This window comes from Pseudoxanthomonas beigongshangi (assembly GCF_016820515.1).
In the GTDB taxonomy this organism is placed as follows: Bacteria; Pseudomonadota; Gammaproteobacteria; order Xanthomonadales; family Xanthomonadaceae; genus Pseudoxanthomonas_A; species Pseudoxanthomonas_A beigongshangi.
Genome location: NZ_JADHDV010000007.1, coordinates 1 through 113,335 on the forward strand (window position 1 = coordinate 1; position 113,335 = coordinate 113,335).

Here is a 113,335-nt window from a genome sequence, read left to right on the forward strand (position 1 = left end):
GCCGCCGCCGCGTGCGGCCGCGCCGGTACCGCCGCCTTTGCCCCCGGCCGAGGCGACCGCGCCGGCCGCCGCATCCACGCACGTACCGCCGCCTTCCGCGCCTGCCGAACCGCCGCGTCCGGATTTCATCAGCCTGGGGCTGCGGGCGGTCAAGCGGTGGTTCACCGTCGGCAACGTGCCGGTGAAGATCGGCGTGCTGGTGCTGTTCGCCGGCGTGGCGGCGTTGCTGAAGTACGCCAGCGACCAGGGTTGGCTGCGCCTGCCGATCGAACTGCGCCTGGCCGGCATCGCGGCCGCATCGCTGGCGGCGCTGGTATTCGCCTGGCGCAAGCGGGAAAGCAATCGCAGCTTCGCGCTGTCGTTGCAGGGCGGCGCCATCGGCATCCTGCTGTTGACGGTGTTCGCCGCGTTCAAGCGCTACGAACTGCTGGAGGCCGCACCGGCGTTTGCCCTGAGCGTGATCCTGATCGCCGGTGCGGGGGCGCTGGCGGTGTTGCAGAACGCCAAGGCGCTCGCCGTGTTCGCGATTCTCGCCGGCTTCCTGGCGCCGATCTGGCTGTCCACCGGCAGCGGCAACCATGTCGCGCTGTTCTCGTACTACGCGGTGTTGAACGCCGCGATCCTGGGCGTCGCCTGGTGGAAACCGTGGCGCATCCTCAACCTGCTGGGCTTCGTCTTCACCTTCGGCATCGGCACGATCTGGGGCGTGCTCGACTACCAGCCGACCAAGTTCGCGACCACCGAGCCGTTCCTGCTGCTGTTCTTCGCGTTCTACCTGATCATTCCGCTGCTGTATGCGCGCCGGCAGCCGGAAGGCCGGCGCGGACTGGTCGAAGGCTGCCTGGTGTTCGGCACGCCGCTGGTCGCGTTCTCGCTGCAGGCGGGATTGCTGCAGGGCGAACGGCTGCCGCTGGCGTTCAACGCGCTGGGATTGGCGGCGCTGTACGCGTTGCTGGCGGCGGCGCTGCGCCGACGCGGCGGTTTCGAACGGATGGTGCCGTCGTATGCGGTGCTGGCGGTCGGTTTCGCCACCCTCGCCGTGCCGCTGGCGCTGTCTGCGCATGCCACCGCCAGCGTGTTCGCGCTGGAAGGCGCGGCGCTGGTCTGGCTTGGCCTGCACCAGCGGCGGCGGTTGCCGCTGATCAGCGGTATCGGTTTGCAGTTGCTTGCGGCGTTCGCGTTCCTGCTTGGCCTGAGCCCGGTGCTCCCCGATACCGCCGTCGCCAATCCGGCCTTCATGGGCGCGCTGCTGATCGCGCTGGCCGGACTGGCGAGCGCGTGGGTGTTGCGGGCGCACGGCAAGCCGATGCCGGCGCTGGCGTTCTATCTGTGGGGAATGGCGTGGTGGCTGGGCACGACGGTCAGCGAGATTGGCCGGTTCGTGGCCTGGGATGCGCGCGCCGATGCGCTGCTCGTGCTGGTCGCGTTCACCGGCTGGATCGCGGCCGAGGTGCATCGCCGTCGTCCCGCGACCGCGCTCGCGATGACCACCTTGCTGGCACTCGCGGCGGCCCTGCCGCTGGCGCTGGCGCAGACCCAGGCCCACGGACAACCGTTCGCCGGCTACGGCGCGCTGGCCTGGCTGGCGTACGCGGTCCTGGGCGTGCGCAGCCTGCTGTGCCTGCGTTCCAGCGAACACGCGCTGGCTGGCTGGGCGCAGTTCGCGTGGCTGCTGGTGTGGCCCCCGGTGCTGTCGATGCTGCTGGAATGGACCGGCGGACGTTTCGAACTGGCCGAGGGCTGGCGCGTGCTGGGCATCGGCCTGCCGTGGCTGGCGGCCGCGGCGCTGGGCCTGTTCCGCTGGCCGTGGCTGGCGGCGCCGCTGGGCGAGCGCTTCGAAGGTTATCGCGGCACGCTGCTGGCGGTGCTGTTCGTGGTGCTGGGCATCGGTGGACTCGGATCGCTGTGGCTGGCCGGCGCGGCATCGCCGCTGCCGTGGGTGCCGCTGCTCAACCCGCTGGAACTGGCGCAACTGGCGATCTTCGTCCTGTTCGCATGCTGGGCATGGTCGCCGCAGGCACCGGAACTGCTGCTGCGGTGGCGGCCGATGGTGCTGGCGCTGCTCGGCTTCGTGCTGATCACCTCGGTCGTGTTGCATGCCGTGCACCATTGGGGGGGCGTGGCCTGGAACGATCGGTTGATTTCCACGGGCCTGGCCCAGACCAGCCTGACCGTGGTGTGGAGCGTGCTGGGCGTGATCGGCTGGATCGCCGGCTCGCGTCGCGGCCAGCGCGGCCTGTGGCTGGCCGGCGCCGTGTTGATGGGCGTGGTGCTGGTGAAATTGATCCTGGTGGATCGCGGCAACCTGGGCGATGTGCTGGGCATCGCTTCCTTCATCGCCTATGGCCTGCTGTGCACGGTGGTCGGTTATCTCGCGCCGGCGCCGCCGCGCGTGGCCGGCCCGGAGAATGACGGAGAACACGCATGACCCCGATCACACCGCGCGCGGCAAAGGCCGCGCTCGCCCTGCTGGCCTTGCTGGCGGCCACGCAGGCGCTGGCCGGATCCCGCGATGACTATGCACGCGAGTGGCTGTTGAACGCCGCGCAATCCGACGCGGGCGCCTACCGGGTGACGCTGGATGCCGCCGTCTACCGGCAGGTGCAGTCGCCTGAGCTGAAGGATCTGGAGGTGTTCGACGCGCGCGGCCAGGCGGTGCCGACGGCACTGCTCGAGACCGGGCGTCCGCAGGCCGCTGCCGCCCGCCAGCAAACGCTGCCCTGGTTTCTCCTGCCGGTGATGAGCGGGGCGGCGTCTCGCGATATCGCCGCGATCAGCGAGATCGCCAGCGATGGCAGCCTGCGCCGGGTCGAACTGCGCGGCCAGGATGCGCAGGACGGCGGCATCCTGATCGATGCCAGTCGCCTGGAGGCCGCGCCGGTCGCGCTGCGGGTCCGCTGGAGCGCGGGACAGGCGCCGTTCGATCGCGCCTACCGGGTAATGGCGTCCGACAATCTGCGCGACTGGCAGACCGTGCAGGAAGAAGGGCATCTGGTCGAACTGGAGAACCAGGGCCAGCGGGTCATGCGCGATCGCATCGAACTGGCGCCGGTGAAGGCACGCTACCTGCGGCTGGCCCCGCTGGCGGCGGGGACGCCGCTGCGCGTGGAGCAGATGGAGGCCGAACTGGCCACGGTGGCGCACGAACCCGACTGGGCGTGGCAGGAGCTGGCGGGAACGCGCATCGAGGATCCCGATGGCGCCGTGCACTACGAATTCGTCTTGCCCGGACGCTTTCCGGTGGAGCGCGCCGACGTGCTGCTGCCGGGCAACAGCACCCGCGCGTGGACCCTGGAGTCGCGCGACGATCCGGCGTCGCCCTGGCGCCGCGCGGCATCGCCCTGGGTGGCGTACCGCTTGCAATCCGGCGACCGCGTCGATGCCTCGCCGTCGCAGCCGCTGGACGGCCTGCGCCGGGATCGCCACTGGCGCCTGACCGGCGCGCGCGGCGCGCAGACCGAAGCACCCCGCCTGCGGCTGGGCTATCGGCCCGAGACGCTGGTGTTCGTGAGCCAGGGCGAACCGCCGTTCGCGCTGGCGGCCGGCAGTGCGCGCACCCGTCGCGACGATGCGCCGCTTGCGGAACTGGTCGCCGCGCTGCGGAGCCAGCGCGGCCCCACCTGGCAACCAGCGGTGGCGACGCTGGGCCAGACGCGCGTGCTGGCCGGCGATGCCGCGCTGACGCCCGCGCCACCGCAGCGCGACTGGAAGGCCTGGCTGCTGTGGGGGCTGCTGGTGGCCGGTGCCCTGCTGGTGGCGGGATTCGCCTTCAGCCTGCTGCGCAAGCCGCCACCCGCGGGCTGAGGGCCCGCGGTTTGCGGCGCCTGCGCGCAGCCGGGACAATAGGCGTCTTTCCCCGCCCCGAAGGAATGCCCATGTCCATCGTCCGCATGACCGACCTCGACCTCACCGGCAAGCGCGTGCTGATCCGCCAGGATCTCAACGTGCCGATCGAGGACGGCCGGATCACTTCCGAACAGCGCATCACCGCGTCGCTGCCGACGCTGAAGCAGGCGCTGGGGCAGGGCGCGGCGGTGATGGTCACCTCGCACCTGGGACGTCCGAAGGAAGGCGTGTGGAGCGAAGCAGATTCGCTGGCGCCGGTGGCCGCGCGGCTGTCGGAACTGCTGGGCGTGGAGGTGCCGCTGGTGCGCGACTGGGTGGACGGCGTGGACGTCAAGCCGGGCCGGATCGTGCTGCTGGAAAACTGCCGCATGAACGTGGGCGAGGGCAAGGATGACGAGGCCCTGTCGAAGAAATACGCCGCGCTCTGCGATGTGTTCGTCATGGACGCCTTCGGCACCGCGCACCGTGCGCAGGCGTCGACCCATGGCGTCATCCGTTTCGCCGGCGTGGCCGCCGGCGGCCCGCTGCTGATGGCCGAGCTGGACGCGCTGGCCAAGGCGCTGGACAAGCCGGCCCGTCCGCTGCTGGCGATCGTGGCCGGCAGCAAGGTCTCGACCAAGCTGGAATTGCTGTCCAACCTGGTCGGCAAGGTGGATCAGCTGATCGTCGGTGGCGGCATCGCCAACACGTTCATCGCCGCCGCCGGTCATGCGGTCGGCAAATCGCTGTACGAGCCGGATCTGCTCGACACCGCGCGCAAGATCGACGCCGACGCGAAGGCGCGCGGCGCCGACATCCCGCTGCCGTCCGACGTGGTGGTGGCGAAGGAATTCAAGGCCGATTCGCCGGCCGAGGTGAAGGCGGTCGATGCGGTGTCCGCCGATGACCTGATCCTCGATATCGGCCCGCAGACCGCGCAGCGCTACGCAGACCTGATCCGTTCGGCCGGAACGGTGGTGTGGAACGGACCGGTCGGCGTGTTCGAGTTCGACGCGTTCGGCAAGGGCACCGAGGCGCTGGCGCGCGCGATCGCGCAGTCGCCGGCGTTCTCGATTGCCGGCGGTGGCGACACGCTGGCCGCGGTCGACAAGTACGGCATCGCCGGCGAGGTGAGCTACATCTCCACCGGTGGTGGCGCGTTCCTGGAATTCCTGGAGGGCAAGACCCTGCCGGCGGTGGCCGCGCTGGAGGCCCGCGGACAGTGACGCGCGACACCCTGTTCTTCGATCTCGACGGCACCCTAATCGATTCCGCCGTCGGCATCACCCGTTGCGTCGCCTATGCACTGGAGCAATTGCGGCATCCGGTGCCAGCCGACGCCGAGCTGCGCCGCTGGATCGGCCCGCCGCTGCGCACCAGTTTCGGTCCGCTGCTGAAGGAGCCACGGCAGGTGGAACTGGCGGTCGAACACTATCGCACCCGCTTCGAATCGCACGGCTGGGCCGAGCACGAGGTCTACGAGGGCATCGGTGAGGCGGTGGAGGCGCTGCACGCGCGGGGACATCGCCTGGCGATCGTCACCGCCAAGAACGAGCCGCATGCGCGCAAGATCATCGCGCATCTGCCGTTCGGTCATCGGTTCGAGGATGTCATCGGCTCCACCATCGACGGCAGCCTCAGCCACAAGCCGGAGCTGATCGCCGAGGCGATGCACCGCCTGTCGCTGGCACCGGAACAGTGCCTGATGATCGGTGATCGCCACATGGACATCGATGGCGCGCGCCATCATGGCATGCGCAATATCGGCGTGCTGTGGGGATTCGGCGGCGAGGCGGAACTTCGCCAGGCCGGCGCTGATCACCTCGCCACGCGACCGCCGGATCTGCGCGCGCTGCTGGCCTGAGTATCGCGGGCACGCGCGGACCGGCGCGCAAACCGGGGTGCGATCGCAGCATGGCAACGCACTCAAGAGACCAAAAAAATACCAGTATCGGCATCGGCGTGAAGTCCACGAAACCGCTGTAAAACAGCGGTTTCACTGAATCCCGCGCAGGCTCGTGCCGCACCTGCCGACGCGCGGTACGCCACCTGTCCGCGTGGATCATTGCAGTGCCCGTGCGGTGTGGTAGCGTTTGCGCCAATTCAGGGAAACGCACCAATGATCGAACGCCAGCGCCGCACCAAGATCCTCGCCACCCTCGGACCGGCCACCGACCCGCCGGGCGTGCTTGACGAGCTGTTCCGTGCCGGCGTCAACGTGGTCCGCCTGAATTTCTCTCACGGGGATCCTTCCGGCCAGGCCAAGCGCGCCGCCGCGGTTCGCGCCGCCGCGCAACGTGCCGGTGCCGAAGTCGGCATCCTCGCCGACCTGCCGGGGCCGAAAATCCGCATCGAGCGTTTCGCGGAGGGCAAGGTCGTGCTCAAGGCCGGTGCGCGTTTCGATCTGGTCGCCAATGCCAGTGCGCCGGCCGGCGATGTCTCGCAGGTGGGCGTGAGTTATCTGGGGCTGCCCGGAGACGTGACCCACGGCGACACCCTGCTGCTCGATGACGGCCTGATGCAGCTGCGGGTGGAGCAGGTGGAAGGCGAGCGCATCATCACCACCGTGCTCAACGATGGCGTGCTGTCCGATCGCAAGGGCCTGAACAAGCTCGGTGGCGGCCTGTCGCTGGGCGCGCTGACCGAGCGCGACAAGGAACTCATCGCCATCGTCGCCGAGATTGGCGTCGACTTCATCGCGGTGTCGTTCTGCCGCAATGCCGAGGACATGAACGAAGCGCGCCGCATCGCCCGCGAGCATGGCAGCGATGCCGCGCTGGTGTCCAAGATCGAGCGCACCGAGGCGATCGAGAACCTGGCCGAGATCGTCGAGGCGAGCGATGTGGTGATGGTCGCACGTGGCGACCTGGGCGTGGAGATCGGCGACGCCGAGCTGCCCGGCCTGCAGAAGAAGATCATCCGGGAGTCGCTGGCCCGCAATCGCGTGGTGATTACCGCCACCCAGATGTTGCAGTCGATGGTGGACAACCCGATTCCCACCCGCGCCGAAGTACTGGACGTGGCCAACGCGGTCATCGACGGCACCGACGCGGTGATGCTGTCGGCGGAAACCGCGGCCGGCAGCTATCCGGTCAAGGCGGTCGAGGCGATGGCGCGCATCTGCCTGGGTGCGGAAAAGCAGTTCGAGACCGATACCGATTTCGAGAAGGCGCCGCGCGATCTGGCGCGCGCCGACCAGGCCATCGCGATGGCCGCGATGTTCCTGACCGAGCACATCGGCGTGCGCGCGATCGTCGCGATGACCGAATCCGGCGGCACCGCACGTTACCTGTCGCGGTTCCGCGCGCGGGCACCGGTCTATGCCTTCTCGCGCCACGACGGCGCGCGCCGGCGGATGGCGATGATGCGCGACGTGTTCCCGATCGCGTTCGACAGCCGTGGCCTGGCGCCACGCGAAGCCGCGCGCGAGGCGATGCGCTGCCTGTACGACCGCAAGCTGCTGTCCGAAGGCGACCGCATCATCTTCACCAGCGGCGACCACATGGAAAAGCACGGCGCCACCAACACCTTGCGCCTGCTGCAGATCGGCATGCAGGGCCAGGCCGAAGGGCTGGGCGAGTTGTAATTGCCTTCCATTCGGGCGAGGCCGCACGCTCCCGCCCGGAGAATGAAAGCGGAGTTCATGACCAGGACCAATGCCTATACGCTGCTGTGCGTCGCGATTCGTGCCGTCGTGGTGTGGTTCTCCGCTTCCCTGTTGCTGATGACTCCCGGCCTGATGATTGCCATGCGCGATGGCACATACCAGGGCGATGCGATCTGGTTGGGCCTGGCGGCGATTCTGCTGCCGGCGCTGGTGCCGGGCCTGGCCTGGCTGTTTGCCGACAAGCTGGCACGCCTGGCGCTGGCGCGGCCGCAGGAGCCCGTGTTCGAGAGCCGGATCCGTGCACCGCTGGCGTTATGGCCGACTGGAAGCGGAGGAGTCCGCTCCGGACTGAATCGTCACTCCGTTGTTACGCTGTGCTTGTAACCGTTTGCAAATTTCCGGTGGCCCAAGCTGTTTCCGTGATTGGGCTATAATTGGTATCTTTCCCGCCGCTCCTCCAGGACCCACATGAGCATCGAACAGCTTGCCGAAACCGCCCAGGCCATGGTGGCCGCGGGCAAGGGCATCATCGCGATCGACGAATCCACCAGCACCATCGCCAAGCGCTTCGCCGGGGTGGGCATCGAGAACACCGAGGAAAACCGCCGCGCCTATCGCGAACTGCTGCTCACCACGCCCAAGCTGAGCGACTACATTTCCGGCGCCATCCTGTACGACGAGACCATTCGCCAGTCCACCAAGGACGGCGTGCCGTTCGCCAAGTACATGGCCCAGCACGGCATCATCCCGGGCATCAAGGTCGACAAGGGCACCCACCCGCTGGCCGGTTGCCCCGGCGAAGTCGTGACCGAGGGCCTGGACGGCCTGCGTGATCGCCTGAAGGAGTACTACGCGCTGGGCGCCCGCTTCGCCAAGTGGCGCGCGGTGATCAACATCGGCGAGGACATCCCGACCGGCACCTGCATCGAAGCGAACGCGCACGCGCTGGCCCGCTATGCCGCGCTGTGCCAGGAGGCCGGACTGGTGCCGATGGTGGAGCCGGAAGTGCTGATGGATGGCGAACACGACATCCAGACCTGCTACGAAGTGACCGAAGCGGTGCTGCGTTCGCTGTTCGCCGCCCTGTATGAGCACAACGTGCTGCTGGAAGGCACCATCCTGAAGGCCTCGATGGTCGTGCCCGGCAAGGACTGCCCGGATCAGGCCGACGTCGAGGAAGTGGCCGAATCCACCGTGATGTGCCTGAAGAGCACCGTGCCGGCGATCCTGCCGGGCATCGTGTTCCTGTCCGGCGGGCAGAGTGACGAGGACGCCACCGCGCACCTCGACGCGATGAACCGCCTCGGCGCGCTGCCGTGGCCGCTGTCGTTCTCGTATGGCCGCGCCATGCAGCAGGCGGCGCTGAAGCTGTGGTCCGAGGACCTGAAGGGCAACTTCGCCAAGGCCCAGTCCACGGTCTACGCCCGCGCCAAGGACAACGGCCTGGCCGCCCTTGGCAAGTGGGAAGGCTGAGCCCGTAGCGCCGAGCTTGTTCGGCGAAACGAGAGTCCAGAAAGTCCAGAACGCCGGCCACGCGCCGGCGTTTTGCTTTTCCCTCCCCGGCAATCGCCGGACAGCGAGGGCGCTCCAAACTGAACGCCCGTTCAAGAAAACGGCCGCTCCTGTATTTAGCTGCCTAGGCAGCTATATCATAGGCAGCCATGAGCGAGTCCTGTAATCCCGCTTCCCTCGGCTACCTGATTGCCGACCTCAGCCGCCTGTATGGGCGGGTGTTCGATCGGCGTGCCGCGCACCTGGGCCTGACCCGGGTCCAGTGGCGCGCGCTCAAGCGCATCCACCAGAACGAAGGCCTGACCCAGGCGGCGCTGGCCGACGTGATGGACATGGAGCCGATCGCGGTCGGCCGGGTGGTCGATCGGCTGCAGAAGGCCGGCTTCGTCGAGCGTCGCAACGATCCCAACGATCGCCGTTGCTGGCGGCTGCACCTGTCGCCGCAATCGAACGAACTGATGGATCTGATCGAGGACGTGGCCACCGGTCTGCGTGAGGACAGCCTGGCCGAAGTCGCGCCCGATGACCTGCGGATCACCCTGCAGGTGCTGGGCCAGATCCGCGAAACCCTTTCCCAGCTCGACCGCGCCAGCCGCGGCGAGTCCTCCCTTCGCAAGTCCTGACCCCGCCCCCCATGACCACCAAGATCAATGCCGCCGCCGAGCAGGCGGCCACTCCCGCATCTCCCAAGCGCCGGCGCGTGCCGGTCTGGCTGTGGATCGCCGCACCGGCCGCGGTCATCGGTTTCTTTGCCTGGGAATGGGTGGTATCCAACCGCCAGGTCGGCACCGACAACGCCTACGTCAAGGCCGAACGCATCCTCATCGCGCCGCAGGTCGGCGGCCGGGTGGTGGAAGTGGCGGTCAGCCAGAACCAGGTGGTGAAGAAGGGCGATCTGCTGTTCCGCATCGACCCCGAACCGCTGCAGATTGCGCTGGCGCAGAACGAGGCGACCCTGGCCTATGTCGCCAACACCACCAGCGCGAGCCGCGCCAAGGTGACCGGCGCCGGCACTTCGGTCGCGGCCAAGCGCGAAACCCTGGCCTGGGCGCAGCGCGACCTCGCGCGCATGCAGCAGCTCGCCGGCCAGCAACTGGTCTCACGCAAGATGCTCGACGACGCGCGTCACGCCGTGGCGGAAGCGAAGACCGATCTGGCCGACGCGATCGCATCCGAATCCGAAGCCAACGCGGCGCTGAGCGGCGATTCGCATACCCCGCTGCAGGATCTGCCGGGCTATCGCGGCGCGATGGCGATGCTGGCCAAGGCCAAACTGGACCTGGCGCACGCCGAAGTGCGCGCGCCGGTCGATGGCATCGTCGGCCTGCACGATCTGCAGGTGGGCGAATACATCAACGTCGGCCAGACCGCGATGCCGCTGGTCGCCACCAACCCGATATGGGTGGAAGCCAACTTCAAGGAAACCGAGTTGACCCGGATGCACGTCGGCCAGCAGGCGACCGTCGAAGTGGATACCTATCCGGGCGTGAAGTGGAAGGCGCACGTCGCCTCGATCGCGCCGGCGTCCGGTGCCGAGTTCAGCGTGCTGCCGCCGCAGAACGCCACCGGCAACTGGGTCAAGATCGTGCAGCGCATTCCGGTCCGCCTCGAAATCGACGGTGCCGATCGCAGGGACGCTCCGCAACTGCGCGCCGGCATGAGCGCCGACGTGGAGGTCGACTTGCGCGATCCCGACGGCGGCGGCCATGCCGGCAAGGCCACCGCGGCGCGCTGAAGCAAGCTGTTTGTTACCGTCATTCCGGGCGTCTGCGGACCGCATAGCGGCGCTGTGGTGGAGTCGCGAAGGGTTCCGCGGCGCTCCGGGATGACCTCTGATTCTCCATGGCGCGGCGCGTGCGCGCGCCGCCCCGTGCCAGGCCGGTGACGCCATGATCAGCCGATTGAAGAACGACAACGCGAACGGCAACCGCACCCTGCTGGTGGTGTCGGTGATGCTGGCCACGCTGATGCAGGCGCTGGACACCACCATCGCCAACGTCGCGCTGCCGGACATGCAGGGCTCGCTGTCGGCCACCCAGGACCAGGTGTCGTGGGTGTTGACCAGCTACATAGTGGCTGCCGCGATCCTGACTCCCGTCACCGGCTGGCTGGCCGGTCGGCTGGGACGCCGGCGCCTGCTGATCATCGCGGTGGGCGGATTCACCGTCGCCTCGCTGCTGTGCGGCATCGCCACCGGCATCGGCGAAATGGTGTTCTACCGCGTGCTGCAAGGCGTGTTCGGCGCCTCGCTGGTGCCGATCTCGCAGTCGCTGCTGCTGGATTCATTCCCCAAGGAAAAGCACGGCGCGGCGATGGCGATGTGGGGCATGGGCATCATGGTCGGCCCGATCCTCGGTCCGCCGCTGGGCGGCTTCCTGACCCAGAACTACAGCTGGCACTGGGTATTCCTGATCAACCTGCCGATCGGCATCCTCGCGCTCATCGGCATCCTGGCCAGCGTGAAGAAGGACCAGCCGCACGAGCGCCCGCTGGACGGCATCGGCCTGGGGCTGCTGGCGCTGGGCATCGGCGCGTTGCAGCTGTTCCTGGATCGCGGGCAGGGCGAGGACTGGTTCGGCAGCCTGGAAATCCAGATCGAAGCGGCGCTGGCGTTCCTGGCGTTGTACATGTACGCACTGTGGTGGTGGCGCCACCGCGAGCACGCGCTGCTGGATCTCGGGCTGCTGAAGAATGCCAACTTCGCGGTCGGCTGCGCGCTGATCTTCATCGTCGGTATCGTGCTGTTCGCCACGCTCGCGCTGCTGCCACCGTACCTGAGCACGCTGATGAACTACCCGGTGTTGACCATCGGTCTGGTGCTGGCGCCGCGCGGCGTCGGCACCATGCTGAGCATGATGGTGGTCGGGCGCCTGCTGGGACGGGTGGATGCGCGCGGCCCGATCCTGGTCGGCATGGGCCTGATGGTGCTCTCGCTGCATGGCATGACCCAATTCGGCCCGACCGCGTCGATGTCGTCGATTGTCTGGCTGGGCGTGATCCAGGGCCTGGGACTCGGATTGGTGTTCGTGCCGATTTCAACGGTCGCCTATGCGACGCTGGAACCGCACCAGCGCACCGAAGCGGCCGGCTTGTTCAGTCTGGTCCGCAACATCGGCTCGTCGGTGGGCATCTCGGTGGTGATGACGCTGCTGTCGCGCGCCGGCCAGATCAACCACGCGGAGATCGGCGCGCGCATACCCGCCTTCGGTGCCGAGACTACCCTGCTGCCGCCGATGTGGAATCCGGATACCGTGAGCGGCGCGGCGCTGCTCAACGCCGAGGTGATGCGGCAATCCGCGGCGATTGGCTATCTCAACGACTTCAAGCTGATGATGTTGCTGACCCTGGTGTCGATGCCGCTGGTGCTGTTGATGCAGAGCGGCAAGCATCCGACAGGCGGATCCGCGGGCGCGGATGCGGCAGCGGCGCATTAGCGGGCATCACCTCATTGTAGGAGCGACGTGAGTCGCGACCGCATGCCTGGCACTGGATTGGGGCGCGACTTGCGTCGCTCCTGCATCGCGATCGCGGCGAGCAGTCGCGACTCACGTCGCTCCTACAGGATGCAGGGATAGAATGATGTCCATGAAACTGCTCGGCATCCACCACGTCGCCATCATCGCTTCGGACTATGCGCGTTCGCGGCGTTTCTATGTCGAGGTGCTGGGATTGGACGTGATCGCGGAGCATTACCGCGAGGCGCGCGATTCCTGGAAGCTGGATCTGCGGGTGGACGAGCGCACCCGGATCGAATTGTTTTCGTTTCCCTCGCCGCCAGCGCGGGTGTCGCGGCCCGAGGCGTGCGGCCTGCGCCATCTGGCGCTACGGGTGGCGGACCTGGATGCCGCGGTCTCCCATCTGGAAGCGCATGGCGTGGCGGTGGAACCGATCCGGGTGGACGAGTTCACCGACCGGCGTTTCACCTTCTTCGCGGATCCGGACGGGCTGCCGCTGGAGTTGTACGAGGATTGACGCTTGCCTGTGGGAGCGACGTAAGTCGCGATTCGCGATGGCACCGTCAGTCAGGATTTCGCGACTCACGTCGCTCCCACAGGAACGGGCGATCAACGACCCGCGTCGGTATCGCGCAGGAAATCGATCAGCCCGTTCACGTAGGTGCTCTGGTCGTCGTACATCGCCATGTGGCTGCCTTCCGGGCAGAACAGGTAGCGCCCCTTCGGCAGCCGCTTGCTCATCATCTCCATGTAGGCCGGGTCCATGGTGTCGTGGCGTGCGCCGATGACGAGGGTGGGTACGGGGATCTTTCCCAGGTCGGCGGTGCGGTCCCAGTCGGCGAGGATGCCGCTGGCACCCAGTTCGCTCGGACCCTGCATCGGTACGTAGACCTTCCTGTTGATGTGGGCGAATGAGCGGTTGACCGGTTCCGGCCACTGCGCGGCCGGCATGCGCAGGACGTGCGCTTCGTAATGCGGCAACAGCAAATCCATGTAGCGCGGATCGTCGAAGCGCTTGTCCTTCTCCAGTTGCTTGATCTCGGCCAGCGCGGCGGGATCCATCTTCGGTTCCAGCACCTTGTGCGCGTAGTCGTTGTACGCGGGAATGCTGGACATCATGTTGGAGATGATCAGGCCCTTGAGATGCTGCGGATACTTGAGCGCGTATTCCATCGCCAGGATGCCGCCCCAGGAATGCCCGAGCAGATAGAAGTTGCTCCCGTCCAGCTTGAGCGCCTGGCGGACCTGCTCCACTTCCTCGACGAAACGCGCGGTGTCCAGCAGGCGCGGGTCATCGGGTTGATCGCTGTAGGCCGAACCGAGCTGGTCGTAGTAGTAGTACTCGATGCCGGCGGCCGGCAGGAAGCTGTCGAAGGCCTCGAAGTATTCGTGGGTGGCGCCTGGACCGCCATGCAGCAGGAGCAGCTTGATGCGCGGATTGTTGCCGACCCGCTTGGTCCAGACCTTGAAGTCGCCGGCGGGCGTGTGGATCGGAATCATGCGCGCGCCGCCGGACAACACGTCGTCGCGGCCGGTGTTGTCGAAGTAGCTTGCCGGTAGTGTTGGCGGCGAGGACTGCGCGGCAGCCGCGATGCCGGAGACGAGGAACAGCGACGACAGCAGCAGCGAACCGGCCAGCTTCATGGCGGACTCCAGGCGATGGACCATGCCGAGCCTAGCAACGCGCCCGAAGCCGCCGCAACCGGCGGCGTCATAACAGGATTGTCCGGGACGGGAACCGATGTGCCGATGTTCGCGCCGGATGCATGCGCTGGCACCTTCCGGCATCGACGAGAGCCACGGACGTTGATATGCGGCGTACCGGGACACGCACCGGCGACGATCCGTGCCCGGATCGCCGCCGCCTCAACGCCGGCTCAGCCCAGCGAGGCCAGCCACTCGTCGTCGGAGCCTTCGTTGACGCCCTCGAACAACGGGGTGGAGAAGTAGCGTTCGCCGGTATCCGGCAGCACCGCCAGGATGACCGAACCTTCGCTGGCCTTTTCCGCCACCTGCAAGGCGGCGGCGACGGTGGCGCCGGCGGAGATGCCGACGAAGATGCCTTCCTCGGCGGCCAGCCGCCGCGAGGTGGCGATGGCGCTGGCATCGTCCACCGTCAGCAGTTCGTCGAATACTTCGCGGTTGAGCACTTCCGGCACGAAATCCGGGGTCCAGCCCTGGATCTTGTGCGGCGCCCATTCCTTGCCCTGCAGCAGCGACGCGCCGGCCGGCTCGGAGGCGGTGATGCGCACTTCCGGACGGGCCACGCGCAGCACCTCGCCCACGCCGGTGAGGGTGCCGCCGGTACCCCAGCCGGTGACGAAGTGATCCAGCCGGCGGCCGGCGAAATCGCGCAGGATTTCCGCCGCGGTGGTCTGCCGGTGGTAGGCGGGATTGGCCGGATTGGCGAACTGGCGGGCGAGGAACCAGCCGTGCTTCTTCGCCAGTTCCTCGGCCCGGCGAACCATGCCGCTGCCGCGTTCCGCGGCGGGGGTCAGGATGACCTTGGCGCCATAGGCGCGCATCAGCTTGCGGCGCTCGATGGAGAAGGTCTCGGCCATCGTCGCGACGAACTTGTAGCCGCGTGCGGCGGCGACCATCGCCAATGCCACGCCGGTGTTGCCGGAGGTGGCTTCGACGATCGTGTCGCCCGGTTTGAGCAGGCCCTTGGCCTCGGCATCCAGGACGATCGCCAGCGCCAGGCGATCCTTGACCGAACCGCCGGGATTGAACGACTCCACCTTGGCGTACAGCTCGACGTGCGAAGGCGCGACGCGGTGAAGTTTGACCACCGGCGTGCGGCCGATGGTGTCGAGGATGCTGTCGTGGATGGGCATGAGGGAATCTCCTGGAGAAGGGAAGTCAGGCGGCGTGCGGGAGTGTGGCCGCCGCCAGGTCATCGGGATGTGGTGGCGCGGCCAGCGGCGCGGGTCCGAACCAGTGCAGGGCATCGGCCAGGCCGGCGACCTCGCCGAGGATGAGCAGGGCGGGTGATCGCACCTGGTGATGGCGTGCGGTCCGCGCCAGCCCGTCCAGGCGGCCGGTGATCACGCGCTGTTCGGCGCGCGACCCACTTTCAATCAACGCGAATGGCGTCCGGTCCGGACACCCTTCGGCGGAAAGTCGCGCCTGTACGGTTTCCAGCCCGGCCACGCCCATGTAGAACGCCAGGGTCTGCCGGCCCCGCGCCAGCGCGGCCCAGTCGAGGGTATCCAGCGAGTCCCGGCAGTGGGCGGTCACCAGCCGCACCGACTGGGCGTGGTCCCGGTGGGTGAGCGGGATGCCGGCGTAGGCCGCGCAGGCCACCGCCGCGGTGATGCCGGGGACGACCTCGTAGGGAATCCGGTGCCCGCGCAGGAACTCCAGTTCCTCGCCGCCGCGGCCGAACACGAACGGGTCGCCACCCTTCAGCCGCACCACCCGGCGGCCGGCCCGCGCATGTTCGAGCATCAACGCATGGATGCTTTCCTGGCGCACGCTGTGGCCCTGCGCCGATTTGCCGACCTCCACCCGCAGCGCGTCGCGGCGCGCCAGCTGCAGCACTTCGTCGCTGACCAGGCGGTCGTGCAGGATCACGTCGGCCTCGTTGAGCGCGCGCAGGCCGGCGAGGGTCAGCAGGCCGGGATCGCCCGGACCCGCGCCGACCAGGACCACCGAACCCCGCGGCGGCGAAACAGGCGTCGCCAGGGCGTCGGCGAGCGCGCGTTCGGCCTGCTCCGTCCGCCGCTGCCGCAGCAGCCGCGGCAACGGGCCCGCCAACAGGCGTTCGAAGAAACGGCGGCGCGCGCCGGTTTCCGGGAAGCGCGCGCGGATGCGGCCGCGTTCGCGCGCCAGCAGCGCGGTCAGCGCGCCCCAGGAGTCATCCAGCCAGGTTTCCAGCTGGCGCCGCAGGTGGCGGGCCACCATCGGCGCGCCGCCCCCGCTGGACACCGCGACCTGCAGATCGCCGCGGCGGACCACCGCCGGCACGTGGAAGCTGGACAGCAGCGCGTCGTCGACCACGTTGGCGAACACCCGGCGGCGGCTGGCGGCATCGGCGACGGCGCGGTTGACCGTCGCGTCGTCGGTGGCGGCAATGACCAGCCAGACGCCGTCGAGTGCCCCGGCGCGGAAGGTGCCGGGATCCCAGCCGATCAGGCCGGTGTCGGCCAGCAACTGCAGGGCCGGGGTCAGCGCGGGTGCCTGCACGTGGATGCGGGCGCCGGCTTCGCGCAACGCCTGCACCTTGCGTTCGGCGACCTCGCCGCCCCCCACCACCAGCACCGGACGGTCATGCAGATCGACGAAAAGAGGGAACAGGGTGGCCACGGCGGAGCATCTGGTTCGAGGCTCATGACCGTAGCTTTGGCACAGCGGCACAAGGAAATAACTTGCGCCGGATCGGACATGCCTTGCGGTTATAAGCCACCGGCGTTACGGTCCGGGAAAATCCTCTACAGTCCTCGCTCCCCCTGCGCCGCCCGCCGCGGCGCTTCCGAGACGGATTCCGATGACGCTGACCCAACTTCGCTACCTGGTGGCGATCGCCGATGCCGACCTCAACATCACGCTGGCGGCGGCCCGCGTGCATGCCACCCAGCCGGGCCTGTCCAAGCAGCTCAAGCAACTGGAGGACGAACTGGGCTTCCTGCTGTTCGTGCGCAAGGGACGCAGCCTGGAATCGGTGACCCCGGCGGGCGAGGAAGTCATCGAGCGCGCGCGCGCGGTGCTGGCCGAAGCCAACAACATCCGCACCTACGCGGCCAACCAGCGTCGCGAGAGCCAGGGCCAGCTGATCCTGGCCACCACCCATACCCAGGCGCGCTTCGTGCTGCCGCCGGCCGTCGCCCGGATCAAGCGGGCCTACCCGCAGGTCAGCGTGCACCTGCAGCACGCCGCCGAGAGCACCGCGCTGGATCTGCTGAGCCAGGGCGATGCCGACATCGCGGTGATCAGCACCGCCGGCGACGAGCCGCAGGGCGGCATCGCGGTGCCGCTGTACCGCTGGCGCCGGCTGGTGCTGGTGCCGCGCGGCCATGCGCTGGATCGCGACGGTGCCGCGCCGAGCATCCGCGAGCTGGTCGACCTGCCGCTGGTCAGCTACGACTCCTCGACCCGGCCGGGTTCCTCGCTGCAGCGCGCGTTCGCCAGCGTGGGGCTGGAGCCGACCATCGCCGTGACCGCGCTGGATGCGGATCTCATCAAGACCTATGTGCGCGCCGGCCTCGGCGTCGGCCTGCTGGCGGAAATGGCGATCGGCAGTGGCGACACCGACCTGCGCGCGTGGCCGGCCCCGCCGGAGATCAAGGAATGCGTGGCCTGGGCCGTGCTGCCGCGCGAGCGCGTGCTGCGCGATTACGCGCTGGAGCTGGTGCATGCCCTGGCGCCGCAGGTGGACCGGCGCGATCTGCGGCGGGTACTGGACGGCAACCAGGTCGCCGACTGGCCGACACCGCCCACCTGGGAATCCCTGACCCAGACCATCACCACCTGACGACGGCGGGACTACCGGCGCCGGTGGCGGGATCGCATACTCCCGCACTGATTCGAAAAGGACATCGACATGCGCATCGCGATCCTTCCGGCAATCCTTCCGGCAATCCTCCTGGCGTTCGGCCTGCCCGCCCTTTCCGCCGAACCGGCCGCCGGCCAGCTGACCTTGCCCGCACCGGAGGAACTGAAGCGGATCATCCGCGAACAGGATCTCGCCCTGTTCGCGATCACCTTCGAAACCTGCGACATCGAGGCGCTGAAGCCGATGCTGGCCGATGACCTGGAGTTCTATCACGACAAGGGCGGCGTGGTGTCACGCTCGGCCGCCGACTTCATCGCCGTCATCGAGAAGAATTGCGCGGCCTGGAAGGCACCGGATGCATGGCGTTCGCGCCGGGAACTGATCGAATCCTCGTTGCAGGTGGATCCGATTCCCGGCTACGGCGCGATGGAAATCGGCGAGCACCGGTTTCACGAACGCAAGGGCGATGGCCCCGAGAAGGCGGTCGGGATGGCAGGTTTCAGCCAGGTCTGGAAACTCGAAGGCGGGCAGTGGAAGCTTTCCCGCGTGCTCAGCTACGGCCACCGGCCACTGGTTCCCTGAGGGACGAGCGATGAAGATGATCTCCCGGATGGTGCTGCGCATGTACGCGCCGGCGGTGGTGATCGCCGCCGGTGGTTTCGTCGTGGCCGAGACGGTGGCCCGCACCCAGACCGCGTTCAGCGGTTTCAGCAGCGGGCGCACCGCGTCGCTGTCGTTCCTGGCGGCGATCGTGCTGGGCACCGCCTGGGCACTGCATTCCAGCTGGCGACTGTACCGCTGGGCACTGGGGCGGGAGCGCCGCTGCGGTTGCGGTGGGCTGATGTCGCGGCCACGGTTGAACCGGCGCGGCGAGATCTATCGCAAGTGCATCGGCTGCGGCGGCAAGACGGTAATCCGCCACGTGCATTGAGCGGCGCGCGCCGCTAGTCCAGGCAGGTCGCCGCGTCGGGTTCGCGTTCGCGATCCACGCAGGTACGTACCCCGCGCGGCAGGTTGTCGATGCGGCTTTCGCCGCCGACGTCCAGGACGAATGCCTGCAACTTGCGCGGCGGGCAGCTTTCGCCGGCACGGCATTCGTCCGTCGCGACGATCAGGTAGTGGCATTTGCCTGTGGCGCTGGCCCTGCAGCGGAACAGGCCCTCGCCGGCGCGGATGACACTGCGGCTGTGGATCAGCTCCACGCCGTTGGCCTCGCTGCGCACTACGGAAGTCATGGACGGTTTGTCCTGGCAGCCGACCAGGCTCAGCAGGAAGGACATGGCGGTGACGATGATGCGCATGACGGGCCTCGACGAACGATGGGGAGCGGCGTTCACATGCCGCGGAACAGGGACATGAAGGGCTGGCTGACCAGCAGCGTTTCGGGGCGGTTGCGCAGGCGAAGCACGCCGCGTCCGACTTCGTCGCGGGTGATCGAGGCGACCGCCTTCAGGTTGACGATGGTGGAGCGATGGATCTGCTTGAAGGTCCGCGGATCCAGCGCCTCCAGCAGTTCGCGCAGCGGCGTGCGCAGCAGCGCCTCGCCTTCGGCGGTCATCACCACCGTATACTTGTTGTCGGCGCGGAAGTAGGCGACATCGTCGATCAGGATCAGCCGGGTTTCCTTGCCGGTGTTGGCGGTGATCCAGACCAGCGGCGGTTTGCCGGCGGCGGGCAACTGGTCGCCGAGCTGCTTGAGCAGGGCCGCCAGCGTGGCCGCGTCGGGATGGTGACCGCTGCGCTGCTGCAGGCGCTGGACGGTGGTGGCCAGGCGCTCGCGGGTGATTGGCTTGAGCAGGTAGTCCACTGCGCCCTGTTCGAATGCGCCGATGGCGTACTGGTCATAGGCGGTGACGAACACGATCTGGGTCGCGGGACTGGCCTCGGTCATCGCGGTGGCGACTTCCAGCCCGGTCAGGCCCGGCATGCGGATGTCCAGGAACGCCACGTCGGGCTGGTGCTCGGCGATGGCTTCCAGCGCGGAGGCGCCATCCTCGCATTCGGCGACCAGTTCCAGTTGCGGCCAGGTGTCGCGCAGCAGCGACGCCAGCGCGGTGCGCAGCAGTTCCTCGTCTTCGGCGATCACGGCCTTAGGCATGACGGGCGACTCCGGCCGGCTTGGACGGCAGGTTGAGGGTGGCGGCCACGCCCTGCGGGAAGTTGGAGATGATGGCGAACGAGGCATTGCCGCCGTAGGTCAGGCGCAGGCGTTCGCGCAGGTTCTTCAGGCCGATGCCGGTGCCACCGGTCTGGTTGCCGAAGCCCTGGCCGTCGTCGGCGACGGTGATCGCCACCTGGCCTTCCTGTTCGCGCGCGATGATCCAGATGGTGCCGCCGCCGGGCTTGGGCTCCAGGCCGTGCTTGATGGCGTTCTCAACCAGCGTCTGCAACATCATCGAGGGCATCGCGACATCGCGCAGCGCCTCCGGAATCTCCACCTGGGTGTTGAGGCGGTTGCCCATCCGGATCTTCAGGATCTCCAGGTAGGCCTCGGCGCGTTCGGCTTCCTCGCCCAGGGTGGAGACGGCATTCTCGGCGCGGGGCAGGGAGCGGCGCAGGTACTGGATGAGGTGGCCGAGCATGAGATCGGCGCGGGCGGGATCGGTGCGGGTCAGTACCTGCGCGCTGGCCAGGGTGTTGTAGAGGAAGTGCGGTTCCACCTGCGCCTGCAGCAGGTTGAGCTTGGCCACCGTCAATTCCTTCTCGGTGACGGTTTGCACGGTGTCGGCCTTTTCCTCGCGCCGGCGCTCGCCGATCCGGCGTGCGATCGCACGGACGATGGCTTCGGCGTTTTCCAGGTTGGTGCCGTTGTCCACCTTCAGCAGATCGCTCCAGGTGCTGGCTTCCGGCTCGCACAGCAGCGACACGCTGCAACTGCCGGCGCCCGGCGTGACGGTGGCGAGGATCTGGTTGCGCTTGGTGCTGAACCAGTTGAACACGTTGTATCGCGCCGGGCGGTCGTTGCCATAGGGATCCACGCGCTTGAGCTTGGCCTTGACCTGCAGGCTGTCGCGCGCGCTTTCCAGTTCCTCCACCCGCGGCAGTTCGCGCACCGCCGATTCGACCAGCAGGAAGGCTTCGTCGGCCTCCAGCGGAATCTCGATCCGGCGGTGCTGGCGGTTGGACAGGGTGTCGTGATCCAGCCGGCCGGCGACCAGGCTGACCCGGCGCAGGTGCGAGAAGGTGCTGATGACCACCGACAGCGCGACCAGCAGCGCCAGCAGGGCGAACACCGGTCCGGGTGCATCGTCGTTGCCGGTGATGACATTGAAAGTCCCGGCCCAGATCAGGCCGGCGAGCAGGAGCACGCCGGACCAGGCGGCGAAGATGCGGATGATGAAGAACAGGCTGGCGAACACGGCGGATCCATCGGTGTTGGATTGCCGCGGAGCATAGCCGGCCGGCGCCGGCGGGGAAGGGGGCCGGCGACGGAAGCCGGATTCGGGCGACGGAAACCGCCCGGGGCCGGATGGGCCGTATCAGGCGGCGGCGCCGGCGGCGGCCCTCGCGTCGATCCCTGCCATCGACGTGACGGTGCGCGGCCGGCGTCGCCGGTCAGCAACCGATGGCCCGAAACTCCCGGTCAGATGTCCAGGTGCAGGCCGCATTCGCGCTTGAGGCCGAAGAAGCGCGTGTCCTCCTCGCGCATGCCGGGTTCCCAGCGGGTGGTGGTGTGGAAATCGCCGATGGAGACGTAGCCCTGTTCCCACAGCGGGTGGTAGGGAAGATCGTGTTGCTTGAGGTACTGCCAGACTTCGCGATCGGTCCAGTCGGCAATTGGATTGACCTTCAGGCGGGCGCCGCGCCACTCGACGACGGGCGCGTTGGCGCGGCTGCTGGCCTGGCTGCGGCGCAGGCCGGTGAACCAGGTGCCGACGTCCAGTTCGGCCAGCGCGCGCCGCATCGGTTCGACCTTGCGCAGGTTGTTGTACTGCTCGATGCCGACCAGGCCCTGTTCCCACAGGCGGCCGTGGCGCGCCTCCATCCAGGCGCGGCTGACCAGCGGGCGGAACACCTTGAGGTTGAGCTTGAGCCGTTCGGTCAGTTCGTCGGCGAACCGGTAGGTCTCGGGAAACAGGTAACCGGTATCGATCAGGATCACCGGGATGTCCGGTTGCTGGCGGGTCAGCATGTGCAGCAGCACCGCCGCCTGCGCGCCGAAACTGGAGGACATCGCCGCCTGCGCCGGACCATTGGCCAGGGCCCAGCGCACCCGCGCTTCGGCCGGCTGCGCTTCCAGGCGCGCGTTGATGGCGGAGATGTCTTCGGTGGCTTCGGGCAGCGGTGCGGTTTGCGGCGCGCTCATGCGTGCAGTTCCAGGGCGATCTGTCGATGGGTGGGGTAGGGCGGCAGGGCGACGATGCCGCTGCGGTGCAGGAAATCGCCGAATCCCTCGTCGGCCTCGCGCTCGCGCGCGTAGCGGGCCAGCAGCGGATCCAGCGCTTCCAGGATTTCCGCTTCGGTGATGTTCTCGCGGTACAGCGTGTTGAGGCGCTGGCCGCGGTGATCCGCGCCGAGCATCAGGTTGTAGCGGCCGGGCGCCTTGCCGACCAGTGCGATTTCGCCCAGGTAGGGACGCGAGCAGCCGTTGGGGCAGCCGGAGATGCGCAGCAGGATGGGCGCATCGCGCAGGCCGTGCCGATCCAGCAGTGGCTCCAGGCGGGCGGTGAAGTCGGGCAGGTAGCGCTCGGCTTCGGCCATGGCCAGGCCGCAGGTCGGCAGGGCGACGCAGGCGACCGCCGCACGCGCCAGCGCGGTGCCGGCGCGGCGGCCGTCGTCCAGGCCATGCGCGCGCACGAGCGCGTCGATGCGCTCGCGCTCGCCGGCCGGCACGCCGGCGATGACCAGGTTCTGGTTGGGAGTGAGCCGGAACTCGCCGCGGTGGATGCCGGCGATCTCGCGCAGGCCGGTCAGGTGCGTGGCCTGCGCGGTGTCGGCGATGCGCCCCGCGAAGAAGTGCAGGGTCAGGTGCAAGCGGCCATCCTCGCCCTCGACCCAGCCATAGCGGTCGCCGTTGTGATCGAAGTGCCACGCGCGCGCGGGCTGGAGCGCATGGCCGGAGCGGGCCTCGATCTGACCGACGATCGCCTCCAGGCCGTGATCATCGATGGTGTACTTGAAGCGGGCGCGCTTGCGCAGTTCGCGGTTGCCGAAATCGCGCTGGGTGGTGACCACCGCGGTCGCCACGTCCAGCAGTTTCTCCGGTGGCAGGAAGCCGACCACGTTGCCGATGCGCGGATAGGTCGCGGCGTCGCCGTGGGTCGCGCCCATGCCGCCGCCGATGACCAGGTTGAAGCCGACCAGCTCGCCGTCCTCCAGGATGGCGATGAAGCCCAGGTCGTTGGCGAACACGTCGACATCGTTGAGCGGCGGAACCGCGAACCCGATCTTGAACTTGCGCGGCAGGTAGGTGGCGCCATAGACCGGCTCCTCCTCCTCGCCGCTGCCGGCCACGCGTTCCTCGTCCAGCCAGATTTCGTAGTACGCGCGGGTATTGGGCAGCAGGTGCTCGGACAGGCGCGCCGCCCAGGACTGCACCTGCGCATGCGCCTTCGACAGCAGCGGGTTGGCCGCGACCAGCACGTTGCGGTTGACGTCGCCGCAGGCGGCCAGCGTGTCGATCAGCGCCGCGTTGATCGCCTGCATGGTCGCCTTCAGTTCGCGCTTGATCACCCCATGGAACTGGAATGCCTGGCGGGTGGTGACCCGCAGCGAGTGGTTGGCGTAGCGGGTGGCGATCGCGTCGAGTTTCAGCCATTGCTCGGGCGTGACCACGCCGCCGGGCGTGCGGGTCCGGATCATGAACTGGTAGGCCGGTTCCAGCTTCTGCCGCCGGCGCTCGTCGCGCAGATCGCGATCGTCCTGCTGGTAACTGCCGTGGTACTTGATCAGGGTCTGGTCCGACTCGCGCAGCGCGCCGGTCACCGGGTCGGCCAGGCTCTCCAGCAGGCTGCCCCGCAGGCGACGGCTTTCGGATTTGATGTCTTCTACGGAGTGGGACATGGGTGGGGGCCGGGATTCGGGATTGGTGATTCGGGATTCGCAAGAGCGCAGCAGGAGATCGGAGAAATCAGGAACGGGACGGGCTTTCACGAATCCCCAATCCCGAATCCCCCATCCCGGCCGTCAATACACATCACGACAGTAGCGGCCTTCCGATTGCAGTCGGGTCAAGTATTCGGCGGCGGTGTCTTCGTCGTGGCCGCCTTGGGTGCGGAGGATGTCCAGCAGCGTGGCGTGCACGTCCTTGCCCATGCCGATGGCGCCGCAGACATACAGGTGGGCGCCGCCCTCCAGCCAGGCATGGACCTCGCGGGCGTGTTCGCGCAGGCGGTCCTGCACGTAGATCTTGTCGGCCTGGTCGCGCGAGAACGCCAGGTCCAGCCGGTGCAGCGAGCCGTCACGGAGCGCGTCCTGCCATTCGGACTGGTAGAGGAAGTCCTGGTTGAAATGGCGGGCGCCGAAGAACAGCCAGTTGCGGCCCTGCGCGCCGGTTTCGGCGCGCTCCTGCACGAAGCCGCGGAACGGCGCGATGCCGGTGCCGGGACCGATCATCAGGATGTCGCGGGCGCCGTCAGCGGGCACCCGGAACCGTTCGTTGGCCTCGACATAGACCGGCACCGCTTCACCTTCCGCACGCGCGGCGAGGTAACCGCTGGCCGCGCCGCCATGCGCTTCACCGAACGCTTCGTAGGCCAGCACGTCCACGGTCAAGTGGACTTCTTCGCCGACCCGCTTGCGGCTGGAGGCGATCGAGTACAGCCGCGGCGCGAGCGGACGCAGCGCGGCGACCAGTTCATGCGCTTCCCAGCGTGCCGGCCAGCGTCGCAGCACGTCGACGACCTGATGGGTGTTGAGCAGGCCGGCGAGCGCGGACTGCTGCGCCGGCGCCAGCAGCGCGTTCAGATCCTCGGCGCGCGCCTGCGCGGCGTGTTCGGCCAGGAACGGGCGCGAGAGCCGGGTCAGTTCGCGACGGCTGGCCAGCCACTCGCGCAGCGGCAGCGTATCGCCCTGGAGCTCGATCCCGGCGTCGCCGGACAGCGCGGTGGCCTGGAGGATCGATTCCACCAGCGAATCCGGATTGCGATGGCGGATGCCAAGCGCGTCGCCCGGTTCGTAGTGCAGTCCGCTGCCGGCCAGCGACAGTTCGAGATGGCGCACGTCCTTGTCGCGTTCGCCATGCCGCCCGAATGCCTTGCCCTTGAAGTCGCGGCCGCTGACGTTCTGGTTGAGCAGGACTTCGGCGGAGTAGGGTTTTTCGTGCGACCACGGCGAGGCCGCGTGCGTTGGCCGCAGCGGGGTGACCGTGGCCAGCGGGGCGCTGGGGTGGGATTTCAGGTGTTCGCGCGCCGACGACAGCGCCTGGGTGCGCCAGGGATCGGCCACCGTGTCGATGTCCAGATCGGCCAGGCCGGGTTCGAACAGGCGCTGGGCACCCAGTTCGGCCAGGCGGGCATCCAGGCGGCGGGCGATGCCGCAGAAATCGGTGTAACTGGAATCGCCCAGGCCGAGCACCGCGTAGCGCAGTTCCGGCAGCTTGGGCGCGCGCCGGCCGGACAGGAACTCGACCAAGCCGATGGCATCGTCCGGCGGATCGCCTTCGCCCTGGGTGCTGATGACCACGTACAGCAGGCGTTCGCCGGCCAGTTCGCGGGTAGGATAGGCGTCCGCCCGCAACAGGCGCACCGGCAACCCGGCCGCCTCGACGGCCTGGGCGATCTTCTCGGCCGCGCGTCGCGCATTGCCGGTCTGGCTGCCGTAGACCACGGTCAGGCGCTGGCCCGCCTGCGCCTGGCCGCCCGGCAGCACCGCCAGCTGGGGCGCGTGCTGGCCCTGGGCGAGCCCGGCGGTATAGCCGGATAGCCACCACAGGGTCGGCGCATCCAGCCCTTCGACCAGCCGCGCCAGCAGCACGCGCCGCTCCTCGGCCAGGGGACTGGGCGCCAGTGCGGAGGAGGAAGCGGTCATCGCGGGCAATCGCTTTGCGCAGGAGGGAGTCCGATGTTAGGAACCCGTTGTCCCGTGCAGAAAGGACGGCTGGTTATGGGCTTATCCCGCTGGCTTATTTCCCGGCGCGGGGGAGGCATGGAATGCTCGTTGGCCTCCTGGGGCAGAAGCAACGGCGGTAGCTGGTACGCTTTGCACCTGCATCCCGTCACGCACCGCAGCCCGTTTTGATGAGCGCCGAACACCGCCTGTCCCACCTCGACCGCCTGGAAGCCGAGAGCATCCACATCCTCCGGGAGGTGGCCGCGGAGTTCCGCAATCCCGTGCTGCTGTATTCGGTGGGCAAGGACAGCTCGGTGCTGCTGCACCTGCTGCTCAAGGCGTTCGCGCCGGGCCGCCCGCCCATCCCGCTGCTGCACGTGGACACGCGCTGGAAGTTCCGCGAGATGATCGCGTTCCGGGATCGCCGCGCGGCCGAGACCGGCGTGGATCTGCGGGTGCACGTCAATCCCGAGGGCATCGCCCAGGGCGTCGGCCCGATCAGCCACGGCGCGACCGTGCATACCGACGTGATGAAGACCCAGGGCCTGAAGCAGGCGCTGGATCAATACGGCTTCGACGCGGCCATCGGCGGCGCCCGCCGCGACGAGGAGAAGTCGCGCGCCAAGGAGCGCGTGTTCTCCTTCCGAAACGATCGCCACCGCTGGGATCCCAAGAACCAGCGACCGGAGCTCTGGAACCTCTACAACGCCCGCATCCACAAGGGCGAGAGCGTGCGCGCGTTCCCGCTGTCCAACTGGACCGAACTGGACATCTGGCTTTACATCTATCGCGAGGGCATTCCGGTGGTGCCGCTGTACTTCGCCGCCGAGCGGCCCGTGGTGGAACGCGATGGCGCGCTGATCCTGGTGGACGACGAACGCCTGCCTCTGCATGAAGGCGAACAGCCGCAACTGCGCAGGGTGCGCTTCCGCACCCTGGGGTGCTACCCGCTCACTGGCGCGATCGAGTCCGACGCCGACACCCTGGAAAAGATCATCGCCGAGATGCTGGTGGCGACGTCCTCCGAGCGCCAGGGCCGGGTGATCGATCACGATCCGGGCGCGTCGATGGAGAAGAAAAAGCTGGAGGGGTACTTCTGATGAAGCCGGGATTGGGGATGACCGGCCATCCGGCCGTTGAAAACCGGGATTCGGGATTAGGGAAAGCGGGAAGCGATCCGCGGGCGGAAGCGCCCGCCGTTGCGAATCCCGGATCCCGAATCCCCAATCCCGAAAACACCAGCATCACCGACTACCTGCGCCAGCACGAAACCAAGCCGCTGCTGCGTTTCATCACCTGCGGCAGCGTCGACGATGGCAAGAGCACGCTGATCGGTCGCCTGCTGCACGACAGCAAGCGGTTGTTCGATGATCAACTGGCGGCGCTGGAGAAGGACAGCCGCCGGCATGGCACCCGCGGCGGCGACATCGATTACGCGCTGCTGCTGGACGGGCTGGCCGCCGAGCGCGAGCAGGGCATCACCATCGACGTGGCCTACCGCTACTTCGACACCGAGCGGCGCAAGTTCATCGTCGCCGATTGCCCGGGACACGAGCAGTACACCCGCAACATGGCCACCGGCGCGTCCACCGCGGATCTGGCCGTGGTGCTGGTCGACGCGCGCAAGGGCCTGCTCACCCAGACCCGCCGGCACAGCTATATCGTCTCGCTGCTGGGCATCCGCCACGTCGTGCTGGCGGTCAACAAGATGGATCTGGTCGGCTTCGATCCCGCGGTGTTCGACGGCATCGCCACCGCCTACCGCGCACTGGCCGCGCAACTGGGCATCGCCGACGTGACGTGCGTGCCGCTGTCCGCGCTGGAGGGCGACAACCTGATCGAACGTTCGGCACGCACGCCGTGGTACGACGGCCCCAGCCTGTTGCAGCACCTGGAGAGCGTGCCGGTGGACGATGCCGGCGCCGAAGGCGGGTTTCGCCTGCCGGTGCAGTGGATCAACCGGCCGGACCAGAATTTCCGTGGCTTCGCCGGCACCGTGGCGGCGGGGCGGGTGCGCCCGGGCGACGCGATCGTGGCGCTGCCCTCGGGCCGGCGCTCGAAGGTCGCGCGGGTGCTCGGGCCGGATGGCGATCGCGAACTCGCCAGTGCCGGCGAAGCGATCACCCTGACCCTGGACGACGAGATCGACATCAGCCGCGGCGACGTCATCGCCGCCGCCGGCGATCCGCCACAGGTCGCCGATCAGTTCGCCGCGCACGTGCTGTGGATGGACGACGCCGCGCTGCTGCCTGGACGTCCGTACTGGCTGAAGATCGGTACGCGCACGGTCGCCGCCTCGATCAGCGAGATCAAGCACCGGGTCGACATCAACAGCCAGGAGCACCTGGCGGCCAAGCGGCTGGAACTCAACGAGGTCGGCTACTGCAACCTCAGCCTGGACGAACCGATCGCGTTCGCACCCTATGCGGACAACCGCGCGCTGGGCGGCTTCATCCTGATCGACCGGCAGAGCAACCACACGGTCGCGATGGGAACGCTGGACTTCGCACTGCGCCGCGCCGGCAACGTGCACTGGCAGCACCTGGACGTGGACAAGGCGGCGCGTGCGCGCACCAAGGGCCAGCAGCCGCGGGTGCTGTGGTTCACCGGCCTGTCCGGCGCCGGCAAGTCGACCGTGGCCAACCTGGTCGACAAGCGCCTGCACGCGCTGGGCTACCACAGCTTCATTCTCGACGGCGACAACGTGCGTCATGGCCTGAACCGGGATTTGGGCTTCACCGCCGAGGACCGGGTGGAGAACATCCGCCGCGTGGCCGAGGTCGCCAGACTGATGACCGACGCCGGATTGATCGTGCTGGTCAGTTTCATCTCGCCGTTCCGGGCCGAGCGGCAGATGGCGCGCGAACGGTTCGGCGAAGGCGAGTTCCTGGAAATCTTCGTCGACGTGCCGCTGGCGCTCGCGGAGGAACGCGACGTGAAGGGCCTGTACCGCAAGGCGCGGGCCGGCCTGATTCCCAACTTCACCGGCATTGACTCGCCGTACGAAGCACCGGAACATCCCGACCTGCGGCTGGATGCCGGCGCAGAGAGTCCGGAACACTTGGCGCTGCGGGTCCTGGAAAAACTGGGATTGACCTAGCGAACCACGCTGCACAAGGGTCGTTAGTCATGGCCCTGTCAACGCTTCCGTACGCATATTCGTTCATGGCGTGAAGGTAAACTTCACGTGATAACGATCATTACGGTACTTTCATGCTGAGCCGAACCGGAATCCGGGCGACGCTGGCCGTCGCCGCGTCGATGTTCCTGTTGACCGCCTGCGGAGAAAAATCCGCCGGCGCGGGCGGAGGCGGGCAGGGTGCGGATCGGCCGGTGCCGGTGAACACCCAGGTGGTCCAGCTCTCGGCGTGGAGCGACACCCTGGAGGCGCTGGGCACCGCCAAGGCGCGCGAGTCGGTGACCCTGACCGCCAAGGTCAGCGAAATCGTCCAGGACGTGCACTTCGAAAGCGGCCAGGACGCCAGGGCCGGGCAGGTGCTGGTGACCTTGCGCGGCGACGCCGCCAAGGCGTCGCTGGAGCAGGCCGAGGCCACCTACGCCGAAGCCGACCGCCTGTACCGCCGGCAGAAGGAACTGGCCGAACAGCAACTGGTCGCCCGCTCCACCCTGGACACACAATTGGCCCTGCGCGACGCCGCCGCAGCGCGCGTGCAGCAGATGAAGGCCGACATCGGCGATCGCACGGTGCGCGCACCGTTCGCCGGCGTACTGGGCATCCGCCAGGTCAGCCCGGGCTCGCTGATCACCGCCAGCACCGTCATCGCCACCCTCGACGATGTTTCGCGGATGTACGTGGACTTCCAGGTGCCGGAAGCGGCGCTGGCCACGGTCGACAACGGCGATGCGGTCAACGCGACCACCGCCGCCTGGCCGGGGCGCACCTTCGAGGGCGTCGTGGAAACGGTCGATGCGCGGGTGGATCCCGCCACCCGCGCGGTCACCGTGCGCGCGGTGTTCGCCAACCCGGATCGCGCGCTGCGCCCGGGCATGCTGCTCAACGTCAATCTGTTCCGGCCGGAGCGGCGGGCGCTGGTGATTCCCGAGATCGCCGTCGTGCAGGTGGGCCGCGACACCTTCGTCTACCGGGTCAAGGCCGACAGCAGCGTGGAGCAGGTCACCGTGAGCACCGGCGTCCGTCGCGAGGGTCGGGTGGAGATCACCGAAGGCCTGAAGGCCGGCGATCGCATTGTCGTGGACGGTACCGGCAAGCTGCGGCCCGGCGCGAAGATCACCGAGGCCGGCGCGACCACGCCACCGGCCGCCGCGCCCGCAGCCGCACCCGCCGTCAAACGGGGCTGAACCATGAAGCTGTCCGACCTGTCGATCAAGCGGCCGGTGCTGGCCGTGGTGATGAGCCTGCTGCTGATCGTGCTCGGGGTGATGTCGTTCATGCGCCTGACCCTGCGCGAGCTGCCCAACATCGATCCGCCGGTGGTGTCGGTGGAAGTGACCTACCCGGGCGCGTCGGCGGCGGTGGTGGAAACCCGCGTCACCCAGATCCTGGAAGACGCGCTGGCCGGCATCGAGGGCATCGAGACCATCGAGTCGCGCAGCTCCAACGGCCGTTCGCAGGTCACCATCGAGTTCACCCTTACCCGCGACATCGAGGCCGCCGCCAACGACGTGCGCGACAAGGTCAGCCGGGTGATGGATCGCATGCCCGACGAGGCGGATCCGCCGGAAGTGCAGAAGGTGGAAGCCGATGCCGACGTGATCCTGTGGTTGAACATGAGTTCGACCAAGATGGACACCTTGCAGCTGACCGACTACGCCGATCGCTATATCGTCGATCAGCTGTCGGCGCTGGACGGCGTGGCCCAGGTGCGCATCAGCGGCGCCCAGCGCTATGCCATGCGGATCTGGCTGGATCGCGCCGCGATGGCCGCGCGCGGCGTCACCGCCAGCGACGTGGAGGCGGCGCTGCGGCGCGAGAACATCGAACTGCCCGCCGGCCGCATCGAATCGGAAACCCGCGACTTCACCCTGCGGGTCGAACGCGGCTACATGACCGCCGAGCAGTTCGCGCGGATGCCGCTGAGCAAGGGCGCCGACGGCTACGTGGTGCGGGTGGGCGACGTGGCCCGGGTGGAGCTGACCACCGAGGAACGCCGCGCCTATTTCCGCAGCAACGGCCGCCCGAACGTCGGCCTGGGCATCGTCAAGACCTCAACCGCCAACGCGCTGGATGTGGCGCGCGCGGCCCGCGCTGCCGCCGACCGCATCCGCCCGACCCTGCCGGAGGGCACCCAGATCTTCGTCGCCTACGACAGCACCGTGTTCATCGAGGCGTCGGTCGAGCGCGTCTACGCCACCCTGGTGGAGGCGATGATCCTGGTGTTCGCGGTGATCTGGCTGTTCCTGGGCAGCCTGCGCGCGGCGTTGATCCCGGCGGTGACGGTGCCGGTCTGCCTGATTACCTCGTTCATCGCCCTCTACGCGTTCGGCTTCTCGATCAACCTGCTGACCTTGCTCGCCCTGGTGCTGTGCATCGGCCTGGTGGTGGACGATGCCATCGTGGTGCTGGAGAACATCCAGCGCCGCGCCGACCTGGGCGAGCCGCCGCTGGTGGCCGCGCGTCGCGGCACCGCGCAGGTGGCCTTCGCGGTCATCGCCACCACCGCGGTGCTGGTGGCGGTGTTCCTGCCGGTGGGGTTCATGGAAGGCAACACCGGACGCCTGTTCCGCGAACTGTCGGTGGCACTGGCGGCGGCGGTGGCGATCTCGGCGTTCGTGGCCCTGACCCTGACCCCGATGATGTCCTCCAAGCTGGTCCGGCCGCACAGCAAGCCCAAGGGTTTCAACGCCTGGATGAACCGGCAGCTGGCCCGGCTCAGCGAGGGGTATGGCCACCAGGTCCAGCGGATGGTGGCGATGCCCGGCCGGCGCATCCTGTTGATCCTGCTGATCGCGATGGGCGCGTGCCTGGCGGTGGCGGCGGTGCTGGGCCTGCGCGTGCCCAAGGAACTGGCGCCGATGGAGGATCGCGGCTCGTTCTTCGTCTCCATCCAGGGACCGGAAGGCGCAGGCTTCGATTACACCGTGAAACAGATCCAGCAGGTCGAGCATCTGTTCGCCGACAACATCGGCGAAGGCAAGCCGATCCAGCGCGCCAACGCCCGCGTGCCGGGCGGCTTTGGCGCGAGCGAGGAAATGCACACCGGCCAGGTGATCGTGTTCCTGCAGGACTGGAGCAAGCGCCACGAAAGCACCACCGAGGTGCTGGAATCGGTGCGCGGCCAACTGGAGCAGATGCCGGGCATCCGCGCCCAGCCTTCCCAGCGCACCGGCCTGGTCCGCGGTGGTGGCCAGCCGTTCCGGATGGTGCTCGGCGGTCCGGATTACAACGAGCTCTCGCAGTGGCGCGACCGGATGATGGCGCGCATGGAGCAGAACCCCGGCCTGTACGGCGTGGACTCGGATTACAAGGAAACCCGACCGCAGATGCGGGTCAACATCGACCGCAGCCGCGCCGCCGACCTGGGCGTGTCGGTGCAGGAAATCGGCCGCACGCTGGAAACCATGATGGGTTCCCGCCAGGTCACCACGTTCGTCGACAACGGCGAGGAGTACGACGTGCTGATGCAGGCCGACCGCGAGCGCCGTTCCTCGCCGGCGGACCTGGCCAACACCTACGTGCGCGGCAGCGCGGGCGAGCTGATTCCGCTGTCCAACCTGGTGACATTGTCGGAAATCGCCGAACCCGGCAGCTTCAACCGCTTCAACCGCCTGCGCGCGATCACCCTGACCGCGTCGCTGGCGCCGGGCTACACGCTGGGCGAGGCGATGGGCTGGGCCCAGCAGGTGGCGCAGGAGGAACTGCCCGACTACGCGCAGATCGACTGGAAGGGCGAATCCCGCGAGTACCTCAAGGCCGGCGGCGCGGTGCTGCTGACCTTCGCGCTGGCGCTGCTGATCGTCTACCTGGTGCTGGCGGCGCAGTTCGAGAGTTTCATCCACCCGCTGGTGATCATGCTGACCGTGCCGCTGGCGGTGCTGGGCGCGCTGATCGGCCTGTGGGTCACCGGCGGCACGCTCAACCTGTTCAGCCAGATCGGCATCGTGATGCTGATCGGCCTGGCGGCAAAGAACGGCATCCTGATCGTCGAGTTCGCCAACCAATTGCGCGACGACGGCATGAGCGTGGCGCGCGCCATCGCCGAATCCTCGAAGGTGCGCCTGCGCCCGATCCTGATGACGTCCGTGGCCACGGTGATGGGCGCGGTGCCGCTGGTGGTGGCCGGCGGACCGGGGTCGGCCAGCCGCGCGACGATCGGCATCGTGGTCATCTTCGGCGTCTCCTTCTCCACCTTGCTGTCGCTGTACGTGGTGCCGGCGTTCTACGCGCTGCTGGCACCGTTCACGCGGTCTCCCGAGGCCGTGGCCCACGAACTGAAGCGACTGGAAGAAGAAACTCCCCCGGTAGGCGGTCATGGTTGATCTGGAAAGCATGGAAGACAGCGTGGTTCAGGGCGACGGGTTCACATTGCGGCGTTGGCGGGCGGAAGACGCGCGCTGGCTGCTCCGCCACGCCAACGACGCGCAGGTCGTGCGCGGCTTGAGCGAACGTTTCCCGCATCCCTATCGGCGCGAGGACGCCTGGCGGTTCCTCGCCGGCGAAGTGGTGGATCTGAACGATCCGGTGTTCGCCATCGATATCGACGGCCGCGCCTGCGGCGGCATCGGCGCGCACCCGCGCCTGGGCGAGCGTGGGGGCAGCGCCGAGCTGGGGTACTGGCTCGGCCGCCGCTACTGGGGCCAGGGACTGATGAGCCGGGTGGTCGCGGCCTACGTGCCGTGGGTGATGGATCACCTGCAACTGCACCGCATGCAGGCCAACGTGCTGGACATCAACCCGGCCTCGGCACGGGTGCTGCTCAAGAACGGCTTCCAGGAAGAAGGCCTGCTCCGCCACGCCATCCGCAAGGATGGGCAGTTGCACGACCTGCGGGTCTTCTCCCGCCTGCGGACGCCGACCACGCACTGAACACCCCGGGTTTCCCTGTTCAGCAGGGTGATCCCCCTCGCCGGGCTTCGCAGAGCGGGCCGATTCGTGGAGAATCGACCGGTCCCCGGTGACGGGGACTTTTCCTTTTAGGGCAGGGGAGACTGCGTGGAAGCCATCATCAATGCCGTCAACGGCATCATCTGGAGCAAGGCACTGATCGTCATGTGCCTGGGCGCCGGCCTGTATTTCACCATCCGCACCCGCTTCATGCAGGTGCGTGGCTTCGCGGAGATGCTGCGGCTGACCGTGAGCGGGCAGAAATCCGAGGCCGGCGTGTCCTCGTTCCAGGCGCTGGCCATGTCGATGGCCGGCCGCATCGGCATCGGCAACATCGCCGGCGTCGCCACCGCGATTGCCTTCGGCGGTCCCGGCGCGGTGTTCTGGATGTGGGTGATGGGCTTCCTGGGCGCGTCGACGTCCTACGTCGAATCGACGCTGGCGCAGATCTACAAGGTCAAGGATGCCGAAGGACGCTATCGCGGCGGCCCGGCCTATTACATCGAAAAGGCGATGGGCCTGAAGTGGTACGCGCTGCTGTTCGCCATCGCGACCATCGCCGCCACCGGCTTCCTGATGCCGGGCGTGCAGGCGAACGCGATCGCCGACAGCGCGGCCAACGTCTGCCAGGGCACGTCGCTGTGCGGCGCCATGGACGGCCAGTGGCTGGGCATGCCGGCGCGCGATGCATTCAAGCTGGGCATCGGCATCACGGTGTCGATCCTGCTGGCGGTGATCATCTTCGGTGGCGTCAAGCGCATCGCCAACTTCGCCGAAATCGTGGTGCCGTTCATGGCCGCCGGTTTCATCCTGATGGCGGTCACGGTGATGGTGCTCAACGCCGAGTTGGTGCCGGAAATGTTCCGCGTCATCTTCAGCAGCGCCTTCGGCACCCATGCCGCGTTCGGCGCGATCCTGGGCCTGGCGGTGGAATGGGGCGTCAAGCGCGGCATCTACGCCAACGAGGCCGGCCAGGGCACAGGCCCGCACGCCGCCGCCGCCGCCGAGGTCTCGCACCCGGCCAAGCAGGGCTACGTGCAGGCCTTCGCGATCTACTTCGACACCATGATGGTGTGCACCTCGACCGCGTTCCTGGTGCTGACCACCGGCAAGTACAACGTGTACTCGCCCACGGGCGGCGCGCACCTGTATACCGGCATGCCGCCGGGCGTCGAGGAAGGCCCGGGTTACGCGCAGGCGGCGGTGGAATCGGTGCTGCCGGGCTGGGGCGCGGGCTTCGTGGCGGTGGCGCTGTTCTTCTTCGCCTTCACCACCATCATGGCCTACTACTACATGGCCGAGACCAACCTGAGCTATGTCAACGGCAACCGACGTCGTCCGCTGACCGTGCTGCTGCTGCGGCTGGGCATCATGGGCATGGTCATCTTCGGTGCCTTCCACAATGCCAAGACCGCGTGGGCGCTGGGCGACATCGGCGTCGGCCTGATGGCGTGGCTGAACATCATCGCGATCCTGATCCTGCACAAGCCGGCGATGGCGGCGTTGCGCGACTACGAGCGGCAGAAGAAGCTGGGCCTGGATCCCGTCTTCGATCCGGACGTGGCGGGCGTGAAGAACGCCGACTTCTGGAAGAACCGGCAAGGCTGACATGAGTGGTCCCTGGGACAAGCGGCCACCGCCGCGCTCGCATGGCACCGGCCGTCCGGCGGGCCCGCGCCAGCCGCGTGCGCCGCGTCCCGCCGAGCCCCGCGATGACGCGCGCGGGTCGGCGGGAGCGCAGATGGGGGCGCCGATGGGCGCGCGCGACGAGTTGCGCCTGTATGGCATCAACGCCGTGCGCGCGGTGTTCGAACGGCGTCCGGAGGCGATCCGCAAGATCTACCTGACCGAGGCGCGGATTCCCGCGTTCAAGGCGCTGCTGGCGTGGTGCGTGAAGCAGCGCATCGGCTACCGGGTGGTAGCCGAGGATGATCTGGATCGGCTCGCCGCCAGCCAGCACCATGAGGGCATCGTCGCCGAGGTGCTGAAGGCGGAACCGACGTCGGCCGGCGATTGGCTGCGCACGCTGCCGGCCGGTCCGGCGCTGGCGATCTGGCTGGACGGGGTCGGCAATCCGCACAATTTCGGCGCCATCCTGCGCTCGGCCGCGCACTTCGGCGTATCGGCGATCCTGCTGCCGCCGCAGGGTGGACTGGCGCTGTCAGGCGCCGCGGCGAGGGTCGCCGAAGGCGGCGCGGAACAAGTGCCGCTGGTGCGCCTGGGCAACACCGCCAACGCCATCGCGCAACTGCGCGGCGCCGGCTTCTCGCTGGCCGCCACGGTGGTGCGCGGCGGTGACGATCTGTTCGCCGCGCGCTTGCCGGAACGCCTGGTCTACGTGATGGGAGCCGAGGGCGAAGGCATGGATCCGCAAATGGCCGCCGCCTGCGATGCGCGCCTGTCGATTCCCGGCACCGGCGCGGTGGAGAGCCTCAACGTGGCTTCGGCGACCGCCGTGTTCCTCGCCCAATGGCGGCAGCGTCTCGCGAAGGGCTGAGCGACGCGCTGGCCGCCGCGGCATCCGGCGCGAACATCGCTTGCAGAACGAAAGAGCGGGCCGAATGGCCCGCTCTTTTTTCATCCACGGAAGACGAAAGCATCATTCCTGCGGCGGCTTGACCTGCTTGGGCTCGCTGCCGAAACCGCCCTCGGCCTCCGCCGCCAGATAGGCGAACACGGTATAGGCGGCCACGTTCTGCGCCAGCGCCTTGGGATCGATCTTGTCCAGGGTGTCGTCGGCGGTGTGGTGCAGGTTGAAGTAGTCGGTGCCATCCTGCGCCAGCCAACCCCAGGCCAGGCCCCGCGCGGCGAACGGGCTGATGTCCGGGCCGGGACCGCCCTTGTCGGCCTGGTACTCGATGCCCAGCGGCGCCAGTACCTCGGCGATCTGGCGGGTGGCCTCGCGGGCATGCTCGGGCGCGCTGGTGTTGAAGGCGTAGATGCGGCCGGCGCCGAAATCGCTCTCCGCGCCGATCTGGTGCAGGCGCACGTCGGCGGCGTGCTTCTCCGCATAGGCGCGGCCGCCGTACAGGCCCTGTTCCTCGTTGGCGAAGGCGACCACGCGGATGGTGCGCTTGGGCGCCTGCTTCAGTTGTCCGATCAGATGGCCGGCGGCCATGGTCAGGGCGACGCCGGCACCGTCGTCGATGGCGCCGGTGCCCAGATCCCAGGAATCCAGGTGGCCGCCGATGACCACGACTTCCCTGGGCAGGCTGCGCCCGGTGATTTCACCGATCACGTTGTAGGAGGTGGCCTCGCCATCCCAGCCGCAATCCAGCGCCATCCGCACCTTGACCGGGCCGCGCGCCAGCAGGCGGGCGAGCTGATCGGCGTCGGGGATGGTCAGCGACGCCGACGGTACCGGGGTCAGGCCGTCGTCGAAGCGGGTGATGCCGGTGTGGGCGACGCGATGGTTGTCGGTGCCGGCCGAGCGCATCAGGTAGCCGATGGCGCCCTTGCGGATCGCCGCCGACGGGCCGCGCGAGCGGATCGCGCCGCCGTTGCGGTAATCGCTGCCGGAACGATCCGCCTTCATTTGGTAATCGACGAAGGCGATCTTGCCCTTCAGCGAATCCGCGGGCGCGGCTTCCAGCGCGGCCAGATCGGCGAAGCGCACGATCTCCGCTTCCACCGTGCCGCCGGGGCTGCCACCCAGCGCGGTGACGGTCAGCGCCTGCGGATGCGCACCCAGTACCGCGGCGTGCTCACTGCGGCGTTCCCACTTGGGAAAGGTCACCGGTTCGGTCCATACCTTGTCAAAACCCAGCGCCTTGAACTTGGCGGTGGCCCAGGCCACCGCGCGCGCGTCGGCCTCGCTGCCGGCCAGGCGCGGACCGACTTCGGTGGTCAGCGATTCCACCACCTTCCAGCCGGTGTCGTCGGCCAGCGCCTGCTCGCGCAGCTGCGCGGCGGTGGCCAGGGCGGCGTCGGGAATGCGGGTGGGTTTCTGCGCGGCGTGCGCGATGGGAGCGGAGAGGGACAGGCTGAGGGCGATCAACAACGGCGTCAGACGCATGGAGTACCCCTGGGAGCAGGCTGGAAATTGGGCAGGAAACAGGAAAGCCGCGAGCTTAGCAGCCCGCGGCTTTCCCCGATTGTGAAACAAGTCGTGGCTTACTTCTTCAGCGCGTCGCGGATCTCGCGCAGCAGCAGCACGTCTTCGGGCGGAGCGGCCGGTGCGTCTGGCGCCTTCTTGTAGAGGCGGTTGACCGCCTTGACCAGCAGGAAGATGGCAAAGGCGACGATGACGAACTGGATCAGCGTGTTGATGAACTCGCCGAAGCCGATCACCACCGCGGGAATCTCCTTGCCGGCGGCATCGACGGTGGCTTCCTTCAGCGTCCAGACCCACTTGGAGAAATCCACGCCGCCAACCAGCAGGCCGATCGGCGGCATGATGATCTTGTCGACCAGCACGGTGACGATCTTGCCGAACGCCGCGCCGATCACCACGCCGACCGCCAGGTCGACCACGTTGCCGCGCGCGATGAATTCCTTGAACTCGCTGATCATGCCCATGCTGGATGTCCTCATGTCCGGGCGACAGCGCCCGTAGGCGCAAAACTATACCGTGGCGGGTGAAGATCGCATCCCCTTCCGCACGTTTTTCGCGCGAACGACGGGGATCAGACGATCGTGCCGCGCAGTTCGACCACGCCGTCCAGCGAGGCGGCGAAGCGATCCCCGGCCACCAGCGGACCCACCCCGGCCGGCGTGCCCATGAACACCAGATCGCCGGCCTTGAGCGCGTAGAGCCGGGACAGTTCGTGCAGGATTTCCGGCACGTCCCAGATCAGATCCGACAGCGCGCCATGCTGGCGCACCTGGTCGTTGACGGCGAGGGTCAGCGTGAGCGCCGCGAGATCGCCCACGTCCGCCACGGGCACCAGATCGCTGATCGGCGCGGAATGATCGAAGCCCTTGCCGGTGTCCCACGGCAGCCCCTTGGCCTTGGCCGCGCCCTGCAGGTCGCGGCGGGTCAGGTCCAGGCCGACGCCATAGGCCACCACCAGCGCCTGCGCCCGTGCGGGATCCAGCTCGCCGGCCGGGGCATCCTGGCCCAGCGCGGCAACCAGTTCCACCTCATGGTGCAGATCCTGCGTGCCGGGCGGGTAGGGAACATCCGCGTTACCGGCGACGATGGCATCGGCGGGCTTGTGGAAGAACACCGGCTGCCCGCGCTCCGTCTTCGAGGCCGGGGCGGCGGCGCCCATCTCGCGCGCGTGATCGGCGAAGTTGCGGCCAACGCAGAAAATACGGCGCACGGGAAACGTGCCGCCGCCACGCACGGGCACGCGCGGAACGGGAGGAGCGGGGAACAGATCGGTCATGTCGGCGGCCGGCCGTGCCGGGCAGGGAAACGGCCGCTGAGTGTAGGACGCGCGCCGTCAGCGCGACAGCGGCAACACCGGCTTGCGCACCACCTGGTACTCGGCTTCGACCACACCGCCACGCGCGATCGGCTTGCCGCGCTGCTTGAACAGCCTGTACAGCAGGCCGGCGGCGATCATGGCCGCGCCGATGAACACGCTGAAGAACACCAGCACGCACAACAAGGCCAGGCCCAGCAGGCCGATGGCCAGCCGCAGCAGCGGATGACGGGGCTTGCGCGGAGCGAAGGCGGAACGGAAGGCGTTGAACTGGAAGCTGCGTGCGAACATGGCGATGGGTCGTGACACAATGCGGCCGGAGCCGGATGGCGTGCAGTATCCGGTGACAAGAATATGACGGTGTGAGAAGTTCGTTAAGGCGACCATGGCCCTTATAGCGCTGGACAGAATAGAAGACGGCGGGTTCGCCGAAGTCGAAGCCGATATCGACGGAGATAGCGAGTCTCTGGTGCTTTTTAGGCAGGGCGGGGAAGTTCGCGCCTGGCTGAATGTCTGCCCGCATGCCGGCCGCCGGCTGGACTGGGCGCCGGGCAAGTTCCTGAAAAGCAAGGACGGCCTGCTGGTCTGCGCCGCCCATGGCGCCTCGTTCGAACTGCAGCGCGGCGATTGCGTCGCCGGTCCCTGCCGCGGCGATTCGCTGCGGGCGGTGCCGGTGCAGGTGGTCGAGGGCATGGTGCGGCTGGTGTAGCGCGCACGGCCAACCTGTGGGAGCGACGTCAGTCGCGATGATCCACGGTGGCCCGCTCGGGCAATAGCTCGCGACTGACGTCGCTCCCACAGTCGAGATGACAGGGGGCTGCGGCTAACCCGCCCGGCCGTTCCACCAGAACAGCGCGTTGACCGCCAGCACCACCACCACGGTGTAGATCAGCGACAGAGGTCCGCCGACGCGCCACATCTGCCGCGAGGTGTAGTTGGCCGGGCCGGTGACCATCGAGATCACCGGGTTCGACGCGGTCATCAGGTTGTTGGAGGCCGACAGCGCGACGATCAGCGCAAACGCGGTCGGATTGCCGCCGGCGGCCAGCGCCAGGTTGATCGCCATCGGCACCATCACGATGGTCGCGCCGACGTGGCTGATCACCAGCGAGAAGCCGGTGGTGAGCAGTGCCACCGCGATTTCGATCAGCCAGACCGGCATGCCCTCGGGCAGGCGCTCGACGGTGTGCCCGGCGACCCACGCCGCCGCGCCGCTGCTGTCCATCGCCCAGCCCAGCGGAATCAGCCCCGCCATCAGGAACACCGTCTTCCAGTTGATCGCCGCGTAGGCCTCGTCCATCCGCAGCACGCCGGTCAGCAGCATGCCGGCCACGCCGGTCATCAGGGTCAGCGAGACCGGCAGCTTCGAGGTCAGCGCGATGATGATGGTGACCGCGAAGATGGTCATCGCGATCTTGAACTTGTGCGGCCGCTGCTCGCCCTTGGGATAGTCGGTCACCACCACGAAGTCGCGGCTCTCGGCGGCCTGGTGCAGGTCGGTCCAGATGCTGTGGAAGACCAGCATGTCGCCGGCGCGCAGCGGAATCTTGCGCACGTCCTCGCGCAGCACCTTCTTGTCGCGGTTGATCGCCAGCAGGCTGATGCCGGCCTGCTTTCGCAGGCGCAGGTCGGCGGCGGTCTTGCCGATCAGCTTGGAGGTCGGCGGAATCACCGCCTCGGAAATGCCCGCGCGGCTGGGATTGAACAGATCGCCGAAGTGGCGCAGGCGCGAGGACATCCGCAGGAAATGGTTCTGCGCGAAGTCGGCCACCTGCGGGCGCGAACCCATCACGCCCAGCACGCTCCCCACCCAGATGCGCATGTCCGCCGGCGGTGCCAGGCGGGTGTCGTTGCCGGTCTGCAGCGCCAGCATCAGCGGCGCGTCGTGCATCGCCTCGGCCTCGCCCAGCGACATGCCCACCAGCGGGCTTTCCGCGGTGACCAGCAGCTCGAACACGTCGCCCTCGATGCCGTAGGTATTGGCGAAATAGCTCTCGGTGCGCGCCGGGGTCACGCTGGTTTCGGTTTCGTCCTTGAGTTTCTTGTCGCCGTAGTAGCGGAAGTACAGCAGCGAGGCCAGCAGCAGCGCCACGCCGATCGGCAGCGGCGCGAACATGCGCAGCGGCTCCAGCGTGGCCATGCCGGAGGGCAGGTTGTTGTTGGCCGAGACCAGCAGGTCGTTCAGCAGGATCAGCGGCGAATTGCCGACCATGGTCAGCGCGCCGCCCATCACGATGGCCGCGGCGATGGGCAGCAGCAGGCGTTGCAGCGACAGCGAGGTGCGCGAGGACAGCCGCGAGGCGACCGGCATGAACAGCGCCATCACCGACGGGTTCTGCATGAACGAGGAATTGAGGCCGGCGATGGCGGTGGTCATCAGCAGCAGCCGCTGCTCGACGCCGTGGCCGCGCCGCAACAGCCAGGAGGCCAGCCGGTTCAGCGCGCCGGTGCGGTCCAGGCCGGCCCCCAGGATCATGGTCGCGATGATGCTCATCACCGCGTTGCCGGAGAAGCCGCCGAAGATTTCCTCCGGCGCGATCAGGCCGGTGATGCCCAGGATCACCAGCACCACCAGCGCGACCAGATCGGCGCGGATGCGCTCGAACAGGAACATCGCCATCGTGAAGCCGACCAGCCCGAGCACGAGCTTCATGTCGTTGGTCAGCGTCAGCGCAGTGGTGATCACGGCTGGGATTCGATATTCGGGATGACCGTCCATTCGGACGTTGAAAACCGGGATTCGGTAGGGCGGGCGCGCCGGTGGCGCGGGCCGAGTGCGGTGCCGGCACGGTTATCAGGCAATTTGGCGAAGACGTCCAATCCCGAGTTCCCTATTCCCTAATCCCGGTCATAAACCAGATCCCAGACGCCGTGGCCCAGCTTCTGGCCGCGGGTCTCGAAGTGGGTCTGCGGCCGCCAGGGCGGGCGCGGCACGTGTCCGCGCGGGCCGGCCCGGTTGCGCAGGCCGGGCGTGGCGTCGAGCACGTCCCACATCTGTTCGGCATAGTCCTGCCAGTCGGTGGCCGCATGCAAGCGTCCGCCGCTGCGCAGCTTGCCCGCCAGCAGGGCGGCGAAGCCGGGCTGGATCAGGCGGCGCTTGTTGTGGCGCTTCTTGTGCCAGGGATCCGGGAAATAGATGCGGATCTCGTCCAGCGAGCCGTCGGCGACCTCGTGCTGCAGCACTTCCACCGCGTCGTGGTGGTAGAGCCGCACGTGATCGCTGCCGTCCTCGGCCAGCGCGTTCAGCAGCCGGCCGACGCCCGGCGCGTGCACTTCCAGGCCGATGTAGTCGCGATCCGGATCCTGGGTGGCGGCGAAGCGAAGCGCCTCGCCGTTGCCGAAACCGATCTCCAGCACCCGCAACGCCTGCCTGCCGAACACCGCGTCGTAGTCGCGCGACTGGCCGGTGTAGTCCAGACCAAAGCGCGGCCACAGCGTATCGAACGCGCGTTGCTGGGCCTCGGTGAAGCGGCCCTGGCGCAGCACGAAGCTGCGGATCTGGCGCCGTCCTTCCTCCACCGTGAATGGCTTGGGCGGGGTCTTGGCGCCCGGGCTGGAGAACGGATCGGTCATCGGATCAGCCGATCAGGCCGTCGATGGGGCTGGAGGCCGACGCGTTGCGCTTGCGCGGGATGCGCCCGGCCAGGAAGGCCTCGCGGCCGGCCTCGACCGCCTTACGCATCGCGCTGGCCATCAGCACCGGGTTGCGGGCGCCGGCGATGGCGGTGTTCATCAGCACGCCGTCGCAGCCCAGCTCCATCGCGATGGCCGCGTCCGAGGCGGTGCCCACGCCGGCATCGACCAGCACCGGGACCTTGGCGTTCTCGATGATTTCCAGCAGGTTGTACTTGTTCTGGATGCCTAGGCCCGAACCGATCGGAGCGGCCAGCGGCATCACCGCCACGCAACCGATGTCTTCCAGCCGGCGGGCCAGGATCGGGTCATCGCTGGTGTAGACCATCACCTGGAAGCCGTCTGCCACCAGTTGCTCGGCCGCGGCCAGGGTCTGCACCACGTCGGGGTACAGGGTCTTCTGGTCGCCCAGTACCTCCAGCTTGACCAGGGTGTGGCCGTCCAGCAGCTCGCGGGCCAGCCGGCAGGTGCGCACCGCATCGTCGGCGGTGTAGCAGCCTGCGGTGTTGGGCAGGATGGTGTAGCGATCCGGTGGCAGCACGTCGAGCAGGTTGGGCTCGTTGGGCGACTGGCCCAGATTGGTGCGGCGGATCGCGACGGTGACGATTTCGGCGCCCGCGGCCTCGGTGGCCAGGCGGGTTTCCTCGAAATCCTTGAATTTTCCGGTGCCGGTGAGCAGGCGGGAACGGTAGCTTTTTCCCGCAATGACCAGCGGGTCGGTGTGGGTATCGTGAGGCATCGGCGGATTATCGCCGATCCCGGCCGGGCGTGCGTGAGCGGAGCGACGCGGGGCGCCGGAAAAGCGGGATCGGCGTCGCGATGGTCATCGGATTGACCCGCCGCGGTCACCCCGACGACATATCCGCTGGCCAACATCCCGTCGATCACGGCGCGGCGCCACTGCCGCGCGATCGCTCTTCCTCCCCCAGGAAACAACCATGCCCATACGCCTCCACCGCCTCGGCGGTTCGATTCGCTGCGTCCTCGCGTCCGGCGCCTGCCTCACCGCCGGCCTGCTGCCCGCCCATGCCCAGGAGGCCGCCGCGGCGGCCGCGACCGCCAGCGCCAAGCAACTGGATACGGTGATCGTCACCGGCCGCGCCGGCGTGCAGGAACGCAGCAAGGCCGAGACCAGCTATTCGATCACCGGCATCGACGAAGAACGCCTGCGCCTGCAGGCACCCACCAGCGTCACCGAATCGCTGAAGAGCGTGCCGGGCTTCTGGGTCGAGGCGTCCGGCGGCGAGGCCAGCGGCAACGTGCGCGCGCGCGGCGTGCCGGTCGACGGCTTCGGTTCGATCACCCTGCTCGATGACGGCATGCCGGTGCAGCACGACCCCGCGCTGGGCTATCTCAACGGCGACCAGGCGTTCCGCCTCGACGAGACCACCGAGCGCATCGAAGTGGTGCGCGGCGGACCGTCCTCGATCTTCTACTCCAACGCGCCCGCCGGCGCGGTCAACTACATCCCGCGCCAGCCGGGCGATCGCACCGAGGGCGTGTTCAAGTACGCCGTCGGCGACTACGGCCTGCATCGCGGCGACTTCTGGGTCGGCACGCCGATTGGCCAGGACTGGAAAATGTCACTGGGCGGCTACTACCGCCAGGACGATGGCGTGCGCGATCCCGGCTTCAAGGCCAACGACGGCGGCCAGGTGCGACTGAACCTGGTGCGCGCGCTGGACGGCGGCAGCCTGTCCTTCGACGTCAAGCACATGGACGACAAGGTGATGCTGTATCTCGGCATCCCGATGCGCACGATCGGCGGCAAGATCCGCGCGGTGCCGGGCTTCGACGGCAACCACGGCACCCTGGCCGGGCCGGAAACCGAGCACGTGCGCATGCGCATGGCCGACGGCGGCATCTACGATTTCGACAATGGCGAGGGCACCCACGTCAAACGCGACCAGTTCACGGTCAAGTTCGACAAGACGCTGGGCGACTGGCGTTTCGTCGACAGCCTGCGCTACAACGACACCGAGACCCAGCGCAACGGCATGTTCCCGAACGCGTTGCAGAGCGCAAGTTCGTTCCTGGCCAACGGCGACAACCTGGCCCTGCTGGCCCGCTACCCGGGCGCGACCGCGCTGCAGTTCCGTTATACCCACGGCGGCCAGATCTACGACACGGCCAGCCAGAACGGCAACGGCCTGATCGTCATCGGCGGCCTGCGCGGCGTCACCGCGCCAGTGAAGGAACTGATGAACGACGCGCGGGTGTCGCGCCGTTTCGAGTTCGGCAGCCAGTCCCACGACCTGACCTTCGGCTATTACTACGCCAAGGTGGATCAGGACTTCGATCGCTATTCCTCCACCGTCCTGCTGGACGCGCGTGACAACGCCCGCCTGCTGGACCTGGTGGCGGTGGACGCCAGCGGCAATCCGGTGGGCACCATCAGCGACAACGGCATCTGGCGCTACGGCTACGAATGGGAGAACGCCAGCGGCCGCTCGCAGACGCACGCGTTCTACCTGGCCGACGAATGGCAGGTCAACGACAAGCTGCGCATCGACGGCGGCGTGCGCTGGGAAAAGGTCAACGTGGAAGGCTGGGTGGAAGGGCGCGTGCAGCCCAACCTGACCGCCGGCGGCCCGGTCACCGACAGCCAGATGTGGATCGGCAACGGCCGCTTCTCGACCTACGACCGGGACTTCGACAAGGTCGGCTGGACCCTGGGCGGCAACTGGCAGTTCGACGAGTATTCCGGCCTGTTCGCGCGCTGGACCTCGACCTTCCGCCTGCCGAACCTGGGTTCGTTCATCACCAACGCGACCGCCAAGCCGGTGATCCAGACCATGGACCTGGGCGAGCTGGGCTACAAGTTCACCCACCAGAAGTTCGATCTGTTCGCCACGGCGTTCTTCACCAGGTACGACAACGTCGGCTACAGCAACTACGTGTTCGATGCGAACACGGGGGCTTCGACCCGGCAGGAACTGTTCGCCGACACCCGTACTTTCGGCCTGGAACTGGAAGCCGCCTACTATCCGGTGGACTGGTTCGACGTTTCTATGACCGCGACGGTGCAGGAACCGGAGTATCGCGGATTGCGCTATACCGAAGTGGTCAACGGCCAGCCGGTGCTGCGCGATTTCGTCGGCAACCAGTTGATCCGGGTGCCGAAGAACAGCCTGCGGGTGGTGCCCGGGTTCAACCTGGCCGGTGGCAAGCTGCGCCTGCAGGCGTCCTACGAACGCCAGGGCGAGCGCTACGTGGATACCGCCAACAGCGTGCGCCTGCCGTCCTACGACGTGATCAACCTCAGCGGCAGCTACGCCTTCGATGACCGCTGGTCGCTGTATGCCTACGTCGACAACCTGGACAACTCGCTGGGACTGACCGAGGGCAACCCGCGCGCGGGCGAGGTATCCAGCGGCGACGCCGGTGCCAACACCTTCATCGCGCGTCCGCTGCTGGGGCGTTCGTACCGCCTGGCGTTGATGTACCGCTTCTAGTGAGCGCGTTCTGATGGCGGGACGAGGCTGGCGGGTACTGCGCCCGCTGTTGCTGTGGCTGCCGGCGACCTGGGCGTCGGCGGCCTGCGACTTCACCGCGGCCGACGCGGCGGGGGCAGGTGCCGGGTGCGCGCAGGCCTGGATGGATCGGCACCTGCGCCTGGACGACATCCAGTTGCTGGCCACGCACAACAGCTACAAGCGCGCGTTGCCCGGCCACGAACTGGCGGCGCACCGCGCACGTGATCCTCGTGGCGCGGACGGCATCGACTACGCGCATCGTCCGCTGGCCGAACAGTTGGCGCGCGGTGTGCGCGGTTTCGAGCTGGATGTCTACCACGACCCGCGTGGTGGACGCTTCGCGCACGCGGATGCACCGGCCGGACTGGCGCGATCGATGCGCCAGCCGGGCTTCAAGGTGATGCACCTGGCCGACATCGACTGGCGCAGCCGATGCCAGCCGTTCCGCGAATGCCTGCGGCAACTGCGGGCGTGGTCGCGCGCGCATCCCCGGCATGTACCGATCATCGTCCAGATCAATGCCAAGGACGGACCGTCCGCGCCGGGACAGGTGCAGCCGTTGCCATTCGACACCGCGGCATTCGACGCGCTGGATGCCGAAATTCGCGACGTGTTTTCCGAGGCCGAACTGATTCTGCCGGATCAGGTGCTGGGCGCCGGCGACCCTCCACGCCAGCCGACGCTGGGCCAGGCGCGCGGGCGCTTCCTGTTCGCGCTGGACGAAGACGAGGCCAAGGTGTCGCGGTACCGCGGCGCCCGCAGGCAACTGGAAGGCCGGGTGATGTTCGTCAACACCGGCGTGGATTCGGCGGCGGCCGGCTGGCGCACGCTCAACGACCCGCGGGACCAGGCGGAAGCCATCCGGCAGGCGCTGGCAGCGGGCCTGCTGGTGCGCACGCGCGCCGACGCCGACACCCGGGAAGCGCGCGCCGGCGATGCCCGGCGCCGCGACGCCGCCTTCGCCGGCGGCGCGCAGATCGTATCCACCGACTACATCGACGCGGACGCCCGATTCGGCGAATACCGCGTCGCCTTGCCGGGCGGCGGCATCGCCCGCTGCCGTCCACGGCCCGGGGATGATCCCTGCGCGGGCCTCGCCATTGGAGAAACTCCGTGATGCAACGACTTGTCGCCCTGCTGGGCCTGCTGCTGTGCTGTCTTTCGCTGCGCGCCGGGGAAGCGCCGGATCGGATCCTGCAAGGCAGCATCCGTGGTGGTGATCACCAGAGCTACCGCCTGCTGCCGTTCGAGGTGCCCGCCGGCACCGGCCGCATCACCGTGGAATTCGAGTACAGCGGACGCGAACGCCGGACCACGGTCGATCTCGGCCTGCTGGGGCCGGACGGCTTCCGTGGACGCGACGGATTCCGGGGCTGGAGCGGCGGCAACAAGCAGCGCTTCACGGTATCGGCGACGGACGCCACGCCCTCCTACCTGCCCGGGCCGATCACGCCGGGAACCTGGTCGCTGCTGCTGGGCTTTCCGAATGTCCGCGCCGATGCGGACGATCGCTTCACCGCACGGGTGTGGTTCGACGACACCCGCGCCGAGGCGCCCCTGCGCGGGGAAGCGGGCTGGTATCGCGGCGATCTGCACATGCACGACGCGCACAGCGATGGCGGTTGCGCCAGCCAGGCCGGCACGCGCGTGCCCTGCCCGTTGTTCCTGACCGCACAGGCAGCCGCGCGACGCGGACTGGATTTCATCGCCGTCACCGATCACAACACCATGTCGCAGGCCAACGGCCTGCGCGAACTGCAGCCGTACTTCGATCGCCTGCTGCTGATGCCGGGCCGCGAGATCACGACCTTCAGCGGCCATGCCAACTGGATCGGCAGCATCGCGTCGCTGGATTTCAGGGTGGGGTCGGCCGAGGTGCCGGACTGGAACGCGGTGCTGGCGCAGACTCGGGGGCAGGGCATCGTCTCCATCAATCATCCCATCCGCCCCTCCGGCGAGGCCTGCATGGGCTGCGGCTGGAGTGCGCCGGACACGACGGATCTGTCGCGGATCCAGGCGGTCGAAGTGGTGAACGGCGCCGACGCCGACAGCGAGTGGTCGGGCATTCCGTTCTGGGAGCGCCAGCTGTCGGCCGGACACCGGCTCACCGCGATCGGCGGCAGCGACAATCACGATGCGCTGCGGGAGGTCACCGATGCCGGCGGCGCGGCGCTGGGGACGCCGGTCACGGTGGTGCGGGCGGCGGAACTGTCGATGCCGGCCATCCTGGACGGCATCCGCCAGGGCCAGGTGTTCGTCGATGTCCAGGGCAGCCGCGATCGCGCGATGACCTGGGAAGCCGAGGCCGGGCAGGTGCGCGCGGTGATGGGGCAGGCGTTGCCGGTGGCCGCGGATGGCGAAGCCGCGTTCGTCCTGCGCGCCAGCGCGGTGGGCGGCGCCACCGTCGAACTGATCGTGGATGGCCGGATCGTGGAACGCCGTCCCATCCCGACCGGCGCGCATGAGCAGGTCCTGCGGTTCACCTGGCGCGGCGATGGCGCAAGGCACTGGGTGCGCGCCAACGTGCGCGGCGCCGATGGCCGCCTCTGGCTGCTCGGCAATCCGATCTACGTCGAACCGCCCGCGAGCTGAGCGGGCGGCCGGCGGCGCTCAGCCGCCGCCGAGCGCGTGGACGATCTCGATGCGGTCGCCGTCGTGCAGCGCGTGGGAGGGATGCAGGCCGCGCGGCACGATTTCGCCGTTGACCTCGACGGCCACGCGGCGTTCGGCCAGGCCTTCGGATTGCAGCAGGCCGGCGATGGTGAGCGCGGCCTGGATGTGGCGGGCTTCGCCGTTCAATACGATGTTCATGCGCCTATTGTCGCCGCCCCGCCGTGCCGGTGCACGCCGGTTTGCCGCGTTGCAGCGTGAACGCCCCGGGCCTTGGTGGAACGATAGCCTCCCATGCGCCGCCGTACGGCCAACGCAGCCCACGCCGCATCGCATTCATAACGACAACATCGACATTGCCCCGGGAGAACACCATGAAATCGACCCAACGGCCGTTGCGCCGCCTGCTGGCCTTGGCCCTGGCCGCTGCCGCGACGCCTGCCTTCGCGCAGAGCAGCCCCTTCTCGCAAACCATCTTCTTCGGTGACAGCCTGACCGACAGCGGACATTTCCGGCCGACCCTGGTCCAGCTCAACCCGGGCGCCGCGGTCGCGGGCCGCTTCACCACCAACCCGGGCTTCGTCTGGTCCGAATTCCTGGCCCAGTACTACGGCACGGGTGCGGTGAGCGCCAACCAGGGCGGCACCAATTACGCGGTGGGTGGTGCCCGCACCGGTACGGATGGTTCGCAGGCCTTCGGCCCGATCACGGTGCCGGTTCCGGCGCTGACCACCCAGTTGGCCTCGTATCTGGGCACGACCGGCGGCAAGGCCGACGCGCGCGCGCTGTACACGGTCTGGGGCGGCCCCAACGATCTGTTCGCGGCCGTCGCCAACCCGTCGCAGACGCCGGCCATCATCGGCGCGGCGGTGACGTCGCAGGTCACCGTGGTCGCCGGCCTCAAGCAGGCCGGCGCCGAGTACATCCTGGTGCCGAACATCCCCGACCTCGGCCGCACGCCAGCCTTCCTCAACAATGCCGGCGCCACCCAGCTGGCCGCGACCTACAATGCCGCGCTCTACAACGGCCTGACCGCGCAGGGCCTGCGGGTCATCCCGCTGGATACCTTCAACTTCCTGCGCGAAATCACTTCCGCGCCGGGCCAGTACGGTTTCGCCAATGTGACCACGCCGGCCTGCGGCGCGGTGTCGTCGCTGTTGTGCGTACCGCAGAACTACGTGGATCCGAACGCCGCGGCGACCTATGCGTTCGCCGACGGCGTGCATCCGTCGATGACCGCGCACCAGATGCTGGGCCAGTACGCCATTTCGGTGCTGGAAGGCCCGCGCCAGCTGGCCGTGCTGCCGTACACCGCCTCGGTGATCGGCCGCTCGCGCGCCGACCGCGTCGCCAGCCACATCGACGCCAAGCCGGAATCCGACGGCGTGCGCTGGTGGGGCGACCTGCGTGGCGACTCACTGCGCTACGACGAGGGCGATTTCGACGGCATCACCCCGACCGGCACCTTTGGCCTGGACTGGACGCGTGGTGATTTCGTGTTCGGCGGCTTCGCCGGTTTCGGTCGCGGCAAGATGGACTTCGGCGACAGCCGCGGCAGCTTCAAGCAATCGGATGCCACCCTCGGCGGCTTTGCCGGTTGGTACCAGGATCGCATGTGGGTCAATGGCCAGGTCAGCTACACTTGGCTGTCCTACGACGTGGACCGCGAGATCCCGTTCGGTCCCGCCACCCGCCGCCACAGTGGTTCGCCGGACGGCAGCAACCTGACCGCGGCGATCAGCGCCGGCTACGATTTCGAGCACGGCAAGCTGCGCCACGGCCCGGTCGCCAGCGTGGTCGCCCAGCGGGTCAAGCTGGACGGCTATTCGGAAAGCAACCCCAGTTCCACCGCGCTGACCTATGGCGACCAGGATCTGGATTCGCTGATCGGCAGCGTCGGCTGGAAAGCCAGCATCCAGGCCACCGAGCACACCCGCCCGTACGCGCAGCTGACCTACGATCACGAGTTCGAGGAAGCCGATCGCCAGGTGTTCGCCAGCCTGCAGTCGATGCCCGGCGTGATGCCGTACGCGGTGCCGGGCCTGAACTTCGATCGCAACTACGGCACCCTCACCGTCGGTGCCCGCACGCAGGTCTTCGGCCTCGACGCCGACGTCGGCGCGCGGGTTTCGGCCGGCAAGAAGGACGGTCACGATGCGACCGTGTTCGTCAGCCTGGGTGGCGGCTTCTGATTCCACCGATCACCTGCTTTGCCTTGCGGCGCCCCTCGTGGGCGCCGCATTGCATCGGCGCCCCGACACCGCATAGACTCGTTCCCGTGCGGGTGTAGTTCAATGGTAGAACTGCAGCTTCCCAAGCTGCTAACGTGGGTTCGATTCCCATCACCCGCTCCACTTTTCCCTTCCCCCCTTCCATGTCACCGGGCCGTCATCCACGGTTGCCGGGGACGTGCGATTCTCTGGGCCTCAGCCGCGGCGACCCGCCATGAAACTGGCCATCCTTTCGCGCAACAGCAAGCTCTATTCCACCCGCCGGCTGGTCGAGGCGGCCCGCGAGCGCGGCCATTCGGTGCGCGTGCTGGATCCGCTGCGCTGCTACATGCGCATCGCCTCGCACGGGTTCGCGATGCACTACATGGGCAAGCCGATCGCCGGGTATGCGGCGGTGATTCCACGCATCGGCGCCTCGGTGACCCGCTATGGCACGGCGGTGCTGCGGCAGTTCGAACTGATGGGCAGCTTCAGCCCGAATCCGTCCGACGCCATCCTGCGCGCGCGCGACAAGCTGCGCGCGCACCAGTTGCTGGCGGCACAGGGCATCGGCCTGCCGATTACCGTGTTCGGCGACAACCCGGACGACACCACCGACCTGCTGTCGATGCTCGGCCCGCCACCGCACGTGATCAAGCTCAACGAAGGCGCCCAGGGCGCCGGGGTGATGCTGACCGAGAAGCCGTCCGCCTCGCGCAGCGTGGTGGAAGCCCTGCGTGGCCTGTACGCCAATTTCGTGGTGCAGGAGTTCATCGGCGAGGCCGAGGGCGCCGACCTGCGCTGCTTCGTGGTCGGCGACCAGGTCATCGCCTCCATGCGCCGGCAGGCACCCGAGGGTGATTTCCGCTCCAACCTGCATCGCGGCGGCACCGCCGAGGCCGCCCCGGCGACCGAGGAAGAGCGGGCGGTCGCGGTCCGCGCCGCGCAGGTGCTGGGATTGGGCGTGGCCGGAGTGGACCTGATCCGGTCCAGGCGCGGTCCCCTGGTCCTGGAAGTGAACTCCACCCCCGGCCTGGAAGGCATCGAGGCGGTCTGTGGCGTGGACGTGGCGGGGGCCATCGTCGACCACCTGGCGGACGGGGCCGCCTGTTCAGGCTGAACCTTTGCCTGAACAGGGCGTTTTCACGTGGAATTAACGCGAGCTTTAACGGTTTTTTAGTCGAAATCCGCGTAGCCTTGCCCGACCGCAGCTCTGCGTCTTCCCTGGATTGGGTTACTTCCGGAAAGCACAGGATTACGGTAATCGGGGCACATCTTGGCCCAGGTCGGCGCCCGCCGGCCTGGGCTTTTTCTTTGCAATGAGGGGCGTTGCGGGGCCGATTGATCCGTGCACGGAGCCGTGCAGGGAGAATTTGTTAAATTCAGGGCCTCACTTTTGGAACCGCGGCCCGCAGGACGGGTCGAACGGATCCCAACACAGGAACCGCCATGCGAATTCTGGTCATTGAAGACAACAGCGACATCGCCGCCAACCTCGGGGACTACCTGGAGGAACGCGGCCACACCGTGGACTTCGCCGCCGACGGCGTCACCGGCCTGCACCTGGCCGTGGTCCACGAGTTCGACGCCATCGTGCTGGATCTCAACCTGCCGGGCATGGACGGGCTGGAAGTCTGCCGCAAGCTGCGCAACGAGGCGCGCAAGCAGACCCCGGTGCTGATGCTGACCGCCCGCGACTCCCTGGACAACAAGCTGGCCGGCTTCGACTCCGGCGCCGACGACTACCTGATCAAGCCGTTCGCCCTGCAGGAGGTGGAAGTGCGCCTCAACGCGCTGTCGCGTCGCGGCAAGGGCGTGCAGACGCGGGTGCTGGAAGTCGGTGATCTGGAATACAACCTGGACACCCTGGAAGTGCGCCGGCAGGGCAAGCTGCTGCAACTCAACCCGACCGCGCTGAAGATCCTGCAGGCGCTGATGGAAGCCTCGCCGGCGGTGGTCACCCGCCAGGAACTGGAAACCCGGGTCTGGGGCGAGGAATTGCCCGACTCGGATTCCCTGCGTGTGCACATCCACGGCCTGCGCGCGGTGGTCGACAAGCCGTTCGAAGTCCCCCTGATCCAGACCCGCCACGGCATCGGCTACCGGATCGCCGCGCCCGATGGCAACGGCTGAGCCCGGACGCCCGGCGGCGGCGCGCGCCCGCAAGTTCCGCCACCGCCTTCGCACCCGCATCATCCTGTCGTTTTTCCTGCTGGGCACCGGCCTGACCGGCCTGTTCGCCTATCTGACCGACGTCGCCCGCCAGCGCGTGGAAACACAGCTGGTGGAAGACGTGATGAACCAGAACATCGACGAGTACATGCGTCGTTTCTACCTGGACCCTAGCGGGAACCCGGACATCAAGGTCCAGCAGATACGCGCCTACGTGTTCGCACCCGACAGCGAGCGGCTGCGGACCGAGTTCCCCGACTGGATTCGCCTGCGCGACGGAACCCACAACATCACCGGCGTCGATGAAACCGGGGTCGAGTACGCCTACAAGCTGGCGGTGAGGAAAGCCCCCGAGCAGTGGTTTTTCCTGGCCTATGACATGACCCAGTCGCGCAAGGGCGAAGTGCAGCTCAAGCGCTGGCTGTACCTGGCCGTGTTGTTGTTCGGCGCGCTGTCACTGATCATCGGCTGGTGGTCCGCCTCGCGCGTGATGAGTCCGGTTTCTAACCTGGCGCGCCGGTTGCGCGCCTACAAGGGCAGCAGCGATCCCAAGCCGCTGGCGCCCCATTTTCCCGAGGACGAAGTGGGCGAGCTGGCCAAGGCGCTGGATGACTATTCCGACCGCCTGACCGAGGTGGTCCAGCGCGATCGCGAGTTCAACGCCGACGTCAGCCACGAACTGCGTACGCCGCTGGCCATCATCCGCGGCTCGGTCGAATTGATGCTGTCGCGCCAGGACCTGGACGAGAAGACCCGCACGCGCATCCTGCGCATCCAGCGCGCGGAGCAGCAATGCACGGATCTCATCAGCGCTCTGCTGCTGCTGTCGCGGAGCGAACGCGGGCACGGCAACACCGACGTTGGCCGGGTGGCGGAACAACTGCTGGACGCGCACCGCGCCCAGTTGGGTGGAAAGACGCTGGACCTCCGGGTTGAGGGCGATTGCGGGTTGAAGATCGATGCGCCGGAAGCCGCGCTATCGGTGGCCCTGGGCAATCTGATCGGCAACGCGGTCAAGTACACCCAGGAAGGCGAGGTCGTCGTGAGGTTGTTGCCGACGGCGGTGGAAGTCATTGATTCCGGTCCGGGGCTGAGCAAGGAAGACGCCGCCCGTCTGTTCGAACGCGGTTACCGCGGTACCCACGCCGGTCATTCACAGGGAGGCGGCATTGGCCTTTCGATCGTCAGTCGTCTTTGCGATCTGTATGGCTGGCGGGTCGGGGTGAAGCCGGGAGAGCAACGCGGCGTGATCGCCACGCTTCGCTTTTCCTGACCGGGAACGCCTCCTCGGGCGGGCGCATTCCGATCGTGCCTACAGCGTGATCCAGAAGCAGTTGTAGGCGCGCCGCAGGCCGAACACCGTTCGCGACGGCGTCGCGCTGTTCTTCAGTGTCTGCTCCAGCCGCAGGCCGACGGGCCGTTGCGGGGTGGTCTGCGGGTAGTAGCCATCGGTGTTGGCGTCCAGCACGCTGCCGTCCTCGGCCAGCACCGGCGTGGCGGGGCGAATCGGGACGATGTCGATGAGCGGGCGCTGCACCACCGCTTCCAGCTGATCCAGGATGCGGTGGGCGGATCGGTCGGAGATCCCGTTCCATTGGTAGATGTCGGCCAGCCGGTTGACGTCGCGCGCGTCGACGGCGGCGGTGATCTGCGCCACCAGATCGCTGAGCGTGCGCGAACAGGTGCCGCGATACAGGCCGGAGGCGCCGCGCGTGGACGCGGTGGCGGGATTCGGCAGGCGGTCCATCGCGCCGATGTCCTCGCAGCGCTTGTCGGTGTAGACGGTTTCGCCGGTCATGGTGGTGCAGCGCTGCACCGGATCCTGGGCGCTGGCGGGAAGGATTCCCGTGGGCCAGGCCAGGCAGGCGGCAAGCAGCGGCAGGAGGATGAGTCGCATCGCATCAGCCTACCGGCCGACGCGTGGCCCGCCAATGAGCTTCATGCATGCGCGCCAACCGCAACGCCGCGCACACCACCCGTGGTTCAGCGCCCCAGCCGGCTCAGCACGGCCTGGGTGGGCTTGGCCAGGTTCAGGGTGTAGAAGTGCAGCGACGGGGCGCCGCCGGCAATCAGCCGTTCGCACAGGTTGGCGACCACGTCCGCGCCGAACTCGCGGATGCTGTCCACGTCGTCGCCATAGGCCTGCATGCGCTTGGCGATCCAGCGCGGAATCTCGGCGCCGCAGGCTTCGGAGAAGCGCTTGAGCTGGGAATAGTTGGAGATCGGCATGATGCCGGGCACGATCGGAATGTCCACGCCCAGCTTGCGGGCGGCGTCGACGAAGTGGAAATAGGCGTCGGGGTTGTAGAAGTACTGGGTGATCGCGCCATCGGCACCGGCATCGACCTTGGCCTTGAAGTACTTCAGATCACTGAGCGCATCGTCGGATTGCGGGTGCGTCTCGGGATAGGCGCCGACCTCGATGTGGAAGGTATCGCCATGCTCGGCGCGGATGAACGCGATCAGTTCCGAGGCGTAGCGCAGGTCGCCGGGGTGGCCCATGCCGGAAGGCAGGTCGCCGCGCAGGGCGACGATGCGCTTGCAGCCGATGGCGCGGTACAGCTTGAGCAGTTCGCGGATTTCCTCGCGGCTGCCGCCCACGCAGGACAGGTGCGGCGCGGCGGAGAAGCCATGCTGCTGGTTGAGATGGCGGACCGTCTCGGAGGTGTAGCTGAGGGTGGAGCCGCCGGCGCCGAACGTGCAGGAAACATATTCGGGACCATATCCCTTCAGCTTCTCCGCGGTGCGGTCGAGCTGGGCACGCTGCTCGTCGGTCTTGGGGGGGTAGAACTCGAAGCTTAGGGCGGTCATGGGCGGGCAGGGCGACGGAAACGCGTCCATTATATCTCTCCATCAAGATGGATATGCAAACGCTGTGGCCGCCGGCTTGCGGCCACGCGCTACCCTGTGCGGGACCTTTCACCGCGCTCGTCCATGTCCATCGTCCTCACGCCGTTCGCCCGCACCCGCCTGTTTCCCCGCGAGACCCGCCGCAACACCATCCAGGACTGCACGCCGGAGCAGTTCGAGCAGCATCTGAACCGGCACGCGCCGCTGAACGACCTGCCGGGCTATGCGCCGTTCTGCCGGCTGCACGTGCACCGGAACTGGACCTCCACCCGCTGCCTGACCGTGCCGATCACCGACGGCAACCGCCATCGGCTGCGGTCGGCCTACGAGGCCCGCACCCGCGAGGAGCTGCCGGTGCTGGTGCGCTGGTTCGAGGGCGTGGAGCCGCCGGTGGCGCGCTACCTGGTGGTGATCCTGTACAGCCGCGAGCAACTGGCGCGCGAGGGCAGTCCCATCGACGCCGACTGGGGCGTGGTCGGCTGCCTGTATACCGCCGAACCCGAGGAGATCCCGATGGCGCCCATCACCATGATGCGCAACGCGCTGGGCGTCGAGGAGGGCGGCTCCGGCACGCCGCTGGACCGCGACGCCTATCGCCGCGCGGTGGAATTCTGGGAGAACAACGCCAACTGGCGGCCGTAATCCCGTACCGGAGGCGAAGGCCGCGGGCGGCGCCCTTCAGCGGGCGCGACCGATCGGCGCGAAGCGGGCGTCGGTCAGGCGCGCGAGATCGGCCGGGGCCAGTTCCACTTCCAGTCCGCGCCGGCCCGCGCTGACGTGGATCGCCGGCAGCGACTGCGCGCTGGCGTCCAGGAAGGTCCGCAGCCGCTTCTTCTGCCCCAGCGGGCTGATGCCGCCGACCAGGTAGCCGGTCGCGCGCTGGGCGGCGTCGGCGGCGGCCATGTCGCAGCGCCGGCAGCCGGCGGCCTCGGCGAGCGCCTTGAGGTCGAGCTGGCCGGCGACCGGAACGATGGCCACCAGCAGTTCGCGGGATTCGGTGGCGGCCAGCAGGGTCTTGAACACCCGGGCCGGGTCCAGGCCCAGCTTCTCGACCGCTTCGGTGCCGTAGGAACCGGCGTCGCGATCATGCGCATAGGCGTGCACGGCATGGGCGATGCGCTGTCGCTTGAGCAGTTCGATGGCAGGGGTCATGGGCGATGTCCGTGTCGTCGGAGGCGATCATGCTGGCCGCGCCGCGCGCCGTCGTCTTGAACGGGCTTGCTGTCCATGAACGACGACGGGCGCCCGAAGGCGCCCGTCGCGTTGCAACTGTTGACCGGAACCGCGATCAGTAGCGGTAGTGATCCGGCTTGTACGGGCCTTCCACCGGCACGCCGAGGTAATCGGCCTGGTCCTGGGTCAGCTTGGTCAGCTTGACGCCGATCTTTTCCAGGTGCAGGCGCGCCACTTCCTCGTCCAGGTGCTTGGGCAGGCGGTAGACGGTCTTCTCGTAGACGTCCTTGTTCGCCCACAGGTCGATCTGGGCCAGGGTCTGGTTGGCGAACGAGTTGGACATCACGAAGCTGGGATGGCCGGTGGCGCAGCCCAGGTTGACCAGACGGCCTTCGGCCAGCAGGAACATCGCGTTGCCGTTCGGGAACACGTACTTGTCCACCTGCGGCTTGATGTTGACCTTCTGCACGCCGGGGAAGTTGACCAGCGCGTCGACCTGGATCTCGTTGTCGAAGTGGCCGATGTTGCACACGATGGCCTGGTCCTTCATCGCCTTCATGTGATCGATGGTGATGATGTCCTTGTTGCCGGTCGTGGTGACGTAGATGTCGGCCGTGCCCAGGGTGTCTTCGATGGTGTTGACCTCGAAGCCTTCCATCGCCGCCTGCAGCGCGCAGATCGGATCGATTTCGGTGACGATGACGCGGGCGCCGTAGGCGCGCAGCGAGTGCGCCGAACCCTTGCCGACGTCGCCGTAACCGCAGACCACGGCGACCTTGCCGGCCAGCATCACGTCCATCGCGCGCTTCAGGCCATCGGCCAGCGACTCGCGGCAGCCGTACAGGTTGTCGAACTTGGACTTGGTGACCGAATCGTTGACGTTGATCGCCGGGACCAGCAGGGTGCCGGCTTCGGCCAGCTGGTACAGGCGGTGCACGCCGGTGGTGGTTTCCTCGGACACGCCCTTCCAGGCCTTGACCACTTCGGTCCAGTAGCCCGGACGCTCCTTGTGCACGCGCTTGAGCAGGTTCTTGATCACCTGCTCCTCGTGGCTGGAGGAGGCGGTGTTGACCCAGTCCGAACCGTTTTCCAGTTCGTAGCCCTTGTGGATCAGCAGGGTCACGTCGCCGCCGTCGTCGACGACCAGCTCCGGACCCAGCTTGCCGCCACCGAAACTCAGCGCGTCGAGCGTGCAGTCCCAGTACTCTTCCAGGCTCTCGCCCTTCCAGGCGAATACCGGGGTGCCACTGGCGGCGATCGCGGCGGCGGCGTGATCCTGGGTGGAGAAGATGTTGCACGAGGCCCAGCGCACGTCGGCGCCCAGGTCGACCAGCGTCTCGATCAGCACGGCGGTCTGGATGGTCATGTGCAGCGAACCGGTCACCCGCACGCCCTTGAGCGGCTTGGCGGCGGCGTGCTTGCGGCGGATGGACATCAGGCCCGGCATCTCGTGCTCGGCGATGTCGATTTCCTTGCGGCCCCAGTCGGCCAGGGAAATGTCGGCGACCTTGTAGTCACCCTCGGTGGAGAACTGGCGTACGGCGTTCATGGTTCGGCTCCGGTTAATGGGCGAGCTGTGCTCGCATTCTTGACCGGGCGCCGTTACAGAAAAGTCCTGCCGAGCCTGGCCATCGATGCTTCTCCTGAAGCCGTCATGGTCGCAGCGCCCCTCGGCGAGGGCGGCCATTATATCGGCTGTTCCGGATGAAGCGATGGATGGGCCGGGCATGACCGACGGCCGTGGCCCGACCGGGATCGGGGTTGTTAAGCTCGAATGAAACCCTGTCGCGAGAGAGTCCCAATGCCCTCCATGCCCCGTATCGCCGCGCTGGCCCTGGCGATGACCCTGCTGGCGCCGGCCGCCATCGCCCGTACGCCGGCCGCCGCACCCAAGGTCGCGGCGGTCGCCGACACCGGCTACCAGCTTCCGCCGGCACCGCTGCGGGCCATCGTCGACGCGCCGCGCCGTCCCGACATCTCGGTCAGCCCCCGCCGCGACCTGCTGGCCCTGATGCAGGTCCCCACGCTCCCGGGCATCGATGTGGTCGCCCAGCCGGAGCTGAAACTGGCCGGCCTGCGCATCCATCCGCGCAGCCATTCGGCCAGCCGGTTCTCGTTCGGCACCGACTTCTGGCTGCAGGAGATCGCCACCGGCAAGGAACTGCGCATCCAGGGGCTGCCGCAGCCGCTGTCGATGGTCGGTTTCCGCTGGTCGCCGGACCAGCGCTACATCGCGTTCAACCGCATCGATCCGCAATCGGCCGCCAACGAACTGTGGTTGATCGACGTGGCATCGCGCGGCGCGCGCCGATTGACCGATCGCGCCCTCAACACCGTCGTCGGCCGTGGCTACGCCTGGCTGGGCGACAGCAGCCGCCTGCTGGTCCAGTTGCAGCCGCAGGGGCAGGGCGAGACGCCCGAGCGCAGCGGGGTGCCGACCGGCCCCAACGTGCAGCAGACCCAGGCGGGCGGCGGCGTGGTGCAGATCCGCACCTACCAGGACATGCTGCGCAACGAGGACGACGCGCGCCTGCTGGAGTACCAACTGCGTTCGCAGCCGGCGCTGGTCGATCTGAGCGGTGCGGTGAAGCCGCTGGGCAATCCGGATCTGAACCTGTCGCTGTCGCCGTCGCCGGACGGCCGTTACCTGCTGCGTCGCCGGGTCGAGCGGCCATTCTCCTATCTGGTGCCGGTGACTTCGTTCCCGACCCGCATCGAAGTCCTGGACATGCAGGGACGGCTGGTCCACGAAGTGGCGAAGTTGCCGCTGATCGAAGGCCTGCCGCCCGGCAACGACGCGGTGCCCGCCGGCGTGCGCGACATCCAGTGGCGGGCCGACGCCGACGCCACGCTGGTCTGGGCCGAGGCCCAGGACGGCGGCGATCCTTCGCGTGAAGCGGCCATCCGCGACGCGGTGATGATGCAGGCCGCGCCCTTCGACAAGCCGCCGGTGACGCTGGCGCGCCTCGGCATGCGCCTGGCCGACATCCAGTGGGGCGACGGCCGGTTGGCGCTGATCAGCGAGGCGTGGTGGAAGAACCGCCAGATCCGCGAATGGCGGATCGCGCCGGACGACGCGGCGCAGGCACCGAAGCTGATCCGCGAGGGGTCCTACGAGGATCGCTACAACGATCCCGGCCAGCCGGTGCTGGCGCAGGACGAACGCGGTGAAATGCGCCTGATGCTCGCCGCCGATGGACACAGCATCTACCGGATTGGCGACGGCGCGTCGCCGGAAGGGGATCGTCCCTTCCTCGACAAGGTGGATCTCGAGCAGGGCGGCAAGACCCGCCTGTTCCATTCGCAGGCGCCTTACTACGCCGTGCCGGTGGCACCGCTGGACGCCGATGGCCAGCGCCTGCTGATCACCCGCGAATCGCCGGACGAGCCAACCAACCTGTTCATCGCCGAAGGCGGGGCGGAGCCGCGCGCGCTGACCCGCTTCCCGCATCCGACCCCGCAGCTGAAGGGCGTGAAGAAGCAGCAGGTCCGCTACAAGCGCAAGGACGGCGTGGATCTGACCGCGACGCTGTACTTGCCGCCGAACTACGACCCCAAACGCGACGGCCGCCTGCCGATGCTGATGTGGGCCTATCCGGCGGAGTTCAAATCCGCCGAGGCCGCCGGCCAGGTGACTGATTCGCCGTACCGCTTCAACACGATCAGCTATTGGGGGCCGCAGGCGTTCCTGGCGATGGGCTATGCGGTGTGGGACGACTTCTCGGTGCCGATCGTGGGCGAGGGCGACAAGGAACCCAACGACACCTACGTGCCGCAACTGGTCGCCAGCGCCGAGGCGGCGGTGGACGAGGCGGTGCGCCTGGGCGTGGCCGATCGTGATCGCATCGCGGTGGGTGGCCATTCCTATGGCGCGTTCATGACCGGAAACCTGCTCGCGCATACGCGCCTGTTCAAGGCCGGCATCGCCCGCAGCGGCGCTTACAACCGCACCCTGACGCCGTTCGGCTTCCAGGCCGAGGAGCGCAATTTCTGGCAAGCCCCGGACGTGTACGAAACCATGTCGCCGTTCAACCACGCGGATCGGATCAAGGACGCGCTGCTGCTGATCCACGGCGAACAGGACAACAATTCCGGCACCTTCCCGATCCAGAGCGAGCGCATGTACGCGGCGATCAAGGGACTGGGCGGCACCGCGCGGCTGGTGATGCTGCCGAACGAGTCGCATGGCTACCGCGCGCGCGAATCGATCCTGCAGATGCTGGCCGAATCCAACGCCTGGCTGGATCGCTACGTGAAGCAGGCCGCGCCGGCCGCGGCCAAGCGCTGACCGGAACCAGACCGGAACCGGACCAATTGCGGTCCGGTTCGGCTGTCCCGGCGGATATCCCGGGACAGGCGTGCGGCGGTGCAGCAAACGGCGGCCGAATTGGGGTAGTGTTGGGAGCTCACCCCGACGTCCGGTTTGCCGCCTCGATGAATTCGCCCCGCAGTCTCGAGTTCGCTCCACCCGATGTACCGCTTCGTGAAGACGTGCGCCGGCTTGGCGCGCTGGTCGGCGACATGCTGGCCGAACAGGTATCGCCCGCGTTCCTGGATGAAGTCGAACGCGTGCGCACCACCGCGATCGCGCGCCGCCAGAGCGACGCGCCGCCACAGTCGCTGGCGGGATTGCTGGCCGGGCTGAAACCCACGCAGGCGGAAGGCCTGATCCGCGCGTTCAGCGCGTACTTCCAGGTGGTCAACATCGCCGAGCGCGTGCACCGCATCCGCCGCCGCCGCGATTACCAGCGCACCGACAGCAGCAAGCCGCAACCGGAAGGCCTGCAGGACGTGCTGCTGCGACTGAAGGCACAGGGCGTGGGCATCGACGAACTCGCGCAATGGCTGCCGCGCATCGACATCGAGCCGGTGTTCACCGCGCATCCCACCGAGGCGGTCCGGCGCGCGCTGCTGGAGAAGGAACAACTGATGGTCGCCAGCCTGGTCAACGGGCTGGACGGCACCCGCACGCCTGGCGAACAGGCCACCGACACCGCGCGTTTCCGGATGGCGCTGACCTCGGCCTGGCAGACCGCCGACTCCTCGCCGGTGCGTCCCGGCGTCGAGGACGAGCGCGAGCATGTCGGCTTCTACCTGCTCGAAGTGCTGTACCGGGTGATGCCGGTGCTGTACGAAACACTGGAAAGCGCGATCACCCAGGTCTACGGCGAACATCCGGCGATCACCCGCCATCTGCCCCGGTTGCTGCGCTTCGGCACCTGGGTCGGCGGCGACATGGACGGCAATCCGAATGTCGACGCCGGCACCGTCACCGCGACGCTCAACGCGCAGCGCGCGGTGATCCTGCGCCGCTACATCAAGGAACTGCGCCAGCTCACCACGCTGCTCAGCCAGTCGAGTTCGCTGGTCGGCGTGTCGGCCGAGGTGCTGGCGCGCGTGGACGAATACCGCGAACTGCTGCCGAAGGCCGCCGCGCAGTCGCGCCCGCGCCACGGCGACATGCCTTATCGCCTGCTCAACGATCTGATGCGGGCGCGGTTGCAGGCGACGCTGGAAGATCTGCCGCAGGGTTACACGGGGCCCGATGAACTCGCCGCCGACGTGGATCTGATCCTGCGCAGCCTGGAAGACAACCGCGGCATCCACGCCGGCTGGTTCGCGGTGCGCCGGCTGGCCTGGCGCATCCGCAGCTTCGGCTTCCACCTGGCGCGGCTGGATGTGCGCCAGGAATCCAGCGTGCACGCGCGCGCGGTCGCGGCGGCGCTGGCGGATTCGGAATGGGAATCGCGCGACGCGGTCGAGCGCGGTGCGCTGCTGGCACCGTATGCCAGCGGCGAGCAGGTGCTGCCGGCTTCGGAGGACGAGGGCAATCCACGCCTGGACGCGGTGTTCGCCGCATTGGGCGACGCGCGCCGCCGGCATGGCACCGACGCGCTGGGCGCCTACATCATCAGCATGGCGCACAACCGCGCCGACGTGCTCACCGTGCTGGCGCTGGCGCGTCGTGGTGGACTGGTCGACGACGATGGCAACGTGCCGCTGGACATCGCGCCGCTGTTCGAAACCGTGGACGATCTGCGCCACGGCCCGGAGACCCTGCGCGACCTGATGGCCGATCCGGTGTACCGCGCGCACCTGGCCGCGCGCGGCAACGTGCAGATGGTGATGCTTGGCTATTCCGACAGCGGCAAGGACGGCGGCATCGCCGCCTCGCGCTGGGGATTGCAGCGCGGGCAGGTCGAATTGCTGCAGACCGCCAATGAACTCGGCATCAAGCTGACCTTCTTCCATGGCCGCGGCGGTTCGATCAGCCGCGGCGGCGGCAAGACCACCCGCGCGGTCGATGCGTCGCCGCGCGGCAGCGTCGATGGCCGCCTGCGGGTGACCGAGCAGGGCGAGGTCATCCATCGCAAGTACGGCATCCGCGCGCTGGCGCTGCGCTCGCTGGAACAATCGGTCGGCGCGGTGCTGGCCTCCTCGTTGCGCCCGCGTCCGCTGGAGCCGCGCGAGCCGGGCTGGCGGGACATCATGGACACCGTCGCAGGCCATAGCAGCGAGGTCTATCGCGGGTTCGTCGGCGCGCCGCGCTTCATGGACTATTTCCGCAGCGCCACGCCGATCGACGTGATCGAACGGATGACGCTGGGTTCGCGGCCCTCGCGCCGGCTCGGCCAGGATGCGGCGCTGGGCAACCTGCGCGCGATTCCGTGGGTATTCGCCTGGAGCCAGGCGCGCGCGGTGATTCCCGGCTGGTTCGGCGTCGGCAGCGGGCTGCAGGCGGCGGTGGATGCGCATGGCGAGGACGCGGTGCTGGAGATGGCGCGCGACTGGCCGTTCTTCCGCACCTTCCTCGACGACATCTCGATGGTGCTGGCCAAGGGCGATCTGAGCATCGCCGGTATGTTCTCGCGGATGGCCGGCGACCTGCACGAGGAGTTCTTCCCGCGCATCCAGCGCGAGCATGCGCTGACCCTGCACTGGGTCCTGAGCCTGACCGGCGACGAATGGCTGCTGCAGCACGATCAGCGGCTGGCGCTGTCGATACGCCTGCGCAATCCCTACATCGACCCGATCAGCGTGTTGCAGGCGGATCTGCTGCGGCGCTGGCGCGAGACCGGGCGCGAGGACGACACCCTGTTGCGCGCGTTGGTGGCGAGCATCAACGGCGTGTCGCAGGGCGTGCAGAACACCGGTTGAGGCCCGCGGCGCCGGGATGGCGAATCCTCCCGGCGGACTCCGCCGTCAGGGCTGGCTGCCGCGCTTGGGCTTGTCCAGTTGCAGGTCCAGCCAGCGCAGCAGATCCGCGACCACGCGGCTGCGTTCGGGGTCGGCCTCGTTGTAGATCTCGTGGTACAGGCGCAGGTATTCGTGTGCCTGCAGCTTGCGCTGGGGCGCGGCGGCGGCGAAGGCGCGGGCGCCGGCCGGATCAACCAGATGGTCGTCGGCCGCGAACTGCAGCAGCGTGGGCGTTTTCAGGCTGGCGGCCCGCGCGACCACGCGGGGACCGCCGGTGAAGATGAAATGCGCCAGCCGCGCGCTGATGCGCGAATGGTTGAGCGGATCCTCCAGATACTCGCGCTCGATATGGGGATCGTGCGAAAGCCGGCTCGCGGCCAGGCCCGTGCGCAGCGTCAGCCCCGGCCACCAGCCGGACAGCGTGCGTGCCAACGCCCGCTGCGCGCCGCCGGCATGGGTCGCCAGCGCGGGCGATGAGGCGATCAGGCCACGCGGCGCCAGGTCCATCAGCAACACCGCGTACATGGCCACCAGCCCGCCCAGGCTGTGGCCGAACAGGAACGGCAGGTCGTCGGCCTCGGCGGCATAGGCATGGAACGCCGCCATCGTGTCGCGTGGCAACCGCGCCAGTTCGTCCACGCCGCCCTGTGGGCCTTCCGAGCGGCCGTGTCCACGGTGATCGTAGGCGCGCACCGCGATGCCGGCCGCGTTCAATTCCTCCGCCAGCCGCGCGTAGCGGCCCGAATGCTCGCCCAGGCCATGCACCAGCAGCAGGCGCGCACGCGGCCGCGGCAACGGCCAGTCGCGCGGCTGCAGGCTCAGGCCATCGTCGGTGAGCAGGGCGGAGACAGGGTGAGCGGTCGGCATGGCGCAACATCGCGCGCGCCCGCGCGGCGGTCAAGAGCCGTGGCGCGGGGAGGAAGACGCGGGGGATCAGGCGTCCAGTTCGGCCCAGCGCTGGTAGGCCAGTTCCAGTTCCTGCTGGAGCGCGGCCAGTTGTTCGTTGGCGCGCTGGAGACTGGCAGGGTCCTGCTGGTAGTAGGCCGGCTCGTTCATCGCCGCGGTGCGGCCGGCGATGTCCGCCTCCAGCGCTTCGATGCGTGCAGGCAACTGTTCCAGCTCGCGCGCGTCCTTGTAGCTGAGCTTGCGCTTGGCCGATGCCGCGGGAGCAGCGGTCGTTGCCGGCGCGGCCGTCGCCGGCCGGTCGGGCACCACCACGACGGATTCCGGACGCTGCCGCAACCAGTCCGTGTAGCCGCCCACGTAGTCGCCGAGGCGGCCTTCGCCCTCCAGCACCAGGGTGCTGGTGACCACGTTGTCGAGGAAATCGCGATCGTGGCTGACCAGCAGCAGCGTGCCCTTGTAGTCGAGCAGCAGCTCTTCCAGCAGTTCCAGGGTTTCCACGTCCAGATCGTTGGTCGGTTCGTCCATCACCAGCAGGTTGGACGGCTGCGCGAACAGCTTGGCCAGCAGCAGCCGGTTGCGTTCGCCGCCGGACAGCCGGGTGATCGGCGCGCGCGCGCGTTCGGGCGAGAACAGGAAGTCCTGCAGGTAGCCGATGATGTGCTTGCGGCTACCGTTGATCTCGACGAAGTCGCGCCCCTCGGCGACGTTCTCCAGCGCACTGAGCGATTCGTCCAGCTGGCTGCGGTGCTGATCGAAGTAGGCGATCTGCAGGCCGGTACCCAGCTTGACCTCGCCCTGCTGCGGGACCAGTTCGCCGAGCAGGATCTTCAGCAGGGTCGACTTGCCGGCGCCGTTGGGACCGATGATGCCGACCCGGTCGCCGCGCATGATGGTGGTGGACACGCGATCCAGCAGGACGCGGCCGTCATAGGCCTGGGTCACGTCGGTGGCCTCGATGACCTTGCGTCCGGAGGCCTGCGCGGCGGCGGCCTCCATCCTGACGTTGCCGGACAGATCGCGCCGCTGGGCGCGCTCGCGGCGCATCGCCTTGAGCGCGGTGACGCGGCCTTCGTTGCGGGTGCGGCGGGCCTTGATGCCCTGGCGGATCCAGACTTCCTCCTGCGCCAGCAGCTTGTCGAAGCGCGCGTTCTCCTGCGCCTCGGCGTGCAGGCGTTCCTCGCGCCGACGCAGATAGTTGTCGTAGTCGCCCGGCCAACTGGTCAGCTGGCCACGATCGATCTCGACGATGCGGGTGGCCAGCGCGCGCAGGAAGCTGCGATCGTGGGTGACGAACACCAGGCTGCCCTCGAACTGCCTGAGGAAGCCTTCCAGCCAGGCGATCGCCTCGATATCGAGGTGGTTGGTGGGTTCGTCCAGCAGCAGGATGTCCGGCTTGCGCACCAGCGCCTGGGCCAGCAGCACGCGCCGCTTCATGCCGCCGGACAGCGCGGCGAAATCGGCGTCCTCCGGCAGTTCCAGCCGGGCCAGCACCTGCTGCACGCGGCGATCCAGATCCCAGCCGTGGCGGGCCTCGATCTGCGCCTGCGCCTCGCCCATCGCGGCCATGTCGCCCTCGGCCACGGCATGGTGGTAGCGCGCCAGCAGCGCGCCCAGGTCGCCCAGGCCCTGGGCGACCACGTCGAACACGCTGCCGGCGGTGTCCTGCGGGACTTCCTGGGCCATGCGCGCGACCACCACGCCGCCCTGGATCCGGATTTCGCCGTCGTCGGGCCGGATTTCGCCGGCCATCAGCCGCATCAGGGTGGACTTGCCGGCGCCGTTGCGGCCAACGATGCAGACGCGCTCACCGGCTTCGATGGACAGATCGACGTGTTCGAGAAGGAGCGGACCGCCGACGCTGAAGTCGACCCGCTGGAATTGCAGAAGGGACATGCCGCCATTGTACCCGGCCGTACCCCTCCGCCGCCCGGCCGTAGAGCGGAGCTTGCTCCGCTACCCCGAGGCCACCCCCGTAGAGCGGAGCTCGCTCCGCTGCTCCAAGGCCACCCACGTAGAGCGGAGCTTGCTCCGCTGCTCTTGTGGCGAGAACCGAGAATCAAAAGCAGCGGAGCAAGCTCCGCTCTACCCGAATCCGTAGCGGACCACGTGGAAGAAGATCGGCGCGGCGAACACCACCGAGTCCAGTCGGTCCAGCATGCCTCCGTGGCCCTCGATCATCTCGCCCCAGTCCTTGGCTCCCAGGCTGCGCTTGACCGCCGACAGCGCCAGGCCACCGAGGAAGCCGCACAGCACGATCAACAGCGACAGCAGCCCGGATTGCAGCGGGGTGAACGGGGTGATCCACCACAGCGCCGCGCCCACCCCCGCGGCGGCCAGGCCCCCGCCAACCAGCCCTTCCACCGTCTTGGACGGACTGACCTGCGGCGCCAGCAGGTGCCGGCCGAACAACTTGCCGAACACGTACTGCAGCACGTCGCTCAGCTGCACCACCAGCAGCAGGTACAGCAGCAGCATCAGGTTCTGGCCCTCGTAGCCGGGGATGCGCAGCAGCAGCAGTGCCGGCGCGTGGCTGAGGCAGTACACCGCCAGCATCAGGCCCCACTGCACCTTGGCGCTGCGGGCGAGGAAATCCTCGGTGTCGCCGGACAGCGCCGACACTGCCGGCAGCAACAGGAAGCCGTACACCGGGATGCACACCACGAACAGCCCGTACCAGTCGATCCCGATCAGCCAGTACTGCAACGGGATGGCGACGTAGAAGCACAGGCACAGCGCCAGGTGATCGCCGCGCCGGGTCGGGGTCAGGCTGATGAACTCGCGCAGGGCGAGGAACGACAGCATGCCGAACAGGATCAGCGTCGCCACCTTGCCCAGCAGGAAGCAGGTGGCCAGCACCGCCGCCATCACCCACCACGCGCGGATGCGCGCGTTGAGGTTGTCGATCACCGGGCCGGGCTTGCGCAGGTGCAGCACCCAGCCGATCAGGCTGGCCAGCAGCAGCAACGCGCCGATCCCGCCCATCACACCCCAGAACGTCTGCGGCGCGCGGGCGATGGCGGCCTGCAGGAAACCGCCTACCGGCAGGTCGGAGGGAATCAGGTTCATGCCAGCGCCACCACCGCCGCACGGGCGCGTTCCAGGAAAGCGTCTTTCTCCTCGTCCGGCCGCAGCGCGACCGGCGCGCCGAAACGCACCGTGCACACCAGCGGCACCGGCACCAGGCTGCCCTTGGGCAGGCAGCGGCGCGCGTTGTCCAGGTAGACCGCGATGAATTCCACCTGCGGATAGCGGCGGGCCAGGTGGAACAGTCCGGACTTGAACGCCTGCGGGTGAATGTCGTGGTTGCGGGTGCCTTCCGGGAACAGGATCAGCGAATCGCCGGCATCCAGCGCCTCGTACAATGGCTCCAGCAGATCCTGATCGGGCGTGCTGCGCTGGCGATCGATCAGCACCGCGTTGAAGCCGTGCCGGGCCAGCCAGCGCCTTGGTCCGTGGCCCCAGTAGTCACGCGCGGCCACCGGTCGCGTATGCGCACGCAGTGGCGGCGGCAACGCGGCCCACAGCGCCACCGTGTCGATATGGCTGGCGTGGTTGGCGAAATAGATCCGCTGGCGCGGCTCCGGCCGCGAGCCCTGCCAGCGCGGGTACGCGCCGAAGAACAGATGGGCCAGGCCAGCCAGCAGGCGGGACGCCATCTCAGGCGTTCCCGCGCAGCTGCACGGCGATCGCGCGGGTACGGGTGACGCAGGTCAGCAGCGAACCGATGGCGATGATCCACGCGGCCGCGGGCAGCACCCACGCCGTGCCGGTCGAATGACGTTCGGCGATGGCGAGCAGGCAGGCCACGGTGAGCACCGCCATGCGGTGCTGCTTGGCCATCGGTCCGCGGAAATCCTGGGCCAGGCCCAGGCTGCCGCCGGACACGCGCACGTAGGCGGTAAGGGCGGCCAGCAGCGCGCCCAGCCAGCCCAGCCAGGGCAGGCCGGCGGCGTAACCCAGGCCGACGATCAGCAGCGAATCGGCGATGCGATCCGGAAACTCGTTGTACAGCGCGCCGGTCGGCGTCTGCTTGCCGCCTTCCATCGCGACCATGCCGTCCAGCAGGTTGCACAGCAGGCGCAACTGCACGCAGGCCGCGCACAGCAGCAGGCCGGCCGTGGAAGGCATCCATGCCAGCATCGCCGCGCCGACCGCCGCGAAAAAGATGCTGAGCACCGAGATCTGGTTGGGCGTGACCCGTGAGCGCGCCAGCGCCGCGCTCGATGCGCGCGCCCAGCCGCTGCCGCGCGCGGCAATCGGTCGTCGTTCGGATGATTTCCCCATGGCAGGGAGAATAGACGAAATGCGGGGCACGGACCGGTCAGCGTCATCCTTCCACTCACGCGAGGCGCGGGACCGAAAAAGAAAAACCCCGCCGAAGCGGGGTCTTTCCGGAGGCGTTCGCGCGTGCCGGCTTACTTCAGGCCGGCGTCCTTGCGCAGGGCTTCGGCGCGATCGGTCTTTTCCCACGAGAACGCGGTGCCGGTCTGCTTCTTGCCGGCGCCGTCGAGGTAGCTGATCTCGTGCGGCTTGCGGCCGAAGTGGCCGTAGGACGCGGTGGCCTGGTACATCGGGTGGATCAGGTCCAGCATCTGGATGATGCCGTACGGACGCAGATCGAAGTGCTTGCGGATCAGCTTCTCGATCTTGTCGTCGCTGATCTTGCCGGTGCCGAAGGTGGTCACCGAGATCGAGGTCGGCTCGGCCACGCCGATGGCGTAGGAGACCTGCACCTCGCAGCGATCGGCCAGGCCGGCGGCGACCACGTTCTTGGCGACGTAGCGCGCGGCGTAGGCGGCGGAGCGATCCACCTTGGACGGATCCTTGCCCGAGAACGCGCCGCCACCGTGGCGGGCCCAGCCGCCGTAGGTGTCGACGATGATCTTGCGGCCGGTCAGGCCGCAGTCGCCCACCGGGCCGCCGATGACGAACTTGCCGGTCGGGTTGATGTGGAACTTGGTGCCCTTGTGCAGCCACTTGGCCGGCAGCACCGGCTTGAGGATGTGCTCGCGCACGGCCTCGACCAGATCCTTCTGCTTGACGTCCGGATCATGCTGGGTGGACAGCACCACCGCGTCGATCGCCACGGCCTTGCCGTTTTCGTAGCGCAGGGTGACCTGGCTCTTGGCGTCCGGGCGCAGCCACGGCAGCGGCGAGTTCTTCTTCTTGCGGACCTTGGCCTGCTGCTCGACCAGGCGGTGCGACAGGTGGATCGCCGCCGGCATGTAGCTGTCGGTCTCGTTGGTGGCGTAGCCGAACATCAGGCCCTGGTCGCCCGCGCCCTGTTCTTCCGGCTTCTTGCGGTCGACGCCCTGGTTGATGTCCGGGGACTGCTTGCCGATCAGGTTGAGCACGCCGCAGGTGGCGCCGTCGAAGCCGACGTCGCTGCTGTCATAGCCGATGTCCAGGATCACCTTGCGGGTCAGCGCTTCCAGATCGATCCACGCCGAGGTGGTGATCTCGCCGGCCACGATGGCCACGCCGGTCTTGACCAGCGTTTCGCAAGCCACGCGAGCGCGCTTGTCCTGGGCCAGGATGGCGTCCAGCACGGCGTCGGAAATCTGGTCGGCGATCTTGTCCGGATGGCCTTCGGAGACCGATTCGGACGTGAACAGGTAGTTGGACATCGGGCTTATATCCCTGTATTCGGATGAAAAGATGGGCGCGAATGATACACGCGCCGGGCGGTGCGTGCATTCTGCGCCGTTCAGGATGTTCCTTGCGTTAAGCCAGGGCCGTCCCGGGCTGTCATGCAACCGCCACGCCGCTGCCATCGGGCTGTCGCGCGGCGGGCGCAGGCTGCGCGGCGAAACCCGCCGACCCCGGCCGGATCCGAGCGACCATGCGCCCGCTGGAACAGCAGATTGCCGAACGCTACCCCCACTGGTTCCGTGGCCGTCGCGCCGGCCTGACCCGGCCGCTGCTGCGTACCCTGGGCCGCTGGTCGCGGCTGGACCAGGCCTACGCCTTCCTGGCCGAGCACGCCCATCTGCGCGACTTCGCCTTCCTGCAGGCGGCCATCGACTTCCTCAACCTGCGCTACTCGGTCGATGCGGCCGAGCGCGCGCGGGTGCCGGCGACCGGGCGCCTGCTGATCGTCGCCAACCATCCCTCCGGCGCGCTGGACGCGATGGCCCTGCTGGACTTCGTCGGCGGCATCCGCCGCGACGTGAGGATCGTCGCCAACGACATGCTGACCAGCATCGACAACCTGTCCGGCCTGCTGCTGCCGGTGCGCATCCTGGGCGGCAATCCCCGCCCGGAGAGCATCCGCGCGGTCGAGCAGGCGCTGGAGGCGGAACAGTGCGTCATCGTGTTCCCGGCCGGCGAGGTCTCGCGGCTGGGACCGCGCGGCATCACCGACACCCGCTGGCGGCGCGGCTTCCTGCGGTTCGCCCGCAGCACCGGCACGCCGGTCCTGCCGATCCGGGTGCAGGCGCGCAATTCCGCGTTCTTCTACGGCGCCTCGGCGCTGTTCAAGCCAGCCGGCACCGCCCTGCTGGCGCGCGAGATGTTCAAGCGCAGCCAGCGCCGCATCGCCCTGCGAATCGGCACGCCGATGACCATCGCCGCCGACGAGGACAGCCAGACCGCCCTGCAACGGGTACGCCGCGCGCTGTACGCGCTGGGTCGCCGCGAGGCGCAGCGCAGCGAACCGGTCAGTCCGGAACCGCTGGTGCCGCCGGTGGAGCCGGCGCGTCTGGCCGTCGCGGTCGACGCGCTGGAAAGACTGGGCCGCACCACCGACGGCAAGCGCATCTGCGTGGGCCGGCTGGCCCCGGACTCGCCGGTGCTGCGCGAAATCGGCCGCCTGCGCGAGCTGACCTTCCGCGAAGTGGGCGAGGGCACCGGCAAGCGCCTGGACGTGGATCCCTACGACGCCTGGTACGAGCACATCGTGCTGTGGGACGAACAGGCGCGGAAGATCGCCGGCGCCTACCGCATCGCGCGCGGCGCGCCGGTGCTGGCCGAGCACGGCCTGAAGGGCCTGTATACCGCCTCGCTGTTCCGCTATGCCGACGATGCGCTGCCGCGCATCGCCGAGGGCATGGAACTGGGGCGCAGCTTCGTCGTCCCGGAATACTGGGGCAGCCGCAGCATCGACTATCTGTGGCAGGGCATCGGCGCCTACCTGTGCCGGCACCCGCGGGTGCGCTACCTGTTCGGCGCGGTGTCGATGAGCGCGGCGCTGCCGCGCGATGCGCGCGAGCAGATCGTTTCCTACTACGCCCGCTACTACGGCGTGGACAGTCGCGACGCGGTGTCGCGGCATCCGTTCCGCTATTCCGCCGTGCCACCGAGCTACGGCGGGATGGACGCCGATACCGCGTTCCGCGTGCTCAAGGCCAACCTGGACGCGCTCGGCGCCAGCGTGCCGATGCTGTACAAGCAATACACGGATCTGTGCGAACCCGGCGGCGCGCGCTTCCTCGCCTTCGGCGTGGATCCGGCCTTCTGCGATTCCATCGACGGCTTGATCGAAGTGGATCTGCATCGGATCCGGCCAAAGAAGCGGGCGCGCTATCTGCAGCCGTCCGTCGAGGCGGTGCCGGCATGAGCCCGCAGGCCGTCGACGCGGGCATCCGGCGGGCGGTCTTCGTTTCCGATGTCCATCTGGGTTCCAAGCATTGCCACGCCGCCGAGTTCGCCGATTTCCTGGCGACCCTGCGCTGCCGCCGCCTGTATCTGGTTGGCGACATCGTCGATTTGTGGTGGATGGCGCAACGCCGCGCCAACTGGGATGCCGCCCACAATCGGGTGATCGAACAATTGCATGCGCTGGCGCGCAACGGCACCGAGCTGATCTACGTGCCCGGCAACCACGACCGTCCGATCCGCCGTTTCTGCGGGCTGATGCTGCCGGCGATGCAGGTGCGCCGCCGCGCCATCCACGTGACCGCCGATGGCCGCCGTCTGCTGGTCACCCACGGCGACGACTACGACGGCATCACCCATTTCGGCGGGCTGCAGGAGAAGTTCGGCGACTGGCTGTACTACCGCATCCTCACCGGCAACCGCCTGACCAACCGCATCCGCCGCCGGCTGGGCCTGCGCTACTGGTCGCTGGCCGAATACCTCAAGCGCCAGAGCGACGCGGCCGAACGCTACATCGGCCGCTTCGTGCAGGCCGGCCTGGACGATGCGAGCCGGCGCGGACTCGACGGCATCCTGTGCGGCCATATCCACCGCGCCGCGCTGTTCCAGCGCGACGGCCTGCTGTACGCCAACGACGGCGACTGGGTGGAAAGCCTCACCGCGCTCAGCGAGGAAGCCGACGGTACCCTGCGTCTGCTGTCGCATACCGGTCAGGTACTGAGCGAAGTCCCGCCGCGCCTGCGGCTGGTGGCGCTGGAGCGACCGGAAGCGAAGGCGGCTTGAACGCGGGGCGACTTGGCGCGAAAGCAAATCCCCCGTCGTCCGCTGCGCGGCCGCCCGCCCCCTTTTTCAAAGGGGGCATGGAAGGGGCGCCGCCTGTACTGATTGAGGAGTACCTCCCCCTTTGAAAAAGGGGGATTGAGGGGGATTTGCTGTTCGCCTCACCCGCCCCCAGTCAGCCAACTGCTAGCATCCCGGCATGGATTCCCTCTCCCAGATCGTCCTTGGCGGGGCCGTTGCCGCCGCCATCGCCCCCGCCGGTCACCGTCGCGCCGCCTTGCTGGCCGGCGCCGCGCTGGGCACGCTGCCCGACCTCGACAGCCTGCCCATCCTGCTGTTCACCGACGATCCGGTGGCATTGATGACGATGCACCGCAGCTTCAGCCATTCGCTGTTCGTGCTGCCGTGGGTGGGCGGGTTGATCTGGTGGCTGTGCAAGCGACGCAATGGCCGCGTCGCGCAGGCGCCGGCGCGCTGGTTCTGGGCGATCCAGCTGGCGCTGATCACCCATCCGCTGCTGGACGCGTTCACCGTCTACGGCACCCAGTTGTGGTGGCCGCTGCAACCACATCCAACGATGTGGTCGAGCGTCTTCATCATCGATCCGCTGTACACGATCTGGCTGCTGATCGCCTGCCTGCTGGCGTGGTGGTGGCGCGACCGGATCGCCGCACGGCGTGCGTTGCTGGCCGGACTGGTGCTGAGCAGCGCCTACCTGGGCTGGTCGTTGCTGGCCAAGGCCCAGATCGATCGGGTCGCCGAACGCTCGCTGGCGGCGATGGGGCTGGGCGATGCGCCGTACTTCAGCGTGCCGATGCCGTTCAACACGCTGCTGTGGCGGGTGGTGGCGATGACGCCTTCCGGCTACGTGGAGGCGGAGTATTCGATTGCTTCGGATCGCGGCGCGATGGCATTCCGCGGATATCCGTCCAATGTGCAGGCGCTGGCCGAAGCCCGCGGGATTCCCGCCGTGCAACGCCTGCAATGGTTCAACCGCGGCTTCATGCGCGCGCGGGTACGGGACGACGGCGTGCTGGTGCTGTCGGACCTGCGGATGGGACTGGAGCCGGACTACAACTTCAGTTTCGAGGTCGCGCGACGGCAGGGGGGCCGCTGGCAGCCGATGCCGCCGGTGCAACAGCCCTGGCGGGCGCCGATATCCGGCTGGAGCGGGCTGCGGACGCTGCTGGCGGCGATGTGGCATCGCATCTGGCATGCCGATGCGCGCACCCTGCGCAGCGTCATCGTGGAGGAACCGCCGACGGAGACCACGGTCCCGGGAGCGCCGTGAGTGAAGCGGTCCGGCGGTACGGATAGTCAGTAGACCGTGGCGCTGGCCTGCACGAACGCGTAGAAGAACACCGCGTTCGGATCGTTCTGCACATCGTTCATCTCGCGGCGCATGCCTTCGACGACGTCCGGGGTGACCCGGCCGGCTTCCAGCAACTGCTCGGACGCCGACAGCAGCAATTCCTCCCAGAACGCGATCATGGTCTTGCGCCGCGCCGGTTCGCGATTGTCGAAATGGAAGGTCTTGATCTCGGTCTGCACGTCGCGGAAACCGCCGGCCAGCAGCAGGTTGCCGAGCTTGGCGCCGACGAACGGATCCCCGCCGTTGTCGTACTGGAAATCGTTGAACGCCATCCAGTAGCGCCAAACGTTGGGCGAGTAGGGATGCAGCAGGAACGAGGAGTTCATCACCTCGGTGACGTAGACCGGCGAGCCGGGCGCGAGCACGCGGCGCACCTCGTTGAGCACCCGCTGCGGCGAGGGCACGTGTTCCAGTACCCAGCACAGGAACGCGGCATCGAAGGTGCGCGGTTCGAACGGCAGGTTGGTGGCATCGGCCTGGTGCAGCTCGTAGCGTTCGCGGCACCAGGGCATCTGGGCCAGATTGCGGCGCGCGGCTTCCAACTGCAGCGAATTCAGATCCACGCAGGTCACGTGGATGTCGGGGAACCGCCGCAGCAGGATTTCGGTCTGCGCGCCGACTCCGCTGCCGACTTCCAACACCCGCCGCACGCCGGTGTAGTCGATGCGGCTGAAGATGGTGGATTCGGCCAGCCGTGCCTGCTTCATCAGGCGGGCCTGCTCCACCGGCGAGAAACCGTGCAGATACGCGGGAGACGGGGATTCGCTCATGGCACGGCTCCGGTCAGGCGGCGGCGGGCAGCTCCGGGACGACGCCCGCGATCAGGGCGTCGAAGTAATCGGTGGTCAGCGCGATCTGCGCTTCGGCAGTTTCGGCGCGGTTGACCACCGCGCGGAAGGCGGCGTTCTCGGGACGATCCTTTGCATACCAGCCCAGGTGCTTGCGGGCGATGCGCACGCCCTGTGCCTCGCCGTAGAACCCATGCAGCGCATGCAGGTGGCCGAGCAGGACGTCACGGACTTCCGACAGCGCGGGTGCGGGCAGGAGGTCGCCGGTGTCCAGGAAATGCGCCACCTCGCGGAAGATCCACGGCCGGCCCTGGGCGGCGCGGCCAATCATCACCGCGTCGGCGCCGGTGGCCTTCAGCACGGCCGCGGCCTTGTGCGGCGAATCGACGTCGCCATTGGCGAACACGGGGATGCGCAGTTCGGCCTTGATCGCGGCGATGGTGGCGTACTCGGCCTGGCCGGTGTAGTGCTGATCGCGGGTGCGCCCATGCACCGCCAGCGCGGCGATGCCGCTGGCCTCGGCGATGCGCGCGATCACCGGCCCGTTGCGGTGGTCGCAATCCCATCCGGTGCGGATTTTCAGGGTCACCGGGACGTCGACCGCGCCGACCACGGCCTCCAGGATCCGCGCCACCAGCGATTCGTCGCGCATCAGCGCCGAGCCGGCCCAGGCGTTGCAGACCTTCTTGGCCGGGCAACCCATGTTGATATCGATGATCTGGGCGCCGTGATCGACGTTGTAGCGCGCGGCCTCGGCCAGCTGGCGCGGCTCGGTGCCGGCGATCTGGACGCTGATCGGCGCCGGCTCGCCGTCGTGGTCCATGCGCCGGCGCGATTTGTCGGTCTTCCAGAAGCGCGAGTCGCTGATGGTCATTTCCGACACGGCCAGTCCGGCGCCCAGCCGCTTGCACAGCTGGCGGAACGGCTTGTCGGTGACCCCGGCCATGGGAGCCAGGATCACCGGGGTATCGATGCGGTGCGGACCGATCTGCATGCGCGCATTGTAGTGCGGCGGACGCGCGGGAACGTGTACCTACAGGCTGGGCCAGGCCTGCAGGGTGCCGGCAAGATAGAACCCGCCGAGTCCCAGGCAGGCGACCGAACTGACGATCCAGAAGCGGACACCGTTGTAGCCGGGCCGAAGCGCGGCGATGGCCACGCCGGCGATTCCGCGCAACAGCAGGACGGCGGTGATCGCGGGCAGGATGAAGCGGGTGGCCGGCAGGGTGGGAAGCATTCCCGCGCCGGCCAGCGCGTACAGCGTCCAGATCCCCAGTACGAGCGTGATCGCGCCGGTGATGACCGTCGGCCGCCATCGGCGCTCGCGTGACCAGCGGACCATCCGTTCGCCGGCCCCCAGGGCGTCGTACCAGGCGGGACCGAACGCGATGCAGCCGATATGCAGCAGCGCCGCGAGCGCCGTGCCCGCCGCGGCCAACAACAACGCCGTATTGCCTTCCATGCGAATCTCCGGAGTCGGGACCCGATCCTGGACGAGGCGCGGGAGGAGGGGCAATGCGACGGAAGGTCGCAGCATACGCCGCGAGCGCGGCGCGGACGGTCAGCGTGCCGGATCGGGCGCGCGCCGCGGAAGCGCGGCGATTGGCTGCCGAGGGAAACGAAGGAAAAGGGAGGCGCGGCCGGTGGTCGACCGGGCCGCGCGGAAGGTCATCAGGCGGTCTCGTCGACCACCTCGGCATCCGGGGCGTTGCTCTTCACCGATGCGACGCCGTTGTCGCGGCTGGATGCGGATTCGTACATCTCGCTGGTGCCGATGACCTGGCTGTTGCCGGCTAGCAGATTGAAGAAGAACTTGTTGTTGCTGGACACCTTGTGCTCGTAGCGGGCGTCGTCGGTGCTGTTCTTCTTCACGGAGTCGATGCCGTTCTTGCAGCCGGCCTTGTCGGCGTAGCCCTGGCTGCTCAGGATGACCTGGCCGTTGCCGGCCTTCAGGTTGAACTGGAAATCGCCATTGCTGCGCTTGCCGATCACGAACTTGCCTGCCATGAAGTCCTCCTTGGAAACGGGTGGCCTGGCGAGCTTAGCCGTGGCGTCTTAAGGATCCGTGACGGTACGACGACGGCGCGCGCGCCAGAACAGGAAGCCGGTGACCAGGAAGAATGGCGGCAGCAGGCCGGACGCCGCCACCGCCCATTGCCACGGCCAGCCGCCGATGAAGCCGCCATGCAGCGGATACATGGCCTCGTCGATGCGTGCGCCCGCGCCCTGGCGGGTGGCGGTGTGGACCTGGACGACGCGGGCGGCGTAGGGGTCCAGCCAGATCTGGCTGCGCCCGTTCGGATGCCATTCGCCGATGGCCCGGTAGCGGATGGTGACCAGGGCGTCCTGGTCGTCCGGCGGGGAAATGCGCCGCAGTTCCCCGCCTTTCACTGCCGCCTGCGCGGCGCGCAGGATCGCGGCCCAGTCGACGTCGGCTTCGCGCGGCGCCATCGGCAGCGGCGGCACCACCTCGGGACCGTCGTCGAAACTCCAGCGCAGCGCGGGCCGGACCGCGTCGTGATAGACGATCGCCACGCCGGTCACCGTCGCCAGCAGCAGCAGCGGCAACAGCACCGCGCCGGTGCTGCGGTGCCAGCTCAGCCAGCGCCGGGTCGGCGGGCCGGTGTGCCAGCGCAGGCTGGCGGCCAGCGCGCCCTTGCGCGGCCACCACAGGTACAGGCCGGACAACAGCAGGAAGATCGCGATCAGCCCGCAGATGCCGAGCAGATCCTCGCCGGTTTCGCCATACAGCAGGTGGGTATGCAGTTCGCGCAGCCACAACACCGGATCGTTGTCGGCGTTGCGGATCAGCAGCAGTTCGCCGCTGGCCGGATCAAAATAACGGCGTTCGCCGTCCGGGAAATACGCCTGCCAGACTGGCAGGCGCGCGGTGGGAATGTCCACCGAGCGCAGGCCGCGCGGCTGCCATTCGGCCAGCAGGCTTGCGAACGCCTTTGCCTGTGCATCCGTGCCCGGCAACGGCCGCCGGGTCCATTCCGGATGCTGGGCGAGCAGGATTTCCCGCTGGAAGGTCAGCACGGTGCCGCTGAGCGCGACCAGCGCGAACACCGTGCCGACAATCAGCCCCAGCCACAGGTGCAGCCACTTCAGCGCGCCGCGCACGCGATGGCGTGGCGGCGTGGAAGCGGATGTGGCCTGGCGGTGCGACATGCGGGGCGTTGTGGCGGCAGCCGTTCAGGAGTGGCCGTTCAGAACCGGTGCGACCAGCTCAGCGACAGCACCCGTCCACGCCCGGCGACATAAGTGTCCTCGCGCGGCGTGCTCTGCGAGTAGTAGGTCACGTACTGCTCGTTGAACAGGTTCTCGATGCCGACGCTGAGCGTGCCGACCGGCAGACGGAAGCGACTGAGCAGATCCACGGTGGTGTAGCCGTTGAAGCGGGTGTTGGGATTGGTGACACCGCGGAAATCGAAGCTGCGATCCTGCGAGCGGCTGGCCTGCAGGCGCAGATCCGCCGACGGCGTCACCGGCACTTCCCAGAACGCGGTCCAGCGGTCGGGGCTGACGTTCACGCCCGGCAGGTCGCTGTCCACCCGGTTGTCGCGATCGCTGTCGTAGCGGCCTTCGCTGCGTGCGTACGCGACGCCGGCGCGCATGCCGTTCTCGGCCTGGTAGGCGACGCTGCCGTCGATGCCCTTGATCTCGGTGCGCTCGCGCGCGACCTTGTAGGTGCGGGTGGCGGTGTCGTAGTTCAGGCGCGCGCCGAGGTCCGAATCGGACCAGTACGCCGCCAGGTGCACCAGCCAGCGGCCGTTGTCGTAATCCAGGCCGATTTCCTGGTTGTCGGCGATGACCGGCTGCAGATCGACGAGGTTGGCGACACGCTGGTCGGGCGCGGTGATGCCGCGCAGGACGCGGCCGATGTCGGCGACGGTGTAGCCCTCGGAGTACGAGGCGTAAAGCTTCAGCGTGTCGGTGACTTCCCAGACGATGCCGGCGTTGGGCATGGTCTCGCGGGTTTCCGGTTCGCCGCCCTCGACGAAGTAGCGGGTGCCGCGGACGCCCGGCGGGTTGGTGCGCTGATCCGGCACGGTCAGGTAGTCGTCCACCTTCAGCTTGCCGCGCTCGTGGCGCAGGCCGGCGGTGAGCATCAGCGATTCGGTCATCCACCATTCGGCCTGCACGAACGGCGACCACGATTCGTAGATGGTCTCCGGCACCCAGGCCATGCGCGCGCGCACCAGTTCCTGTTGGGTCTTGTCGCGGGCGATGTCCAGGCCCAGGGTCACGCGCAGGTTCTGGTCGAACAGGTTGCCGCGCGACCAGCTGAACTTGCCGCCCAGTTTCTCGGACAGGTTCTGCGACTGATCGAACCAGTGCGGGTCGCGGCCGTCGCCCCAGAAGTCTTCCCAGTCGGTGCTGCCGTAGCGGCCCTTGAAGTCCACCCAGTAAAGCTGCGCCTGCAGGTAGCCGCCGGCCAGGTCCTTGTCGGTGTAGTCCACGCTCAGCGAGGTGGACAGGTTGCGGGTGCCCTCGCCGGGCTTGCTGCCACGCACCGAGGTCGCCAACTGGCCGGTGGCCGGGTTGCCGTTCACCGTCACATAGTCGTTGTTGCCCACCAGCTCGTAGCGGTTGGCGCTGAGCTGCAGGCGACGGTTCTCGTCGATGTTCCAGCCGGCCTTGGCGAACAGGTTGTGGCTGCGCGCGTCCATCAGATCGCCCTGCACGTCGTTGACCGCGATCGCGCGGCCGTCGCCGTCGTAGTACAGCCCTTCGCTGGCGTAGGAGGCGCCGCCGACGAAATCGAACGCGCCTTCGCGCATGCCGAACACGTAGGAGGCGCGGTAGCCGGTGCTGTCGCTCTCGTGCGGCAGCGCGGTGCTGGTGCCCACGGAAACATCGTGGAAGCGATCGCCGTCCTTGCGCGGCGCGCGCTTGGTGATGATGTTGATGATGCCGCCGGAAGCGCCCAGGCCCTGCATCGCGTTGGCGCCATGGATGACTTCGATGCGTTCGATCATCGTCGGATCGATGGTGTGGCCGTCACGGCCGCCTTCGCGCAGCGGGGTGGACTGCGGCACGCCGTCCACCAGGTACAGCGGCTTGCGGCCGCGCAGGTTCTCGCCGGCGTTGGTCAGCTTCTGCCGCGAGGGCGTGAACGAGGGGATCAGGTTGGCCAGCACCTGTGACAGGTCCTGGGTCAGCGCCAGTTGCTGGTCGAGCTGGACCTTGTCGATCACGGTGATGGTGTTGGGCAGCGCGGCGGCGGAGTCGGGGATGCGGCTGGTGCTGGCCGAGACGCTGACACGGTCCAGTTCGACCGGCGCGTCGGTGGCGCCGGCCTGGGCGTGCGCAAGGGTGGGGAGGGCGGCCAGCAGGGCGGCCGCCAGCAAATGGGGACGATGGGAATGCATGGGATGGGGGGTGGAGTGAAATCGGCGGCATTGTAAATGAGAAACGTTATCGGTACGAGCGCGGGCCGGCTTCCGGAATGGCGCGGCGTCCTGGCTTTTTAGGAGCTTTCCGATGGTCCCCAGGGCGGCCGGCATGGTCTTTTCCGGAGGCGCGCCGGGAGGGGAATCCCCGGCGCATCGCCCGGAGTCCTCGCCATCCCATGAACAGCTGGAACATAGAACCGAACACGGTGTCCGATGGGGCCGGATCGCTTCCGCCGGCCGCCCCGAGGGCGCCCCAGAACCCTGCCTCGCCATTCGCCACCGCGCAGGAGCCCAGGCTCAACGAAACCGCGCTGACCGCGATGGCGGGGGCGCGCCAGGCCTTCTTCACCGGCCTGGGCAACGTCAGGCCGTATCCACTGCCGCCGCCCCGGCACCCTGTCTTCACCCGCGGTCCGATCTGGCCGGCGCTGCGCCAGGCCTGGCGGGTGATCCAGCGTCCCGATACCACGCTGATCTTCAGCGATGGGCTTTCCGATCCTTTCGACCCCTTCGACCCGGGCAATCCGTTGGACGCCGCCGGCGCGGGCACGACGACGCCCGGTCTGGGGATCGAGGTCTACGCCGAAGCGCGTGGCGCGCTGGCCGATCCGGGGACCTCCTGGTTGTTCGATCTGGTCCACCAGGTCAGCCAGAACGCGGTGGCCCACGGTCGTTTCCTGTCGCTGCTGCGCGAGCAGGGCGCCTTCAGCCTGCAGATGAGGGTGGCGGGCCTGCCCGATGCCTGGCGTTCCGCCAGCGGGTTGGTGACCGTCCTGGTTGGCGTGCGCGCGGCGACCGTGCCCGCCGCGTTCCCCTCGCCGCGCGGCCGGGTCAGGGCGGTCGCGCTGACCATGCTTCCCGCGGCCCGCCGGTTGGCCCTGGAGCAGGAGGAGGGTGGCTTCGTCGGTCAGTTGGCTGGTTTGGTCGAGCAACTGGGCGAGACCCCGGGCGGACACCTCAACGATCCCGCGCCCGCCTTCGGGAGTCCCGCATGAAGCGCGGGAGCGGTTTCGCCGAGCGTGTCGCCGCGGCCTTTCCGATCGCCAATCCGCTACCGCCCCTGCTTTGGCAGGCGCTGGACTGGCTGGACGTGAATGGCTTTGTCGGCGGCGGAAGAAGCGGGCAGGTCGCGCGCCTGTATCCCGGCCAGGAACCGGGATCCTCGCGGGTGACGCTGAGGATACCCGCGAGGGACGACACCCGGGCCTGGACGCGCAGCGAGCATCCGCGGGTCAACGACCGCCTGGTGCTGTTCGTCGATACCGGCTTGGATGGTTCCCGCGCCGGCCTGTGGCTGGACGACCATGGCCACCAGCGGCTGGTCCATGTCGGCGCGCCCGAAGGGCCGGCGCTGCTGTGCGAACTGGCCGACGATCCGGTGCACCTGCTGCGCCTGCTGGCCCTGGGCTATCCGGAACTGTCGGCGCCGGACTATTTCGCGATGGCGCCGGCCGAGGCCTATGCCATGGGCTATGGCCTGGCGGAAGACTATCTGGCGCCGCTGCGGTTCCGCGCCTACGTCGAACGCGATCTGGATCTGGACGTCCCGGCGACCGCATCGATCATCGTCAGGCGGATCGCCAGCCTGCATGATCGCCAATCCGATGATCGCTTCTGGCGCTGGCTGGCCGAAACCCGGAATGGACAAGCGTGACAGCCGTGGCCGCCGCCGTACGAATCAGTCGCCGAAGCGCGCCTGCACGTCCGCCCGCGTGGGCATCGCCAATGCCGCGCCCGCGCGTTCGGTCGACAACGCGGCATAACGGTTGGCGAAGCGCACGTGCTCGGCGAACGCCGCGTCCGGCGCATGCACCAGCGACGCGGCCAGCGCGCCGTTGAAGGCATCGCCCGCGCCGGTGGTGTCGATCGCGGTCACCGACTCGGCCGCGTGCCGATAGAACATCCTGGCATCGCCGCGTTGCTGCTCCTCGGCGTGCGAGACGAACACGCCGGTGGCGCCGAGGGTGATGACCACCGTCCCGCGCGGCAGCACTTCACGGCACAGCGCGTGCAGGCGCTGGCCGTCCAGCGCGGCCACATCCTCCGGCGCCACCCGTTCGCCGACATGGCGGGCGAGCAGGGCGGCGAACTCGGTTTCGTTGGGTGTCAGCACGTCGGCCAGCGACAGCAGCTCGACGGTGGTCGCGGAGTTGGCCGGGGCGGGGTTGAGCAGCGTGGGCACCCCGTGTCCGCGCGCAGCGCGCAGGGCGGCCAGCACGCTGTCCAGCGGTGATTCCAGTTGCACCAGCAGCGCGCCGGCGCCGGTGATCGCGTCGCGTTGCGTCTCGACGAAATCGACCGACAGATCCGCGTTGGCGCCGGCGCCAATCACGATGGTGTTGCGCCCCATCGCATCGACGTAGATGCCGGCGGTGCCGGTCGGTTCGGCCGATGCCTGCGCGATCAGCGTCACGCCGTTGTCCGCGGCCAGGCCGCGCGCCAGTTGCCCGCCGGCGTCATCGCCCAGCGCACAGACGAAACGCGTGTCCGCGCCGGCGCGCACCGAGGCGATGGCCTGGTTGAAGCCCTTGCCGCCAGGGCCGGTGTCGTAGCGGCCGGCGATGGTGGCGCCGGGCGCCGGCAGCTGATCGCAGCGCCAGACGTGATCGACATTGAAGGAACCGACGAGGGTGACGCTGGGCATGGAGGTGGTCAGCTTGTTCCGGGCGGGGCGGTTGCCCGCTGGAGCACATCGTCTCCGGCGGTGTGGTAGCGGAAGGCGGCGATCAGCCGAAGTGGGTCAGCACGCCGGCAATCGTCGCGGTCATGAAGGTGGCGATGGAACCACCCAGCACCGCGCGCAGGCCGAAGCGCGCCAGGTCGGCGCGGCGCTCCGGCGCGAGGCCGCCGATGCCGCCGATCTGGATCGCGATCGAGCTGAAGTTGGCGAAGCCGCACAGCGCATAGGTCGCGATCAGACGGCCTTCGTCGCTCAGCATCATGCCCGGCACCTGGCCGTTCACGACCTTGGCCAGTTCGGTGTAGGCGACGAATTCGTTGATCACGACCTTCTGGCCAATCAGCGAACCCACGGTGGTCGCGTCCGCCCACGGCGTACCGATCACCCAGGCGATCGGCGCCAGCAGGTAACCCAGCAGGGTGGACAGGCTGGTCGGCTTGCCCAGCATCGCCTGCAGGCCGCTGATTTCGCCCAGCCAGGTCAGCGGGGCGTTGAGCAGCGCGATCAGGGCGATGAAGGCCAGCAGCATCGCGCCGATGTTCAGCGCCAGGCGCAGGCCGTCGCCGGCACCGGCCGCGGCCGCATCGATGACGTTGCTGGTGGTCTTCTCCACTTCCATCTTCACCGTGCCGCGGGTCAGCGGCGTGCCGGTTTCCGGAATCAGCAGCTTGGCCACGACCAGGGTGGCGGGCGCGGCCATGATCGAGGCCGCCAGCAGGTGCTTGGCGTAGAACGCCTGCTGCACCGGATCGCTGCCGCCGAGCATGCCCACGTAGGCCGCCAGCACGCCGCCGGCGATGTGGGCCATGCCGCCGATCATCATGGTGATCAGTTCGGACTCGGTCATCCGCGGGATGTACGGGCGCACGGTCAGCGGCGCCTCGGTCTGGCCGATGAACACGCTGGCGCACACGCTGGTGGTTTCGGCGCCGGACACGTTCATCACCTTGGTGATGGCCCAGGCCATCGCCCGCACCACCGCCTGCATCACGCCCAGGTGATACAGCACGCCCATCAGCGCGGAGAAGAAGATGATGGTGGGCAGGACCTGGAAGGCGAAGATGAAGCCCACCTTGGAGGTGTCCATCAGGCCGCCGAAGATGAAGTTGGAGCCCTCGTTGACGAAGCTCAGCACCTTCACGAAGCCCTGGCCGAGCCAGTCGAACACGTCGCGGCCGCCGGGCACCAGCAGGACGATGGCGGCGAAGCCAATCTGGAGCAGGATGCCGGTGACCACCAGCCGCCAGTCGACGGCGCGGCGATTGTTCGAGAACAGCCAGGCGATACCGATCAGTACCACCAGGCCGAACAGGCCGAAGCCGATCCGCCCCAGAGCTTCCACCATGCAATCCCCCAGACCACTACGCGTCGTTCAAAGGCGGGCAGTCTAGCAGGCCGGGCGAGCCGGCCTGCCTGAATCGCGCTCCAGCGGGGCTCAGCCGACCCCGAAGCAGGCTACCCACGCGGCCAGGCCCAGGAACACCAGCGCCGCGACCGTGCGCGCCAGCTTCAGCGGCAGCCGGTCGGCGAACCGGTGGCCCAGCCACACCACCGGCAGGTTGGCCACCAGCATGCCCAGGGTGGTGCCGGCGATGACCTGCCACAGCGGGTCGTAGCGGGTGCCCAGCAGCACCGTCGCCACCTGGGTCTTGTCGCCGATTTCGGCCAGGAAGAACGCGACCGTGGTCGCCACGAAGGCGCCGTAGGCCGGCAGTTTCTCTTCGTCCTCGTCCAGCTTGTCCGGCTTGAGCGTCCACAGCGCGACCGCCAGGAAGCTCGCGGCCACGCCCCAGCGCAGCACGTCCGGCGACAGCCAGCGGGTCAGTTCGGCTCCCAGCCAGGCGGAGATGGCGTGGTTGACCAGGGTGGCGGCGAGAATGCCCCAGGCGATCGGCCAGGGCTTGCGGTAGCGCGCGGCCAGCAACAGGGCGAGCAGTTGGGTCTTGTCGCCGATCTCGGCGAGCGCGACCGTGCCGGTGGAGACCAGCAGGGCCTGGAACGACAGCAACATCAGGAACTCCGGAGCCGGGCTTCGCATGGACGCGAAGGCAAACGCACGCAGCCCGGCCCGGGTCGCGTCGCGCTTGCCTTCGGTCTTGCCCGACGAAGTCTTTGCTTCGTCCCCCGCACCATGGCGTGCCGCCAAGTGTGTTGATGCAGGGTATCCGCGCGTGGCGGACGGGCTACTCCCCGGAGGTAAGTGCGCGCATTCTAGCGGAGGCCCGCGGTCGCGGGCGTAAACTGTTCTCATTTACCCGTCCGTGCGAGGTTGCCGTCCATGCAGTACCGCCGCCTGGGAAGCTCCGGATTGCAGTTGTCGGCACTCTCCTTCGGCAGCTGGGTGACGTTCGGCGATCGCGTCGGGCGCGAAGCCGCGCGCGATCTGCTGGCCTGCGCGTGGGACCATGGCGTCAATTTCTTCGACAACGCCGAAAGCTATGCCCAGGGCGCGTCGGAAACGGTGATGGGCCAGGCGTTGCGCGATCTGGGCCTGCCGCGCGATGGCTACTGCGTCTCCAGCAAGGTCTTCTTCGGTTCGGCCGAAACGCCCCGCCCGACCCAGCGCGGGCTCTCGCGCAAGCACGTCACCGACGCCTGCCACGCGGCGTTGGCGCGTCTGCAGGTCGATTATCTGGATCTGTTCTTCTGCCATCGTCCCGATCCGGAAACGCCGATCGAGGAAACGGTCTGGGCGATGGACGCGCTGGTCCGGCAGGGCAAGGTGCTGTATTGGGGCACCTCGGAGTGGCCGGCGACGCAGATCCGCGAGGCCGCCCGCGTCGCGCGCCAGCATCACCTGCACGGCCCGACCATGGAGCAGCCGCAGTACAACCTGCTGCGACGCCAGCGGGTCGAGCTCGAATACGCGCCGCTGTATGCCGAACTCGGCCTCGGCACCACCACATGGTCGCCGCTGGGCTCCGGCCTGCTGACCGGCAAATACAACGACGGCATTCCGGACGATACCCGCCTGGGCCACGCCGGCAACGAGGAGTTGCAGCGGATGGTGATCGGCACCGCCGGTGACCGCAAGCTGGAGCGCGCGCGCCGCTTCACCGCGCTGGCGGCCGAACTCGGCGAAGCCCCGGCGCCATTGGCGATCGCGTGGTGCCTGCGCAATCCGCATGTGTCCACCGTCATCACCGGCGCCAGCAGGGTCGGGCAATTGCAACAGAATCTGACCGCCATCGATCTGGCGCAGCGTTACGACGAAACCGTCTGGGAACGACTGGGCGCCGCCGCCAGCTGACAAGACTTGGATCTGACCCCCTCCCCCGTTCACGGGGGAGGGCCGGGGTGGGGGCAAGCCGAAGCCGATGATCTCGACGCTCCGATCAGCCACCGAAAGCCATTCACCCAAAACCACCACAACACATGACCAATCCCGCCGCGTGACTCCAACGTTCACACGGCGCCATGTACCCCCTCCTCCGTTCACGGGGGAGGGCCGGGGTGGGCGCAAGCCGAAGCCGATGATCTCGACGCTCCGTTCAGCCACCGAAAGCCATTCACACAAAACCACCACAACACATGACCAACGACACGGCGTGACTCCCGGCAGGGGAGTCCGCGAGGTGCCGATGCCGATACTGCGGCCCTATCCGCAGGAGCGGCCATGACCTACGCAATCCGGACCTTCGATCTGCAGCGCCGCTTTCCCGGCGGCTTCGGCGTGCAGTCGCTCAACCTGCATGTGCCGGCGGGCACCGTGTACGGCTTCCTGGGGCCGAACGGCGCCGGCAAGACGACCACGGTGCGCTTGTTGCTCGGCCTGCTGCATCCGGATCGCGGACGGGTGGAACTGTTCGGCCAGCCGCTCGCGCGCGATGACCGGCGGGTACTGTCGCGGGTGGGCGCGTTGGTGGAATCCCCTTCGCTGTATCCCCACCTCAGTGGTCGGCAGAACCTGGAAGTCACCCGCCGCCTGCTCGATCTGCCGCGCAAGCGCATCGACGAAGTACTGGATCTGACCGGATTGCGCGACGCCGGCGATCGGCGCGTGCGCGAGTATTCGCTGGGCATGCGCCAGCGCCTAGCGCTGGCCCTCAGCCTGCTGCCTTCGCCCGGCCTGCTGATCCTCGACGAACCCAGCAACGGCCTGGATCCCGCCGGCATCCTCGACATGCGCCGGCTGCTGCGGGAGTTGGCGCAGCAGGGCATTACCGTGTTCGTCTCCAGCCACCTGCTTGGCGAGATCGAGTTGATTGCCAGCCATGTCGGCGTGCTGCAGGCGGGGCAACTCCGTTTCGAAGGACGGCTGGAGGAACTGCGGTCACGCGCGCGCCCACGCCTGCAGATCCGCTGCGACGATCCCGCGCAGGCCGCCGAGACCCTGCGCCAGGCAGGCGAGCGGATCAGCGATCTCGATGCGGAAGGACTGAAGGTCCACCTGCATCTGCGCAGCGAACAGGACATCAATCGCCTGTTGGTCGGCCGCCGAATCGGTGTTTCCCATCTGGCGCGCGAGGCGGTGTCGCTGGAATCGCTGTTCTTCACCCTCACCGGCGATCCCGCGCAGGAGCAGGCGGCATGAGCGCGATCATTCCCGCAAGCCTGCGCGCGCTGTCCGCCGAATCGTTGAAACTGAAGGGTACGTTGGCACTGCGCCTTTGCTTCATCGCGCCGGGGCTGGTGGTGGCGCTGTCGGTGCTGCAATTGCTGCTAAGCAAGGGCGGGCAACCGCTGGCGACGCCGCTGCTGGCGTGGGAGCGCTTCATCCAGGGCGTGATGCTGCTGTGGGCGTTCCTGATGTTGCCGCTGTACGTGACCCTGCAGTCGGCGTTGCTCGCCGGCCTCGAACACGGCGAACGCCAGTGGAAGCACCTGTTCGCGTTGCCGGTTCCACGCAGCGCCCACTACCTGGGCAAGCTGATCATCCTGATCGGAATGGTGGCGCTGGCGACGCTGGTGCTGGCCGCACTGATTCCGCTGGGGGGATGGCTGCTGGTGCAACTGCACAATCCGCTCGGCATCGGCGGCCCGGTGCCCTGGGCCTTCCTCGGTCTGCGCGCGGCGGTCATCCTGGCCGCGTCCGCCTGCATCATCGGCCTGCACCTGTGGATCGCCCTGCGCTGGACCAGCTTCACCGTGGCGGTCGCGACCGGCATGACCGCCACCGTGGCCGGATTCCTGATCGGCCAGTCGGCCCGCTTCGGACCGTGGTATCCGTGGACGCTGCCGATGCAGGTGTTCGCGGGGCAGGGCGAACTGATGGGACAGGTCGCCGTGACCGGCCTGCTGGGCGGCGTAGCCGCCGTGGCGCTGGGTCTGTGGGACTTCGTGCGTCGCGAATACCCCTGAATTCCGGTCATTGACGGCAAGGGCGGAAACGCCAGCCGGGAATTGAAAAAAAGATTTGACTAGCCAATGAGAATCATTATCATTTGAGTGGCCCGACCCGGAGCCCACCACCATGATCTCGAACGTCACCTCATTGCCGAACGTCGAACCCCTGTCGCTGCGCGACCGTCTGCCTGCCCGGCCGGCCGCCCTCGCCGAGGACGTACTGGACAGCCACGTGCTGCTCAAGGGCCAGCGCGAAGTGCTGATCCGCCACGGCGACAAGATCTATCGCCTGCGCCACACCAGCAACGACAAGCTGATCCTCACCAAGTAACACCGCCGCCGCGGCCGCGCCCCAACGCTCTCTCTCCCCGGCGGGGCGCGCCGCCGCGGTGGTGACCTTCTCTCTCCGCCTGGGCGCCAGCCATCGGTTCGACCGGCCCGCCAGCCTTCCAGGTTTCCCGCCACCCACGGTGCGCACGCGTTGCGCGCCGGGAAACCGATCAAGGACTGCCGTACCCCGATGATTCGCCCAACCCTGCTTACCTCCGCATTGTGGCTGGCCTGCGCAAGCATGGCCCAGGCTGAGACGCCTGCCGACGCCGCATCCGCCGGCACAGCGCCCACCCGCGAGTTCGAACGCGTCCAGGTCACCGCGACCCGCAGCGAACGCGAGATCGCCGACGTGCCCAACACCGTCAGCGTGATCGACCGCGAACAGATGGACGATCACCTGGTACGCGACATCAAGGATCTGGTGCGTTACGAGCCGGGTATCAGCGTTACCTCGAGTTTCGGCCGGTTCGGCATGGGCGGATTCCGCATCCGCGGGCTGGACGGCAACCGCGTGCGCATCCAGACCGACGGCATCGCCGTCGCCGATGCGTTCTCGATCGGCAGCTTCTCCAACGCCGGCCGCAACCTGGTCGACCTGGACACGATCAAGCAGGTCGAGATCGTGCGCGGGCCTTCGAGTTCCCTGTACGGATCCGACGCGCTTGGTGGCGTGGTGTCGTTCATCACCAAGGACCCCTCCGACTATATGGGGGACGGCAAGGACGCCTACTTCGGCTTGAAGCTCGGCTACGAGGGCGACTGGAAGGGACTGTTCGGCAGCGCCACCGCCGCCTTCGGCGGCGAGCGCTGGAGCGGCCTGGCCGTGGTCGGCCATCGCCAGGGCAAGGAAACCGAGAACATGGGACGCGTCGGTGGCGAAGGCAGCGGTCGCACGCAACCCAATCCGCAGGAACGCGATGGCCGCAGCCTGCTGACCCGGCTGGTGTTCGCGCCGAACGAGCAGCAGCGCTTCCGCCTGACGGTGGAAGGCACCGAGGACAATGCCGATACCAACCTGCTCAATGCGCTGGGCTTCCAGTCGGCGACCCGTGCCACCAACACGGCGGTCACGGCCCGCGATCGCCAGACCCGCGCGCGCCTGTCGCTGGCGCATGAATGGGATGGACTCGATGCCGGCTTTGCCGACAGCATGGACTGGCAGATCTACCGTCAGGACAGTGAAACCACGCAGTACACCCACGAGGAGCGCATGCTGTCACCGCCGATCCTGCAGGACATCCGCGATCGCGTGTTCAATTTCGATCAGCGCACCTACGGTCTGCAGGCGAATTTCCGCAAGCATTTCGAAACCGGTGCCGCGCAGCACGATCTGAGCTACGGCGTGGACCTGGCCTGGACCCGCACCCGCCAGAAGCGCGACGGCGTGCGCACCTTCCCGCTCACCGGCGTGACCACGCCGGTGATGGCCCCCGACAGCTTCCCCGTGCGCGACTTTCCCAACAGCGAAACCACGGTCGGCGCCTTGTACATGCAGGACGAAATCGCGATGGTCGATGGCCGCCTGCGGCTGATTCCCGGCCTGCGCGTGGACCACTACCGGCTCAAGCCGAAGATGGACAACATCTTCGCCGAGGACAATCCCGGCGTTCGCGCGGTCAGCCTCAACGAGACCAGTATTTCGCCCAAGTTCGGCCTGGTCTGGCACTTCAACGATGAATGGTCACTGTTCGGCGGCTATGCGCGCGGCTTCCGTTCGCCGCCGTACAACGACGTCAACATCGGCTTCACCAACGTCCAGTTCGGCTATACCGCCATCGCCAACCCCAATCTCAAGCCGGAAACCAGTGACGGTCTGGAACTGGGCCTGCGCTTCTCCGGTGATGCCGTCTACGCCAGCCTGTCCGGTTACTACAACCAGTACGACGACTTCATCGAGTCCAGCCGCAACATCGGCTTCAATGCCGAAGGGCTGATGGTGTTCCAGTCGCAGAACATCGCCGAGGCCGAGATCTACGGCGCCGAGGTGAAAGCGGGCATCGACTTCGGCGCGCTGTCGCCGAGCTGGGACGGCTGGTCGATGCGTGGTTCGGCAGCGTGGTCGCGCGGCAAGGACAAGACCGACGACACCTGGCTCGACAGCGTGGATCCGCTGACCGCGGCGCTGGGGCTGGCCTACGACCAGGCGCAGTGGGGCGTGGAGCTGGCGGGCCGTTTCGTCGGCCACAAGACCCGGGCTTCCAACTCGAACATCTACCGGCCCGGTGGCTACGGCGTCCTGGATTTGTTCGCGCACTGGGAATTCGCACCCGGCGCGAAATTCAACCTGGGCGTGTTCAATCTGGGTGACCGCCGCTACTTCGATGCGGGTGATCTGACGACGGTGGTGGTTCCGCGCGACATGCTGGACCGCTACACCGCGCCGGGGCGGACCCTGTCGGCCAGCGTTGCGGTGAGCTGGTAGCCATGGTGGCGCGCGCGCTTCCGCCGGAAGTCCGGATGCCGGGCGATTGGCGGGAGGCCGCGCGCCTGCCGCACCCGCGTCAGCTCGCCGCGCTGGGCGCGGTGCTGTGCCTGTACCGCGCCGAACATGGCGGCGAGCTGGCCGGCTGGCAGCAGGCCGCCAGTGTTCGGGTCCGCGCCGGCCTGGACAGCGATTGCCTGCGCGAATCGCTGCAGTTCCTCGACGCCGGCGGCCGTTGCTGCTGGCGCCTGTTCCTGCTGCCCGACAGCGACTTCCTGGCCTGGGATCGCCTGTTGTCGCGTTGGCCGGAAGAGGCCGGCGCGGAATCCGCGGCCGGTGTCGGCGAGCGCTTGTGGCGCCGCCTGGCCGGCCGCCTGCGCGGCGAGCAGTGGCGAGCGGCAATCCTGCGCCTGCATGAACTGCCGGGCGAGGGCGGACGTCCGGTGCTGGCCGCCAGCCTGGCGCGGCTGTCCCCGCTCGGCGCCGCCACCGCGCGTGCGATTGCCCGCAACGAGGGCATCGATGACGAAACCCTGTCGGACGAGTGCTGCTGTCTCTCGTCCGCACCGTCGCGAATCCGCGACAAGCCACACGGTAGCTACCCGGATGCCGTGATTTCCTGGAAGCCAAACGAGAGAACCCACGCATGAAATTCCTGCCTCTTATCCTCCTGCCGATGCTGCTGGCCGGTGCCGGCGATGCCGCCGCGCAGAATGCCGATCCCGCCCGTGACCGCCAGTCGATCCTGGCCATGCAGGGCGAGTACACCGTCGATTTCGCCTTCGATGAAACCGTGTTGCTGCAGCCCGGCTACGAGCGCCAGGCGGCCATGCGCAGCGGTGGCGACGAGACCGTCATCGTGGTCGAGGACACCCCGCGCCGGATCGTCCTGCAGCACATCCTGGTGGATGCCAAGAGCGGCCATGTCACCAAGCACTGGCGGCAGGACTGGATCTATGAGGCCCCGCAGCGCTTCGAATTCAGTGCGGATCAGACCTGGACCCGCCAGGCCATTCCTGCCGAGGTCACCCGTGGCGCCTGGACCCAGTGCGTCTACGAGGTCAGTGATGCGCCGCGCTATTGCGGCACCGGTCGCTGGGACTACCGCGAAGGCCATCCGACCTGGACCAGCGACCTGTCCTGGCGTCCGTTGCCGCGTCGCGAATACACCCGTCGCAGCGACTACAACGCGATGTCGGTGATCAATCGCCATACCCTGACCCCGGGTGGCTGGACCCATGAGCAGTTCAACACCAAGGTGCTGCGCAAGCCCGATGGCGGCGAAGTGCAGCTGGCGCGCGAGTTTGGCTTCAACGATTACATCAAGACCAAGGAAATCGACTTCAAGCCGGCGTACGAGTACTGGAAGGGCACGTCTGACTACTGGGCCCGCGTGCGCACGCGCTGGGTGCGCTTCCTCGAGCGTGATACCGGTGTCCACCTCAAGACCAAGATCGACGGCATGGCGATGATCATCCCGCTGTTCACCCAGGCTGGCGAAGCACAGGAAGGCAAGGCGGTAAGCGATGCGGAAATCGACAAGGTGTTCGCGGCGTGGGTGGAACCGGCGCCGGCTGGCAGCACCGTCGCCAGGTAAGTCTTCGATGTCCGCGCCGTCGGCGCCGCCGCTGAAACTGCTGCCGCTGATCCTGGCCAACGCGGCGTGCATGATGGCGATGAACGCGTTCATCGCCCTGCTGGCACCGCTGGCGCGGACATTGGCGCTGAACGAATGGCAGGCAGGGGCGTCGGTGACCGTGGCTGGCGTGCTGTGGTTCCTGCTGGCGCGGCCATGGGGAAGGCTGAGCGATCGCTGGGGACGCAAGCGGGTGATTGCCACCGGCATCGCCGGTTTCGCGGCGGCCTATCTGGCGCTGGCGGCCGGGATCCATTGGGCCCTGCTGACGCTGCCGGGAACACTGGCGGGTTTCCTGCTGCTGCTGGCGGGGCGCGGCGCGATCGGCGCGTTCTACGCGGCGATACCCGCGGCGGCCAACGCGATGATCGCCGACCGCACGCCGGTCGAGCGGCGTGCGGCCGCGATGGCGACGCTGGGCGCCTCCAGTGCCATCGGACTGGTGCTCGGCCCATCGCTGGCCGGCTGGCTGGTGGGCGGGGGACTGGTGGTGCCGCTGTATGCGATGGCGGGGCTCGCGGTGGTCGCCCTGATCGTCGCGATATACGGACTACCCGGAGGCGACGCGCCGCTGGCGCCGCGTGACGCGACGCCGGTGCGGATGGGGGACCCGCGCCTGCGGATGCCGGTGGTCGTCGCGCTGGTGGCGATGGGCAGCGTCGCCATCGCCCAGATCTGCGTGGGGTTCTATGCGATGGATCGCTGGGGGTTGTCGCGCGAGCACGCCGGACGCGTGGCCGGCTATGCGCTGACGGCGGTCGGAGTGGCGCTGATTGCCGCGCAGGTCGGCGTGCGCCGCCTGCAATGGCCGCCGCATGTGTTGATCCGGCGTGGCGCGGTCGTGGCGATGCTGGGATTCCTGGTCGCGGGCTTCACCGCGGCGCCCTGGCAACTGATCGCCAGCTACTTCGTGATGGCGCTGGGAATGGGGCTGGTATTCCCGGCATTCTCGGCGATGGCCGCCAACGCGGTGGCCGCGCACGAACAGGGAACCGTCGCCGGCACCGTATCCGCCGCGCAGGGCATCGGGATGGTGCTGGGACCGCTGGCGGGGACGCTGCTGTACGGCATCGCACCGGCGGTGCCGTTCGTGGTCGGCGCTTTGATGTTGGCGTCGGTCGCCTTTTGGGTCGGCACGGCCCGCGAGCCCGCCGTTGCCCGGCCTGCCGACGAAGCGGCGTGAGCCTGCCGCGGCGCTGAAAAAAAAATGCCCCGGAGAGCTCCGGGGCAGGGGATTCACACGAATGTTCTTGTCGGAATACTCAGACCGGCACGCCCGGTGACGGGGGCGGCGGCGGCGCAGGCGGTGCCTTGGGCATCGCAGGCGCCCGCGGCGCCGTTGGTGGCGTGGGAGGCTGCGGAAAGGGCGCTCTGGCGTCGCCGCTGTATTCGTGGATCCGACCGTCGCGATCGACCATGACCACCTGCTGACGGCGGTTCGTGATCACGGCCGCAGGCGCGGGCGGTGCCGGCGGGGTGGGCACCGCAGCCGCGGCGGGGGGTGTTGGTGCAGCGGGAGGCACGGGTGAAGGGGGCGTCGGCGGCGCCGCCGGCGGAGCGGGCGGCGTGGGGGGAACGGGAATCCGCAGCGGCGTGGCGCGCGGAATCCGGACCGAACTGGTCGCGGTCCGGCGATCGCGAAGGTATTCCACCTTGACGGCGCTGTCGGCCGGTTTTCCGCGCAGGGCTTCCATCACCTCGCGCGGCGTCGCCACGTCCCGGCCTTCGATGCGGCGGATCACGTCGCCCGCCTGCAGGCCTTCCAGTTCCGGTCCGGTCGACAACACCAGCACACCGCTATCGGTGCCGAAGTAGCGACCCAGTTGCGGATCCACCGACGACAGGTTCAGTCCGTTCCAGCGATAGGCTTCGGCCAGCCGCGGCATCAGGCAGTCCTTGCCGTCGGTGCAGTCGGTGAGTTCCCGCACCCGCATCAGTTCACGCTGGATATCCGGCGTGATCGCCAGCTCGGCCGGGTTGAAGTCGAAGGTGCCGAAGTCGAAGTTGTCGATGGTCGCGAAGCCCTCGTCTTCCGGTGACAGGACGATGCGTGTCCCGCGTTCGCCGGTGGAACCGTCGTCGGTGAAGACCAGCACCGGCCGGCCGGCCTGGGGTGTGACCTGCACGTCATGGGCACCGCCGTCGCGCTGGAACGAGATCTTCACCGGTACGTCCACCTTCAGGCTCGACAGCGCAGCGCGTGCGTTTTCCAGGCGCTGTTCCGGCGTGCCACCCGCGATCGCCTTGCCGTTGATCTTCAGCAGCTGATCGCCGGAGCGCAGGCCGACCCGCGCCGCGCCGCTGTCCGGGGTGACGCCGGTAACGCGGACGCCGGTCCTGGCGTCCGGCGCCAGCAGCACGCCCAGCATCGGCCGGCGCTCGATGCGCTGGCGCATCGCCGCCATCTCTTCGCTGCGCGAGAGTTCGGCCAGACGCCGCGCCGCACGTTGTAGATCCTCGCGCGCCGATTCCAGTTCCTTGCGCTGCGCTTCGCGCGCGGCGGCGGATTGCACGTCGCCCGCCTGCGCCCGCGCGGTCCGGGCGCTGTCCTGGGCCTGGGTGGCGAAGGCCATGCCGATGGCGATGGCGAGCGCGGCGGCGCTCAGGTTTCGGATCTTGGATTTCATGATCACCTCGGGTTGTTCCTCGTGTTCCTCAATAGACCTGGGCGACCGTGCCATCGGCGCGGTACCCATTGGCCGCCATCCAGCGCTGGGTGCCTTCCACGCCCGTCAGCCGCTGCAGGACGGCGACCCGCTCGCGCCACAGGTCGACGCGGGTATCGGCGGACAGTTCGGGCTGCGACAGGGCGACGTCGATACCGGCCATGCGCTCGTTCAGGGCCGCGCTCAATGCCATGGCGGGGCCGCTGGCGACGCGGTCGTCGCGGATCTGCGAGAGCAGTGCTTCCAGGCGCGCGGATTCGGCGTACAGCGTTTCCAGTGTGGCGGGCGAACCACTCGTCGCCGTGTCCCCGGCCTCGGGCGCGGGCGCCCGATTGCCTGCGTTGGCCAGCGCGCTGTCGGCGGTTTGCCCGTCGCGTGTGCGCGCGTTGGAAGCGCGTCGGCGCTCGGTCGCTTTGGGCGATACCGAACCATGCTGCGGATCTGTCGTCGCCAGCGTCATGTCGCGCGGGACAGTGTCCGCGAGCGGCGCGGGGGGCGGTGCATCCTCTCCGTTCGACGCGATGGCCGTCGTCGGAACGGGCGATGGCGCGGGAGAGACGACCGGCGTCGCGGGAGCTCCCGCCGGTGACGTGTCAGCGGGCGTGCGCGCAACCGTCGTCGCCGACGACGGGTCGGGCGAGGTGTCGCGCCACGGCACCGCCACCGCGAGCGCCAGGCAGGCGGCGGCCGCGGCCGGAATCCAGACACGCGCACGCGAACGGCGTGCCGGCAGGGCCGTGGCGACCCGGCTCCAGCCGCCGGCGGGCGGGGTCTCTAGCGGCAAGGCGGCGAAGGCCTGGCCCCAGTCCTCGGGAGTCGGGCTCCCCGGTTGGCGTGCGTCAGGCATGGGCGGGTTCCTCGATCTGCAGCAGCGCCCGCAGGCGGCGGGTGCCGCGCGAGAGCTGCGATTTGGAAAAGCTGGGGGTGCGTTGCATCAGCCGGGCGATTTCCTCGTGCGTATAGCCTTCGGCGTGGTACAGCCACAGCACGCTGCGGGTCGCGGCCGGCAGCGCGCCGAGCGCCCGCTGCAGCAAGGCGGCATCGGCGGCGGCGGGCGGCAGGCGGCCGCCATCTTCCGGCAAGTCCTCCTCGTCCATGGCGATCTCCATGTCGAAGCGGCGGTTGCGGCGCAGTTTCATCAGCGCCTCGTTGACCGCGATCTGGCGCAGCCAACCCCAGAACGGGCTGCCGCCGCGGAAGTCGTCAAGGTGGTGGAAGAGTTTCAGCATGGTGTCCTGCAACACGTCGGAGGCTTCCTCTCGATCGCCACAGATGCGCAGCGCCAAGGTGAATACGGGCCGCTCGAACCAGCGGTACAACTGCTCGAAGGCGTCCTGCCGCCCCGCGCGGGCGCGGGCCAGGAGGGTGTCGGGCACGTCGATGGCAAAACTGGATACGGGTGGCATGCATTCATCCAGATGCCGGGGGTGGCAAAAGGGTCGCAGCCGGAATCACATTTGCCAGATCCCGGACCGGCGGTACCCCGGGGCCGTCTATACTCCCCTATAACTAAGGACAGAAGGGGGTAATGATGTTTTCTTCGGGTCTGACCACGTTCGTGGTCATCGCAATCGCCATCTTCATCGTCGTCACGTTCCTCAAGGGCGTGCGGGTGGTGCCGCAGGGGTACGAGTTCACCGTCGAGCACTTCGGCAAGTACACCCATACGATGTCCCCCGGGCTGCACTTCCTGATTCCCTACATGCAGGGCGTGGGACGCAAGGTCAACATGATGGAGCAGGTCTTCGAGGTGCCTTCCCAGGACGTGATCACCAAGGACAATGCCGTGGTGAAGGTGGACGGAGTGGTGTTCTTCCAGGTGCTGGATGCGGCCAAGGCGGCCTATGAAGTGGCCAATCTGGACCAGGCGATGATCGCGCTGGTGCAGACCAACATCCGTACCGTCATCGGTTCCATGGACCTGGACGAGTCGCTCAGCCAGCGCGAAACCATCAACGCCAAGCTGCTGGGCGTGGTCGATCACGCCACCAGCCCGTGGGGCGTGAAGGTCAACCGCATCGAGATCAAGGACATCCAGCCGCCGCGCGATCTGGTCGATTCGATGGCGCGGCAGATGAAGGCCGAACGCGACAAGCGCGCTTCGATCCTGGAAGCGGAAGGTTCGCGCCAGTCGGAGATCCTGCGCGCCGAGGGCGAGAAGCAGTCGGCGATCCTGGAGGCCGAGGGCAAGCGCGAGGCCGCCTACCGCGAAGCGGAGGCACGCGAGCGCCTGGCCGAGGCGGAAGCCAAGGCGACCTCGCTGGTGTCCGAGGCGATCGCCAAGGGCGACGTGCAGGCCATCAACTACTTCATCGCGCAAAAGTACGTGGAGGCCTTCAAGGAACTGGCGACGGCGCCCAACCAGAAATTCGTGTTGATGCCGATGGAGGCCAGCGGCGTGATCGGTTCCATCGCCGGCATCGCCGAACTGGCCAAGGACGCGTTGAGCCAGCAGCAGGCGTCGATCGCCTCACGGCCGCCGCGTATCGGAGGCTGAGATGAGCCTCAAGTTCGCGATCTGGGCCGGCGCCGCGCTGCTGCTGTTCGCGGCCGAGACGATGGCGCCGGGAGCTTTCATGCTCTGGTTCGGTTTCGCCGCCACGGCGATGGCGGTGGTGGTCCTGCTGCTGCCGGAACTGGGCTGGCTGTGGCAGGCGATCCTGTTCTCGGTGTTCGCGGTCATCTCGGTCGGCATCTACCTGAAATGGTTCCGCGGGCGTGGCCGCCGCAGCGATCAGCCGCTGCTGAACCGGCGTGCCGAACAGCTGATCGGGCGCGTGCTGGAACTGGAGCAGGCCATCGCCGGCGGCCTGGGACGGGTCAAGGTGGACGATGCCTTCTGGTCGGTCAGCGGTCCGGACTTGCCGGTCGGCGCGCGCGTCCGCGTGATCGCCGTGGACGGCATGGTCCTGAAGGTGCAGGCGCACTGACCCGTGCGCCACCGGCCGGGCCGTGTGCCCGGCCGGCGCGCCGAATCTCGGCTATCCCCCCGTCCGGAAACCCATTCCCCGGATGTCTTCCCTCGCACCGTTTCAGGCCTTCGCCGCACCATGCGGCGGCGTCGGGGGCATGGGCGCTCCCCATCTGGGATAATGGCGTTCTTTGCCCGGGAGCGGCCATGACCAAGAAGACCATCCTCAACGACACCCATCGCGCGCTCGGCGCCAAGATGGTCGATTTCGGCGGCTGGGACATGCCGATCCACTACGGCTCCCAGATCGAGGAGCACCACCAGGTGCGTCGCGACGCCGGCATGTTCGACGTCAGCCACATGACCGTGATGGACCTGCATGGTCAGCGCACCCGTGAATTCCTCCGCCATCTGGTCGCCAACTCGGTCGACAAGCTGAAGGTGCCGGGCAAGGCGCTCTATACCTGCATGCTGGATGCCAGCGGCGGGGTGATCGATGATCTCATCATCTATTTCATGGACGACGCGTTCTTTCGCCTGGTCGTCAACGCCGCCACCCGCGACAAGGACCTGGCGTGGATCCAGTCCCAGGCCGCCGCGTTCGACGTCGAAGTGAGGGAGCGTCCCGAGTTCGCGATGATCGCCGTGCAGGGCCCGACCGCCCGCGCGAAGGTCATCGGCCTGCTGCGAGAATCCGATCGCGCCGTCGCCGACAAGCTGTCGCGGTTTGCCGCGGTGCAGGCGCAGAGCACGGCCGGCGTGCCGCTGTTCGTCGCCCGCACCGGCTACACCGGTGAGGACGGTTACGAGATCGTCCTGCCGGAACAGGACGCGGTCGGGTTCTGGAACGCGCTGCTGGAAGCGGGGGTGAAGCCTGCCGGCCTCGGCGCCCGCGACACCCTGCGCCTGGAAGCGGGCATGAACCTGTATGGCCAGGACATGGATGAATCGGTCTCTCCCTACGAGGCCGCGCTGGCCTGGACCGTCGCCCTGGACGCGGGCCGCGACTTCATCGGCCGCCCGGTGCTGGAGCAGCAGAAGGCGGATGGCGCGCCGCGCCAGATGATCGGCCTGGTGATGGACGAGAAGGGCGTGCTGCGGCACGGCCAGAAGGTCCTGACCGCCAACGGCGATGGCGAGATCCTGTCGGGCACGTTCTCGCCCACCCTGGGCAAGGCCATCGCCTTCGCGCGCGTGCCGGCCGGCGAGCCCGGTGTGGTCCGCGTGGACATCCGCGGCAAGGAAGTGCCGGTGCGGGTGGTGAAGTTCCCGTTCGTCCGCGACGGCCAGGCCCAGCCCGGCGTGCTGGGCGAATGACACGAGGGTGGCCCGGCTTCGGCCGGGCCACTTTCATGCCCGGCATAAGCAGCTAAACTAGCGTCCTCTTTCCCGCCCACCCGTTACAAATCCGGAGTAGCCAACATGAGCGAGATTCCCGGCGATCTCAAATTCCTGAAGTCCCACGAGTGGGCCCGCGCTGAAGGCGATCGCCGCGTCACCGTCGGCATTTCCGATCACGCGCAGGGCCTGCTCGGCGACCTCGTCTATGTCGAACTGCCGAACGTCGGCGACCGCGTCGAGGCAGGCAACGCCAGCGCCGTGGTCGAGTCGGTGAAGGCGGCGTCCGACGTGTACAGCCCGGTCACCGGCAAGGTGATCGAGGTCAACGCGGCGCTGGCCGACAAGCCCGAAACCATCAACGAGGATGCCTATGGCGAAGGCTGGATCTTCGTGGTGGAAGCCGAGGAGCCGGAGCAGCTCAACGAGCTGCTGTCCCCCGACGACTACGCCGAGCTGCTGGAAGACGAGGACCACTGAGTCCGGCATCTTCACCCAGCCTGGACCGGCCGCCTCGCGCGGCCGGTTTTTTTTTGCCTCCCCGTCCGGCAACGTCGTGACGGACGGGAGGCGCGATGCAGGTGAATCGGGAGCGCGGCGTCCGGAGCCGGGTGACGGAATTCCGTCGATGGTTTTCTTCCATGCCTCGCCGCGGGCGATCCGCTCGTCGACGCGAACGGTGCCGACGACGGTGCCGGACACGACCGGCGATGCCGCCAGACGGATGCCGGCATGCATCGTCGGCCATCGATCCGACGTCGTCGAAGTGTCGTCGGACGACCGCGAAGACGGTCGCGAAAGCGGATTTTTTTTGCGCAGATCCGCGCAATCGGGCTTGTGCGCCGCCCCAAACCGGACCGCCCAGCGGAAAAATTTTTAGGTGCCGTTTAGCCCTCCGACGGCAGCTCCGCGATGCTGTCGCGGGGAGCGCGAATCACGATCCGGATTCCGCATCAGGCAAATGCATGTCAAAAAAGCGCTCGTTTTTGCGCTTTTTTTTTCTTGCCGCTTCAGCGCCGACGTTGCTGGCGGGATCCGTTACCGCGATTTCCCATCCTCGTTCGCCGCCATCCCGGCGGGCAGGCGGCGGCGGCGGCCCCAAAAAAATTTCGCCGAGGTGTTGACACGTCCAAAAACCGTGATTAGGTTTCGCGCAGCAGAGAGTGCTGCGGAAGCGAGTGAGTCGGATCAATACGACAGCGCGAGTGACAACAAGGCCAATCGTCCCAGCCCAGGCAGCGGCGGACGCAGGGCTCGCTTCCCCCGAAAAAATGACCAGCACCATCCATTCCGCACCCGTGTCGCCCGGCGACCCGGGTGTTTTCGTATTTGTAGGGGACCACGTCAGAAGGGTCCCGACAAAAGAATCCGGTTCAACGCGCCTGGCGCGTCGACGGTTGCCTGCGGGTCCGACTCCCGCGGCCAATTCCGCAACTGGGCCTGCCTTCGGGCAGAGGTGTCGTACCCCGATGTACCCAATCCAAGTTCACTGACGAGGAGCCATCACATGGCAATGAAGAAAGCTGCTAAGAAGAAACCTGCCAAGAAGGCCGCCAAGAAGGCGACCAAGAAGGCAGCCGCCAAGAAGACCGTGAAGAAGGCCGCCAAGAAGGCTGCCAAGAAGGTCACCAAGAAGGCCGCCAAGAAGACCGTGAAGAAGGCTGCCAAGAAGGTTGCCAAGAAGCCGGCCAAGAAGGCTGCGAAGAAGGCAGCGAAGAAGACTGCGAAGAAGGCCACCAAGAAGGCTGCCAAGAAGGTCGCCCGCAAGCCTGCGAAGAAGGCTGCGAAGAAGGCCACCAAGAAGGCTGCCAAGAAGACCGTGAAGAAGGCCGCCAAGAAGGCTGCCAAGAAGCCGGCCAAGAAGGCTGCGAAGAAGGCCGCCAAGAAGCCTGCCCGCAAGTCCAAGAAGAAAGCGGCTCCGGTCGCGCTGCCGGCCACCCCGGCTCCGCTGATCTAAGCCAAACCCCGATTAGCCGTATCCATCAGACTCTCTCCCTGTGCCCAGCAGGGGGAGAGTTTTTTTTTGCGCGGGATTAAGCTGGCGGCCGTCGAAGCGGAGGAATGACATGAAGTTGCTGAAATGGGCCCTGGGCATCCTGGTCGTGCTGGGCGTGGTGCTGGTGGCCGGAAGCCTGTTGCTGCCGGCGCGCACCCACGTCGAACGTTCCATCACCATCCAGCGGCCGCCGGCGGAAGTGTTCGCCACCCTCAATTCGTTCCGCCGCTTCAACGAGTGGTCGCCCTGGTTCGCCGCCGATCCGCAGGCCAAGTACACCTACGAAGGCCCCGCCGAAGGCGTGGGCGCCAGCATGCGCTGGTCCGGCAACCAGGCGGTCGGAACCGGCAGCCAGCGGATCACCGGCAGCCGCGCGCCGGAGCAGGTGATCGTCGCCCTGGATTTCGGCGGCCATCCCTCCGTCGCCACCTACACGCTGGTGGCCGAGGGCGGCAACGCGACCCGGCTGACCTGGGCCTTCGATACCGAACACGGCTACAACCCGATATCGCGCTGGTTCGGCCTGCTGTTCGATCGCATGATCGGCGCCGACTACGAGCGTGGCCTGGGCCAGCTCAAGACCGTGCTGGAGCAGGCGCCCGCGCGCTGATCGAATCCGCGGTCCAAAACCGGCGCGCCCCGCGGATAGCGGGGCGCGTGCGGAACATCGCGGGTAGTGGACGTCAACGCGGTGAGGCGGTTGCCTGGCTGGCGGCGGCGCCGCTCTTGTTGTCCGGCTGCGGCGAATCGGCCATCAGCAGATCGCTGGTATCCATCGGCGTGTCCAGCCACTGTTGCGGCGGCAGGCCCATCGCGCGGTCCAGGATCGTCGGCAGCAGGCCGGATGGTACCGAGCTGTCGCTGTTCCAGAGGATGGCGATGCCCAGGTCGCGCTCGGGCACCAGCGCGACCATGCCGCGATAACCCTGCACGGCGCCGGCGTGGAAGACCACCGGGTGGCTGGCGTAGTCGAACACGCGCCAGCCCAGTGCATAGCCGGCGGAATAGATGCGATCGCGGCGCCAGCCGGCCCGCATCTCGCCCGGCGTGGACACCAGCGAGGCATGCAGCGTGGCCAGCAGCGGCGCCGGCAGCACGTCCTGGCGATGCCCGGTCTGCGCGACCAGCCACTGCGCCATGTCGCTGATGCTGGCGTTGACGCCGGCGGCCGGGGCCAGGCGGTAGTAGGTCGGCTTGGGCGTCAGGGCGACCCAGCCATTACGGCTGCGCACGTGCGGACGCGCCCAGCGCGCGCTGTTCTCGATGCCCTCCAGTCCCAGGCTGGCGTCGTTCATGCCCAGCGGCTTGAAGATGCGCTTGTCGACCGCCTGTTCGTAGAAACCGCCGGTGGCGGCGAACACCACGTCGCCGAACACGCTGAAGGCGACGTTCTGGTAGGCGTAGCACTGGCCGGGCACGCAGCTCATGGGCGCGTAGGCCAACTTCTGGGTCACCGCGTAATAGTCGGCATTGCCCTCGATGTCGCGATCGAAGGCGTTGTGGGCCTGCAGGCCGACCCGGTGGCTCAGCAGATCCGCCACGGTCACCTGGCGGGTCGCCATCGGATCACTGAGGCGGAAGTTGGGCACGTAATCGGCCACCCGGCTGTCCCAGCGCAGCGAGCCGTCGTTGACCAGCAAACCGGCGAGGGTGCCGGCGAACGCCTTGGAGAGTGACGCCAGCCGGAACACGGTGTGTCCGTCGATCGTCTGCGGCGCGCTGACGTCGGTGACGCCATAGCCCTTCGCCGTCAACACGCGGCCGTTGTGGACGATCGCCAGCGCCAGGCCGGGAACGCGTTCGCCCAGGGTCAGCTGTTGCGCCATGGCTTCGAAACGGGCGACGTCGAAGCCAGGCGCGAGCGCGGGTGCGGTCGCGGCGGCAACCGTGGCGGCTTGAGCGGCGGGAACGGAAGTCGTGGCGGTCGGGGCCGGCGAGACGGTGCGGGCGGCGCCGACGGGCGGCGTCTGGGCCGTGGAAGCCAGCGTCAGAGGTATCAGCAGTCCGAGCAGCCCAATACGGAACGGGCGCAACGGCCGCCGAGTTACCTTCTTCTTCATGTACTGATCGCCTGCGCAACGGTTGCTGGACGCGATAATAACGTTGCTGTTTCAGATTGCACAAATGGCGGCAACTTCCGCACGCATGTCGTTCATCTAGTTGAAGATCCGGGTGTCGTCCGTCGCATTTTCGGCGCGCCCTGTTCAGCTCCCTGAGCAGGCATTTTCAGCAGGTAATTCAGTGCGCAACGCGAAGGGGATCATGGCCACGGATGAGGTCGGCAGCACGTTCGGCAATCATCATCGTCGGCGCGTTGGTATTGCCGCCGATGAGGGTGGGCATCACCGAGGCATCGATTACCCGCAGTCCGTCGATGCCGTTCACGCGAAGCTGCGGATCCACCACCGCGTTGCCGTCGTTGCCCATCCGGCAGGTGCCGATCGGGTGATAGACCGTCTCGGCCTTGGCGCGCACGAATGCCGCCAGCCCGGCGTCGTCCAGATCGTCCCGGACCGGGAAGATCGGCGTGCCGCGATAGTCGTCGAACGCACGCTGGGCGAACAGCTCGCGCGACAGCCGCGCGCATTCGATCATCATCTTCAGATCGAAGCCCTCGGGATCGCTCAGGTAGTTGGCTTCGATGCGGGCCGGGGTGCGCGCGTCCGCGTCCTCCAGGCGGATGCGGCCGCGACTGCGTGGACGGAGGAAGCAGGCATGCAGCGTATAGCCGTCACCGGCCAGGCGATGCCGCCCGTGGTCGTCGAGCATGGCCGGCACGAAGTGCAACTGGATATCGGCATGCGGGTCGGGGGCCAGCGACGAGCGAACGAATGCGCCGGCTTCGGCGATGTTGCTGGTGCCGGGGCCGCGATGCCCGCGCAGGAAATAGTCGAAGGCCGTCTTCAACTCGCTGGTACGGTCGTAGGTGACCGGCCGGGTCGAATGCCGCAGCGTGCAGATATCCAGGTGATCCTGCAGGTTCAGGCCGACCTGCGGCGCGTCCATCCGTACCGTGATGCCGTGCTGGCGCAGATGATCGGCCGGTCCGATCCCGGACAGCATCAGCAACTGCGGCGAATTGATCGCGCCTCCGGCCAGCAGCACTTCCCGCTCGGCGCGCACCCGGATCTCGCGGCCGCGGTGGGCATAGGCCACGCCGACCGCGCGGCCGTCCTCGATCAGGATGCGGCGGGCGAGGGTGCCGGTGCGGACTTCCAGATTCGAGCGGTGCCGCACCGGATGCAGGTAGGCCACGGCCGAGGAGCAGCGCGCGCCATCCTTCTGGGTGACCTGGTAGAAACCGAAACCCGATTGCGCCGGCCCGTTGAAATCGTCGTTGCGGGAGTAGCCGGCCTGTTGTCCGGCCTCGATGAAGGCGGAGGACAGTGGGTTGGTGTAGCGCAGGTCGGACACGTGCAGCGGACCGTCTGCGCCATGCAGCGCGTCGGCGCCGCGGCTGTTGCGCTCGGAGCGCTTGAAGTAGGGAAGCACGCCCTGCCAGTCCCAGCCCTCCGCGCCTGCCGCATCCCAGCGGTCGTAGTCCTCCGGCACGCCGCGGACGTAGCACATGGCGTTGATTGAACTGGAGCCGCCCAGTACCTTGCCGCGCGGCCACCACAGGCGCCGGCCGTCGAGTTGCGCTTCCGGCACGGTGTCGTAGTTCCAGTTCACGCCCTTCTGGCCGACCAGCCTGGCCAGTCCGGCCGGCATGTGGATGAAGGGATGCCAGTCGCGGGGGCCGGCTTCCAGCAGCAGCACGCGGCAGGCGGGATCTTCGGAGAGGCGGTTGGCAAGCACGCAGCCGGCCGAACCGGCACCGATGATGATGTAGTCGTACACGTGGAAGCCTGCAACCGGGATGGATCGAAGCTATCGGGCGGGGATAGAGCAAATGCTCGGCGGGCCTCGACCAGATGCGCGCCTTCCGCAGCGACGGAACACAGCGGCGCCTGAAAACGCTGGCGATGTTGCAGTGCATCGGATACCTTGCGCGCGTGACGCCGGCCGCAGTGCCCGTCCTTCCCATCCCGGCGGCCAGGCGACGGCAATCCGCATGAATTCTCCCGCTCACGAAGCCTCCCGTCCCACCGGCTTTCGCCAGGTGATTTCGCAGTTGGGCGTGGATTCCCCGGCCCTGTGGTGGTCGCTGCTTTATTTCTTCTGCCTGCTCAGCGGCTACTACGTCCTGCGCCCGGTACGCGACGCGATGGGCGCCTCGGGCGATGTCGCGGCGGTGTTTCCCGCCCGGTTGATCGGCTGGGCGGGGCAGCACGGCATCGACCTCAAGGACTTCACCCTGCAGGTGCTGTTCACCGGCACCTTCGTCTGCATGGTGCTGCTGCAGCCCATCTATGGCGCGCTGGTGTCGCGATACCCGCGGCGGGTGTTCCTGCCGGTGGTGTACCTGGCTTTCATCGCCTGCCTGGGGTTCTTCTACTGGGCCTTCAACCGGGAACTGCCGGGACGCGGCGCGGCGTTCTTCATCTGGGTGGCCGTGTTCAACCTGTTCGCGGTCTCGGTGTTCTGGAGCTACATGGCCGACGTGTTCGACAACGAGGACGCCAAGAAGGTCTACGGCTATATCGGCGCCGGCGGCACCACCGGCGCGCTGGTGGGCCCGACGATCACCAGCCTGCTGGTCGAACGCATCGGCGTGGGCAACCTGCTGCTGGTCTCGGCGCTGTTCCTGGCGGTATGCCTGCTGTGCATCCTGCGCCTGCGGCCGTGGGCGGTGCGCCGCGAGCAGCGCAACCGCGAGGCCAGCGGCGAGGATGCGATGGGCGGTTCGGTGCTGGCCGGCCTGCGGCTGGTCTGGCGGGATCCGCTGCTGCGTTCGCTGGCGATGCTGATGTTCTTCGGGGTCGGCGTCGGCACCCTGCTGTACAACGAGCAGGCGGCGATCGCGCGGCAACTGGCGCAGGACGCTTCGCGGACCGCGTATTACGCCAACCTGGATCTGGGCGTGAACCTGCTGACCATCCTCGTGCAGGTATTCCTGACCCGTTGGCTGCTGCGCCGGTTCGGCATCGCGCCGCTGCTGCTGATACCGGCCACCGCCATCCTGCTGGGCTACGCGCTGCTGGCGGCCGCGCCGCTGCCGGCGCTGATCTGGGTGGTCCAGGTGGCGACCCGCGCGGGTGAGTTCTCGCTGGCCAAGCCAGCCCGCGAAACCCTCTACACCCGGGTCGATCGCGAATCGCGCTACAAGGCCAAGGCGGTCATCGATACCGTGGTCTACCGCGGCGGCGATCTCAGCTTCGTCTGGTTGCACAAGGCGCTGTCCGCGCTGGGGTCCAGCGTGGTGTTCCTGGTCGGTATCGGCGTGGCCGCCGGCATGACCCTGGGCGCATGGCGCGTGATCCAGGCGCAGCGCCGGTTGCCGGAACCGGCGCCGGTCGCCGCCGAGGGCAAGGCGGCCTGAGGTGGGGACAACGGTGGACGGACCGGCAAGACCGTCCAGCCAACGCCTGGAGACCGGGCACGACGCCGCCCTCGCGTTCGCGCCGATGTCCCGGCTTCAACAGGAACCGCCTGAACATGCGCGCGACGCGCGCGGGCTCATTTGGCTATCCTGTCGAGGCCGCCGCGCTGGACGAGAGACATGCTGATTGCCGTATCGCTGAGCTTCCTGGTCGCCCTGCTGCACCTGTACTTCATGGTGCTGGAGATGTTCCTGTGGACGCGCCCGATAGGCCTGAAGACTTTCCGCAATACACCGGAGAAAGCGGCGATCACGCGGGTGCTGGCGGCCAACCAGGGTCTCTACAACGGCTTCCTCGCCGCCGGCCTGCTGTGGGGACTGCTCAGCCAGCAATGGAACGTGGTGGTGTTCTTCCTCGTCTGCGTGGTCGTGGCCGCGCTGTACGGCGCCTACAGCGTGAGCCGGCGGATATTCTTCGTGCAGGGCATCCCCGCCGTCGCCGCGCTTGCCGCCATCTTCTTCGGCTGAACCGGCTTTTCCTTGCAGGAGCGACGTCAGTCGCGACCGAGTGCCGTCCGGGATGACGATTTCCGGTCGCGACTGACGTCGCTCCTACAGAAAAGACAGGCCCAGCGGCAGCGCGAACAACAGCGCTCCCAGCACGAACAGTGCGGTCAGCAGATGCAGCAGCCAATGATGGCGCCGCAGGAACACGAACTGTTCGATCGTCCGCCCGATCCAGAACAACGCCATGAAGGCCAGTACCGCGCGTCCCAGTCCGCTGTCCTGCAGTTCGCCGGTGAAGGCGAAACAGGCCGCGCCGATGCCGAGGAACAGGTAGATCAGGCGGAGGTTGAGGATCTGGGTGATCGCGCGGGTGGCGAATCCGACCCGGGCCAGTTCGTCCTTCCAGCGGAACAGCTTCCAGAAACCCAAGTGGAACAGGGCGAAGCCCAGGCTGTGGACGCCTGCCAGCCGGACCAGCCAGTCGCCCGCGGCTTCCATCAGGTCAGACGCCGGGGCTTGCCGGCCGCGGCGACACCCACATCGCGATGCGTGCGCGGAATACCGCCTCGCCCTGCGGATTGCTCACCACGACATCCATCGGCAACTCGTAGCCCTCTTCCGCGGCGTGCGGCGGGAAGGCGGGAGTGGCGACCGCGCGCATCGTGCCGACCGCCTTCTTCAGGTATTCCACGGTCATGCCGCGCGGAATCCAGCGCATCGAGGCCGGGATGCTCACATCGGTGGTCAGGCCGCCGACGAATTCGGCCAGGTTGCACAGGGCGATGGCGTGCACGGTGCCCAGATGGTTGGTGACGCCGCGCCGGTGGGAAATGGTCGCCTCGCCGCGGTTCGGTTCGAGCCGGGTGATGCGCGGGCGGATGCTGGCGAAGTAGGGCGCCTTGAAACAGACCAGGCGCGAGAACAGCCAATGGCCGAATGGCCGCGCCGAGAGTCTGCGGTACATCGACAGGACGGATGCGCTCATGGGGTCTCCATGCAAGGACGGCGAGCCGAAGCTCGCCGTCGCGGGTGTTGCGGGTCAGGCCGCGGCGCGTGACTTGTCGCCGGGCTGGTGTCGATCGTAGTAGCTGGCCGCGCGCAGCTCGTGCGCATCGAAATCGTCGACGGTGATGGTATCCAGCGTCATCGTGCGCAGTTCTTCCAACTGCTTGCGCTCTTCCGCGGTGATCCAGCCTTCGCGCACGCCCTCGTCCAGCTGGCTGGCGAAGTCCAGCGCCTCGATGCCCTTGGTCTTCAGCGCCTTCAGGAACTTGCGCTCCACCGGCTCGGCCAGCACGGCCTTGGCCAGATAGCTGTTGATGCGGCCGGCCGGATTGTTCTCGCACGGGGTGGTGAAAACGCCCTTGGCCAGGCGATCGCGTGCTTCGTTGGGCGTCATCAGCAGGGCGGCGGCACGGTGGCCCAGGCGATCGCCCGGTGCGTGCGCGCGGCGGCCCCACGGGAAGATCAGCGCCCACATCAGCCAGCCGACCGGACGGATCGGGAAGTTGCGCAGCGCCGCCGACAGCGACAGTTCGATCTGGTGCACGCTGTCGTGGAAGGCCCAGGCCAGCAGGGTCCGATCCGCCGCCGGCGCGCCTTCGTCGTGGTAGCGCTTGAGCATCGCGCTGGTCATGTACAGGTGGCTCAGCACGTCGCCCAGGCGGCCGGACAGCGATTCCTTGAACTTCAGCTTGCCGCCCAGCGTCAGCATCGAGATGTCGGCCATCAGCGCGAGGTTGGCGGAGTAGCGATCCATCTTGCGGAAGAAGCGGCGGGTGTACTCGTCGCCCGGAGCCGCGCCGATGCGCGAAGCGGTCAGGCCGAACCAGAACGAACGCACCGCGTTGGAAATCGCATAGCCGATATGGCCGAATAGGTTGCGATCGAACTCGTTGGTGCCGGCGACGGTATCCGGATTCTGCGCCGCCTTCATTTCCTTCAGCACCCACGGATGGCACAGGATCGCGCCCTGGCCGAAGATCAGCAGGCTGCGGGTCATGATGTTGGCGCCTTCCACCGTGATCGCGATCGGCGAGGCCTGCCAGGCGCGGCCGACGAAGTTGCGCGGCCCCAGGATGATGCCCTTGCCGCCGACCACGTCCATCACGTCCTTGACCACGTCGCGGCTCATGTTGGTGCAGTGGTACTTGGCGATCGCCGACGGCACCGCCGGCTTCTCGCCACGGTCCACGGCCGCCGCGGTCGCCTGCGACAACGCGCTGATCGCGTAGGCCTTGCCGGCGATGCGGGCGAGCGCTTCCTCGACGCCTTCGAAACGACCGACCGACAGGCCGAACTGCTTGCGGATGCGCGCATAGGCGCCGGTGACGACCGCGCCCATCTTGGCACCGCCGCTGGCGGTGGAGGGCAGGGTGATCGAGCGGCCGATCGACAGGCACTCGCTGAGCATGCGCCAGCCTTCGCCGATGCCCTTCTCCTCGCCGATGATCTGCGACAGCGGCAGGAACACTTCATGCCCGCGCACCGGGCCGTTCTGGAACGGCGAGTTCAGCGGGAAGTGGCGGCGGCCGACTTCCACGCCCGGGGTTTCGCGCGGCATCAGCGCCAGGGTGATGCCCAGATCGCGCTTGTCGCCCAGCAGGCCGTCCGGGTCGTACATGCGGAAGGCCAGGCCGATGATGCTGGCGATCGGCGCCAGGGTGATGTAGCGCTTGTCGAAAGTCAGCTTGATGCCGACCACCTTGGCGCCGTCCCAGTCGCCCTCGCAGACGATGCCGTAGTCCGGAATGGAGGTCGCGTCGGAACCGGCGAACGGACCGGTCAAGCCAAAGCACGGCACCTCGCGGCCGTCGGCCAGGCGCGGCAGGTAGTAGTCCTTCTGCTGCTCGGTGCCGTAATGCATCAGCAGTTCGCCCGGGCCCAGCGAGTTGGGCACGCCGACGGTGGAGCTGACCACGCTGGAGACCGAAGCCAGCTTCTGGATCACCTTGTGGTGGGCCAGCGCCGAGAAGCCCAAGCCACCGTAGGACTTGGGAATGATCATGCCGAAGAACTTGTTCTTCTTGATGAACTCCCACATTTCCGGCGGCAAATCGGCGTGGACGTGGGTGATTTCCCAGTCGTTGGTCATCCGGCAAAGATCTTCCACCGGACCGTCCAGGAAGGCCTGCTCCTCGGCCGTCAGTTCGGGCTTCGGCTGGGACAGGAGCTGGTTCCAGTCCGGATCGCCGGAGAACAGTTCACCCTCGAAGCCGACCGAGCCGGATTCCAGCGCGATGCGCTCGGTCTGCGACAGCGGCGGCAGGATCTTGCGGTAGAAGGTCAGCAGCGGTGCGGTGATCAACGGCTTGCGGATGGCCGGAATCAGCAGCGGGACGGCGATGAGGGCCACGATGACGGCGGCGATGATCGTGGCGGTCGGATTAGCGCCGAGCAGCCAGCAGGCTACCAGCAGGGTCGCGGTGATCGCCGCCCAATAGGCCAGCCGCAGGCGGTGATAGGCCGCGAACGCGCCCGCCAACAGGAAGGCGAGGAAGGGGGCTAGGATGCTCATGGACTTGCTCCGGTTGCGGATCCGCTTTCGGCGGACGATTCGGTGGGGGCTGGCGCGAAGGACGCCTGCGGCGACCGCAGTTCGGCCAGGTACTCGAGTACGGCGGCGGTGAAGGTGTCGTTGTCGTCGCCGGCCACCATGTGGGTGGCGTCCGGCAGATGGACGTGCCGCGCGTGGGGAACCAGCGCGCGGAACTCCTCGACGGTCCTTGCGGAGACCAGGTCGCTGCGTCCGCCGCTGATCAGAAGGATCGGACAGCGGATGCGGCTGGCGGCCTCGGCAAGGGCATCCTGGTGCTGCTCGCTGTCGCGGGCCAGTTCGTCGATCAGGCGCGGGTCCCAATGCCAATGCCAGCGGCCGTTTGCGTCCGGACGCAGCAACGCGCGCAGTTCATCCGGCGATTTGCGGTTGCGGCGGTGCGGCAGGTAGGCGGCGATGATGTCGCTGGCCTGTTCCGGGGACTCGAAACCGTCGGGAAACGCGGTCATGAAACCGAGGATGCGCTCCAGGCCCGCCGATTCCCAGCGCGGGGTGATGTCGACCAGCACCATTGCCCGCAGCAGGCCAGGCCAGCGCGATTCGGCGATCAGGCCGAACAGCCCGCCCATCGATGCACCGACGAGGATGGGCGCCTGGGCCTGTTCGCCGGCGACGATGATCAGATCATCGGCGAACTGCTCGCCGGCGTAAGGCAATTCGGCCGGATTCCGTTGCGAGTCACCGTGCCCGCGGGCGTCATAGGCAAGGCCGGCATAGCCCTTCGCGGCGAGGACCTGCGCGGTCCGCGCCCAGGCATGGCGGGTCTGGCCAAAGCCATGCGAATAGATCAATGCGGGTTCCGCCTGCAGCGGGGCGGGTGAAGCGAACCGGCTGGCAGCGAGCCGCAGATCGCCGGCTCCGGTCAGCCCCAGCGCTTCGCCGACACCGGTTGCGGAGAGGGACATGGCAGGAGAGGAGGCATTGACCATACGGGCTAGTATGGGCTTGCCGGTTTAGAGCAGTCAATCGGTCGGCGGGATTCTTCGCCATCGCAAGCGTTTGATTTGGCGAAAGTTTTGTTGCATCGCAGCAAACGTACTCCAACAAACTTCGCCGTATGGTTAAATGGGGTCATGACGACTCCAAGCCCCGACCCAGCTCCCGCCGCATCTCCGCGGAATGCCCGTCTCAGTGCCGACGACTGGG

101 protein-coding genes, 1 tRNA gene and 1 riboswitch (1 of these 103 cut by a window edge) are annotated in these 113,335 nt (G+C 68.0%); of the genes, 56 read left to right on the top strand and 46 right to left on the bottom strand.

The annotated features are described in order from the left end of the window. The 11 genes from IQ458_RS06800 to gloA2 form a co-directional block, all read left to right on the top strand. Nucleotides 1-2,428: DUF2339 domain-containing protein (locus tag IQ458_RS06800; RefSeq protein WP_203322312.1), on the top strand; the 2,428-nt coding region annotated here is incomplete at its 5' end. Further along, a complete protein-coding gene (locus IQ458_RS06805; protein ID WP_203322313.1) occupies nt 2,425-3,804 on the top strand; it encodes a DUF3999 domain-containing protein in 1,380 nt (459 codons plus the stop codon). The genes IQ458_RS06800 and IQ458_RS06805, both read left to right, overlap by 4 nt. 71 nt (nt 3,805-3,875) lie before the next feature. Next, the gene (locus IQ458_RS06810) at nt 3,876-5,051 is read left to right on the top strand and encodes a phosphoglycerate kinase (RefSeq protein ID WP_203322314.1); all 1,176 of its coding nucleotides are present in this window, start codon (nt 3,876-3,878) and stop codon (nt 5,049-5,051) included. Next, entirely contained in the window at nt 5,048-5,689 is a 642-nt protein-coding gene (locus tag IQ458_RS06815; RefSeq protein ID WP_203322315.1) for an HAD hydrolase-like protein, read from the top strand. Before IQ458_RS06810 ends, IQ458_RS06815 begins: the two co-directional genes overlap by 4 nt. Nucleotides 5,690-5,944: 255 nt before the next feature. Then, a complete protein-coding gene (gene pyk / locus IQ458_RS06820; RefSeq protein ID WP_183644263.1) occupies nt 5,945-7,411 on the top strand; it encodes a pyruvate kinase in 1,467 nt (488 codons plus the stop codon). A 57-nt stretch (nt 7,412-7,468) separates the two neighbouring features. Next, entirely contained in the window at nt 7,469-7,816 is a 348-nt protein-coding gene (locus tag IQ458_RS06825; RefSeq protein ID WP_203322316.1) for a hypothetical protein, read from the top strand. An 84-nt stretch (nt 7,817-7,900) separates the two neighbouring features. Then, the gene (locus IQ458_RS06830; RefSeq protein WP_183644257.1) at nt 7,901-8,905 is read left to right on the top strand and encodes a class I fructose-bisphosphate aldolase; all 1,005 of its coding nucleotides are present in this window, start codon (nt 7,901-7,903) and stop codon (nt 8,903-8,905) included. Between the two features lie 188 nt (nt 8,906-9,093). Then, nucleotides 9,094-9,567 carry a MarR family winged helix-turn-helix transcriptional regulator gene (locus IQ458_RS06835; RefSeq protein ID WP_183644254.1) on the top strand — a complete coding sequence of 158 codons (474 nt, stop codon included), beginning with the start codon at nt 9,094-9,096 and terminating at the stop codon, nt 9,565-9,567. A gap of 11 nt (nt 9,568-9,578) precedes the next feature. Then, nucleotides 9,579-10,679: an HlyD family secretion protein gene (locus tag IQ458_RS06840; RefSeq protein WP_203322317.1), complete on the top strand. Its 1,101-nt coding sequence runs from the start codon at nt 9,579-9,581 to the stop codon at nt 10,677-10,679. Nucleotides 10,680-10,833: 154 nt separating this feature from the next. Beyond that, on the top strand, nt 10,834-12,378 hold the full coding sequence (locus IQ458_RS06845) for an MDR family MFS transporter (protein WP_203322318.1): 1,545 nt from the start codon (nt 10,834-10,836) through the stop codon (nt 12,376-12,378). Between the two features lie 151 nt (nt 12,379-12,529). Then, nucleotides 12,530-12,916 carry an SMU1112c/YaeR family gloxylase I-like metalloprotein gene (gloA2, locus tag IQ458_RS06850; protein ID WP_203322406.1) on the top strand — a complete coding sequence of 129 codons (387 nt, stop codon included), beginning with the start codon at nt 12,530-12,532 and terminating at the stop codon, nt 12,914-12,916. Nucleotides 12,917-13,008: 92 nt separating this feature from the next. Here the strand turns inward: gloA2 and IQ458_RS06855 are convergent, their stop codons facing one another. From IQ458_RS06855 to cysG, 3 genes are all read right to left on the bottom strand, one after another. Then, nucleotides 13,009-14,043 (bottom strand): proline iminopeptidase-family hydrolase, encoded by a 1,035-nt coding sequence (locus IQ458_RS06855; protein ID WP_203322319.1) that lies wholly within the window; start codon nt 14,041-14,043, stop codon nt 13,009-13,011. Between the two features lie 233 nt (nt 14,044-14,276). Beyond that, complete coding sequence (gene cysK, locus IQ458_RS06860; RefSeq protein WP_141453951.1) at nt 14,277-15,236, bottom strand: cysteine synthase A; 960 nt, start codon at nt 15,234-15,236, stop codon at nt 14,277-14,279. A gap of 25 nt (nt 15,237-15,261) precedes the next feature. Continuing rightward, nucleotides 15,262-16,707, bottom strand: a complete 1,446-nt coding sequence (gene cysG / locus IQ458_RS06865) for a siroheme synthase CysG (protein WP_203322320.1) — start codon at nt 16,705-16,707, stop codon at nt 15,262-15,264. 181 nt (nt 16,708-16,888) lie between these two features. On the opposite strand from cysG, the gene IQ458_RS06870 reads away from it, so the two are divergent. The 3 genes from IQ458_RS06870 (at nt 16,889) to IQ458_RS06880 (ending at nt 18,824) form a co-directional block, all read left to right on the top strand. Beyond that, a complete protein-coding gene (locus IQ458_RS06870) occupies nt 16,889-17,872 on the top strand; it encodes a LysR family transcriptional regulator (RefSeq protein WP_141453949.1) in 984 nt (327 codons plus the stop codon). A 69-nt stretch (nt 17,873-17,941) separates the two neighbouring features. Beyond that, nucleotides 17,942-18,475, top strand: a complete 534-nt coding sequence (locus IQ458_RS06875; RefSeq protein ID WP_192197299.1) for a nuclear transport factor 2 family protein — start codon at nt 17,942-17,944, stop codon at nt 18,473-18,475. Between the two features lie 10 nt (nt 18,476-18,485). Beyond that, nucleotides 18,486-18,824 carry a hypothetical protein gene (locus IQ458_RS06880; protein WP_192197300.1) on the top strand — a complete coding sequence of 113 codons (339 nt, stop codon included), beginning with the start codon at nt 18,486-18,488 and terminating at the stop codon, nt 18,822-18,824. A gap of 13 nt (nt 18,825-18,837) precedes the next feature. Here IQ458_RS06880 and IQ458_RS06885 read toward each other — a convergent pair whose 3' ends face one another. The 6 genes from IQ458_RS06885 to IQ458_RS06910 form a co-directional block, all read right to left on the bottom strand. Continuing rightward, entirely contained in the window at nt 18,838-19,194 is a 357-nt protein-coding gene (locus tag IQ458_RS06885; protein ID WP_203322321.1) for a hypothetical protein, read from the bottom strand. A 32-nt stretch (nt 19,195-19,226) separates the two neighbouring features. Then, the gene (locus tag IQ458_RS06890; RefSeq protein ID WP_203322322.1) at nt 19,227-19,991 is read right to left on the bottom strand and encodes a LytR/AlgR family response regulator transcription factor; all 765 of its coding nucleotides are present in this window, start codon (nt 19,989-19,991) and stop codon (nt 19,227-19,229) included. Beyond that, the gene (locus tag IQ458_RS06895) at nt 19,984-21,252 is read right to left on the bottom strand and encodes a histidine kinase (RefSeq protein ID WP_183644226.1); all 1,269 of its coding nucleotides are present in this window, start codon (nt 21,250-21,252) and stop codon (nt 19,984-19,986) included. The genes IQ458_RS06890 and IQ458_RS06895 overlap by 8 nt, the downstream gene beginning before the upstream one ends. 224 nt (nt 21,253-21,476) lie before the next feature. Next, nucleotides 21,477-22,199, bottom strand: a complete 723-nt coding sequence (locus tag IQ458_RS06900) for a phosphoadenylyl-sulfate reductase (RefSeq protein WP_183644222.1) — start codon at nt 22,197-22,199, stop codon at nt 21,477-21,479. Beyond that, a complete protein-coding gene (cysI, locus tag IQ458_RS06905) occupies nt 22,196-23,896 on the bottom strand; it encodes an assimilatory sulfite reductase (NADPH) hemoprotein subunit (RefSeq protein ID WP_203322323.1) in 1,701 nt (566 codons plus the stop codon). The genes IQ458_RS06900 and cysI overlap by 4 nt, the downstream gene beginning before the upstream one ends. Nucleotides 23,897-24,019: 123 nt before the next feature. Next, nucleotides 24,020-25,861: an assimilatory sulfite reductase (NADPH) flavoprotein subunit gene (locus IQ458_RS06910; protein WP_203322324.1), complete on the bottom strand. Its 1,842-nt coding sequence runs from the start codon at nt 25,859-25,861 to the stop codon at nt 24,020-24,022. Between the two features lie 209 nt (nt 25,862-26,070). Between IQ458_RS06910 and cysD the strand changes: the two genes are divergently transcribed. From cysD to IQ458_RS06945, 7 genes are all read left to right on the top strand, one after another. Then, on the top strand, nt 26,071-26,982 hold the full coding sequence (gene cysD, locus IQ458_RS06915; RefSeq protein ID WP_203322325.1) for a sulfate adenylyltransferase subunit CysD: 912 nt from the start codon (nt 26,071-26,073) through the stop codon (nt 26,980-26,982). A gap of 17 nt (nt 26,983-26,999) precedes the next feature. Then, entirely contained in the window at nt 27,000-28,982 is a 1,983-nt protein-coding gene (cysN, locus tag IQ458_RS06920) for a sulfate adenylyltransferase subunit CysN (RefSeq protein ID WP_203322326.1), read from the top strand. 113 nt (nt 28,983-29,095) lie between these two features. Then, a complete protein-coding gene (locus tag IQ458_RS06925; protein WP_203322327.1) occupies nt 29,096-30,202 on the top strand; it encodes an efflux RND transporter periplasmic adaptor subunit in 1,107 nt (368 codons plus the stop codon). Between the two features lie 3 nt (nt 30,203-30,205). Then, entirely contained in the window at nt 30,206-33,340 is a 3,135-nt protein-coding gene (locus tag IQ458_RS06930; RefSeq protein ID WP_192197307.1) for an efflux RND transporter permease subunit, read from the top strand. Next, a complete protein-coding gene (locus tag IQ458_RS06935; protein WP_425504649.1) occupies nt 33,333-33,887 on the top strand; it encodes a GNAT family N-acetyltransferase in 555 nt (184 codons plus the stop codon). The genes IQ458_RS06930 and IQ458_RS06935 overlap by 8 nt, the downstream gene beginning before the upstream one ends. Before the next feature lie 126 nt (nt 33,888-34,013). Next, nucleotides 34,014-35,513 carry an alanine/glycine:cation symporter family protein gene (locus IQ458_RS06940; protein WP_192197308.1) on the top strand — a complete coding sequence of 500 codons (1,500 nt, stop codon included), beginning with the start codon at nt 34,014-34,016 and terminating at the stop codon, nt 35,511-35,513. 1 nt (nt 35,514) lies between these two features. After that, nucleotides 35,515-36,402: a TrmH family RNA methyltransferase gene (locus tag IQ458_RS06945; protein WP_203322328.1), complete on the top strand. Its 888-nt coding sequence runs from the start codon at nt 35,515-35,517 to the stop codon at nt 36,400-36,402. A gap of 102 nt (nt 36,403-36,504) precedes the next feature. Here the strand turns inward: IQ458_RS06945 and IQ458_RS06950 are convergent, their stop codons facing one another. The 4 genes from IQ458_RS06950 to IQ458_RS06965 all read right to left on the bottom strand — a co-directional run bounded on the left by IQ458_RS06950 (nt 36,505) and on the right by IQ458_RS06965 (nt 39,565). Then, nucleotides 36,505-37,920 (bottom strand): M28 family peptidase, encoded by a 1,416-nt coding sequence (locus IQ458_RS06950; RefSeq protein WP_203322329.1) that lies wholly within the window; start codon nt 37,918-37,920, stop codon nt 36,505-36,507. Nucleotides 37,921-38,018: 98 nt separating this feature from the next. Beyond that, entirely contained in the window at nt 38,019-38,423 is a 405-nt protein-coding gene (gene mscL / locus IQ458_RS06955) for a large-conductance mechanosensitive channel protein MscL (protein ID WP_183644195.1), read from the bottom strand. Between the two features lie 107 nt (nt 38,424-38,530). Beyond that, on the bottom strand, nt 38,531-39,235 hold the full coding sequence (locus tag IQ458_RS06960; protein WP_203322330.1) for a fumarylacetoacetate hydrolase family protein: 705 nt from the start codon (nt 39,233-39,235) through the stop codon (nt 38,531-38,533). A gap of 57 nt (nt 39,236-39,292) precedes the next feature. Next, nucleotides 39,293-39,565 carry a hypothetical protein gene (locus IQ458_RS06965; RefSeq protein WP_203322331.1) on the bottom strand — a complete coding sequence of 91 codons (273 nt, stop codon included), beginning with the start codon at nt 39,563-39,565 and terminating at the stop codon, nt 39,293-39,295. A 94-nt stretch (nt 39,566-39,659) separates the two neighbouring features. Here IQ458_RS06965 and IQ458_RS06970 point away from each other — a divergent pair, with 94 nt between their 5' ends. Then, the gene (locus IQ458_RS06970; RefSeq protein ID WP_183644185.1) at nt 39,660-39,983 is read left to right on the top strand and encodes a Rieske (2Fe-2S) protein; all 324 of its coding nucleotides are present in this window, start codon (nt 39,660-39,662) and stop codon (nt 39,981-39,983) included. 114 nt (nt 39,984-40,097) lie between these two features. Here the strand turns inward: IQ458_RS06970 and IQ458_RS06975 are convergent, their stop codons facing one another. From IQ458_RS06975 to IQ458_RS06985, 3 genes are all read right to left on the bottom strand, one after another. Continuing rightward, on the bottom strand, nt 40,098-41,957 hold the full coding sequence (locus tag IQ458_RS06975; RefSeq protein WP_183644843.1) for an SLC13 family permease: 1,860 nt from the start codon (nt 41,955-41,957) through the stop codon (nt 40,098-40,100). Nucleotides 41,958-42,112: 155 nt separating this feature from the next. Beyond that, nucleotides 42,113-42,847 carry a tRNA (guanosine(46)-N7)-methyltransferase TrmB gene (trmB, locus tag IQ458_RS06980; RefSeq protein WP_203322332.1) on the bottom strand — a complete coding sequence of 245 codons (735 nt, stop codon included), beginning with the start codon at nt 42,845-42,847 and terminating at the stop codon, nt 42,113-42,115. A 4-nt stretch (nt 42,848-42,851) separates the two neighbouring features. Beyond that, nucleotides 42,852-43,646 (bottom strand): thiazole synthase, encoded by a 795-nt coding sequence (locus IQ458_RS06985; RefSeq protein ID WP_203322333.1) that lies wholly within the window; start codon nt 43,644-43,646, stop codon nt 42,852-42,854. A 199-nt stretch (nt 43,647-43,845) separates the two neighbouring features. On the opposite strand from IQ458_RS06985, the gene IQ458_RS06990 reads away from it, so the two are divergent. From IQ458_RS06990 to IQ458_RS07000, 3 genes are read left to right on the top strand one after another with little or no spacing between them, the layout of a single operon-like run. After that, complete coding sequence (locus tag IQ458_RS06990; protein ID WP_203322334.1) at nt 43,846-46,362, top strand: TonB-dependent receptor; 2,517 nt, start codon at nt 43,846-43,848, stop codon at nt 46,360-46,362. A gap of 13 nt (nt 46,363-46,375) precedes the next feature. Next, entirely contained in the window at nt 46,376-47,500 is a 1,125-nt protein-coding gene (locus IQ458_RS06995) for a Ca2+-dependent phosphoinositide-specific phospholipase C (protein ID WP_203322335.1), read from the top strand. After that, nucleotides 47,500-48,975 carry a CehA/McbA family metallohydrolase gene (locus IQ458_RS07000; protein ID WP_203322336.1) on the top strand — a complete coding sequence of 492 codons (1,476 nt, stop codon included), beginning with the start codon at nt 47,500-47,502 and terminating at the stop codon, nt 48,973-48,975. Before IQ458_RS06995 ends, IQ458_RS07000 begins: the two co-directional genes overlap by 1 nt. Before the next feature lie 18 nt (nt 48,976-48,993). Here IQ458_RS07000 and thiS read toward each other — a convergent pair whose 3' ends face one another. After that, nucleotides 48,994-49,194 (bottom strand): sulfur carrier protein ThiS, encoded by a 201-nt coding sequence (gene thiS, locus IQ458_RS07005; RefSeq protein ID WP_203322337.1) that lies wholly within the window; start codon nt 49,192-49,194, stop codon nt 48,994-48,996. Nucleotides 49,195-49,367: 173 nt separating this feature from the next. On the opposite strand from thiS, the gene IQ458_RS07010 reads away from it, so the two are divergent. From IQ458_RS07010 to IQ458_RS07030, 5 genes are all read left to right on the top strand, one after another. Next, entirely contained in the window at nt 49,368-51,185 is a 1,818-nt protein-coding gene (locus IQ458_RS07010) for an autotransporter domain-containing protein (protein WP_192197316.1), read from the top strand. 88 nt (nt 51,186-51,273) lie between these two features. After that, nucleotides 51,274-51,347, top strand: a tRNA-Gly gene (locus IQ458_RS07015). Between the two features lie 91 nt (nt 51,348-51,438). Further along, the gene (gene rimK, locus IQ458_RS07020; RefSeq protein WP_203322338.1) at nt 51,439-52,323 is read left to right on the top strand and encodes a 30S ribosomal protein S6--L-glutamate ligase; all 885 of its coding nucleotides are present in this window, start codon (nt 51,439-51,441) and stop codon (nt 52,321-52,323) included. Nucleotides 52,324-52,652: 329 nt separating this feature from the next. Beyond that, the gene (locus tag IQ458_RS07025) at nt 52,653-53,336 is read left to right on the top strand and encodes a response regulator transcription factor (RefSeq protein WP_183644157.1); all 684 of its coding nucleotides are present in this window, start codon (nt 52,653-52,655) and stop codon (nt 53,334-53,336) included. Continuing rightward, nucleotides 53,323-54,648, top strand: coding sequence for a sensor histidine kinase (locus tag IQ458_RS07030; RefSeq protein WP_183644153.1), 1,326 nt, complete (start codon nt 53,323-53,325; stop codon nt 54,646-54,648). The genes IQ458_RS07025 and IQ458_RS07030 overlap by 14 nt, the downstream gene beginning before the upstream one ends. Before the next feature lie 39 nt (nt 54,649-54,687). Here the strand turns inward: IQ458_RS07030 and IQ458_RS07035 are convergent, their stop codons facing one another. Together IQ458_RS07035 and metF are read right to left on the bottom strand one after the other, a co-directional pair. Further along, entirely contained in the window at nt 54,688-55,272 is a 585-nt protein-coding gene (locus IQ458_RS07035; protein ID WP_203322339.1) for a hypothetical protein, read from the bottom strand. Nucleotides 55,273-55,358: 86 nt separating this feature from the next. Then, nucleotides 55,359-56,186: a methylenetetrahydrofolate reductase [NAD(P)H] gene (gene metF, locus IQ458_RS07040; protein WP_203322340.1), complete on the bottom strand. Its 828-nt coding sequence runs from the start codon at nt 56,184-56,186 to the stop codon at nt 55,359-55,361. 123 nt (nt 56,187-56,309) lie between these two features. Between metF and IQ458_RS07045 the strand changes: the two genes are divergently transcribed. Continuing rightward, nucleotides 56,310-56,867 carry a DUF3228 family protein gene (locus IQ458_RS07045; RefSeq protein ID WP_203322341.1) on the top strand — a complete coding sequence of 186 codons (558 nt, stop codon included), beginning with the start codon at nt 56,310-56,312 and terminating at the stop codon, nt 56,865-56,867. Nucleotides 56,868-56,903: 36 nt separating this feature from the next. Here IQ458_RS07045 and ybaK read toward each other — a convergent pair whose 3' ends face one another. Both ybaK and ahcY read right to left on the bottom strand, forming a co-directional pair. Beyond that, complete coding sequence (gene ybaK, locus IQ458_RS07050) at nt 56,904-57,377, bottom strand: Cys-tRNA(Pro) deacylase (protein WP_183644142.1); 474 nt, start codon at nt 57,375-57,377, stop codon at nt 56,904-56,906. A 136-nt stretch (nt 57,378-57,513) separates the two neighbouring features. After that, the gene (ahcY, locus tag IQ458_RS07055) at nt 57,514-58,947 is read right to left on the bottom strand and encodes an adenosylhomocysteinase (RefSeq protein WP_192197318.1); all 1,434 of its coding nucleotides are present in this window, start codon (nt 58,945-58,947) and stop codon (nt 57,514-57,516) included. Nucleotides 58,948-58,985: 38 nt separating this feature from the next. Next, a riboswitch (S-adenosyl-L-homocysteine riboswitch) is annotated at nt 58,986-59,076 on the bottom strand. Between the two features lie 132 nt (nt 59,077-59,208). Here ahcY and IQ458_RS07060 point away from each other — a divergent pair. Continuing rightward, nucleotides 59,209-61,686 carry a S9 family peptidase gene (locus IQ458_RS07060; RefSeq protein WP_235996650.1) on the top strand — a complete coding sequence of 826 codons (2,478 nt, stop codon included), beginning with the start codon at nt 59,209-59,211 and terminating at the stop codon, nt 61,684-61,686. 146 nt (nt 61,687-61,832) lie between these two features. After that, nucleotides 61,833-64,556: a phosphoenolpyruvate carboxylase gene (gene ppc / locus IQ458_RS07065; protein ID WP_203322343.1), complete on the top strand. Its 2,724-nt coding sequence runs from the start codon at nt 61,833-61,835 to the stop codon at nt 64,554-64,556. Nucleotides 64,557-64,601: 45 nt separating this feature from the next. Here ppc and IQ458_RS07070 read toward each other — a convergent pair whose 3' ends face one another. From IQ458_RS07070 to metK, 6 genes are all read right to left on the bottom strand, one after another. Beyond that, on the bottom strand, nt 64,602-65,462 hold the full coding sequence (locus tag IQ458_RS07070) for an alpha/beta hydrolase (RefSeq protein ID WP_203322344.1): 861 nt from the start codon (nt 65,460-65,462) through the stop codon (nt 64,602-64,604). A gap of 66 nt (nt 65,463-65,528) precedes the next feature. Next, on the bottom strand, nt 65,529-67,394 hold the full coding sequence (locus IQ458_RS07075) for an ATP-binding cassette domain-containing protein (RefSeq protein ID WP_203322345.1): 1,866 nt from the start codon (nt 67,392-67,394) through the stop codon (nt 65,529-65,531). Nucleotides 67,395-67,583: 189 nt separating this feature from the next. Next, the gene (locus IQ458_RS07080; RefSeq protein WP_225562242.1) at nt 67,584-68,483 is read right to left on the bottom strand and encodes a phosphatidate cytidylyltransferase; all 900 of its coding nucleotides are present in this window, start codon (nt 68,481-68,483) and stop codon (nt 67,584-67,586) included. An 80-nt stretch (nt 68,484-68,563) separates the two neighbouring features. Continuing rightward, nucleotides 68,564-69,157, bottom strand: coding sequence for a lysophospholipid acyltransferase family protein (locus IQ458_RS07085; RefSeq protein ID WP_183644108.1), 594 nt, complete (start codon nt 69,155-69,157; stop codon nt 68,564-68,566). 1 nt (nt 69,158) lies between these two features. Further along, complete coding sequence (locus IQ458_RS07090; protein ID WP_203322346.1) at nt 69,159-69,785, bottom strand: CDP-alcohol phosphatidyltransferase family protein; 627 nt, start codon at nt 69,783-69,785, stop codon at nt 69,159-69,161. Between the two features lie 131 nt (nt 69,786-69,916). Continuing rightward, nucleotides 69,917-71,128: a methionine adenosyltransferase gene (gene metK, locus IQ458_RS07095; RefSeq protein WP_183644102.1), complete on the bottom strand. Its 1,212-nt coding sequence runs from the start codon at nt 71,126-71,128 to the stop codon at nt 69,917-69,919. Nucleotides 71,129-71,343: 215 nt separating this feature from the next. On the opposite strand from metK, the gene olsF reads away from it, so the two are divergent. From olsF to IQ458_RS07110, 3 genes are all read left to right on the top strand, one after another. Beyond that, the gene (gene olsF, locus IQ458_RS07100) at nt 71,344-73,059 is read left to right on the top strand and encodes a bifunctional ornithine lipid synthase OlsF (protein ID WP_203322347.1); all 1,716 of its coding nucleotides are present in this window, start codon (nt 71,344-71,346) and stop codon (nt 73,057-73,059) included. Beyond that, nucleotides 73,056-73,880, top strand: coding sequence for a UDP-2,3-diacylglucosamine diphosphatase (locus IQ458_RS07105; RefSeq protein WP_192197324.1), 825 nt, complete (start codon nt 73,056-73,058; stop codon nt 73,878-73,880). The genes olsF and IQ458_RS07105 overlap by 4 nt, the downstream gene beginning before the upstream one ends. Before the next feature lie 196 nt (nt 73,881-74,076). Then, nucleotides 74,077-75,168, top strand: a complete 1,092-nt coding sequence (locus IQ458_RS07110; RefSeq protein WP_203322348.1) for a metal-dependent hydrolase — start codon at nt 74,077-74,079, stop codon at nt 75,166-75,168. Nucleotides 75,169-75,194: 26 nt separating this feature from the next. Here the strand turns inward: IQ458_RS07110 and IQ458_RS07115 are convergent, their stop codons facing one another. The 6 genes from IQ458_RS07115 to IQ458_RS07140 all read right to left on the bottom strand — a co-directional run bounded on the left by IQ458_RS07115 (nt 75,195) and on the right by IQ458_RS07140 (nt 81,412). After that, nucleotides 75,195-76,019, bottom strand: coding sequence for a class I SAM-dependent methyltransferase (locus tag IQ458_RS07115; protein ID WP_141453905.1), 825 nt, complete (start codon nt 76,017-76,019; stop codon nt 75,195-75,197). Between the two features lie 13 nt (nt 76,020-76,032). Beyond that, nucleotides 76,033-77,031, bottom strand: a complete 999-nt coding sequence (gene dusB, locus IQ458_RS07120) for a tRNA dihydrouridine synthase DusB (protein ID WP_203322349.1) — start codon at nt 77,029-77,031, stop codon at nt 76,033-76,035. A gap of 39 nt (nt 77,032-77,070) precedes the next feature. Beyond that, on the bottom strand, nt 77,071-77,499 hold the full coding sequence (locus IQ458_RS07125) for a hypothetical protein (RefSeq protein WP_203322350.1): 429 nt from the start codon (nt 77,497-77,499) through the stop codon (nt 77,071-77,073). A gap of 209 nt (nt 77,500-77,708) precedes the next feature. Beyond that, complete coding sequence (locus tag IQ458_RS07130; protein WP_203322351.1) at nt 77,709-78,044, bottom strand: YegP family protein; 336 nt, start codon at nt 78,042-78,044, stop codon at nt 77,709-77,711. A gap of 48 nt (nt 78,045-78,092) precedes the next feature. Then, entirely contained in the window at nt 78,093-79,208 is a 1,116-nt protein-coding gene (locus IQ458_RS07135) for a PepSY-associated TM helix domain-containing protein (RefSeq protein WP_203322352.1), read from the bottom strand. A 38-nt stretch (nt 79,209-79,246) separates the two neighbouring features. Continuing rightward, the gene (locus IQ458_RS07140; RefSeq protein WP_203322353.1) at nt 79,247-81,412 is read right to left on the bottom strand and encodes a TonB-dependent receptor; all 2,166 of its coding nucleotides are present in this window, start codon (nt 81,410-81,412) and stop codon (nt 79,247-79,249) included. A gap of 200 nt (nt 81,413-81,612) precedes the next feature. Here IQ458_RS07140 and IQ458_RS07145 point away from each other — a divergent pair, with 200 nt between their 5' ends. Together IQ458_RS07145 and IQ458_RS07150 are read left to right on the top strand one after the other, a co-directional pair. Then, a complete protein-coding gene (locus tag IQ458_RS07145; RefSeq protein WP_203322354.1) occupies nt 81,613-82,431 on the top strand; it encodes a hypothetical protein in 819 nt (272 codons plus the stop codon). Next, on the top strand, nt 82,428-83,090 hold the full coding sequence (locus IQ458_RS07150) for a hypothetical protein (RefSeq protein WP_203322355.1): 663 nt from the start codon (nt 82,428-82,430) through the stop codon (nt 83,088-83,090). The genes IQ458_RS07145 and IQ458_RS07150 overlap by 4 nt, the downstream gene beginning before the upstream one ends. Before the next feature lie 24 nt (nt 83,091-83,114). Here the strand turns inward: IQ458_RS07150 and IQ458_RS07155 are convergent, their stop codons facing one another. The 3 genes from IQ458_RS07155 to IQ458_RS07165 form a co-directional block, all read right to left on the bottom strand. After that, nucleotides 83,115-84,080 (bottom strand): ribokinase, encoded by a 966-nt coding sequence (locus IQ458_RS07155; protein WP_203322356.1) that lies wholly within the window; start codon nt 84,078-84,080, stop codon nt 83,115-83,117. 82 nt (nt 84,081-84,162) lie between these two features. Further along, nucleotides 84,163-85,461 carry a NupC/NupG family nucleoside CNT transporter gene (locus IQ458_RS07160; RefSeq protein ID WP_183644064.1) on the bottom strand — a complete coding sequence of 433 codons (1,299 nt, stop codon included), beginning with the start codon at nt 85,459-85,461 and terminating at the stop codon, nt 84,163-84,165. 90 nt (nt 85,462-85,551) lie between these two features. Continuing rightward, entirely contained in the window at nt 85,552-86,127 is a 576-nt protein-coding gene (locus tag IQ458_RS07165) for a TMEM165/GDT1 family protein (RefSeq protein ID WP_183644061.1), read from the bottom strand. A 267-nt stretch (nt 86,128-86,394) separates the two neighbouring features. On the opposite strand from IQ458_RS07165, the gene IQ458_RS07170 reads away from it, so the two are divergent. From IQ458_RS07170 to IQ458_RS07205, 8 genes are all read left to right on the top strand, one after another. Further along, nucleotides 86,395-87,366 carry a potassium channel beta subunit family protein gene (locus IQ458_RS07170; protein ID WP_183644058.1) on the top strand — a complete coding sequence of 324 codons (972 nt, stop codon included), beginning with the start codon at nt 86,395-86,397 and terminating at the stop codon, nt 87,364-87,366. 366 nt (nt 87,367-87,732) lie between these two features. Further along, nucleotides 87,733-88,650 carry an ATP-binding cassette domain-containing protein gene (locus IQ458_RS07175; RefSeq protein ID WP_203322357.1) on the top strand — a complete coding sequence of 306 codons (918 nt, stop codon included), beginning with the start codon at nt 87,733-87,735 and terminating at the stop codon, nt 88,648-88,650. After that, nucleotides 88,647-89,417, top strand: coding sequence for an ABC transporter permease (locus IQ458_RS07180; protein ID WP_183644042.1), 771 nt, complete (start codon nt 88,647-88,649; stop codon nt 89,415-89,417). Before IQ458_RS07175 ends, IQ458_RS07180 begins: the two co-directional genes overlap by 4 nt. 112 nt (nt 89,418-89,529) lie before the next feature. Beyond that, the gene (gene hemP, locus IQ458_RS07185; RefSeq protein ID WP_183644039.1) at nt 89,530-89,733 is read left to right on the top strand and encodes a hemin uptake protein HemP; all 204 of its coding nucleotides are present in this window, start codon (nt 89,530-89,532) and stop codon (nt 89,731-89,733) included. A gap of 189 nt (nt 89,734-89,922) precedes the next feature. Next, nucleotides 89,923-92,157, top strand: coding sequence for a TonB-dependent hemoglobin/transferrin/lactoferrin family receptor (locus tag IQ458_RS07190; protein ID WP_203322358.1), 2,235 nt, complete (start codon nt 89,923-89,925; stop codon nt 92,155-92,157). A gap of 35 nt (nt 92,158-92,192) precedes the next feature. Continuing rightward, the gene (locus IQ458_RS07195; RefSeq protein WP_235996651.1) at nt 92,193-92,807 is read left to right on the top strand and encodes a Hemin transport protein; all 615 of its coding nucleotides are present in this window, start codon (nt 92,193-92,195) and stop codon (nt 92,805-92,807) included. Beyond that, on the top strand, nt 92,804-93,754 hold the full coding sequence (locus IQ458_RS07200; RefSeq protein WP_425504652.1) for a DUF6607 family protein: 951 nt from the start codon (nt 92,804-92,806) through the stop codon (nt 93,752-93,754). The genes IQ458_RS07195 and IQ458_RS07200 overlap by 4 nt, the downstream gene beginning before the upstream one ends. Before the next feature lie 7 nt (nt 93,755-93,761). Beyond that, nucleotides 93,762-94,976, top strand: a complete 1,215-nt coding sequence (locus tag IQ458_RS07205) for an MFS transporter (RefSeq protein ID WP_203322359.1) — start codon at nt 93,762-93,764, stop codon at nt 94,974-94,976. A 79-nt stretch (nt 94,977-95,055) separates the two neighbouring features. On the opposite strand, the gene IQ458_RS07210 is transcribed toward IQ458_RS07205, so the two are convergent. From IQ458_RS07210 to IQ458_RS07220, 3 genes are read right to left on the bottom strand one after another with little or no spacing between them, the layout of a single operon-like run. Further along, the gene (locus IQ458_RS07210; RefSeq protein ID WP_203322360.1) at nt 95,056-96,420 is read right to left on the bottom strand and encodes a PDZ domain-containing protein; all 1,365 of its coding nucleotides are present in this window, start codon (nt 96,418-96,420) and stop codon (nt 95,056-95,058) included. 28 nt (nt 96,421-96,448) lie between these two features. Beyond that, on the bottom strand, nt 96,449-97,306 hold the full coding sequence (locus IQ458_RS07215; protein ID WP_203322361.1) for a hypothetical protein: 858 nt from the start codon (nt 97,304-97,306) through the stop codon (nt 96,449-96,451). Then, nucleotides 97,299-97,865, bottom strand: coding sequence for an RNA polymerase sigma factor (locus IQ458_RS07220; protein ID WP_183644022.1), 567 nt, complete (start codon nt 97,863-97,865; stop codon nt 97,299-97,301). Before IQ458_RS07220 ends, IQ458_RS07215 begins: the two co-directional genes overlap by 8 nt. 125 nt (nt 97,866-97,990) lie before the next feature. On the opposite strand from IQ458_RS07220, the gene IQ458_RS07225 reads away from it, so the two are divergent. From IQ458_RS07225 to IQ458_RS07245, 5 genes are all read left to right on the top strand, one after another. After that, complete coding sequence (locus tag IQ458_RS07225; protein WP_183644837.1) at nt 97,991-98,956, top strand: SPFH domain-containing protein; 966 nt, start codon at nt 97,991-97,993, stop codon at nt 98,954-98,956. Between the two features lies 1 nt (nt 98,957). Next, entirely contained in the window at nt 98,958-99,389 is a 432-nt protein-coding gene (locus IQ458_RS07230) for an NfeD family protein (protein ID WP_203322362.1), read from the top strand. 188 nt (nt 99,390-99,577) lie between these two features. Then, entirely contained in the window at nt 99,578-100,687 is a 1,110-nt protein-coding gene (gcvT, locus tag IQ458_RS07235; RefSeq protein WP_203322363.1) for a glycine cleavage system aminomethyltransferase GcvT, read from the top strand. Nucleotides 100,688-100,792: 105 nt separating this feature from the next. Then, nucleotides 100,793-101,188, top strand: coding sequence for a glycine cleavage system protein GcvH (gene gcvH / locus IQ458_RS07240; protein ID WP_141453884.1), 396 nt, complete (start codon nt 100,793-100,795; stop codon nt 101,186-101,188). A gap of 148 nt (nt 101,189-101,336) precedes the next feature. Beyond that, nucleotides 101,337-101,588 (top strand): hypothetical protein, encoded by a 252-nt coding sequence (locus tag IQ458_RS07245; protein ID WP_203322364.1) that lies wholly within the window; start codon nt 101,337-101,339, stop codon nt 101,586-101,588. A 54-nt stretch (nt 101,589-101,642) separates the two neighbouring features. Here the strand turns inward: IQ458_RS07245 and IQ458_RS07250 are convergent, their stop codons facing one another. After that, nucleotides 101,643-101,993 carry a hypothetical protein gene (locus tag IQ458_RS07250; protein WP_203322365.1) on the bottom strand — a complete coding sequence of 117 codons (351 nt, stop codon included), beginning with the start codon at nt 101,991-101,993 and terminating at the stop codon, nt 101,643-101,645. A gap of 222 nt (nt 101,994-102,215) precedes the next feature. On the opposite strand from IQ458_RS07250, the gene IQ458_RS19545 reads away from it, so the two are divergent. Further along, the gene (locus tag IQ458_RS19545; RefSeq protein ID WP_235996652.1) at nt 102,216-102,665 is read left to right on the top strand and encodes a hypothetical protein; all 450 of its coding nucleotides are present in this window, start codon (nt 102,216-102,218) and stop codon (nt 102,663-102,665) included. 109 nt (nt 102,666-102,774) lie between these two features. Beyond that, nucleotides 102,775-103,314 carry an SRPBCC family protein gene (locus IQ458_RS07265; protein ID WP_183644003.1) on the top strand — a complete coding sequence of 180 codons (540 nt, stop codon included), beginning with the start codon at nt 102,775-102,777 and terminating at the stop codon, nt 103,312-103,314. Between the two features lie 73 nt (nt 103,315-103,387). Here IQ458_RS07265 and IQ458_RS07270 read toward each other — a convergent pair whose 3' ends face one another. Both IQ458_RS07270 and IQ458_RS07275 read right to left on the bottom strand, forming a co-directional pair. Beyond that, entirely contained in the window at nt 103,388-104,764 is a 1,377-nt protein-coding gene (locus tag IQ458_RS07270; protein WP_183644000.1) for a serine hydrolase domain-containing protein, read from the bottom strand. A 178-nt stretch (nt 104,765-104,942) separates the two neighbouring features. Then, nucleotides 104,943-106,544 (bottom strand): GMC family oxidoreductase, encoded by a 1,602-nt coding sequence (locus tag IQ458_RS07275; RefSeq protein ID WP_203322366.1) that lies wholly within the window; start codon nt 106,542-106,544, stop codon nt 104,943-104,945. Between the two features lie 214 nt (nt 106,545-106,758). On the opposite strand from IQ458_RS07275, the gene IQ458_RS07280 reads away from it, so the two are divergent. Together IQ458_RS07280 and IQ458_RS07285 are read left to right on the top strand one after the other, a co-directional pair. After that, nucleotides 106,759-108,126 (top strand): NTP/NDP exchange transporter, encoded by a 1,368-nt coding sequence (locus IQ458_RS07280; RefSeq protein WP_203322367.1) that lies wholly within the window; start codon nt 106,759-106,761, stop codon nt 108,124-108,126. Nucleotides 108,127-108,306: 180 nt separating this feature from the next. Next, nucleotides 108,307-108,654 carry a DUF1304 domain-containing protein gene (locus IQ458_RS07285; RefSeq protein ID WP_192197340.1) on the top strand — a complete coding sequence of 116 codons (348 nt, stop codon included), beginning with the start codon at nt 108,307-108,309 and terminating at the stop codon, nt 108,652-108,654. An 84-nt stretch (nt 108,655-108,738) separates the two neighbouring features. On the opposite strand, the gene IQ458_RS07290 is transcribed toward IQ458_RS07285, so the two are convergent. Genes IQ458_RS07290 through IQ458_RS07305 form a run of 4 tightly spaced genes read right to left on the bottom strand, consistent with a single transcriptional unit; the run spans nt 108,739 to nt 113,094 of the window. Next, entirely contained in the window at nt 108,739-109,131 is a 393-nt protein-coding gene (locus IQ458_RS07290; RefSeq protein WP_183643987.1) for a hypothetical protein, read from the bottom strand. A gap of 4 nt (nt 109,132-109,135) precedes the next feature. Further along, complete coding sequence (locus IQ458_RS07295; RefSeq protein ID WP_203322368.1) at nt 109,136-109,618, bottom strand: hotdog fold domain-containing protein; 483 nt, start codon at nt 109,616-109,618, stop codon at nt 109,136-109,138. A 54-nt stretch (nt 109,619-109,672) separates the two neighbouring features. Beyond that, on the bottom strand, nt 109,673-112,150 hold the full coding sequence (locus tag IQ458_RS07300; protein WP_203322369.1) for an acyl-CoA dehydrogenase: 2,478 nt from the start codon (nt 112,148-112,150) through the stop codon (nt 109,673-109,675). Next, complete coding sequence (locus IQ458_RS07305) at nt 112,147-113,094, bottom strand: alpha/beta fold hydrolase (RefSeq protein ID WP_235996653.1); 948 nt, start codon at nt 113,092-113,094, stop codon at nt 112,147-112,149. Before IQ458_RS07305 ends, IQ458_RS07300 begins: the two co-directional genes overlap by 4 nt. A gap of 168 nt (nt 113,095-113,262) precedes the next feature. Here IQ458_RS07305 and IQ458_RS07310 point away from each other — a divergent pair, with 168 nt between their 5' ends. Next, a protein-coding gene (locus IQ458_RS07310) for a TetR/AcrR family transcriptional regulator (protein WP_183643979.1) crosses the window boundary here: on the top strand, nt 113,263-113,335 show its 5' portion. 527 nt of this gene lie beyond the right edge of the window; only the first 73 of its 600 coding nucleotides appear in the window; its start codon is at nt 113,263-113,265; the stop codon falls past the right edge of the window.

Bases quoted from the DNA above. Each gene is read 5' to 3' on its own strand.
- cysI (WP_203322323.1), bottom strand. From the start codon at position 23,896: ATGTCCCACTCCGTAGAAGACATCAAATCCGAAAGCCGTCGCCTGCGG.
- IQ458_RS07115 (WP_141453905.1), bottom strand. From the start codon at position 76,019: ATGAGCGAATCCCCGTCTCCCGCGTATCTGCACGGTTTCTCGCCGGTG.
- IQ458_RS07295 (WP_203322368.1), bottom strand. From the start codon at position 109,618: ATGAGCGCATCCGTCCTGTCGATGTACCGCAGACTCTCGGCGCGGCCA.
- IQ458_RS07250 (WP_203322365.1), bottom strand. From the start codon at position 101,993: ATGGTGCTGGTCATTTTTTCGGGGGAAGCGAGCCCTGCGTCCGCCGCT.
- IQ458_RS06910 (WP_203322324.1), bottom strand. From the start codon at position 25,861: ATGACCGCTTCCTCCTCCGCACTGGCGCCCAGTCCCCTGGCCGAGGAG.
- IQ458_RS06845 (WP_203322318.1), top strand. From the start codon at position 10,834: ATGATCAGCCGATTGAAGAACGACAACGCGAACGGCAACCGCACCCTG.
- IQ458_RS19545 (WP_235996652.1), top strand. From the start codon at position 102,216: ATGGCAATGAAGAAAGCTGCTAAGAAGAAACCTGCCAAGAAGGCCGCC.
- IQ458_RS06945 (WP_203322328.1), top strand. From the start codon at position 35,515: ATGAGTGGTCCCTGGGACAAGCGGCCACCGCCGCGCTCGCATGGCACC.
- IQ458_RS06935 (WP_425504649.1), top strand. From the start codon at position 33,333: ATGGTTGATCTGGAAAGCATGGAAGACAGCGTGGTTCAGGGCGACGGG.
- IQ458_RS07090 (WP_203322346.1), bottom strand. From the start codon at position 69,785: ATGGGGAAATCATCCGAACGACGACCGATTGCCGCGCGCGGCAGCGGC.
- IQ458_RS07125 (WP_203322350.1), bottom strand. From the start codon at position 77,499: ATGGAAGGCAATACGGCGTTGTTGTTGGCCGCGGCGGGCACGGCGCTC.
- IQ458_RS06835 (WP_183644254.1), top strand. From the start codon at position 9,094: ATGAGCGAGTCCTGTAATCCCGCTTCCCTCGGCTACCTGATTGCCGAC.
- IQ458_RS06805 (WP_203322313.1), top strand. From the start codon at position 2,425: ATGACCCCGATCACACCGCGCGCGGCAAAGGCCGCGCTCGCCCTGCTG.
- IQ458_RS07300 (WP_203322369.1), bottom strand. From the start codon at position 112,150: ATGAGCATCCTAGCCCCCTTCCTCGCCTTCCTGTTGGCGGGCGCGTTC.
- cysD (WP_203322325.1), top strand. From the start codon at position 26,071: ATGAGCGCCGAACACCGCCTGTCCCACCTCGACCGCCTGGAAGCCGAG.
- IQ458_RS07075 (WP_203322345.1), bottom strand. From the start codon at position 67,394: ATGTCCCTTCTGCAATTCCAGCGGGTCGACTTCAGCGTCGGCGGTCCG.
- IQ458_RS07070 (WP_203322344.1), bottom strand. From the start codon at position 65,462: ATGCCGACCGCTCACCCTGTCTCCGCCCTGCTCACCGACGATGGCCTG.
- IQ458_RS07080 (WP_225562242.1), bottom strand. From the start codon at position 68,483: ATGGGCGGGATCGGCGCGTTGCTGCTGCTGGCCAGCCTGATCGGCTGG.
- IQ458_RS06810 (WP_203322314.1), top strand. From the start codon at position 3,876: ATGTCCATCGTCCGCATGACCGACCTCGACCTCACCGGCAAGCGCGTG.
- ahcY (WP_192197318.1), bottom strand. From the start codon at position 58,947: ATGAACGCCGTACGCCAGTTCTCCACCGAGGGTGACTACAAGGTCGCC.
- IQ458_RS06990 (WP_203322334.1), top strand. From the start codon at position 43,846: ATGCCCATACGCCTCCACCGCCTCGGCGGTTCGATTCGCTGCGTCCTC.
- IQ458_RS07230 (WP_203322362.1), top strand. From the start codon at position 98,958: ATGAGCCTCAAGTTCGCGATCTGGGCCGGCGCCGCGCTGCTGCTGTTC.
- mscL (WP_183644195.1), bottom strand. From the start codon at position 38,423: ATGGGCATGATCAGCGAGTTCAAGGAATTCATCGCGCGCGGCAACGTG.
- IQ458_RS07150 (WP_203322355.1), top strand. From the start codon at position 82,428: ATGAAGCGCGGGAGCGGTTTCGCCGAGCGTGTCGCCGCGGCCTTTCCG.
- IQ458_RS06900 (WP_183644222.1), bottom strand. From the start codon at position 22,199: ATGAGCGCGCCGCAAACCGCACCGCTGCCCGAAGCCACCGAAGACATC.
- IQ458_RS07035 (WP_203322339.1), bottom strand. From the start codon at position 55,272: ATGCGACTCATCCTCCTGCCGCTGCTTGCCGCCTGCCTGGCCTGGCCC.
- rimK (WP_203322338.1), top strand. From the start codon at position 51,439: ATGAAACTGGCCATCCTTTCGCGCAACAGCAAGCTCTATTCCACCCGC.
- IQ458_RS06840 (WP_203322317.1), top strand. From the start codon at position 9,579: ATGACCACCAAGATCAATGCCGCCGCCGAGCAGGCGGCCACTCCCGCA.
- cysN (WP_203322326.1), top strand. From the start codon at position 27,000: ATGACCGGCCATCCGGCCGTTGAAAACCGGGATTCGGGATTAGGGAAA.
- IQ458_RS07225 (WP_183644837.1), top strand. From the start codon at position 97,991: ATGTTTTCTTCGGGTCTGACCACGTTCGTGGTCATCGCAATCGCCATC.
- IQ458_RS06885 (WP_203322321.1), bottom strand. From the start codon at position 19,194: ATGCGCATCATCGTCACCGCCATGTCCTTCCTGCTGAGCCTGGTCGGC.
- IQ458_RS07045 (WP_203322341.1), top strand. From the start codon at position 56,310: ATGTCCATCGTCCTCACGCCGTTCGCCCGCACCCGCCTGTTTCCCCGC.
- cysK (WP_141453951.1), bottom strand. From the start codon at position 15,236: ATGCCCATCCACGACAGCATCCTCGACACCATCGGCCGCACGCCGGTG.
- IQ458_RS06960 (WP_203322330.1), bottom strand. From the start codon at position 39,235: ATGACCGATCTGTTCCCCGCTCCTCCCGTTCCGCGCGTGCCCGTGCGT.
- IQ458_RS07280 (WP_203322367.1), top strand. From the start codon at position 106,759: ATGAATTCTCCCGCTCACGAAGCCTCCCGTCCCACCGGCTTTCGCCAG.
- IQ458_RS07140 (WP_203322353.1), bottom strand. From the start codon at position 81,412: ATGCATTCCCATCGTCCCCATTTGCTGGCGGCCGCCCTGCTGGCCGCC.
- IQ458_RS06930 (WP_192197307.1), top strand. From the start codon at position 30,206: ATGAAGCTGTCCGACCTGTCGATCAAGCGGCCGGTGCTGGCCGTGGTG.
- IQ458_RS07165 (WP_183644061.1), bottom strand. From the start codon at position 86,127: ATGTTGCTGTCGTTCCAGGCCCTGCTGGTCTCCACCGGCACGGTCGCG.
- IQ458_RS06890 (WP_203322322.1), bottom strand. From the start codon at position 19,991: ATGCCTAAGGCCGTGATCGCCGAAGACGAGGAACTGCTGCGCACCGCG.
- hemP (WP_183644039.1), top strand. From the start codon at position 89,530: ATGATCTCGAACGTCACCTCATTGCCGAACGTCGAACCCCTGTCGCTG.
- IQ458_RS07180 (WP_183644042.1), top strand. From the start codon at position 88,647: ATGAGCGCGATCATTCCCGCAAGCCTGCGCGCGCTGTCCGCCGAATCG.
- IQ458_RS07030 (WP_183644153.1), top strand. From the start codon at position 53,323: ATGGCAACGGCTGAGCCCGGACGCCCGGCGGCGGCGCGCGCCCGCAAG.
- IQ458_RS07220 (WP_183644022.1), bottom strand. From the start codon at position 97,865: ATGCCACCCGTATCCAGTTTTGCCATCGACGTGCCCGACACCCTCCTG.
- olsF (WP_203322347.1), top strand. From the start codon at position 71,344: ATGCGCCCGCTGGAACAGCAGATTGCCGAACGCTACCCCCACTGGTTC.
- IQ458_RS07270 (WP_183644000.1), bottom strand. From the start codon at position 104,764: ATGAAGAAGAAGGTAACTCGGCGGCCGTTGCGCCCGTTCCGTATTGGG.
- IQ458_RS06995 (WP_203322335.1), top strand. From the start codon at position 46,376: ATGGCGGGACGAGGCTGGCGGGTACTGCGCCCGCTGTTGCTGTGGCTG.
- IQ458_RS07000 (WP_203322336.1), top strand. From the start codon at position 47,500: ATGCAACGACTTGTCGCCCTGCTGGGCCTGCTGCTGTGCTGTCTTTCG.
- IQ458_RS07025 (WP_183644157.1), top strand. From the start codon at position 52,653: ATGCGAATTCTGGTCATTGAAGACAACAGCGACATCGCCGCCAACCTC.
- pyk (WP_183644263.1), top strand. From the start codon at position 5,945: ATGATCGAACGCCAGCGCCGCACCAAGATCCTCGCCACCCTCGGACCG.
- IQ458_RS07130 (WP_203322351.1), bottom strand. From the start codon at position 78,044: ATGGCAGGCAAGTTCGTGATCGGCAAGCGCAGCAATGGCGATTTCCAG.
- metF (WP_203322340.1), bottom strand. From the start codon at position 56,186: ATGACCGCCCTAAGCTTCGAGTTCTACCCCCCCAAGACCGACGAGCAG.
- dusB (WP_203322349.1), bottom strand. From the start codon at position 77,031: ATGCAGATCGGTCCGCACCGCATCGATACCCCGGTGATCCTGGCTCCC.
- IQ458_RS07195 (WP_235996651.1), top strand. From the start codon at position 92,193: ATGCCGGGCGATTGGCGGGAGGCCGCGCGCCTGCCGCACCCGCGTCAG.
- gcvT (WP_203322363.1), top strand. From the start codon at position 99,578: ATGACCAAGAAGACCATCCTCAACGACACCCATCGCGCGCTCGGCGCC.
- IQ458_RS07210 (WP_203322360.1), bottom strand. From the start codon at position 96,420: ATGAAATCCAAGATCCGAAACCTGAGCGCCGCCGCGCTCGCCATCGCC.
- IQ458_RS06825 (WP_203322316.1), top strand. From the start codon at position 7,469: ATGACCAGGACCAATGCCTATACGCTGCTGTGCGTCGCGATTCGTGCC.
- IQ458_RS06830 (WP_183644257.1), top strand. From the start codon at position 7,901: ATGAGCATCGAACAGCTTGCCGAAACCGCCCAGGCCATGGTGGCCGCG.
- trmB (WP_203322332.1), bottom strand. From the start codon at position 42,847: ATGACCGATCCGTTCTCCAGCCCGGGCGCCAAGACCCCGCCCAAGCCA.
- IQ458_RS07175 (WP_203322357.1), top strand. From the start codon at position 87,733: ATGACCTACGCAATCCGGACCTTCGATCTGCAGCGCCGCTTTCCCGGC.
- IQ458_RS06870 (WP_141453949.1), top strand. From the start codon at position 16,889: ATGACGCTGACCCAACTTCGCTACCTGGTGGCGATCGCCGATGCCGAC.
- IQ458_RS07190 (WP_203322358.1), top strand. From the start codon at position 89,923: ATGATTCGCCCAACCCTGCTTACCTCCGCATTGTGGCTGGCCTGCGCA.
- IQ458_RS06970 (WP_183644185.1), top strand. From the start codon at position 39,660: ATGGCCCTTATAGCGCTGGACAGAATAGAAGACGGCGGGTTCGCCGAA.
- IQ458_RS06855 (WP_203322319.1), bottom strand. From the start codon at position 14,043: ATGAAGCTGGCCGGTTCGCTGCTGCTGTCGTCGCTGTTCCTCGTCTCC.
- IQ458_RS07205 (WP_203322359.1), top strand. From the start codon at position 93,762: ATGTCCGCGCCGTCGGCGCCGCCGCTGAAACTGCTGCCGCTGATCCTG.
- IQ458_RS06965 (WP_203322331.1), bottom strand. From the start codon at position 39,565: ATGTTCGCACGCAGCTTCCAGTTCAACGCCTTCCGTTCCGCCTTCGCT.
- gcvH (WP_141453884.1), top strand. From the start codon at position 100,793: ATGAGCGAGATTCCCGGCGATCTCAAATTCCTGAAGTCCCACGAGTGG.
- IQ458_RS07085 (WP_183644108.1), bottom strand. From the start codon at position 69,157: ATGGCGTCCCGCCTGCTGGCTGGCCTGGCCCATCTGTTCTTCGGCGCG.
- IQ458_RS06925 (WP_203322327.1), top strand. From the start codon at position 29,096: ATGCTGAGCCGAACCGGAATCCGGGCGACGCTGGCCGTCGCCGCGTCG.
- IQ458_RS07135 (WP_203322352.1), bottom strand. From the start codon at position 79,208: ATGTCGCACCGCCAGGCCACATCCGCTTCCACGCCGCCACGCCATCGC.
- IQ458_RS07110 (WP_203322348.1), top strand. From the start codon at position 74,077: ATGGATTCCCTCTCCCAGATCGTCCTTGGCGGGGCCGTTGCCGCCGCC.
- IQ458_RS07290 (WP_183643987.1), bottom strand. From the start codon at position 109,131: ATGGAAGCCGCGGGCGACTGGCTGGTCCGGCTGGCAGGCGTCCACAGC.
- IQ458_RS07200 (WP_425504652.1), top strand. From the start codon at position 92,804: ATGAAATTCCTGCCTCTTATCCTCCTGCCGATGCTGCTGGCCGGTGCC.
- IQ458_RS07160 (WP_183644064.1), bottom strand. From the start codon at position 85,461: ATGGTGGAAGCTCTGGGGCGGATCGGCTTCGGCCTGTTCGGCCTGGTG.
- IQ458_RS07145 (WP_203322354.1), top strand. From the start codon at position 81,613: ATGAACAGCTGGAACATAGAACCGAACACGGTGTCCGATGGGGCCGGA.
- IQ458_RS07265 (WP_183644003.1), top strand. From the start codon at position 102,775: ATGAAGTTGCTGAAATGGGCCCTGGGCATCCTGGTCGTGCTGGGCGTG.
- IQ458_RS07060 (WP_235996650.1), top strand. From the start codon at position 59,209: ATGCCCCGTATCGCCGCGCTGGCCCTGGCGATGACCCTGCTGGCGCCG.
- IQ458_RS06880 (WP_192197300.1), top strand. From the start codon at position 18,486: ATGAAGATGATCTCCCGGATGGTGCTGCGCATGTACGCGCCGGCGGTG.
- IQ458_RS07010 (WP_192197316.1), top strand. From the start codon at position 49,368: ATGAAATCGACCCAACGGCCGTTGCGCCGCCTGCTGGCCTTGGCCCTG.
- gloA2 (WP_203322406.1), top strand. From the start codon at position 12,530: ATGAAACTGCTCGGCATCCACCACGTCGCCATCATCGCTTCGGACTAT.
- ppc (WP_203322343.1), top strand. From the start codon at position 61,833: ATGAATTCGCCCCGCAGTCTCGAGTTCGCTCCACCCGATGTACCGCTT.
- IQ458_RS07170 (WP_183644058.1), top strand. From the start codon at position 86,395: ATGCAGTACCGCCGCCTGGGAAGCTCCGGATTGCAGTTGTCGGCACTC.
- IQ458_RS07285 (WP_192197340.1), top strand. From the start codon at position 108,307: ATGCTGATTGCCGTATCGCTGAGCTTCCTGGTCGCCCTGCTGCACCTG.
- ybaK (WP_183644142.1), bottom strand. From the start codon at position 57,377: ATGACCCCTGCCATCGAACTGCTCAAGCGACAGCGCATCGCCCATGCC.
- metK (WP_183644102.1), bottom strand. From the start codon at position 71,128: ATGTCCAACTACCTGTTCACGTCCGAATCGGTCTCCGAAGGCCATCCG.
- IQ458_RS07215 (WP_203322361.1), bottom strand. From the start codon at position 97,306: ATGCCTGACGCACGCCAACCGGGGAGCCCGACTCCCGAGGACTGGGGC.
- IQ458_RS07155 (WP_203322356.1), bottom strand. From the start codon at position 84,080: ATGCCCAGCGTCACCCTCGTCGGTTCCTTCAATGTCGATCACGTCTGG.
- IQ458_RS06875 (WP_192197299.1), top strand. From the start codon at position 17,942: ATGCGCATCGCGATCCTTCCGGCAATCCTTCCGGCAATCCTCCTGGCG.
- thiS (WP_203322337.1), bottom strand. From the start codon at position 49,194: ATGAACATCGTATTGAACGGCGAAGCCCGCCACATCCAGGCCGCGCTC.
- IQ458_RS07245 (WP_203322364.1), top strand. From the start codon at position 101,337: ATGGTTTTCTTCCATGCCTCGCCGCGGGCGATCCGCTCGTCGACGCGA.
- IQ458_RS07105 (WP_192197324.1), top strand. From the start codon at position 73,056: ATGAGCCCGCAGGCCGTCGACGCGGGCATCCGGCGGGCGGTCTTCGTT.
- IQ458_RS06950 (WP_203322329.1), bottom strand. From the start codon at position 37,920: ATGCGTCTGACGCCGTTGTTGATCGCCCTCAGCCTGTCCCTCTCCGCT.
- IQ458_RS06985 (WP_203322333.1), bottom strand. From the start codon at position 43,646: ATGCCTCACGATACCCACACCGACCCGCTGGTCATTGCGGGAAAAAGC.
- IQ458_RS07305 (WP_235996653.1), bottom strand. From the start codon at position 113,094: ATGTCCCTCTCCGCAACCGGTGTCGGCGAAGCGCTGGGGCTGACCGGA.